Below are 110632 nucleotides of genomic sequence, written 5' to 3'. Positions count from 1 at the left end.
GGCTGACATTGGCATCCCCGGATTCGATCCCGACCAGCATGCGGCGGCTGACGTCCGAGGCATCCGCCAGCGCCTGTTGGCTGAGGCCGGCTGCGGTCCGCAGGCGGCGGACGTTCTCGGCAACGTGTTCAAGTACGCTCATGGGCAGGGGTTGCGCACTATATTGCGCATCCGGTAAGCTTCGAGGTGCGCAATATAGTGCGCAATCCATTCATCCTTCAAGCGCGGCGCTTCCGGCGTCCGCAGGTAGTGTCGCCATGTCGTCCCCGAATTCCCCCGCGCCCGCCCACTGGCAGCCGATCGCGCTGCTGCTCGTCGCCATGCTGTCCATCCAGGCCGGCGCGTCGATGGCGAAGAGCCTGTTCCCGGCGGTGGGTGCCACCGGCGCCACCGCGTTGCGGCTGGCGCTGGCGACATTGATCCTGGTGATGGTGTTCCGCCCGTGGCGGGCACGCATCACGCGGGCGCAATGGCCGCTGCTGCTGTTCTACGGCGCCTCGCTGGGGCTGATGAACCTGCTGTTCTACAAGGCCCTGGAAACGGTGCCGCTGGGCATCGCCGTCGCGCTCGAATTCACCGGCCCGCTCGCCGTGGCGCTGTTCGGTTCCCGCCATCTGCGCGACGTCGTCTGGGTGGCGTTGGCCGTCGCCGGGCTGGTCCTGCTGGTGCCGGAGCAGGGCGCGCAGGCAGTGGACCTCGTGGGGGTGGCGTACGCGCTCGGCGCGGGTGCGTGCTGGGCGATGTACATCGTGTTCGGCCAGAAGGCCGGCAACGCGCATGGCCCGCAGACGGTCGCGATAGGCAGCTGCATCGCCGCGGCGGTGGCGGTGCCGTTCGGTGTCGCGCACGCCGGGGCAGCGCTGCTGGCGCCCGCGTTGTTGCCCGTCGCGCTGGCGGTGGCACTGCTGTCCACCGCGATTCCCTACAGCCTGGAGATGGTCGCGCTGACGAAGATGCCCACGCGCACTTTCGGCATGCTGATGAGCCTGGAGCCGGCCATCGCCGCGTTGTGCGGCCTGCTGTTCCTGCACGAACGCCTGTCGATGCTGCAGTGGCTGGCCATCGCCGCGATCATCGTCGCGTCGGCGGGTGCCGCGATGACGGCACGTCCGGTCGTGGCGGCCGCCGGTAGCGGCCAGGGGTGATGCAGCGCGCTCAGCCCAGCGGGCGCGGCCACGCATTGGCGATCTTGCAGAACAGCCGCGCTGTCTGCTCGGCATCGTAGACGGCGGAGTGCGCGTCCTCCGCATTCCAGTCGAAGCCCGCCGCCTGCACCGCGCGCGCCAGCACGGTCTGGCCGTAGGCCACGCCGGCGAGCGTCACCGTATCGAACACGCTGAAGGGATGGAACGGGTTGCGCTTGTGCGCCACGCGCGTGACCGCCGCATTGAGGAAGTTCAGGTCGAAGTGGGCGTTGTGGCCTACCAGGATCGCGCGTTGGCACCCGTGCTTCTTTACCGCCGCACGCACGGGCGCGAAGACATGGTCCAGCGCATCCTTTTCCAGTTTGGCGAAACGGAACGGGTGGTCGAGGTCGATGCCGGTGACTTCCAGCGACTTCGGATCGATTTCGGTGCCGGGCGCCGGATGCAGGTGCACGCTGGCGGTCTCGCCGCAGACCAGCAATCCGTTTTCGTCCAGGTCCAGCGGCACCGCAGCCATTTCCAGCAGTGCGTGGCGGTTCCAGTCGAAGCCGCCGGTTTCCACGTCCACCACCACCGGCAGGTAACCGCGGAAGCGCTGGGCCATCGGGGTGATGCGGGTGGGTTCGGTGGCGTTTTCCATGTGGGAAAGGGTAGCAGACGGCGTGGCGCTTCTTCTGCTGGAAACCCAGCCGCGAGCTCGCAGTTGTAGGAGCGACGTGAGTCGCGACCGCACGCGATCGGCGTTCCGGTTCTCCCGGATCTTCGCGTAGCGGGCATGCGACACCTGCCTGTCGGACGGCCACGCGTGCGTCCCGGGTCTGCGGTCGCGACTCACGTCGCTCCTACAGAAGTCAGGGACGCGTACCCATCAGCGTGCCTTCTTCACGCATACGGGAAAGCATGGCGCCCCCCTGGTCGACGAAGGCGGGCAGGTCATCCACGCCCGCTTCGACCGCGAGTTGCCGCAGCGCATCGCCACCGCTGCGACCGCCGTCGCCCAGCAGTTCCATCAGCCGGTACACCAGCGGCGAGATGGCCGCGAATCTCACCTGGTGGCCGGCATCACGCCGGACGAGCAGCAAGGTCGGTTCGGAGGGCGCGGTGTCGGGCAGGTAGTCCGGTCCGATGCGGTGCACCGGCCATTGATAGGCGAGCGCCCATGCGAAAGGCGATACCACCGGCTCACCCGTGACAAGGTCGCCGTCCGGCACGTGGGGTGGCACGGCGTCATCGGCGATCTGCAGCGCCAGTTCGACCCATTCGTAATGTGCCAGTTCGCGCAGCCACGCGGGCAGTGAGTCGTTGCGCCCGGCACGTGACTCCAGGTAACGGATGAACTCGCGCGCCACTTCCGGAAACAGGGGCGTCCTGCTGCGGTGTTCGGCATAGAACTGCCGTACCAGCATGCACCAGGCATCGTCACCCAGGGTCTTGCGGATCACCGGGAAGTTGCCGGCCAGCAGGCTTTCGATGTTGTTGAAAAACAGGTCGCGATAGACCGCCAGCCGGCGTGCCTCGATGCCCGGTGGTGGCGGATGCGCCGAGGGATCGCGCAGATGGCGCGACAGGGCGAATTGCTGGTCGCGCAGCGCGTCAGCCATGCAGCGCGTGTCCGTCGGAGGTCGCGTGCACCGATTGCAGGTGACGGATGCGCTGGAGTTCCGCAGCGAGTTCGGCCAACGGAGGGAAATTGAAATCGCGCTCCAGCAGGGTAGGGCGTACGCCGTGCGTCGCATAGGCCAGTGACAGCAGCGACCACACATCGTCCTTTACCGGCGCGCCATGCGTGTCCACCTTGAGGTCGTCGGCTTCGTCGTAGTGGCCGGCGATGTGGTACGAGGCGATCCGCGCCGACGGCATGCGCGCCAGGAAACCACGCGCGTCGTAGCCATGGTTGATCGCATTGACGTAGATGTTGTTGACGTCCAGCAGCAGATCGCAGTCCGCTTCGGACAGCACCGCGATGATGAAGTCGGCTTCGTCCATCGCCTGGTAGGGCGCGGCGTAGTAGGAGACGTTCTCCACCGCGATGCGCCGGCCGAGGGCGTCCTGTGCCTGGCGGATGTGCGCCGCGACATGCCGCACCGCTTCCTCGGTGAAAGGAATCGGCATCAGGTCGTACAGGTGGCCGTCGTCGGTGCAGTAGCTCAGGTGTTCGCTGTACAGCGCCACGCCGTGCTGGTCGAGGAAGCGGCGCGTGCGGGCGAGAAAGGTATCGTCCAGTGGTGCAACGCCGCCGAGCGACAGCGACAGGCCGTGGCAGGTCAGTGCATGGCGCGAGGACAATGTCTGCAGCGCTTCACCGTAGCGGCCGCCCACGCCGATCCAGTTGTCCGGCGCGCATTCGAGGAAGTCGAACGCATCCGCCGGCGCTGCCAGCAGTTCGTCCAGCAGTGCGCGACGCAGGCCGAGGCCGGCGGAAGGGGCGGGCAGGGAGCGGTTCATTGCGACACGGCGACGTCCCGCCTTCCGGAGAAGACGGGACCGTCGTTCAGTGCGGACGGATCAGCCTTCGGTCTTCTTGTCGGCACCGCACTTGCCTTCGCCACACTTGCCTTCACCGCACTTGCCCTCGGCGCCCTTGGCACCGGCGTGCGCCTTGTGCTCGGCCGCGTCGATGAAGCCGTCCTTGTTGGTGTCGATGTCGGCGAACTTTCCGGCCTTGTCGGGATGCGCGGCGGCGAATTCGGCCTGCGAGACCTTGCCGTCCTTGTCGGTGTCGGCCTTGGCCATGCCGCACTTGCCTTCGCCGCATTTACCCTCACCGCACTTGCCTTCCCCCGCCTTGGCGGCCTCGGGTGCGGCCAGCAGGTAACCCTGCGCCAGTGGTTCCATCGCGAAGCTCGAACCGGCCAGCAGGATGCCGCCCGCCAGGGCAACGGCGATGGTGGCGGGCTTGGTGGTGTTCTTGGACATCGTGGTCTCTCCCGGGAATGTGCGGGGTATCCGCACCAACGTGGCGGGATTGTAGCCGCGGGACGTTAGCGGTTCGTGTGGGCAGGGGGCTGGAACGGAAACGCCCCGCAATGGCGGGGCGTTCCGGGTGCTGCGGTGCGGCGAAAGCCTCAGATGACGCCGGTGGTGCTGGTCTCGTCGCGCTTGTCGCGCGGGGGCAGCGGCTGCTCGCCATGCACCAGGAACCAGACGTTCTCGGCGATGTTGGTGGCGTGGTCGCCGATCCGCTCCAGGTTCTTGGCCATGAACAGCAGGTGGGTGCACGGGGTGATGTTGCGCGGGTCTTCCATCATGTAGGTCAGCAACTCGCGGAACAGCGCGGTGTAGTGCGCGTCCAGCTCGGCGTCGCGCGCGCGGACCTGGACGGCCTGTTCGGCATCGCCGTTCTGGTAGGCGAGGAGCACGTCGCGCACCTGGCGCGCCGCCAGCTTGCCGAGCGCGCGCAGGCCGGTGATCTGCGGCATCGGCGGCGACACGTTGAGGGCGATCGAACGCTTGGCCACGTTGGCCGCGTAGTCGCCGATGCGCTCGATGTCGGCCGGGATGCGCAGGCCGGCGAGGATCTCGCGCAGGTCGCGCGCCATCGGCCCGCGCAGGGCGAGGTGCATCACGTCGTGGCTGACCTGGTGCTCGATGGCATCGATGGCTTCGTCGTTGGCGATGATGCGCTGGGCGGCCTTGTCGTCGCGGCGTTCGACCACGTCCAGCGCGGCCTCCAGCTGGGCGACGGCAGTCTCGCCCATGCGCACGATCTCGGCCACGATGCGGCGCTGTTCTTCGTCGTAGCTCTTCACGATATGGTCGTTCGGTTGGGTGTTCATGGGCGTCCTCAGCCGAAACGGCCGGTGATGTAGTCTTCCGTCTGCTGCTTGCCGGGGTTGGAGAAGATCGTCGACGTGACGTCGTGCTCCACCAGCTCGCCCAGGTACATGAAGGCCGTGTAGTCGGACACGCGCGCGGCCTGCTGCATGTTGTGCGTCACGATGGCGATGGTGTACTGGTGCTTCAGTTCCTCGATCAGCTGTTCGATCTTGCTGGTCGAGATGGGATCCAGCGCCGAGGTCGGCTCATCGAGCAGGATCACGTCCGGGCGCAGCGCCACGGCGCGCGCGATGCACAGGCGCTGCTGCTGGCCGCCGGACAGGCCCAGCGCGCTCTGCTTCAGCTTGTCCTTTGCCTCTTCCCACAGCGCGGCCTGGCGCAGCGCCTGTTCGACGCGCACGTCCATCTCGGCCTTGCCCAGGCGCTCATGGTGGCGGATGCCATAGGCGACGTTCTCGTAGATCGTCATCGGGAACGGAACGGGCTTCTGGAACACCATGCCCACCTTGCTGCGCAGGCGGTTCATCGGGTACTTGGCGTCCAGGATGTTCTCCCCGTCCAGCGACACCACGCCGGTGGCGCGCAGCTTGGGATAGAGCGAATAGATGCGGTTGAACACGCGCAGCAGCGTGGACTTGCCGCAACCGGACGGACCGATCAGCGCCGTCACGCGCTTCTCGGGGATCTCCAGGTTGATGTTCTTCAGGGCGTGGTAGTCGCCGTAGTAGAAGTCCAGGTCCTTGGCGGCCAGCTTCACCTTGGCCTGCGCGCTGTGCTCGTCGTGGCGCTGGGTGGCAACGACCGAAATGCGGGCCGCGTCATTCATGGGTCACCTTGTTTCGAAGAAGGATGGTTCGCGCAGCCAGGCTGAGCAGGAGGACCAGGGCAGTCACCAGGAACGCACCGGCCCAGGCCAGCGAGTTCCACGAGTCGTAGGGGCTCATGGCGTACTGGAAGATCACCATGGGCAGGTTGGCCATCGACTGGTTGAGGTCGGTGCTCCAGAACTGGTTGTTGAAGGCGGTGAACAGCAGCGGTGCGGTTTCGCCGCTGATGCGCGCCAGCGCCAGCAGCACGCCGGTGACGATGCCCGGCAATGCAGAACGCATGAGCACCTGCGTGGTCACCTTCCACTGCGGCACGCCCAGCGACAGCGCCGCTTCGCGCATCTGCTGCGGCACCAGCCGCAGCATCTCGTCGGTGGTGCGCACGATGACGGGCAGGGCGATGAATGCCAGAGCGACCGCACCGGCCCAGGCCGAGTAGTGGCCCATCTGCGCCACCATCACGGTGTAGATGAAGAGGCCCAGCACGATGGACGGTGCCGACAGCAGGATGTCGTTGACGAAGCGGACCGTTTCGCCCAGCCAGTGCTTGTTGGCGTACTCGGCCAGGTAGGTGCCGGCGGCCACACCGATGGGCGTGCCCAGCAGGATGGCCAGCAGGCTCATCACCACGCTGCCGAACAACGCGTTCGCCAGGCCGCCGGGTTCGTTCGGCGGCGGGGTCATCTGGGTGAACAGGTCCAGGTTGAGGCTGCTCATGCCCTTGGTGATCGTGGTCCAGAGGATCCAGACCAGCCACATCAGGCCGAAGATCGCAGCCGCGATGGACAGCGTCAGCGCGACGCCGTTCTTGACCTTGCGGAAGGTGTACAGGGACGTGGACATCAGTTGCCCTCCCGCTTGGCCAGCTGGCGCAGCATCAGGCGGGCGATGGCCAGCACGATGAAGGTCAGCAGGAACAGAGTGAAGCCCAGCAGCAGCAGCGAGCCCTTGTGCAGCGGGTCGGTGGCCTCGGCGAATTCATTGGCGATCGTGGAGGCGATGGACGTGCCCGGTTCCAGCAGGGCGGCGCTGATCGTATAGGCGTTGCCGATCACGAACGTCACCGCCATGGTTTCGCCGAGTGCCCGGCCCAGGCCGAGGAATACGCCGCCGATCACCGCCGAGCGCGTGTAGGGCAGCACCACGTCCCACACCACTTCCCACTTCGTGGAGCCCAGTGCGTACGCCGATTCCTTCAGGCGGCCCGGCACGGTCAGGAAGACCTCGCGCATGACCGACGATACGAACGGGATCACCATGATGGCCAGCACCAGCCCGGCGGTCAGCATGCCGATGCCGAGCGGCGGGCCGGAAAGCACCGCCCCGATCAGCGGCAGCTGCCCCAGGTTGTCGTTGATCCACGGGTAGACGTGTTCGCTCAGCTGCGGCGCCAGCACGAACAGGCCCCACATGCCGTAGATGATCGAAGGAATGCCGGCCAGCAGCTCGATCGCCATCCCGACCGGTCCGCGCATCCACGCAGGCGCCACTTCGGTCAGGAACACCGCGATGCCGAAACTCACCGGCACCGCGATCAGCATGGCGACGCCGGCGCTGACCAGCGTGCCGAACACCGGCACCAGGGCGCCGAATTCGCGCGTGCCGACATTCCATTCGGTGCTGGTGAAGAAGCCCAGGCCGAAGGTCTGGAGGGCTTCGCGACCGCCCCACAGCATCGACAATGCGGCGGCGATCAGCGAGATCAGGACGAACATGCCGGCGCCGGTCATGGTCCAGCGGAACAGCTTGTCGGCACGCGCGTCGCGCGTGGTACGCACATCCGACAGGGAAGCGGGGAGAGCGGTGGCGTTCATGCAACCCGGGAGATAGGGGGGAGGGGCTGGTGCGAAGTGTTCAAGTGCACGTTGTCGCGGTTACCGCGTGATGACACCGGGCCGCTCATGGGGGCGGCCCGGTGTGTTCCCTTCAGAGTTTGATTTCGGCGGCCCAGTACTTCTCGATCTGTCCCACCAGCTCGGGCGGCAGCGGCACGTAGTCCAGTTCGTTCGCCTGCGCCTGGCCCTGCTCGTAGGCCCACTTGAAGAAGTCCAGGGTGTGCCTGGCTTTCGCGGCATCCTTCGGCTGCTTGTAGACCAGGATGAAGTTGGTCGCCGTGATCGGCCACGCCTGTTCGCCGGGCGCATTCGTGATGACCAGGTTGAAGTCCTTGGCATTCGCCCAGTCGGCGCTGGCCGCCGCAGCGGCGAAGCTCTCCGCCGTGGGCTGCACGAACTGGCCGGCCGCATTCTGCAGCGACGCGTACGACATGTTGTTCTGCTCGGCATACGCCAGTTCGACGTAGCCGATGGAGCCCTTCAGCTGGCGCACGTACGCCGCCACGCCTTCGTTGCCCTTGCCGCCGACGCCGCCGGGCCAGTTGACGCTGGTACCTTCGCCGACCTTCGTCTTCCACTCGCCGCTGACCTTGGACAGGTAGTTGACGAAGTTGAAGGTGGTGCCCGACCCATCCGAGCGGTGCACGGTATTGATCTTGCCGGCCGGCAGGGTCACGCCCGGATTCAGCGCGGCGATGGCCGGGTCGTTCCAGGTCGTGATCTTGTGCAGGAAGATGTCGGCCAGCACGGTGCCGCTGAGCTTCAGCTGCCCGGGCTGCAGGCCTTCCACGTTGATGACGGGCACCACGCCGCCGATGACCGACGGAAACTGGCCCAGGCCGGCCTGGGCCAGCTCTTCGGACGACAGCGGCTTGTCCGATGAACCGAAATCGACGGTCGCGGCCTTGATCTGCGCGATGCCGCCGCCCGAACCGATGGACTGGTAATTGATCTTGGCGCCGGTGGCCTTGTTGTAGTCGGTCGACCAGCGGGCCATCAGCGGGTAGATGAACGAAGCGCCGGCCCCGGTGATCTCGGCGGAGATCTTCTGCGCACCTTCGGTCGCTGCCGGGGTGGCCTCATTGCCTGCCGTCGCGGCGGGTGCGTCGGTCTTGCCGCCGCAACCGGCGACGAACAAGGCGGTTGCCAGGGCCAGCGTGGCCAGGCGAGCGTTACGGACGTGCATGGGATCTCCGGACGTGTCGTTTGTGATCCACGCTATGAAATGATGTTTTTGTTACAGCGTGATGACATGGCGGTCTCGCACTGTCATGCGACAGGACGTGCCTGTTCGTGCGCCACAAAAAAGGCGGGCCCGAAGGCCCGCCCGGGTGATGCAGGCGCGGGAGGAACGCCGCATCGGGCCGGCACGGGGAGAGACCGTGCCGGCGGGTGCGATCAGTACTTCAGGTTGGCCTTCCAGTAGGTCTCGATCTGCTGGACCAGCGCCGGCGGCAGCGGCACGTAGTCGAGCGACTTGGCCTGGGCGTCGCCATTGGCGTAGACCCAGCGGAAGAAGTCGCGGGCGTCCTTGTTGCCCTTCTTCGGCGCCTTGTACATCAGGATGAAGTTGGTGGCGGTGATCGGCCAGGAGTTCGCGCCCGGAGCATTGGTCATGACCAGGTAGAAGTCCTTCGACTTGCCCCACTCGGCGCTGGCGGCGGCGGCGGCGAAGGATTCCTCGCTGGGCTGCACGTAGTTGCCGGAGGCGTTCTTCAGGCTGGCGTAGGCCATCTTGTTCTGCAGCGCGTACGACAGTTCGACGTAGCCGATGCCGCCCTTGATCTGCTTCACGTAGGCCGCGACGCCTTCGTTGCCCTTGCCGCCCACGCCGGTCGGCCACTGCACGGAGGTGCCTTCACCCACCTTGGTCTTCCACTCCGGGCTGACCTTGGACAGGTAGTTGACGAAGTTGAAGGTGGTGCCCGAACCGTCCGAACGACGGACCACCGTGATGCGCTGCGCCGGCAGCGTCAGGCCGGGGTTCAGCGCGGCGATGGCGGGATCGTTCCAGGTCTTGATGGTGCCCAGGAAGATGTTGGCCAGCGTGGGGCCATCCAGCTTCAGCTGGCCCGGCTTCAGGCCGGCCACGTTCAATACCGGCACCACGCCGCCGATCACCGACGGGAACTGGGCCAGGCCGTACTTGGCCAGCTCTTCGGGCTTCAGCGGGGCATCGGAAGAACCGAAATCCACCGTGCCGGCCTTGATCTGCGCGATGCCGCCACCCGAACCGATGGACTGGTAGTTCACGCGGTTGTTGGAAGCCTTGGCGTAGTCGGCAGACCACTTGGTCATCACCGGATACACGAACGATGCACCGGCGCCGGTCACGTCGGCAGCGAACGCCTGCGCGGAGAAAGCAGACGCCAGCGCCAGCAGCGCCACGCGGGATTTGATCGAGTTCAACACGGAAGTCTCCTGGGAGAAGGCAGGGTGAAAGGCACAGGCGTGCCCGTTGGGTGGCCATTCCACGACGTTTGTGTGACAGCCCCGTGTCGTGATTGCGACAGTCGCGTGACGGAATCCGGGCGGCCCATGCGTGGTCGCCACGTGCAACCTCTCCGTGACTGTGGGCGAGCGGAGCGGGGGGAGGGATCGGCCACCGGACGCGACCCGTCCCGCCATCCGCTTCCTTTCTATATATGCGGCTGACCACCGCGGAGCCGCTGGCGGGCGTGGTCGCCGTCTCGCTGTCACACGACGGTCATGAAACTCACATGTGACTGCAAGATTTCACTCCCATCCTTTAGCGCATCTTTGACGGGCGCTTAATGATTTCCGAAGGTGAACTCGGAAGTGAAGCACGGCGTCCACGAAGCCAGCGTCCTTACTCCTACTTCCACTCGGAGAGTCACCCATGCGTTATTCCCTCCTGGCTGCCGCGCTTGCCGTTGCCATGGGCAGCACCAGCTTTTCGGCCGCCGCTGCCGACAACCGTGACCAGCAGATCGCCGAACTGAAGGCGCAGCTGGAAGCCATGCAGACCAAACTGCTGGAACTGGAAGAACGCACCGACGCGCAGTCGGACGTGAACCTCGACACGGCGGCGCAGCTGGACAAGCTCAACACCGGCTCGCCGAAGATCGACACCAAGGGCGGCATCAAGGTCACCTCGGCCGACGGCAAGTTCGAAGCTACCGTGGGCGGCCGCATCCACTTCGATACCTATGCCTTCGATCGCGATCTCGCCAGCACCACGGGCACCACCGAGTTCCGTCGCGCGCGCCTGACCCTGGGCGGCAAGGCCTATGGCTGGGAATACAAGCTGGAGCAGGACTTCGGCGCCGGCACCAACCTGGACGGTCTGCGTGATGCCTATATCGCCAAGTCGGCGCTGGGTGGCAAGTTCACCATCGGTCACTTCAAGCCGTACCGCGCGATGGAAGAACTGACCAGCTCCAACGAACTGCTGATGATGGAGCGTCCGTTCGCCTCGGCCACCGGTCTGTTCAGCAGCCGTCAGTTCCAGCAGGGCGTGGGTTACCTGCGTGCCGGCGAGAACTACACCGCCGGCGTCAGCGTGTTCAACCTGCGCGGCGCTGCGAGTGCACGCAACGAAGGCGTCGGCTCGGCCGGCCGCGTGACGTTCGCGCCGATCAACAACGACAACAACACCCTGCACTTCGGTGCGTGGTACAGCTACGAGAACGCCAACAACGGCTCGGACAACCTGGCCGCCACGTTCAACTACGCCGGCCGCCGTGGCCCGTCGCAGGCCATCGCCACCACCACCGGTGCGAGCCGCAACCAAGTGACCGCCTACGCGCTGGAAGCCGCCGGCTCGTTTGGTCCCGCGTTCTTCCAGGCCGAGTACGCCGATGCCACCTTCGGCCAGCCGCTCGGTCGCGACCAGGACGTGACCAGCTACTACGTGCAGGGCAGCTTCATGCTCAACGGTGGCCACAAGGGCTACAAGGCGGCGACGGGTGTGTTCGCATCGCCGAAGTACGTCGACAAGGGTCTGTGGGAACTGACGGCGCGCTATGACTATGCAGAGAACGAAACGCTGAACCGCGAGGTCACCAGCTGGATCCTCGGCATGAACTACTACGTCAACCCGAACCTGCGCTTCATGTTCAACTACACGCAGGGCGACAACGAAGTCACCGGCGACGAGACCGCCCAGTACGCGCTGCGCACGCAGTTCAGCTGGTAAGCACAGCACAGGCTGCAAACGAAAAACCCCGGGCATGTCCCGGGGTTTTTATATAGGGTTTCACCGTGGGAGCGACGCAAGTCGCGATGAGGCTTTGCCAGCGACCCCATCGCGACTTGCGTCGCTCCCGCACAGGGTTGCCTCCGAGGCCTGCCGCGGACATACCTGCGGGCGCTCACGGAGGCAGCGTCTTGTCCTTGAAGCGGCAGAGGTCGCGGATCACGCATTGCGGACAATCCGGTTTGCGCGCCTTGCAGACGTAGCGGCCATGCAGGATCAGCCAGTGATGCGCGTCCTGCATGAACTCCGCCGGCACCACCTTCACCAACCTGTCCTCCACCGCCCGCACGTCCTTGCCCGGTGCAAGCCCGGTCCGGTTGGCGACGCGGAAGATGTGCGTGTCCACCGCCATGGTGGGCTCGCCGAATGCCGTATTCAGCACCACGTTGGCGGTCTTGCGGCCCACGCCGGGCAAGGCTTCGAGTGCCTCGCGCGAACGTGGCACTTCGCCGCCGTGTTCGTCGAGCAGGATGCGGCAGGTGGCGATGACGTTCTTCGCCTTCGCGTTGAACAGGCCGATGGTCGAGATGTACTTCTTCAGCCCGTCCTCGCCCAGCGCCAGCAAGGTCGCGGGCGTGTTGGCCACGGGGAACAGGCGCCGGGTCGCCTTGTTGACGCCCACGTCGGTCGCCTGCGCGGACAATGTCACTGCGACCAGCAATTCGAAGGGCGTGCTGTATTCCAGCTCGGTGGTCGGCTTCGGGTTGAGCTCGCGCAAGCGCGAGAAGAGCTCCACGACTTCCGCGCGCGTGAGCGTGGGACTGCGCCGGGGCGCACGCGTCATCGCTTCGACCTGTCGGCTGCCTTGGCCTTGGCACGTGCCAGGATCGCCGCAGCGCTGGCAGGCAACGCAGGGCGCTCCGGGGCAGAGGACGCGGTGTCCGTGCTGGCAGGGACGACCGCCAGGCGTCGGGCTTCGCGTTCCTGTGCGCGCCGGGCCAGGCGCACCTGCCGCAACCGGTAGCGGCAGCGGGCGTCCCAGGCGGTACGCAGCCGCGCCTGCGCCTGCATCACGGGCGCGATCATTCCTGCATCGTCACCCGTGCATCCGCAGGCAGTGAACGTCATCAGGCCCGCCTCGATCGCGCCATCGACATCGTCTGCCATGAGCAGGGCATGCAGCGACCGCGCGAGGTCGCACGCAGGGCAGGGACAGGGAGTCATCGCGATGCCCCGCCGCTCAGCGCCCGGTGAAGGCCGGCTTGCGGCGTTCGATGAAGGCACGCGTGCCTTCGCGCATGTCATCGGTGGCGAACATCAGGCCGAACTGCGCGGTTTCGTACTGCAGCCCTTCTTCGATGCCGCACTCGCCGCCGACATTCACGGCATCGAGCGTTGCGCGCAGTGCAAGCGGCGCGGACGCGGCCAGTTGCGCCGCGACCTTCGCCGTCTCGGCCTCCAGCTCCGCCACCGGCACCACGCGGGTGACGATGCCCAGCTGCAGTGCACGCTCGGCCGTAACCGGGGCACCGAGCAGGCAGAGTTCCAGCGTGGCCGAACGCCCGGCCAGGCGCAGCAACCGCTGGCTTCCACCGAAGCCCGGGATCAGTCCGAGGTTGATCTCGGGTTGGCCTACCTTGGCCGTATCCGCCGCAATGCGGAGATGGCAGGCCATGGCCAGTTCCAGCCCGCCGCCCAGGGCGAAGCCGTTCACCATCGCGATGACCGGCTTGGGCAGCGTCTCGATGCTGCGCATCAGTTTCTGGCCGCGCAGGGAGAAATCGCGACCCTCCGTGGCGCGCAGGTCTGCCATTTCGGCGATGTCGGCGCCGGCGACGAACGCCTTGGGGCCGGCGCCGGTCAGCACCACGACTCTGACGGCCGCATCGGCAGCTGCTGCGTCGAACGCCGCCTGCAGCGCATCGAGCGTGGCGGCATTGAGGGCATTCAGCTTGTCGGGGCGGTTCACGGTGATGCGGCGGACACCTTCCGCATCGGTAACGAGGACGAGACTGTCGGGCATGGGTTTTCTGCGGTGAATTGTAAAATTTGAGTGAAGCGGGAACTCTGCCATGAAGGCCCGGTCAGACCAGCCTGTCGTCAGTGGCGGTTAAGCGCCCCGGCGGCTATCCTAGCGCGTCCATTTCCAGGCGGTATGCCGCCGCCCAATCCGGAGAGTGTGTTGATGAAGGTGCGTTCGTTAGTGGTCGCAGTTGCGGCATTCGCCATGGCCGGTAGCGCCCTGGCCCAGGACGTCTCGTCCGAGAAGGGCAAGTTGAGCTACTACTTCGGTTACGACTATGGCAACAATCTGGCCGAGCTGACCGCACGTGGCGAACAGCTGGACATCAATTCGGTGGTGAAGGGCCTGCAGGATGCCTACGCCAAGCAGAAGCCGGCGCTGACGTCCGAGCAGCTCAAGCCCGCCCTGGAAGCCTTCCAGAAGCGCGAGCAGACCCGCGCTCAGCAGGCCAAGGCCGAGTACGACAAGGTGGCGGCCGAGAACAAGACCAAGAGCGACCAGTTCATCGGTACGTTCAAGGGCCAGCCGGGCGTGAAGTCGCTGGCCAGCGGTGTTCCCTACAAGGTGCTGGAGAACGGCAACGGTGCCAAGCCGACCCAGGCCAGCACGGTTGAACTGCTGGTGTCCGGTCCGTATCCGTTCGGCCAGCGCCCGGCCGAGGCACGCCCGGCGCAGCAGATGAAGGACCTGAAGGTCAGCGCCGTCGAGATGCCGGCCATGCGCGAAGCCCTGCTGCAGATGCCTGCAGGCGCCAAGTGGGAAGTCGCCCTGCCGCCGGACAAGGCCTATGGTGCCGATCCCCGCACCGGTTTCCCGCCGAACGTGGCGGTGGTCTTCGAGATCAAGCTGGTCAGCGTCAAGTGACGCAATGACGCGTCCGCGCACCGCGCGGGCGCCCCGGTCATTGCGTCATCCCCGCGCAGGCGGGGAGCCAGTTGCTGTCAACACCACGTTCCGTCTGCGCCGGCCTTGTGCCGGCGCAGTGCTTTTCAGCGGCGGGCAGCGTTTCCGCGCTACCCTCCGCAGGTGCCAGATGAAATGAATACCGCTTTCCGCGCCGTGCTCAGCCCATGCATCGGCGTCTGTACGTTGGACGACGAGGGGCTCTGCGTAGGCTGTCTTCGCACCACTTCGGAAATCGCGCGCTGGTCGCAGATGAACGATGACGAACGCTTGCGTCTGATGGAGGCCGTGCTGCCGGCCCGCGAGCGGGCGCGCGTGCCGCTGGAACAACGTCTGCGCGAAGGCGGCGCCCTGCGCCGCGCCCTGCATCCGCTGGGTGCCATGCCGGCCGAGGCGGGCTGGAACCACGATGATCTGGTCGACCTTCTGCCGCCGGGACCATTGGCCGAAGCGGCCGTGCTGGCGGGACTGATTCCCCGCGAGGAGGGCACCCAGGTGCTGCTGACCCGCCGTACCGATGGCCTGCGCCACCACGGCGGGCAGGTGAGCTTCCCGGGCGGCCGCATTGAGCCGACCGATGCCGATGCCATCGCGGCGGCCTTGCGCGAAAGCCATGAGGAAATCGCGTTGCCGGCGTCGCAGGTGACGCCGCTGGGCTTCCTCGATCCATTCACGACGATCAGTGGATTCCGCGTGGTGCCGGTGGTCGCGTTGATCGATCCCGCCTTCGTGCCAGTGCCCGAACCGAATGAAGTGGCCGATGTGTTCGAAGTGCCGCTCGACTACCTGCTGTCGCCGGACAACCTTCGCCGCGTCGAAGTCGACTATCGCGGGCGCCGGCGCGTCGTGCTTGAGTACGCGTGGCCTGGACAGCGCATCTGGGGCGCGACGGCCGCCATCCTGTTCAACCTGCGGCAACGGCTGGAGCAGCTTGCATGAATACGAACTGGAACACCTTGGTCGATGCGCCTGCGTTGTCCGCCGTTCTCGGCGATCCGGGAGTGCGGCTGGTGGATGCGCGTTTCGTGATGCTCAACGCGGCGCCGGATGCGGGCCGCCAAGCCTATGCCCAGTCGCACCTGCCCGGCGCGGTGTACGCCGACCTGAATCTCGACTTGTCGGATCTGTCGAAGGTCGGTGAGGGTCGCCATCCGTTGCCCGACAGCGACGTGCTCGCCCGCAGGTTGGGCGAATGGGGGATTGGGCCGGAACACCAGGTGGTGGTCTACGACGCCGGCGACGGCAGCATGGCGGCCGCGCGCCTGTGGTGGTTGTTGAGGCTGATGGGGCATCCGCGGGTAGCGGTGCTGGATGGAGGATTGGCCACATGGCGTGTCATGGGTGGAGAGGAAACCGCCGAGGTTGCCGCACCGCCACCTGTCGCGGCGTATCCGTCGCGTATGGATGGCCGTCAGCTCGTCAGTGCGGACGAAGTCCTGGACCGGTTGGACGAAGACAGTGGTTGGCTTGTCGATGCGCGGGCGGCCGAGCGCTTCCGTGGCGACGTCGAACCCATCGATCCGGTCGCCGGGCATGTGCCGGGCGCGCTCAACCGTCCGTTCACACAGAACCTGCGCGAGGGCCGTTTCAAGCCGGCGGAGGAGCTCCGCCTCGAGCTGTCTTCGCTGCTGGGTGCGCGCGCTCCTGGCGACACTGTGTTGATGTGCGGATCCGGCGTGACGGCTTGCCACCTGCTGCTCGCCTTCGAACACGCCGGCCTGCGCGGTGCGCGGGTGTATCCCGGTTCGTGGAGCGGCTGGATCAGCGATCCATCGCGTCCTGTCGCCCGCGGCGACTGACGGCGCGACGCCTCACTTCTTCAGCTTGTCCACCAGAGCGCGCAACGCCTGCTGCGTATCGGGCGCATGCCATGCATCGACGAAGCGTTCCAGCTGGATCAGGGAAGGGTCCAGGGCCTCGACCAGGTCGCGGCGGGCGAGGGCGCGCGTCTGCAGCATCGGGTGGTGCGGCAGGCCCAGCAGTTGCTGCAGCCAGGCCACGGAACGGGCGACAACCTCCTGCTGATCGACCAGTTCGTCCACCAGGCCGATGTCGATCGCACGTTCGGCGGGCACCATTTCGCCCGCGACCAGCAGGCGTTCCGCGCGGTAGTTCCCGACCACGCGACGCATCAGGCGCTGGATGCCCTCCGGTACCACCAGCCCCACCTGGGTCTCGTTGAGACCGAGCGCGAAGGGACGGGCGGGATCCGCGCTGCGCGCCATCACGCGATAGTCGCAGCACAGCGCCAGGACGCAGCCGCCGGCCGGCGCGTGGCCGGTGATGGCCGCCACCACCGGTACCCGTGATTCGGCCAGCGTGCGCGCCGCGCCGAAGAATGCCTGCCAGGCATCGAGAAGCGCCTTGCGGTTGTCGCCCAGCGAGAGCAGATAGGGAACGTCCATGCCGGCAGAGAAGATCTTCGGGTTGCCGGCCAGCACGATGCCGCGCGCGCCATCGTCCATCGCGTGGTTGATCGCCTCGATCAATGCGCGGCACAGGTCGGTATTCAAGGCATTGACCGGCGGCCGGGCGAGGCGGATCTCGCGGATGTCGCCGTGATCGGTGGTGTCGATGAGCGCCGTCATTCATCCTCTCCCTGAAGTCAGGCCAGTATCATAGGCGCATGAACCGTCGCTCCGGAACGATCCGCCTGTCCGCGCTGTTGATCGCCTGCATGGGCTCCGCCAATGCGGCGGAGTGCCTGCCCGTGGTGAAGGGGGCCTGGGTGCGCCTGCCACCGGTCGCGATGCCGATGATGGCGGGCTTCGCCCGCATCGAGAATCCCTGCGCGAAGCAGGTGAGCGTCACCGGTGCCGAAAGCCTGGCCTTCGCCGACGTGTCGCTGCACGAGACGCGCGAGGAAAACGGCGTCAGCCGCATGCGCGAAGTGGCCACGCTGCCCATCGCGCACGGCAAGGCCGTCGAACTGAAGCCCGGCGGGCTGCATCTGATGCTGCATGGCTCTTACGCGCCGATAGCGGCTGGCGAGAAAGTCGTGATCACGCTGAGGCTGGCCGACGGGCGTTCACTGCCCGTCGCGTTCGACGTGCGCAAGACCGCGCCCTGAGCGCGTCGATTCCTATAGGAGCGACGTGAGTCGCGACCGCGGACCTGAAGCGACGCGGCAGAACCGGAAGCATGGACCAGCGTAGACGGAAGCAATTGGATAGCCTTTTGCATCCACTGTCCCAGGAAGATTCCGGTCGCGACTTACGTCGCTCCTGCAGGGGGCCAAGAGCGCCGTTATTCCGACACCGCGCGGATCGCCGCCGGCAGTGGCGCGCTGTGGCCGGTCTGCGTGTCCATCCACACCACCACCACGTTGCCGTCGGAATACAGCACGCTGTCGTCCTTCGCCGACACGATGCGGTGGCCGATGGTCACGCTGCTGGTGCCCAGGCGGTCGACGTAGAGTTCCACCACCACGTCGTTCGGCCAGGTCAGCGGGCGCTTGTAGTTGATGTTGTTGGCGGCCACGACCGGTGCGATGCGGTCCGTCATCGACACGTCCGGCACCGTCAGCATCCAGCGCACGCGTGCTTCTTCCAGGTACGAGATGTACTTGGCGTTGTTGACGTGGCCCATGCTGTCCATGTCGCGCCAGCGCACGCTGATCGGGATCTTCGCCAGCAGTTTTCGGCCAGCGTCGTTGGCATCGGGAGTGGCGCTCATCGTGCGGCCTTCTTCGTCGTGGACTTGGTGGTTTTCTTGGTGGCGGACTTGCGCGGGGGTAGTACGTCAGGCTTGGCGACCGCGGCCGGCTTGCTGGCCTTGGGCGTCTTCGATTCCGGCAGCAGCTTGGCGAGGAAGCGTCCGGTGTGCGAACCGGGATGCGCCGCGATGTCTTCCGGCGTGCCGGTGGCCAGGATCTGGCCGCCGCGATGGCCACCTTCCGGCCCCAGGTCCACCACCCAGTCGGCGGTCTTGATGACGTCCAGGTTGTGCTCGATCACCACGATGGTGTTGCCGTCGTCGCGCAGCTTGTGCAACACGGCCAGCAGGTGCTCGATGTCGTGGAAGTGCAGGCCGGTGGTCGGCTCATCCAGGATGTACAGCGTGCGGCCGGTGTCGCGGCGCGAGAGTTCCTTCGACAGCTTCACGCGCTGCGCTTCACCGCCGGACAGCGTGGTCGCGCTCTGGCCCAGTTTGATGTAGCTGAGGCCCACGTCCATCAGCGTTTCCAGCTTGCGCGCGATCGACGGCACCGGCTCGAACAGGGTCAGCGCATCCTCGACCGTCATTTCCAGCACGTCGTTGATGTTGTAGCCCTTGTAGAGGATTTCCAGTGTCTCGCGGTTGTAGCGCTTGCCGTGGCAGACATCGCAGGGCACGTACACGTCGGGCAGGAAGTGCATCTCCACCTTGATCATGCCGTCGCCCTGGCAGGCCTCGCAGCGGCCGCCACGCACGTTGAAGCTGAAACGTCCCGGCGAGTAGCCGCGCGCGCGCGACTCCGGCACCTGCGCATACAGTTCGCGCAGCGGCGTGAACAGCCCCGTGTAGGTCGCCGGATTGGAACGTGGTGTGCGGCCGATCGGCGACTGGTCGATGTCGACGACCTTGTCGAACAGGTCCAAGCCGGTCACTTCACGGTACGGTGCCGGCTTGTGCGAGGCGCCGTTGATCTCGTTGGCGGCCAGCGAGTACAGCGTGTCGTTGATCAGCGTGGACTTGCCCGAACCCGATACGCCGGTGATGCAGGTGAACAGCCCCGACGGGATGTCCAGGTCCACGTCCTTCAGGTTGTTGCCGGTGGCGCCGCGCAGGTGCAGCGTCATCTTCGGGTTCGCCTTGTGGCGCGCCTTCGGCACTTCGATCTGGCGCTTGCCGGACAGGTACTGTCCGGTCAGCGAGCGCGGCGACTTCAGCAGGTCGTCCAGGGTGCCCTGGCCGACGATCTCGCCGCCGTGCACGCCGGCACCCGGTCCGATGTCCAGCACGTAGTCGGCCATGCGAATGGCGTCCTCATCGTGCTCCACCACGATCACGGTGTTGCCGAGATCACGCAGGCGCGTCAGCGTACCGAGCAGCCGTTCGTTGTCGCGCTGGTGCAGACCGATGCTGGGTTCGTCCAGCACGTACATCACGCCGACCAGGCCGGCGCCGATCTGCGAGGCCAGGCGGATGCGCTGCGCTTCACCGCCGGAAAGTGTGTCGGCCTTTCGTTCCAGCGTCAGGTAATCCAGGCCCACGTCGACCAGGAATCCCAGGCGTTCGGCAATTTCCTTGACGATCTTGGTGGCGATCTCACCGCGCCAGCCGGGCAGGTCGAGGCCGCGGAAGAACGCCAGCGCTTCGTCCACCGGCAGTACCACCAGCGACGGCAGCGGACGGTCGGCGACGAACACGTTGCGCGCGGACTTGTTGAGGCGTGCGCCCTGGCAATCGGGGCAGGGACGATCGCTGATGTACTTCGCCAGTTCCTCGCGCACGGCCGGCGATTCCGTCTCGCGATAGCGGCGCTCCAGGTTCGGCACGATGCCCTCGAAGCGATGCTTGCGCTGCGTGCGCCCGCCCGATTCGGTGAGGTAGGTGAAGGTGATCACCTCTTCGCCACTGCCATACAGCACCGCCTGCTGCACTTTCTCCGGCAGCGACTGCCACGGCGCGTCGGTGTCGAACTGGTAATGCTTGGCCAGCGATGCGATCAGCTGGAAGTAGTAAGCATTGCGACGATCCCAGCCGCGTACGGCACCGGCGGCCAGCGACAGCTCCGGATGCACGACCACGCGCGAGGGGTCGAAGAACTGCGCCACGCCCAGGCCGTCGCACGTGGGGCAGGCGCCGACCGGCGAGTTGAACGAGAACAGGCGCGGTTCCAGTTCCGGCAGCGAGTAATCGCAGACCGGGCAGGAATATTTCGACGAGAACAGCAGCGGGGCCGCGTCGGGCTGGTCGAGCGACATCACCTGCGCCATGCCGTCGCCCAGCTTCAGCGCGGTCTCGAAACTTTCCGCCAGACGCTGCTTGAGGTCTTCGCGCGGACGGAAGCGATCGATCACGGCTTCGATGGTGTGCTTCTGGCGCAGCGCCAGCGGCGGCACGGCGTCGATCTCGTGCAACTCACCATCGACGCGAACGCGCACGAAGCCCTGCGCGCGCAGCTGGTCGAACACCTGCGCATGTTCGCCCTTGCGCTCGCGGATCACCGGTGCCAGCAGCATGTAGCGCTGCTCGCCGTCGAGGGCCAGCACCTGGTCGACCATCTGGCTGACGGTCTGCGCCTCCAGCGGATAGCCGTGGTCCGGGCAGCGCGGCAGGCCGACGCGGGCGTACAGCAGGCGCAGGTAGTCGTAGATCTCGGTGATCGTGCCGACGGTCGAACGCGGGTTGTGGCTGGTCGACTTCTGTTCGATCGAGATCGCCGGCGACAGGCCCTCGATGTGGTCGACGTCGGGCTTCTCCATCACCGACAGGAACTGCCGCGCGTACGCGGACAGCGATTCCACGTAGCGGCGCTGACCCTCGGCGTAGATGGTGTCGAACGCCAGCGACGACTTGCCGGAACCGGACAGGCCGGTGATCACGATCAGCTTGTCGCGCGGCAGGTCTAGATCGATGTTCTTGAGGTTGTGGGTACGGGCTCCGCGGATGCGGATGAAGTCCATGGCCATCGGGTGGGGGGATCCGGAAAGCGAACAAGGAAGCGTAGCGATCTGCCTAGGTGGGGGCAAATAGCGCCATTGCCAGCGAAGCAGCGGGTTCGGGTGGGCGCTCAGTCAGCCGGGCAGCCGGTCGGGTGGGCCAGGCTGCCGCCGTGCCCGCGACCGCCGTCCGCAAGCAGGGCCACGGTGGGGGCGATCCATCCAAGTCATTGATCTACAATGGTCCGCCCCGTTGCCGGCGGGACCTGTTACCGCCATCAGGCGCCAGTCTGCGCGCCAATGCGGACATTCCCTGTCCGTGAAGGAAGTCCCCGGGGAGCCGGAGGCTGGTCGGGACGGGGAACGGGTTGACCGTAACTCGCTGAATCCACTAAAATTCCGCTTCTGTCCGCCCTCGATGGCAGGCAGGCTCCAGAAAATAACTACAGAAACCAAGGAATCCACATGTACGCAGTCGTAGTCACGGGCGGTAAGCAGTACCGCGTGATGAAGGGCGAGACGCTCCGCGTCGAGAAGCTCGAAGCCGAAGCCGGCAACGAACTCACCTTCGACAACATCCTGATGCTGGGCGATGGCGAGACCATCAGCCTGGGCGACGCCCTGAAGGGCGCCACCGTCACCGCGAAGGTTGTCGGCCATGGCCGCGCCGACAAGGTGCGCATCATCAAGTTCCGCCGCCGCAAGCACCACATGAAGCGCCAGGGTCACCGGCAGCATTACACCGAAATCGAAATCACCGGCATCAACAAGTAAGGAGAAGCAGTCATGGCACATAAAAAGGGCGTAGGCTCATCGCGCAACGGCCGCGACTCCAACCCGAAGATGCTGGGCGTCAAGGTCTTTGGTGGTCAGGCGATCGATGCGGGCAACATCATCATCCGCCAGCGTGGCACCCAGTTCCATCCGGGTCCGGGCGTCGGCCTGGGCCGCGACCACACGCTGTTCGCGCTGGTCGATGGCAAGGTCGAGTTCTCGATCAAGGGCGCCAAGAAGCGCCGCACCGTGAGCGTGGTAACGGAAGCCTGAGGCTTTCGCGCACGCCGAGCGAAGGGCCCCGCCGCGTGCGGGGCTTTTCGTTTGCGGGCACCGTGGTTGCGGCTGCGGCATGTTTTCAACGCCCTGGCTTCAACCCCGCTTCACGCACCTGTTGCACCTTCCCCCCCCCCCATTACGTCAGTCCAATCCCATGAAACTCGTAGACGAAGCAGAAATCCAGATCGGCGCCGGCAACGGCGGCAACGGTTGCGTGGGGTTCCGCCGCGAGAAGTTCATTCCGCTGGGTGGGCCGGACGGAGGTGATGGTGGTAACGGCGGCAGCGTCTGGCTGCAGGCCGACGAGAATCTCAACACCCTGGTCGACTTCCGCCACCAGACCCAGTTCCGCGCCCAGCGTGGCGAGAACGGCATGGGTCGGCAGATGTACGGCAAGGCCGGCGAAGACCTGACCATCACCGTGCCCGTGGGCACGGTGGTGACCAATGTCAGTACCGATGAAGTGATCGGTGACCTTACCCGGCACGGCGACCGCCTGCTGGTGGCCAAGGGCGGCAAGGGCGGGCTGGGCAACATGCATTTCAAGAGCTCGATCACCCGTGCGCCGCGCAAGGCGACGCCGGGTGAAGAGGGCGAGGAGCGCCTGCTGAAGCTGGAACTGAAGCTGCTGGCCGATGTCGGCCTGCTCGGCTTCCCCAACGCCGGCAAGAGCACCTTCATCCGCGCGGTGTCGGCGGCGACGCCGAAGGTGGCCGACTATCCGTTCACCACGCTGTACCCGAACCTCGGCGTGGTCAGCGTGGAAGCGCACCGGAGTTTCGTGATCGCGGACATCCCGGGCCTGATCGAAGGCGCCGCCGACGGTGCGGGCCTGGGTGCGACGTTCCTGCGTCACCTGCAGCGCACGCGCATCCTGCTGCACCTGGTGGACATGGCGCCGATGGAAGGCGGCGTGGACGGCATCGATCCGGTCGAGCAGGTCCGCGCCATCGAGCGCGAACTCGAGAAGCATGATCCCGAACTGCTGCAGAAGCCACGCTGGCTGGTACTCAACAAGGCCGACCTGATGTTCGAGGACGAGGCGAAAGAGCGCGCGGCCGAGATCATCGCCAGCCTGGGCTGGACCCAGCCTTGGTATCAGGTATCCGCCATTTCCCGCGAGGGTACCTGGCCTATCATGAAGGACGTGATGGCGTTCTTCGACCGCCTGAAGGAAGAGGCCGACGAGGCCGCCCGCGAGGGCTGAGAAAAATAAGCCCGCCGGAAGGCGGGTTTTTTCGGCGTGGTTGGCGACCTTACGGTTCCGGCATCCCGGCATTGACGGGCAGGCAAAAAGAAACCCGCCTTGCGGCGGGCTTCCGTGTCTTCGCGTTGCATACCGCCGTGAATCAGGCCGCTTGCAGGGCCTTGATGCGGGCGTTCAGGCGGCTCTTGTGGCGGGCGGCCTTGTTCTTGTGGATCAGGCCGCGCGAGCTCAGGCGGTCGAGGATCGGCTGGGCCGTGACGAACGCGGCCTGGGCGCCGGCGGCGTCGTTGGCGTCGAGCGCCTTCAGGACTTTCTTGACGGCGGTGCGCAGCATCGAACGCTGGCCGGCGTTGCGCGCGTTGCGCACGACGGTCTGCTTGGCGCGCTTCTTGGCGGACTTGATATTGGCCACAGTGGGATTCCTGGTGAATACCTGAGAGAATTCAGGGGGTGAACGGAAGACGGGTAATAGAGCCGGAAATTATGGGGCATTCAATGGGTTGCGTCAACCTGGGTCGTCCCCGGGAAAAGGGGGGGCGATGAGCGGCAGGTTGCTGCGTTCGGCCGCCGTCTTCAGCTCCATGACCTTCCTGTCCCGGCTCTCGGGACTGGTCCGGGACCAGGTCTACGCCCACGTCTTCGGAGCGGGCGGGATGATGGATGCCTTCTTCGTGGCGTTCCGGATCCCCAATTTCATGCGGCGGCTCTCGGCCGAAGGGTCGTTCTCGATGGCCTTCGTCCCGGTGCTGGCCGAGTACAAGGCCACCCGCAGCGCGCAGGAGGTCAAGGCTCTGGTCGATCGGGTGGCCGGCACCCTGGCGGCCGCGCTAATGGTGCTGACCGCCATCGTCATCCTGCTGGCGCCGCAGATCGCCCGCCTGATCGCGCCGAACTTCGATGCGGCGCAGATGGCGATGCTGACCGACCTGCTGCGCATCACGTTCCCCTACGCGCTGTTCATCTCGCTGGCGTCGCTGGTCGGCGCTGTGCTCAACAGCTACCAGCGTTTCGCCGTCCCGGCGCTGTCGCCGGTACTGCTGAATGTGGCGATGATCTCGGCGGCGCTGTCCGCCAAGCACTGGTTCGGCAGTTCGGTGATGGTGCTGGGGTGGGGCGTGTTCATCGCCGGCGTACTGCAGTTGGGGTTCCAGTTGCCGTCGCTGTTCCGGCTCGGCCTGCTGCCGCGCCCGCGGCTGGACTTCGCTCATGCCGGCGTGCGCAGGATCCTGACCCTGATGGTGCCGACGCTGTTCGGCTCCTCGGTGACCCAGTTCAACCTGCTGCTCAATACATGGATTGCCGCGCTGCTGGTCAGCGGCAGTGTCAGCTGGCTGTACTACAGCGACCGCCTGCTGGAATTCCCGCTGGGCATGTTCGGCGTCGCCATCGGCACGGTGATCCTGCCGCACCTGTCCAGCCGCCATGCCGAAACCGACCCGGACGGTTACTCGAAGGGTCTGGACTGGGGTTTCCGGCTTTGCCTGCTGATCGGCCTGCCGGCCTGCGCCGGGTTGGTCCTGTGCGCCCAGCCGCTTCTGTCGACGCTGTTCCAGTACGGCCAGTTCGATGCCACGGACGTGCAGATGGCCAGCTGGAGTCTGATGGCCCAGTCCATCGCCGTGCCTGCCTTCCTGCTGGTGAAAGTGCTGGCACCGGCGTTCTATTCGCGCCAGGACACCCGCACCCCGGTGAAGGCCGCGATCGTGGCGGTTCTGACCAATGCGCTGTGCACGCTGCTGTTCTTCGCCGCGATGCTCTACGGCACGGAGCCCGGCCGCCAGGCGCTGGAGGCGGCCGGTGGCAACCTGAAGAATGCGCTGGGCCAAGTGCAGGGCGCCCACGCGCTGCTGGCGTTGGCCATCGCCATCGCCGGCTGGGTCAATGCGTTGCAACTGGCCTGGCTGCTGCGGAAGGCAGGCGTCTATCGCCGCCAGCCGGGGTGGGGTCGCTTCCTCCGCCAGATCGGTGTGGCGACATTCGCCATGACGCTGGTGGTGCTGGCATTCCGGCTGGCCTGGCCGGACTGGTCGGCTTGGGCATGGTGGGAACGAGGGTGGCGCCTGGCGGTGACGGTGGGCGCAGGCGGCGCGCTCTACGGCGGCCTGCTCTGGCTGCAGGGCATCCGTCCACGTGACCTGCGTGGGCATTGAAGCTGGCCCGGGCGGCTATACTTCAAGGTCTTGCGACGCAATCCCGGTCCGGCCTTGCATGGTCGACCTTCAGACAGGAATCCATGAGCAGGCTGTTCCGTGACGTCGATGGCGGGTCTCTGTGCCCGCACGGTAGCGTGGTCTGCGTCGGCGCCTTCGATGGCCTCCACTCGGGCCACCGTGCGCTGGTGCGGCATGCGGTGACGCGTGCCCGTGCGCTGGGCGTGCCGGCGGTGGTGGTCACCTTCGAGCCGCTGCCGCGCGAGTTCTTCGCCAGGGACAACCCGCCGCCGAGGCTGACCCTGGCCCGGGCCAAAGTCGAAGGCCTGCTCGACCTGGGTGCCGATCATGTCGGCCTGCTGCGTTTCGACGCGAAACTCTCGGCCATGTCGGCCGAAGACTTCGTCCGCACGCTGCTGGTCGGTCGCCTGGCGGCACGCGAAGTATGGATCGGCCCGGAGTTCCGTTTCGGCCACCGTCGCGGTGGCGACCTCGCCCTCCTGCAGGCGATGGGGAGCGAACTGGGTTTCAGCGCCGGCGAAATCGAGCCTGTGCACGCCCAGGGCGACCGCGTCTCCAGCACCCGCATCCGTGAAGCGCTGAAGAGCGGCGACTTCACCACCGCCACCCGCCTGCTGGGTCGGGCGTATGCGATCGGCGGCCGCGTCGTGCGCGGCAAGCAGCTCGGCCGCACGCTCGGCTTTCCCACCGCCAACCTGCGCTTTCCGAAGACGCCGGCCTTGTCCGGCATCTACGCCACCTGGGTACACGGCGTTGGCGACAAGCCCTGGCCGTCGGTGTCCAGTTTCGGCACGCGGCCGACAGTGGACGGCGTGGAGCCGTTGCTGGAAGCCCACCTGTTCGACTTCGCCGGTGACCTCTACGGGCGCCATATCGAAGTCGAGTTCGTCGCCAAGCTGCGCGACGAACTGAAATTCCCCGATCTGCCCAGCCTTACCGAGCAGATGCATCGCGATGCCGACCAGGCGCGCGCCCTCCTTTCCGAACACAAAGAACGAGTGACGGCGTGAGCCAGGATTACAAAGCCACCCTCCATCTGCCCGCGACGGACTTCCCGATGCGCGGTGACCTGCCCAAGCGCGAACCCGACACGCTGGCCCGCTGGGAAAGCGAAGGCCTGTACGCCCGCTTGCGCGACAACGCGAAGGGTCGCCCGCTGTTCGTGCTGCACGATGGTCCGCCGTACGCCAACGGCGCGATCCATCTCGGCCACGCGGTCAACAAGATCCTCAAGGACATCATCGTCAAGTCGAAGTACCTGGCCGGCTTCGATGCGCCGTACATCCCGGGCTGGGACTGCCATGGCCTGCCGATCGAGATCGCCATCGAGAAGAAGTACGGCAAGGTCGGCGTGAAGCTGGACGCGGTCGAGTTCCGCCAGAAGTGCCGCGAGTACGCCGAGTCGCAGATCGACATCCAGCGCAAGGACTTCAAGCGCCTGGGTGTGACCGGTGACTGGGACAACCCGTACAAGACGCTCGATTTCCGCTTCGAAGCCAACGAGATCCGCGCGCTGGCCAAGATCGTCGCCAACGGCCACCTGACCCGCGGCGTGAAGCCCGTGCACTGGTGCTTCGACTGCGGCTCGGCGCTGGCCGAGGCCGAGATCGAATACGCCGACAAGGTCTCGCCGGCGGTGGACGTGGCTTACGCTGCGCGCGACACGCAGGCGGTGGCGAAGGCGTTCGGCACCACGGTGCCGGCCGATGTCGAAGTCGCCCTGCCGATCTGGACCACGACCCCGTGGACGCTGCCGGCCTCGCTGGCGATCTCGGTCGGTGGCGAACTGGAGTACGCGCTGGTCGAAGGCCCTGCGCACGACGGCAGGCGCCGCTGGCTGGTGCTGGCCGATGCGCTGGCTGCGCGCGCGCTGCAGCGCTACGGCGTCACCGACGTGGTCGTGCATGCGCGCGTGAAGGGCAGTGCGCTGGAAGGCCTGCTGTTCGCGCATCCGTTTTACGACACGCGCGACATCCCCGTGCTGCTGGGCGACCACGTGTCGGCCGAGGACGGTACCGGCGCCGTGCACACCGCGCCCGGCCACGGCCAGGAGGACTATGTCGTCAGCAAACAGTACGGTCTGCTCGACAAGTACACCGCCGCCCAGCTCAATCCGGTCGATGGCCGCGGCGTCTACCTGCCGTCGACGCCGGCCGCGCATGGCGTCGAACTGGCCGGCCTGCACATCTGGAAGGCGAACGACACGATCGTCGACGTGCTGAAGCAGGACGGCACGCTGCTCGCCTTCAGCAGGCTGGAACACAGCTACCCGCACTGCTGGCGCCACAAGACGCCCATCGCGTTCCGCGCCACGCCGCAGTGGTTCATCTCGATGGAGCAGGCCAACCTGCGTGCCGATGCGCTCGAGGCGATCAAGCAGGTCGGCTGGTTCCCGCAGTGGGGCGAGGCCCGCATCGCCGGCATGGTGGATGGGCGCCCGGACTGGACCATCTCGCGCCAGCGCACCTGGGGCGTGCCGATCGCCTTGTTCGTGCATCGCGAAACCGGCGAACCGCATCCGCGCAGCGTCGAACTGATGCGCGTGGTCGCCGACAGGGTGGAGCAGGGCGGCGTCGATGTCTGGTACACGCTGGACGCGGCCGAACTGCTGGGCGACGAGTCGAAGGATTACGACAGGATCACCGACATCCTCGATGTCTGGTTCGACTCCGGCGTCACCCACGAAGCGGTGTTGCTGGAGCGCGGCATCGGCAAGCCGGCCGACCTGTACCTGGAAGGCTCCGACCAGCACCGCGGCTGGTTCCAGTCCTCGCTGCTCACAGGCGTGGCGATCGACAAGGCGGCCCCGTACAAGCAATGCCTCACCCACGGCTTCACCGTGGACGAGCACGGCCGCAAGATGTCCAAGTCGCTGGGCAACGGCATCGAGCCGCAGGACATCATGAAGACCCTGGGCGCGGACATCCTGCGCCTGTGGATCGCCAGTGCCGACTACAGCAACGAGATGTCGCTGTCGCAGGAAATCCTCAAGCGCAACGCCGATGCCTACCGGCGCCTGCGCAACACCGCGCGCTTCCTGCTCAGCAACCTCAACGGCTTCGACCCGGCGCGCGATCTGGTCGCGGTGGACGACATGGTCGCGCTGGACCGCTGGATCGTGCACCGCGCCTTCGAGCTGCAGGAAAGGATCAAGGCCGCCTACGAGCGCTACGACTTCGCCGAGATCGTGCAGGCCCTGCTGAACTTCTGCAGCGTCGACCTCGGTTCGCTGTACCTGGACGTCACCAAGGACCGCCTGTACACCATGCGCGAGGATTCGCGCGGGCGGCGCAGCGCGCAGAGCGCGATGTACCGCATCGCCGAAGCCTTCGTGCGATGGGTGGCGCCGGTGCTCACCTTCACCGCCGACGAGATGTGGGCGTACCTGCCCGGCGAACACGCCGGCAACGTGCTGTTCGCCACCTGGTACGACGGCCTTGCGCCGCTGCCGGAGGGCGCGGCACTGAATGCCGCCGACTTCGACGAACTGCTCGCGTTGCGCGAGCAGGTGGCGAAGGTGCTGGAGCCGATGCGCGCCAACGGCCTGATCGGTGCCGCACTGGAAGCCGAGATCGCCGTGTCGGTGAGCGCGATCAAGGCAGCGAAGTGGCAGCCGCTCGCGGAGGAGCTGCGCTTCCTGTTCATCAGCGGCGACGTCACCGTCTCCGAGGTCAGTGCCGACGAGGTCTTCGTGCTGGCCACGCCGACCACCAAGAGCAAGTGCGTGCGCTGCTGGCACTACCGCGCCGATGTCGGCGCGCATGCCGGGCATCCGGAGCTGTGCGGCCGCTGCGTCAGCAACATCGACGGCGCCGGCGAAGACCGGGTGTGGTTCTGATATCTCCCTGTAGGAGGGGCTTCAGCCCCGACTGCCCGCCATCGGAGCATCGGGGCTGAAGCCCCTCCTACAGGTTTCTTCCAATAGGAACATGATGAGCAAACATCCCAAACCCAACGCGCTGATCTGGCTGCTGTTGTCGGCCGTGGTGATCGGCCTTGACCAGTGGTCCAAGGCCTGGGTGCTGGCGTCGCTGCCGGAATACACCGCCATCCCGGTGATCGAGGGCTTCTGGAACTGGTACCGCACCTACAACACTGGCGCCGCCTTCAGCTTCCTCGCCGATGCCGGTGGCTGGCAGTTGTGGTTCTTCACCGTGCTGGCGGTGTGCATCAGCGGCCTGCTCGGCTTCTGGCTGTCGCGCACGCGCCGCGGCGACTGGCGCCAGGCGTTGCCATACGCACTGGTGATCGGCGGCGCGCTGGGCAACGTCATCGACCGCCAGATCCACGGCCACGTGATCGACTTCATCCAGTGGCACTGGCGGGACCACTTCTGGCCGGCGTTCAATATCGCGGATTGCGCGGTGGTGGGCGGGGCCATCGGCATTGCGCTGTTCGGGTTGTTCGAGGGCAAGAAGAAGACCGCGTAGGGCGGGCCCTGGCCCGCCGCGCGATGACGCATCAACACGGTGGGCCAGGGCCCACCCTACGAAACGCGTCGCGGCGGTCTGCCCTTACCCCGTTCCCCTCTTCCGCAGGCGGGAGAGGGGCGCAGGTGCCACGCGGGATCGGCACCGGCAACAGATTCATCTTTTCATTTCTCCGCCTTCGGTAATATCGGTTTATGGACGTCCTGCTCGCCAATCCCCGTGGTTTCTGTGCCGGCGTCGACCGTGCCATCGAGATCGTCAAGCGCGCCATCGAGACGCTGGGCGCGCCGATCTACGTGCGGCATGAAGTGGTGCACAACCGCTTCGTCGTCGATGACCTGAAGCAGCGCGGCGCGATCTTCGTCGAGGAACTGGACGAAGTGCCGGACGGCGCGACCGTCATCTTCAGTGCACACGGCGTGTCGCAGGCGGTACGCGGCGAAGCCGCGCGACGTGGCCTGAAGGTGTTCGACGCCACTTGTCCGCTGGTCACCAAGGTGCACCTGGAGGTCGCGCGCCACTGCCGTGCAGGCCGCGACGTGGTGCTGATCGGCCATGCCGGCCATCCCGAGGTGGAAGGCACGATGGGGCAGTGGAGCCGAGAAGGCGGTGCCGGCAGCATCTACCTGGTGGAAGACATCGACAATGTCGCCACGCTCGAAGTGAGCCAGCCCGACAACCTCTTCTACACCACCCAGACCACGCTGTCGGTGGACGACACCGTGGGCATCATCCAGGCACTGCAGGCGCGCTTCCCGGCGATCCATGGGCCGAAGAACGACGACATCTGCTACGCCACGCAGAATCGCCAGGACGCCGTGCGCGATCTGGCCAAGGAATGCGATCTGGTCCTCGTCGTGGGTTCGCCCAACAGCTCCAACTCCAACCGCCTGCGCGAGCTGGCCGAGCGCGATGGCGTGGAGTCGTACCTGATCGACGGTGCGCACGAGATCGACCCGCGCTGGATCGAGGGCAAGCGGCGCATCGGCGTGACGGCCGGCGCCTCAGCGCCCGATGTGCTGATCGAAGGCGTCATCCAGCGCCTGCGCGACCTCGGCGCGGGCGGCGTCAGCGAACTCGCAGGCGAGCCCGAGAACATGGTCTTCGCCCTGCCGAAGGAACTTCGGCTGCAGCTGGTGTCCTGACGGCGCCCATGCCAGGGCGGCGAGCATGGAAGCCGCAGGGATCCGGGTCTCTGGCCCGACGACATCCGACCGGCCTTGGCCCCGGTGCCGTTCCGTCGGGCGAAGCGCGACGCACTTCTCGTCCGATGACGCTGCGGGATGACTGAAAAAAAAAAGCGCCCGCGGCCTCGTCGCCACGGGCGCCTGTCGGCACCTGTCCTGCGGGCGGTGAGCCTAGCGGTACACGCGCTCGCAACGGCGTTCGACGATGCGGTCGCCCTTGTCCTCCTGGCTGTTGCCCTGCACCTTGCGGCCGATGGCACCACCGGCTACGGCACCGCCGACCGTGGCGACTTTCTTGCCGCTGCCGCTGCCGACCTGGTTGCCCAGCAGGCCGCCCACGACCGCACCGATGGCCGTGCCCGCCACGCGGTTGGGGTCCTTGCTGTTCTTCTGCACTTCCACGTTCTTGCAGACGACCTTGCTGCCGTCGCTGAAGCGGCGGCCTTCGTCTTCCGGGCCGTACGTCTGTGCTGCGGCGGCCGACATCACCGACATCAGGCCCAGCGACAGCAGGAGGCGAGGGGTATTCATGTCGAATCTCCTTGGTGGGTAGCGCCACGCGAGCGTGCGCGGCCAGTCGCGAACGACAGGTGAAATCCGCATTGCGCATTCATGTTCCAGTGCAGTGCCCGTGACGCCTGCGCCACAAACATGACGGCGGGCTGACGGATGGCGGGCGATCTTGACGGGCGCACCACATCATCCGCTTTAGGTTGCAGGCATCCACGATGAAGAGAAAGGAGTCGCGCCATGCATACCCCCGAAGAACTGGAAAAGAAGCTCTGGAAAGCAGTCAAGTCCGATCGCACGTTGATGCTGGGGCTGGATGGTGCGGAGGAGGGCCATACGCGGCCGATGACAGCGCTGCTGGAACATGAAGGCCGCGGTCCGTTGTGGATTTTCACCGCCACCGACAACCAGCTTGCCCAGCGCACGCGATCACCGCAGCGGGCATTGGCCACGTTCGCGTCGATGGGGCACGACGTGTTCGCCAGCCTGCAGGGCATGCTGGTCCGCGATGACGACCGTGGCGTGATCGATCGCTTGTGGAACCCCTTCGTCGCCGCGTGGTATGAGGGTGGCAAGGATGATCCGAAGCTGGCGCTGCTGCGCTTCGATGCCGAGCACGCGGAGATATGGCTCAACGAGCAGAGCCTGCTGGCCGGCGTGAAGCTGCTGTTCGGCGTGGACCCGAAGGAGGACTACCAGGACAAGGTGGCCGACGTGGATCTGCGCACCCACCTCGCCTGATCCTGTGGCATCCATAGGCCGGAAGTCACGCCTTCCCCAACGGCGCCTGACTCCGGCCCCACCGGTTTGGCCGGAGCGCGTTGTGACGCCCGTGAACAGGGAAAACCAACGCGCTGGAACAGGGGCCAGGCCGCGGTGATCACTCACCGGATGTCATGCCCCATGCTGTTGTACTCGCAAACCCACCTGCACAACCTGCTGGATCGCCTGGAAACCAGCGACGCCCGCACCACCGGCCAACTCGAAGCCCTCACCGTGTGGGTGGCGGCGCTGGTACAGACCCATCCCGACGGCGAACGCCTGCGTGCGACCGCACAGGCGCTGTCCGCGCGCAGTCCGTTCCGTGCACTGTGCCAGTACCAGGAGGAAGTGGCCGCCTACGACGCCACGTTCTGCCAGTTGCAATCGCTTGCGCCACGATGCGACCCCGCTCCGCACGCACGTCTGCCGCTGCCACCGAACGTATGAAGCGCGCCTCTCCCGATGCAGGCCGCGCCGTCGCGTACTAGGTGGTGGGGCACAGGGCCACTGCACCGAGTGAAGCTGTCACCGACCGGACATGTCGCGCTTGCCCCTCATCCGGCCTTCGGCCACCTTCTCCCCGCTTCGCAGGGAGAAGGATGCATCGGTTGTGAGTGCGGAATGTCCTGCATCATGAAGAGGGTACCGCGCCAGCGATCCTTCGACGGGGACGCACTTGCAGCCAAGCTGGACGAAGCTAGGGCTTCGTACAACGGTACCCTTGTGGTCGCCGTGGCTGTTCACCTGGATCCGGATTGCCGCTGCTGCGGCGCCGACCACGCATGCAGTGTTGCGCGCGGTTTGGAAAGATGGCGTCAACGTACGCAAGCTGCTCGCGGCGAACTGCGCGCGGGGTCACACGGGGGCGTGAATGCGCGCTGTCCCGCTAGTGAGTCTCCGACGCTTGGTCGCCGGTATCGACGAACACGGGGTTGGAATAGAACCACAGGTCCCGCCAGGGATCCTCGCCAGGCACGTCCGCGAGCGGCGTCGTCTCCAGCGTGTTGCTGCCGCGTGCACGCACGAACGCGCCGCGCGCGGGAACCGGCAGGTCCCAGGTGACGATGCGCCAGGGCCCGTCGGTGCGCCACGTGCCGGCGGTCCAGCGCCTGCTCTGCATGCGTGGCGTGCCATCCTCGCCGGACGTGCCGACGATCAGCTCCAGCTGCGCCAGCGACGGATGTTCGCCATGGTGGTTGGGCCGCGCCGGTTGCCGCACCCGCAGCTCGATGCGCATCGTCGTGCCCGGCGGCATCGCCAGCGTGTCGCCCAGCGTCGCTGTGCGCGAGTCCCGGCCCGTTGCGCGGACCGTCAGTTCCAGTGCATCGATCACATCGCCCGTGACCGCGAACATGCGGCCATGGCGCAGGCCGTCGAGGATGTCGCGCGCGTCGCGTCGTGCCCACACATAGGTCTTGCTGTATTCGCCCGGGTCGTAGTCGCGCCCGCCGTCGCGCAGGTTTTCGTGCGAATCGGAGGAGGCCGTGATCCAGAAGCGGCGGCCTTCCGCGAGCAGCGTGTCCCACACGCCTCCGACCTGCGTGGTCATCTGGTCGAAGCCGCCGAAGGTGGGTGCGGCGGCGTTGCGATACAGGCCGCGTTCGGTGCGCGTGGCCTGGTGGCCGGGTGCGCCTTCCATGCCCACCAGCACGCGTGGTGCGGTGTCGTGCCACGCGCGCAGTTCGGTGGGCTCCACCTCGCCCCAGGCGCCAACGCCGGTGGCGGTGCGCGAGGGGTGGTTGACGAACATCAGCGGTGGTGCAGGCAGGGCGCGCATGTGCGCCAGCGCATCGATCATGGTCTGGCCGTCATCGCGCGCGATGCCATCGACGGGTTCGTTGCGGCTGAAGCGGTGCTCGATCTCCACCAGTTCATCGCGCTCGTGCTTGCCGGGGGCGATGACCAGCGAGGCGTGCTCGGCCCCGGGCACATCGAACTCCATGCCGTTGAACTGGATCAACGAAGGAACATCGCGGCGCGCCTGCTCGAGTGCGGGCCATGCATGTTCCTGCGTCACCCTGGAGTGACCGGGGCCGCCATGGTCGGTGTGCACCATCCAGGCAAGGCCGTGTCTCAGCGCCTGGCGGGCATTGTGGCTGCGTGTGTAGGGAGAATCGCCGCCCCGGATCGGCGTGGGCGGGGTGGTGGTGCGGTCCCAGTCCACGCTCCACTCGCTGTGCACGTGGTGGTCGCCGGCTTGCCACGCGCGGCCGGCGTCGGCGTCTTCCGCGTGCACGACGGGAGAAAGGCCGAGCAGGCCCAGGCAGATCAGGTGACGCAACATCGTGGACTCCTCGGACGGGCGCGACATCGCGCGCCGCACGTGCCGGGCCGCCGCAACGGCGGCCCGGGCGTGGACAGGAAGGCGCCGCCCGGAACGGGCGGCGCGGGCGCTCAGAAGTCGGCGCGCAGGCCGAGGCTGATGCGACGGCCCGACTTCTCGTACATGGTCGGGAACGAGGGATCCATCGTGTAGCCGCTGGTCTCCTCGTCGGTCATGTTGATGCCCTTCAGGCTGAGCTTGAGGTGGTCGTTGATCCTGTAGCCGATCGAGATGTCCAACTGGCCGTAGGCGTCGCGCCAGATCGGATACATGTTGTAGCCGATCGACTCCACGTACTCGTCCTTGTGGTTGTACGACACGCGCGCATCGAAGTGCTGGTTCTCGTAGTACGCGGTGAAGTTCCAGGTCTTCTCCGCCAGGCCGGGCATCGGCGTACGGATGCCGAGGTCGGATTCGCCGGCCAGCGAACTGTCCAGCATCGTGTAGTTGGCATTGATGCCGAAGCCGTCCAGTGCCTCGTGGAACGCGCGCAGCGGGAGGTTCGCGATCAGCTCGATGCCGTCCACGTCGTACGAGCCCTTCGCGTTCACCGGCTGGTACACGTCGAAATCGTAGTAGCCGTTGAGCGTGCCGTTGGCGTTGTAGACCGCGACGTCCTCGACCACGCCCGTCAATGCGCTGACCACCACGCCATCGATCTTCTTGCGGAAGTACGACGCCGCCAGCAGGCCGCCATTGTCCAGGTACTTCTCCAGGCCGATCTCCCACTGCTTGGCATAAGTGGGCTTCAGGTCCGGGTTGCCATCGGTGAAGCGGAACGAGCTCCAGCTCGCCGTGCGCTTGTAGGCCACGTCGCTGAGCGAGGGGCGGATCAATGTCTCGGAACCCGCGGCGCGCAGCAGCAGGCCGTCGGCCAGTTCCGCGGTCAGGTTGAAGCTGGGCAGCACGTCGGTGTAGCCGCCGTCCTTCGAAACCGGCGTATCCGTGTAGCCGGTGCTGCCATCGGGGTTCTGCACCGGGTGGTAGCCGAAGGACACCACCGAAGTGTCGACATAGCGCGCGCCCGCATTCACCGTCACCGGCACCCGGCCGATGTTGAAATCCAGGTTCGCCATCGCGTACAGGCTGGCGACCTCCTCGTCGACGCGGTAGTACTGCGCATCGTCGAACGGCGTGGAGAATCCGGGGTAGCGGAAGTAGCCGCGTGCGAAATCGTTGGAGACCTGCTGCCAGTCGAGGTCCTTCACGCTGTAGGCGCCGCCGGGGACGATGTCGCCGATCCACTGCAGCGGGCTGTCCGCCAGCGTGCGCGTGTTGACCCATGAGGTGTCGCCGGGGCCCGGCCCGGTGATCTTGAGTTCGCCGTACTGGCGTTCCTTGCTGCGATCGGTGTAACGGGCGCCGAACTGCACGTTCTGCAGGGCCGGCAGGAAGGGCAGTTCGAGCTTGCGCGTCACGTCCACCTTGGCGGCGTACTTGTCGTCGTTGATCTTCTCCAGCGTGGTCTCGTACGCCTCGAACAGGTAGCGCTCGGGCGAGCCGTACATGTCGAAGCCGGCGGAGCTGGCGCTGGGGATCGTCTCGCCGCTGCGGCCGGTCCAGCGCGTGCGGGAGGGCGCATAGGCGACGTGCTTCAGATTGGAATAGTCCAGCGTCTTCTCCGCACCGGAGTAGCCGGCCATCGCTTCCACGTCCCAGAGGTCGTTGTTCCAGTCCAGCGCAAGGCTGTACTGGCCGTAGTCGGTTTCGTTGATGCGCTCCTTGCTGAGGAACTCATGCTGGGTGGCGGTGTACGACACGTCGCGCAGCACCAGCATGCCGTAGTCGGACAGCGTGGTGGCATCGTACTCGTGGATCGTCTCCAGCGTGCTGCGGCTGGAGGCCGAGTACGCCGCAGCGTCGTATTCGTCCTCGGTGGTGTCGTAGCCGCCGACCATGGCGTCGAAGGTCAGGCTGAAGGTGCTGCTGGGCCTGTACTGCAGCGAAGCGGTGGCGCCCCACTTTTCCTGGTCGTTGAGGTACGCGCGGTCGCCGACCTTGTCCTGGAACACGATCAGGTTGCTCTCGGCGGTATTGGCGCGGTTGTTGATCACCCAGCCGGTATCGCGCTCGATCACGGCTTCGGCCTGCGAACCGCGCGTGCCCGACGCGCCGAGGAAGCGCGACATCGGGCGGAAGTTGATGCCCGAGGTCGAATCGGTGCGGTTGGTGCGCTCGGCATGCGAGAACGACACCAGTGCACCCCAGTCGCCCCAGGTATCGCTGGCCAGGAAGGCGAACTTCGGATCGGTCTCTTCCGAGATCGAGTTGTGCGCGCCTTCGGCGGACGCGACCATCTTGCGGCCGTTGTAGTCGAACGGACGTGCAGTGGAGATCTCCACCGAACCGGCGATGCCGCCTTCCTCGTCCGCTGCCGTCGGCGACTTCTGCACGGTGACCTGCTGGATGATCTCCGAGGCGAACAGGTCGAACTCGACATCGCGCCCACCGCTGCCGGAGGCGGTGGCGAGATCGTTGATCGATACGTGGGTGTACTCGGAGGGAAGGCCGCGCACGTTGACCTTGCTGCCCATGCCCTTGTTGCGTTCGATGGTCACGCCCGGCATGCGCTGCAGGGCCTCGGCAAGGTTCTGCTCCGGGAAGTCGGCCACGTCGGTGGCGACGATGGAGTCGGAAAAGCCCACGTTGTAGCGCTTGATGTCCACCGCCTGTTCCAGGCTGCGGCTGTAGCTGCCCACCACGGTGACGCTCTCCAGCTCCTGCGCATCCACCGCCTGTGCCGTGGGTACGGGCGCGGGGGCGGCCGGTGCCGATGCGGGTGTTGCCGGGACGGTGGGCGCACTGGCAGCGTCGGATTCGATGGTGACGGTGCTGGCGTTGAGATAGCGGAAGCGCAGGCCGGTGCCTTCGAGGAGATGGGTGAGGGCCTGCTCGGACGACAGGCCGGCGGGCACGGCGCGCGTGCGCGGATTGCCTGCCTGTGCGTTGTAGACGAACTGCAGTCCGGTCTGCCGCGACAGCGCATTGAGCGCGCTGTCGAGCGATTGCGAGGGGATGACGTCGGTCGCGACGGTCGCCTGTTGGGCGGCGACGTGGGCGGTCGCTGTCTGCAGGGCCAGGGCGATGGAAAGAACGAGGAGTCGGCGCATCGTGGTGTCCGGGTGGAGTGGGGTGGTGGCGCGCGACAACACGCACGCACCCCCACTACGAGGGCCCACGGTGCCGATCGGGCACCGGTTTTCCCATGAATTTTTTCTTACAGCGCCAGCTTCACCACGCACCATGCGCGGGTGCATGATGCGAACGCACGCGGATCTCGCGCGCATCGGCGCTGACCGCGAGCGTGGGTTGTTCGTCCAGGAAGGCGCGCAACGACGCCACGTCGTCCGCGCGCAGGTTGCCGGTCAGGCGCAGCGCGCCGGCCTCGCTGTCGTCCACGCGCAGGCGCACGGTGTTCATGCGGTTGAAGCGGTCGGCGATGTCGCGCAGGGGTTCGTCGCGGAACACGACGCGCCGTTGCCACCACGCCGTCATGGCGCCGACATCTTCCTGCACCACACTGACCTTGCGGTCGGCGTGGGCCACGTGCGCGGATTGTCCGGCCGTCAGGTCGGCGAGCAACCGCCCCTTGCCCGCACGGTCGATCACGTGGATGCGCCCCTCGGCCACGCCGAAGCGCGCCTGGTCGCGTTGCAGCGATACGTCGAAAGTGGTGCCGATGTCGCGTACTTCCAGTCCGGCCGCGTGCACGGTGAACGGGCGGCGATCTTCGGCCACGATGAAACTCGCCTGGCCGCGCGCCAGTTCGACGCGCCGGCGCAGCAGGCCGATGGTTGCGGTGACGTCGCTTTCCGCATTGAGGTGCATCACCGTGCCGTCTTCGAGCGTGACCACGCGCGGCGTGCCATGTGCGGCGGTGTAGTGGCGCGCGCTGGGCAGCGCTGCATGCACGGCGACGCCGATGCCCAGCAGTACGGCCGCCGCGGCGGTGATGCGTGGCAGGCGACGCAGCGGCGCGCGCGTGACGGATACACGCGCGGTGCGCAATGGCAGCGGGATGATGTTGTCGCGCGTGCCCGCTTGCTCGGATTCCGCGGGCAGCCCGCGTATGGCATCGCCGATCTCGGCGGCGACGCTTGCGATGGCCAGGTATTCGCGCAGGTGCGCGGGCGAGGCCACCAGCCATTCCATGAAGCGCTGCTGGTCGGCGGGGGCCAGCGCGCCTTCGCGCTGCATCACGTGCCAGTAGGCGGCTTCGCGGGTGGCGGCGGCAGCACCGGGAGGGAACAGGGGCGTGGTCATCATGCGGCCCCCATCGCACGACGGCATACGGCCAGGCCGCGCACCACGTGCTTCTTCACCATGTGCGAAGACACGCCCAGGCGTTCACCGATCTGGCGGTAGGTCAGGCCGTCGCGATACTGCATCACCAGCACCGCGCGCGTACGCGCAGGCAGGCTGGCCAGCAGGGCCTGCATGTGTTGCCGGCGCTGCGCGCGCTCCGTTGCATCCTCCACGCCGTCCACGCTGGTGACCAGCGCGGCGACCTGCTCCACATCTTCCATGGGCACCGGCGTGCGCTGCCGGCGTGCAGCCTGTTCGCGCGCGAGGTTGAGCGCGACGGTGAACAGGTAGGCCTCGGGATTGGCGATGTGCTCGCCCTGGCCCTGGTGCGCGCGCAGCAGGCGCAGGTAGGTTTCCTGGACGAGGTCTTCGGCTTCGTCGTTGGCGCCGCGGCGCGCGAAGAAACCCCGGAGCGCGGGTGCCTGGTCGGTGAACACACGCGTGAGCGCGCGGATCGCGTGTTCGGCCAAGGTCCCGTCCCACGGTGCAGGAAAGGGCGGCAAGGTACGCGGCGTGGATGACGGTTCAGTGACACCCGCCGCACGCGGTCACAGGCGACTGATGCAGCGCAGGCGGATCGCGCCGGCGGCCACGCCCTGTTGTGCGGCGGCGCGTGCGCGCAGCGCCTGCGCCGCAACGTCGGGCGCTTCGCAGGCGAGCATCACCTGGCCCCAGGCGATGCACTGGCCGGCGTCGTAGACCTCGTAGTCGGCGAAGTAGTGGCGGGTCTGCGCGACGGCGATTGCGTCAGGTGCCGACGTGCACATCGCACTCGCACTCCGCGCAACCGAGCTGTTCCAGGGCGATCTCCAGCGCCAGTGCGTAGCTGCGTGCGCCGTAGCCGTCGACGACCGCCAGGCGCCGGCCAGTGGTGGCCGGCAGCACGTGTGGGTGTTCGCCGAGGTCGCCATGTACTTCCACGTAGGGATGCATGAGATCGTGCACCGCGCGCTGCAGCAGGGGATGGTCGATGAGTGCGCCAGGATCGAGCAGGGTGGCGCGTACGCCCCATTCATTGGCCAGGCGCAGGGCGGCCAGCACTTCGGTGGTGGAGGCGCAGCTGCGTACGGCGAGGGTCTGTCCGGCGCAGCCGGCGCGCTGCACCAGGGCGCCGAGCACCGACGATGGCAGCGGGGGTGGCGGTGAGGTCAGGGCGTCGTGGCATTCGGGGCCACGGATGACGAGGATGGACATGAGGGGCTCCGGCTCAGGCATGGAACGTCCCTGCCGACGGGGCGGGACGCAGGCGGCGCAGCGCGACTTCCAGCGCCATCGCGTAGGCGCGCGGCAGGTCGTCGCGCAGGATCACGGTGACCAGCGGCGCGTGCTGCGGCAGTACGCGCGGTTCCAGCGCGTGTGCGGCATCGGCATGCACTTCGATGTAGGGCGAGGGCAGGCTGTCGAGCGCGTCGCGCAGGGCGCGGGCCTGGGTGGTGTCATGAACGGCCAGGTCGCCAACATCGAGCAGCAGCATGTCGGCCGGGTCGGCATGCGCGCGGCGCAAGCCGGACAGCAGGTCGCGGACCGTCGTGAAGACGCGGCAGTGCAGCGCTTGGCCGGCCGCGTTCGCACGTTGCCGCAGCGATGGATAGATGGAGCGGGTGTCGGAAAGCGCAGCATGCGGGCCGCGCAGGATCAGGATGGACATGCATCGGGTCGTGGCGCACATCGCGTGCGGTGTGGCCACGATAGGCGTCCCTCGCGTAAAGCCGCCATGCCGACACACCTTCGGCGGCGTAAAGAAGGCGTAGCGTTTTCAGCGGGCCACGATCAGGAGCACGCCTGCCAACGCGAGGGCCGGTGTCCACGCCGCATCCGGCGCGCATGCGCGATGCCGCAGCCCGCGGCAGACCCCACGGGCGACGACCTGGGTTGTCGCCAGCATCGCCAGCAGGTGCAGGGCCACGGCGGCGAACATCAGCGGCAGCGATCCGGTCGCGGTGATGGCACGCGCGGGCCCGCTCGACACGCACAGCGGCAGCAGCGCGGGTACCAGCATCAGGCCGCTGCCATGCGCCGTGCCCATCAGGCAGGACCAGGCGGCCAGGCCCGCCCGTGATCGATGCGCGACGTGGGCAGCGGGCTTGCACGGTCGCCGGACCATCTGCCATGCCGCCAGCGCAAGCAGGCAGGCACCGGCCACGACCTGCACGCGATGTGGCGCCCACCGCGCGCCCTGCATTACCAGCACTACCACGAGCGCCACCGACAGCGCGTGCCCGATGGCGATCGGCAGCAGGGCGCGGCGCACATCGCGCGCATCGCCGGACCGCGCGGCACGCGCCGCCGCGAACATCCAGCCGTTCGCCGGGCTCAGGCCGTGCAGGGCACCAAGGCCGGCGACGGCCAGCCACGGAAGCCATGCTTCGGACAGGCTCATGACAGCGCGCTACCTCAGGGCTTGGCCGAACAGCACGCCCCCGCCGTGGCGACGGGCGCCGCATCGTAGCGGTCGTGATGGCGTACCCAGGCCATCGGGTAGTCCTCCGCGTCTTCATTGCGCCCGTGCGGGGTGAGGTCCAGCAGCGCGTAGGTGTGCATCATCGCTTCCACGCCGCGGCCGTAGCGCGAATAGGTGTGGAAGACCTGGCCGGCATCGTCCCGTACGAACACGCTGATGCCGGGCGCTTCCTCGTGCGGGAACGGTTGCCGCGTGTAGTTGTAGTCCACCGCGCCGCGCGACATCTCCTCCCGGGTGAAGTTGACGCCGAAGTCGTGGTTGAACGAGGTGCCATGCGAGGACACCCACGGAAAGGTCCAGCCCATGCGCTGGCGGAACGCTTCGATGTCGGCCAGTGGTGCGCGCGACACCGCGATCAGGGTGAGGTCGCGCTGGGCCAGGTGCAGCTGCGCACCGGCATGGTGGTCGGCCATGAAGGAGCAGCTCTTGCAGCCCTGCTCCCAGCCGGGCGCGAACATGAAGTGCTGCACCATCAACTGGCGGCGGCCGTCGAACAGCTCCGCCAGCGTGCGCATGCCGTGCGGCGTGTCGAAGGCATAGGGCGTGTCCACGCGGACCCACGGCAGGGCGCGGCGTTCGCGTGCGATCCGGTCGTGCAGGCGGGTGAGTTCCTTTTCCCGCGCGAGCAGCGCGAGGCGGGCGGTGCGCCATGCGTCGCGGGAAACGATGGCGGGCGTGTCGTGTGCAGGCGCGTTCATGGCAGGCTCCTTGGCGTGGGTGCAGGCGGGCAAGCAGGCGAGCGTCATCCGTGCCGCATGCCTGCATGCAGTGGAGGAAGGAATTCAGGGGCGCCGCACGGGGCGGCAGGCGGTATCAGTCGACGCGTGCGGGACGCCTTACCGCGCGCAGCATGCCGCTGGGGCCGCCGCCGCAATAGAACAGGTCGCCGCCGTCGGATTCCAGGCCGCTGATGCCGACGCCTGCGGGCATGTCGAGGCGTGCCAGCACGCGGCCATCGTGCGGATCGATGTGGCGCAGGTCGCTGTCGTCGCCTTCCCACGTGGCGTGCCACAACTCGCCGTCGACCCAGGACACGCCGGTGACGAAGCGGTCGGATTCGAGGGTACGCAGCACGGCGCCGGTGGCCGGGTCGATCTGCACGATGCGGCGTTCGCGGTACTGGCCCACCCACAGGCTGCCGTCGGACCACGCCATGCCCGAATCGCCGCCCTGGCCCGGCGCGGGAATCGAGGCGATCACGGCGCCGGTGGCGGGATCGATCTTGTCGATGCGCGCTTCGGCCAACTGGTACAGGTGCGTGCCGTCGAACGCGGTGCCGGCATCGGCCGCGCGCGGAAGGCTGCGCGCGATGTCGCCGCTGGCGGGATCGATGGCGATGAGACGGTCGCCGGTGGCGGCCCACACGTGGTGGCCGTCGTGGGTGACGCCAGCGACACCGCCATTGGCCTGGAACGGGCCGTATTCGCGGACGATCTCGGCGGGACTGGCGGCGGCGTGGCGGGTGGTGTCGTTCATGGCTTGCTCCGGGTGTGCGGGGACGGGGCCAATCTACGCACCCGTCGGCGTGGCGGGGAGTAACAAGATCGTCGTGAATCCAACCAGCGGAGGGGCCACCCAGCGTTGCGCGCGGGCGCGCCCGATCGCACGGACCTGGCCGGCCGCTTCCATCGCGGCGAGTGCGCGCTGCACGGAGCGCTGGCTGTCGCCGGTGGCCAGTGCGAGTGCGGAGGTGGACCAGGCCGTGCCGTCGGCCAGCAGCCCGTGCAACGCGCCCTGTTCGCCTTCGACCGGCGATGCAAGTACGACCGCGCCGCGCGTGCCGTGCGGCGTGAGCTGGAAACCGCGTGCGGTGGCGGTGAGGTCGGCGAATGGCGCAAGCAGGCGGCGCAACCGCCCGATCTCCACGCGCAGCCGTGCGCGATGCGTCTCATCCGGTTGGCGCGTGCGGAACACGCGCGCGATCAATGCGTTGCGGTCGACATCGCCGGGCCAGCCGGTGGCGAGTGCACGCAGCAGCGCGAACAGCACGGGGCGCCGCGCGAACGATGCCATGCCGGTGGCATCGCGCACCGCGTGGCGCATGGCATCGACGACCAGCGTGCCGGAAGCGAGCAGCGCTTCCACGTAGTCCAGCGTGACGGGTTGCTCGTGGCCTGCGTGCAGGATGCGCGCGGCAGGACGCCGCAGACTGGCGTCGGCCTGCGCGATCTCGGCGGACAGCGCGGGGATGCCGGCCAGCGAGGCGGCGGTCCGTGCACGCTGCAACGCCAGACGCGCATCGCGCGTGCGCAGCGAGCGCAGTGCGATCTCGGCGGCGGCGAGTGCAGCCAGGGCATGGTGTGCGGCGGGCGCGCCCTCCAGATCGAGCGTATCCAGGGCGGCATGCGCGGCTTCCAGCCGTCCGAGCAGCAGGTGACGGCGCAGGGCAATCAGTTCCGCATGGCGTGCGTTGGCGCGGTCGCCGCGTGCGGCCAGTGCCTGTGCGGCGGCGTCCAGGCGCTGCGGCTCGGCACCGAAGTCGCGCAGGGCCAGTGCCACCTCCGCTTCGGCGACCACGCAGCGCGCCCGCGCCAAGGGTTCTCGCGGACCGAAGCCACGCGCGGCACGACGCAGGAGATCGCGCGCGCGCGGATAGTCGCCGAGCTGCGCCATCGCGATGCCGCGCAGGGCCAGTGCGGGCGGGTCGTCCCGCCAGCCCACGTGCTTGAGCGCGCCCAGGACATCGCCGGCCGTCAGGGCCCGGCCGGCGGCGGCGATCAGGGAATCCATGCCGGCAGCCTACCGTGCGGGCGCGTCGTCGTCGCGGGTCGTGCGGGTGCTATTCCCTATTCCGCTTCCAGCTTCCGCCGCATGCGCGTGTAGTCGCGGCGGTACTGGCGGGCCAACTGCGTTTTCTTCGTCGCGCCGAGGATCTTGCCGGACACCTGGAAGAACTTCTTCTCTTCCTCGCGCAGGTGATGGTGCACCTTCTCCGACAACTCGCGCGCCTTCTTCAGCCAGGCGGCGTAACGGGGGTCGAGGGACTGGAGGTCTTCGACCAGCTCGTCAATCTGGTGGTGTTCGTGCAGAGCGTGGCGGGAAGAATCCAGCCCCATGTCGTCCATCAGGATGGGCGCGTAGAGAAAGCGCTCCTCCGCGGCGGCATGCGCGGCCAATTCGATCCGGAGCCCAGTGAACAGGTCGAGCCGCTCGCGCGTGCCGGGTTTCGAACGCAGCAGGCGGCGGCACAGCGAGCGCTGGGTTTCATGGCTTTCGCGCAGGGCGTCATAGATGGATTCGGGCATGCAGTGGTTTCCTGGCCAAGGGCTGGGATGGGCATGGATCAGGGCAGGGTACGGACCTTGGGTTCGCGTGCGTACTGGCGGGTGCGCGCGGCCTTGATGAAGGCGGCAGTGTCGCCGGCGTTGACCACGCCGGCATCCTTGCCGATGCCGGCGGCCTTGATGACCGCGGCGGCGCCCTCGTCATGCGCGATGGCCTTCAGGTGGCCGAACGCATCGCGCACCCAGTCCACGGCGGCGGCTTCGGCGGCGAGCGCCTTGCCTGCCGTCTCCGACAGCACCAGCGCCACGGCGTCGAACACCATCGAGGGCGTGCCGGCCAGCTGCCCGTCGGCAGGCTGGCGCTTGCCGTTGCCCAGCTTCGCACCGCCGATCTTCGGCGCAACGATCTTCACCTGCGCACCATCGGCTTCCGCTGCCTTGCGCAAGGCGGCGATCGCGGCGGCGTCCGATCCTTCATCGATCAGGATGCCGACGCAGCGGCCCTGCAGCGTCGGCTTCATCTTGCCGATGATTTGCAATGCAGGTGAAGGCGGCATGTCCTGCGGCGCGACGGTGGTGGCCGGTGCCGGCGGCAGTGCATCCAGGCCCAGGCCATCGGCGACGCGCTTGGCCAGGCCTGCATCGACGTGGCGCAGGTGGCCGACGATCGCTTCGCGTACGTGCGGTGTTTCCACTTTCGACAACTCGAACACCAGCGCGGCCGCCATGTGCGCCTGCTCCGGCGCGGTCTGGCTGCGGAAGAACATCCGCGCCTGGCTGTAGTGGTCGGCGAAGCTCTCCGGCCGCACGCGCCCTTTGCGGCCCTCCGCCACGGTCGCATGGCTGCGGAAGCCGGCCGGTGTTTCGCGCGGCGTATCGGGCTGCAGGCTGCTGGGCTCGTAGTTCACACGGCCCTTCGGCACCTGCATCTGCATGTGGCCGTCGCGTTGCAGGTTGGCGAACGGACACTTCGGCGCGTTGACCGGGATCTGGTGGAAGTTGGGGCCGCCCAACCGCGAGAGCTGCGTATCCAGGTAGGAGAACAACCGGCCCTGCAGCAGCGGATCGTTGCTGAAATCGATGCCGGGCACGATGTTGGCGGGGCAGTAGGCGACCTGTTCGGTTTCGGCGAAGAAGTTGTCCGGCCAGCGGTCCAGCACCATGCGGCCGATCACCGTCAGCGGCACCAGTTCTTCGGGGATCAGCTTGGTGGGATCCAAATGATCGAAGGGGAACGCATCGGCCTGTTCCTCGGTGAACAGCTGCACGGCCAGTTCCCATTCCGGGAAGTCGCCCTTCTGGATGGCTTCGAACAGGTCGCGGCGATGGAAGTCGTTGTCCGCCGCCTGCAGCTTCACTGCTTCGTCCCACACTGTCGACTGGATGCCGAGCTTCGGTCGCCAGTGGAACTTGACGAAAGTGCTGTTGCCCTTGGCATCGAGCAGGCGGAAGCTGTGCACGCCGAAGCCTTCGATCATGCGCAGCGAGCGCGGGATGGTGCGGTCGCTCATCGCCCACATGATCATGTGGAACGCTTCCGGCGTCAGCGAGATGAAATCCCAGAACGTATCGTGCGCGCTGCCGGCCTGCGGGTAGGCGCGGTCCGGCTCCATCTTCACCGAATGCACCAGGTCCGGAAACTTCATTGCGTCCTGGATGAAGAACACCGGGATGTTGTTGCCCACCAGGTCCCAGTTGCCTTCCTGCGTGTAGAACTTCACCGCGAAGCCGCGCACATCGCGCGGCGTATCCACGGAGCCCGCGCCGCCGGCCACGGTGGAGAAGCGGCAGAACACCGGTGTACGCACACCGGTCTCGTTCAGCACGCGGGCCGTGGTGTACTTCTTGAGGGACTTGGTCAGCTCGAAGTACCCATGCGCGCCGGAGCCGCGCGCATGCACGATGCGCTCGGGGATGCGCTCGTGATCGAAGTGGGTGATCTTCTCGCGCAGGATGAAGTCTTCCAGCAGCGTGGGACCGCGGTCGTGCGCGCGCAGCGAGTTCTGGTTGTCGCTGACCGGGATGCCCTGGTTGGTGGTCAGCGCCGGGTGCTTGCCACCTGCGTTGAAGTGGAGCTCGCCGCCGTTGCCGGGTGTCGGCGTGTCGGCCTTGCCGGTGTTCGCTGAGGGGGAGGGGGATTTGCGTGCGGTCATCTGGGGTCTCCTGGACGACGGACCAGCCATCGCGGTGCGCGAGGGTCTGCATCCGCCGATCATCTGCGTCCGCGTGTGGAGAGCGCGTTACGGCGTCATGGCTGTACGCATTGACGCTGTGCTGACGAATGGTCGCGGACACTCGCTGTCCGCATGCCGTGTCATCACTGTCGGCTCTTCAACCGGAGGATTGCGCTTTGGAAACCAACGAACTGCATCGCGGTCGCCTGATCGACCACATCCAGCTGGTCGTGCGCGACCTGGACGCCAGTCGCACGTTCTATGCTGCCGTGTTCGAGGTGCTCGGCGTGCCGATGGGCGGCGAGGATGAGGGATATTTCTGGGCGGACGAACTGTTCGTCTCCACCGCCGACAGCGAAGCGGCGCAGGGCGAACTCACCGGCCGCCATCATCTGGCGTTCCAGGCGCAGGACCGCGCGATGGTGGATGCCTTCCACACGGCGGCGCTGGCGAACGGCGGCACCGATCACGGCGCGCCCGGTGAGCGCCCGTACCACCCGGGCTACTACGCGGCATTCGTCCTCGACCCGGATGGCAACAACATCGAAGCTGTCTACCACGGCGAGGCGAAGCGCAGTGCGCCTTCGGTCAAGGTGGAGTTTTGAAACATCCTTCTCCCCGCGTGGCGGGGAGAAGGTGCCCGGAGGGCGGATGAGGGGCGTGCGCGGCAATGGATAGGGCGCGTCGGCATAGCATCTCCGTTCGCCCCTCACCCGCCTTCGGCACCCTCTCCCCGCTGTGCAGGGAGAGGGAAGAGCTGCGTCATCCACTGGATTACAGGAACATCCCGCCCGACGCCTCGATGCGCTGCGCATTGATCCAGCGATTGGCCGGCGAGAGCAGCGAGGCGACCACGCCGCCGATATCGTCCGGTACTCCGACCCGGCCCAGCGCGGTCTGCGAGGCGACGAACGCGTTGAGCTGCGCGTTGTCGCGCACGGCGCCACCGCCGAAGTCGGTCTCGATCGCGCCAGGCGCGACGATGTTCACCGCGATGCCGCGCGCGCCCAGCTCCTTTGCCTGGTAGCGCGTCAGCACTTCCATCGCGCCCTTCATCGCCGCATACGCCGCGTAGCCGGGCAGGGCGAAGCGCGCCAGGCCGGACGAGATGTTGATGATGCGGCCGCCGTCGGCGAGCAGCGGCAGCAGCGCCTGGGTGAGGAAGAACGGTCCCTTGAAGTGCACGTCGACCAGCGCATCGAACTGCGCGCGCGTGGTCTCGGCGAAGCCGGCATGCACGCCCATGCCGGCGTTGTTGACCAGATGGTCGAAGCGATCGCGGCCCCACGAGGTGAGCTGGGCACGCACCGCGTCAACGAAGGCGTCGAACGTGCCGCTCTGGCCCACGTCCAGCGGCAGCGCGGCGGCGCGCTGGCCGAGGGCTTCGATCTCGGCGACGACGGCCGCGGCCTCGGCCTGCTGGCTACGGTAGGTGAGGATGACGTCGTGGCCCTGGCGGGCGATGGCGAGGGCCATGTTGCGGCCCAGGCCGCGGCTGCCGCCGGTGATCAGGGTGAGGGGGGAAGGGGTCTTGGTCATGGCAGGGCTCCAGTCGGGGAAGGCGGTGGATTCACCGTGGGGACACTGTATTGGGCGGTAATCCTTGGATAAATCGGCTTAAACTGATTTGACCGTTCGCCAATGGCGAACAATCGCTGGAGCCGCCATGCACCGCCTCGACGCCATGCAGGCTTTCGTCCGGGTCGCCGAGATGGCCAGTTTCACCCGCGCCGCGGACAGCCTGGGCCTGCCCAAGGCCAGCGTGTCCACTGCCGTCCAGCAACTTGAAGCGTGGGTGGGCACTCAACTGCTGCACCGGACCACGCGGCGTGTGCAGCTGACCCAGGACGGCCGGGCGTTCTACGAGCGCTGCCAGGACCTGCTGGCCGACATGGACGAGGTGCAGCACCTGTTCGTGCGTACACCCCAGGCATTGCGTGGCCGGCTGCGCGTGGACATGCCGGCGCGGTTCGCACGGCATTTCGTGCTGCCGCAGCTGCCGGCCTTCCTGCACGATCACCCGCAACTGGAACTGGAACTGAGTTGTACCGACCGTCGGGTGGACGTGGTGCGCGAGGGCTTCGACTGCGTGCTGCGCGTGGGTACGCTGGCCGATACCAGTCTGATCGCGCGGCCACTGGGCCAGTTGCGCGTGGTGACCTGCGCCAGCCCGGCGTACCTGCAGCGGCATGGCATGCCGCAGTCACCGGAGGACCTGCATGCGCATCGCATGATCCACTACGCCAGCACCTTCGGTGGCAGGCCGGATGGGTGGGAGTACTGGGACGGGGTGCAGTTCACCAGCGTGCCGGTGCAGGGTGCGCTGACGGTCAACAGTTCCGATGCCTACGAAGCCGCCTGCATCGCCGGCCTGGGGCTGATCCAGGCGCCGGCCGCAGGGTTGCGGGCATTGATCGACCAGGGCCTGCTGGTGGAAGTGCTGCCGCAGTACCGTGCCGAAGCGATGCCGGTGTCCCTGCTGTATGCGCATCGTCGCCACCTGCCGCAGCGCGTGCAGGCATTCATGGCATGGCTGGCGGAGACGGTGCGGCCCTACCTGGACGCCTGATCCACGGCGTGGCGTGCGCGGCGCACCTCATGCGGTCTGCCGTCCGCCGGTGTCGGCTTGCGCGTGGCGACGCACGAGGAGGCGGAAGAACGGGCCGGTCAGCAGGGTCGACAGCACGGCCAGGGTGACCAGTGCGGCGAAGGCGTGTTCGGACAGCAGGCCGTGGTCACGCAGGATGGTGGCCGCGACGATTTCCATCAGCCCCTTGCATTGCAGCAGCGCACCCACGGCCAGCGCTTCACGGCGCGACAGCGAGGGGGCCGGCGGACACAACAGTACCGCGACCAGCTTGGCGACGACCGCCAGCACGAGCAGCACCAGCGACGCCTGCAGCGAGGCCCAGCCCAGCACGCTGCCATCGATCTTCAGGCCGCTGTGGCCGAAGAACAGCGGCGCCAGCCCGATCAGGGCGAACTGGCCCAGGCGTTCCACTGGCAGTCGCCTGGACCATGCCGGCGGCACCATCGCGCCACCGAAGTAGGCGCCGAGCAATGCATGCAGACCCAGCTGCGAACTCGCCCAGGCGCCGGCCACGAGGAACACCGGCAATGACAGCCACACCAGCCACAGGGGCAGCTGTCCGTGCATGCGCTGCGCCAGTGTGCCGGCGGCGGCCAGCATGACGAGCGTGCCTGCCGCGAGCAGGTGCAGGGCGGAGGCGCCGGCCAGAAGCGAACCGCCTTCGGCCGCCAACAACAGCAGTGCCAGGCCGATCCACAGTACGGCGTCGTCGATCACGGCGATGCGCAGCGCGAGCTGGGTCAGCGGCCGGTGCAGCGGGCCGAGTTCGCGCACGATACCGATCAGTACCGGCAGCGCGCTGACTGCGATGCACAGGCCGATCGCAAGCGCCCCCATCCAGGCGCCGCCTTCAGGCGCCTCCCAGCCCGGCAAACCGGTGAAGTAGGCATGCGCTGCAAGCGTGCCGAGCGCGAACGGCAGCAGCAGCGCCATGCCCGCGCTGGCGACGAAGCGCAGCGCTTGCGTGCGCGGCAGCGGCTTGGCATCGGCGGTGGTGGGCAGGTGCGCGGACTGGCGCGTTTCCAGGCCGGCGGTGAACGCAAGCAGCAGTACGCCGATGAAGCCGATCTGGTCGCCGGGCTTCGACGGTATGCCCCAGCTGGCAGGCAGCACGCCGGTGGCGGCCAGCAGCAAGCCGATGATGATGGGGACGACGGCGATGGGAATGGAACGCCCCAGCACGCGCCACGCCGTCCAGGCCAGGCCGATGAAGATCAGGGCATCGAGGGCGAGCGCAGTCAGGTCGGTCATGGTGGCGATGTTACCCGCGCGCCGCACGCGGTATCGCGTGGCGTTGGATACCCATGCCGGGTTTCAGATCCCGTAGTCAGGCAAGACCAGTTCGTCGTGGAAGTAGCGCCCCATCAGGAGCCTGGGGAAGACGGGGAGCCGCATCAGGAGCGTGGTGTAGTCACGCAGGCGCACGCCCAGCGCCGTTCTGGGCACGAACGAGGCTGCCAGGCTTTCCGCATGTTTCTGCTTGCGGGCGATGACAGCGTGCAGCCGTGATTGGTAGCGGGCGAGCGCGGCAGCGGTGTCGTTGCCGTGCCGGTGCAGCTCGCCCGCAAGCACGTAGGCTTCCGCCAGCGCGAAGCCGGCGCCTTCTCCCGCGATGAGGGAAGGGCACGCGGCAGCGTCGCCGATCAATGCCACGTTGCCCTGGACCCAGCGGTCCATGCGGATCTGGCTGATGCTGTCGAAGTAGATGTCGTCCGTCTGTGCGATGGCTGAGACGATGGCATCGGATTCCCACCCGATGCCGTCGAGGGCGCGGGTCAATGCGGCCTTCCGCCCGGCATGATCGCGGGGCGTCCCGCCCGCGAGGTACTCGTCGCGCAGCAGGACGAAGAAGAGCATCCGATCGTCGCGCATCGGAAAGCGGGCCACGTAGCGGCCGGGCGCGGTATACGCCACATAGGCATTCCCGTTGCGTGGCCGGTAGCCGGCTGCCTCGAACGAGGCGACGTGGCATCCCATCGGGTATTCGAACCGGGTATCGGGGCCGAACACGTGGTGACGGACGCGCGAATGCAGGCCGTCGGCGCCGATCACGAGATCCGCCTCCTGCGGTGGCGCATGGTCGAAGCCGACGCGTACCCGTGTTCCGTCATCGTCGATGGTGGTGACGCTGTCGCCGAACCGGGTGTCCATCTGGCCGTCCAAGGCGCCGTAGATGGCTGCGGCGATGTCGGACCTCGCCAGCGTGGCCATGCGCCCCTTGGCGAGCTTCAACAGCACGCTGGACGGGTAGCCGCCACGGGTACGCCCGGCACGGTCCACCATGCGCAACTCGTCGGAATGGTGCTGCAGTTCCAGCAGCCTTGGCAGCAAGCCCATCTTTTCCAGTGCGTCGTAGCCGATGCCCCACAGGTTGACCACGAACCCGCCAGTGCGCAGGTCGGGCGCGCGTTCCACCAGCGTCACGTGGTGGCCGAGCCTGCCCAGCCAATACGCGAGCGCGGTACCCGCGATGCCCGCTCCGTTGATGACTACCTTCATCGACGCGTCTCCCCGTGAGTCGAATGCAAGCGTGCCCAGTATCGCGCGTGCACGCACGTTGTAGCGACGGTACGAAAAAGCCCCGCATCGGCGGGGCTTTTTCGTCGTCCGTGGCGCCGCACTCAGGCGTCCACTTCGTCCTTGTACGCATCCACCGGAATGCAGGCACACATGACGTTCTTGTCGCCGTAGACGTTGTCCACGCGGGCAACCGGCGGCCAGTACTTCTGCAGCTTCAGCGTGGCCAGCGGGAAGGCGGCCAGTTCGCGCGGATAGGCGTGGGTCCACTCGCTGGCCATCACCATCGTGGCGGTGTGTGGCGCGTTCTTCAGCGGGTTGTCCTCGCGGTCCAGGCGGCCGTCCTCGACCGCGCGGATTTCCTCGCGGATCTCGATCATCGCGTCGATGAAGCGGTCCAGCTCGTGCTGCGATTCGCTCTCGGTGGGTTCCACCATCAGCGTGCCGGCGACCGGGAAGCTCAGCGTGGGTGCGTGGAAGCCGAAGTCGATCAGGCGCTTGGCCACGTCCTCGGCGCTGATGCCGGTGCGGTCCTTGATCGGGCGAAGGTCGAGGATGCACTCGTGCGCCACCAGGCCGTTGCGGCCGGTGTAGAGCGTCTCGAAATGCGGTTCCAGCCGCTTGGCGATGTAGTTGGCGTTGAGCAGTGCCACCTGGGTGGCCTTGCGCAGGCCCTGCGCGCCCATCAGGGTGACGTACATCCAGCTGATCGGCAGGATGCTGGCACTGCCGAAGCTGGCCGCTGACACCATGCCGACATCGCCTTCGCCGCCCAGCTTCTTCGGCAGGTACGGCGCCAGGTGCGCCTTCACCGCGCACGGACCCACGCCGGGGCCGCCGCCGCCATGTGGGATGCAGAAGGTCTTGTGCAGGTTGAGGTGCGAGACGTCCGACCCCCACTTGCCTGGCTTGGCCACGCCGACCAGGGCATTCATGTTGGCGCCGTCGGTGTACACCTGGCCGCCATGCCGGTGCACGATCTCGCAGATCTCCACCACGTCTTCCTCGAACACGCCGTGCGTGGAGGGGTAGGTGATCATGATCGCGGCCAGGCGTTCGCTGTACTTTTCGGCGGCGCGGCGGATGTCCTCGACATCGACATTGCCGTTTGCGTCGCACTTGGTGACCACCACGGTCATGCCGCACATCTGCGCGGACGCCGGATTGGTGCCGTGCGCGGATTCCGGGATCAGGCAGATGTCGCGGTGCGCTTCACCGCGCGAACGATGGTAGGCGCGGATCGCCAGCAGGCCGGCGTACTCGCCCTGCGCGCCGGAGTTGGGCTGCAGGCTGACCGCGTCGTAGCCGGTGCATTCCACCAGCATGGCTTCCAGTTCGTCGATCAGCTGCGTATAGCCGGCCGTCTGGTCCGCGGGCGCGAACGGGTGGATGCTGCCGAACTCCGGCCACGTCACCGGGATCATCTCGGCGGTGGCATTGAGCTTCATGGTGCAGCTGCCCAGCGGGATCATGGTGCGATCCATCGCCAGGTCCTTGTCGGCCAGGGCACGCATGTAGCGCAGCAGTTCGTGCTCGCTGTGGTGCGTGTTGAACACCGGGTGGGTCAGGAAGTCGCTGGTGCGGCGCAGGGCGGCAGGCACCAGCGAGGGCGCGCTGGCGTCCAGGGCGTCGACCGACGGCAGCGCGGCGCCTTCCTCGGCGAACACGCCCCACAGCGCTTCCACATCGGCGCGCGTGGTGGTCTCGTCCAGCGAGATGCACAGCGAGCCATTGCCGCGCACACGCAGGTTGATGCGGGCGGCATGGGCGCGGGCGAGGATAGCGTCGCGTGCGTCGCCGGGTTCGATGCACAGCGTGTCGAAGGCGCTGGCATGCACGGCCGGGTAGCCCAGCGTGCGCAGGCCTTCGGCGAGGATGGCGGTCAGGCGGGCCACGCGGTCGGCGATGCGCTTGAGACCCTCCGGGCCGTGGTAGACGGCGTACATGCTGGCCATGACGGCGAGCAACACCTGTGCGGTACAGATGTTGGACGTGGCCTTCTCGCGGCGGATGTGCTGCTCGCGCGTCTGCAGGGTGAGGCGGTAGGCCGGCTTGCCCTCGGCATCGACCGACACGCCGATCAGGCGACCCGGCATGCTGCGCTTGTAGGCATCGCGGCAGGCCATGAACGCGGCGTGCGGGCCGCCGAAACCGAACGGCACGCCGAAGCGCTGCGAGTTGCCGATCACGATGTCCGCACCCATTTCACCCGGCGGCTTCAGCAAGGTCAGCGCGAGCAGGTCGGTGGCGACGACGAACAGCGCGTTGTGCGCGTGGATGGTCTCGGCATCCTTCGTCCACTCTTCCACCCAGCCGCTGGAGGCGGGGTACTGCACCAGCACGCCGAAGTAGTCACCGCCGGCCAGCTTCTGGTGGAAGGCATCCGTGGAACGCACGACATCGACGGTGATGCCCAGCGGTTCGGCGCGGGTGGCGAGCACTTCCAGCGTCTGCGGGTGGGTGTCGCCGGCGACCAGGAAGGTGTTCGACTTCGACTTGGCCGAGCGCTTGGCCAGCGTCATCGCTTCCGCGGCGGCGGTGCCTTCGTCCAGCAGCGAGGCGTTGGCGATTTCCATGCCGGTCAGGTCGGCGACCATGGTCTGGAAGTTGATCAGCGCTTCCATGCGGCCCTGCGAGATCTCCGCCTGGTAGGGGGTGTACGCGGTGTACCAGGCCGGGTTCTCAAGGATGTTGCGCAGGATGACCTTCGGCGTGAGCGTGCCGTAGTAGCCCTGGCCGATGAAGCTGCGGAACACCTGGTTGCGCGTGGCGACGGCACGGATCTTGGCCAGCGCCTCCTCCTCGTTGATCGGCGCGGGCAGGGCCAGCGGCTGTGCGGACTTGATGCTGGCCGGCACGATGGCGTCGGTCATCGCCTCCAGGGAGTCATGGCCGACGATGCGCAGCATGTGTGCGATCTCGGCGTCGTTGGGGCCGATGTGGCGTTCGAGGAACGCACCGTGGTGCTCGAGCTCGCGCAGGGAGGGGGTGTTCGACATGGGAGGCATCCGGGAAGGGCAATAGGACCGGGCACGCGGAAACCGCGTGTGGGGTGCCCCTCTGTCCTTTTGCCTGAGAGTTTGGAAGCGCGGCGGACGAGGTCGCGTGCTTCGTGCCCCTTCGGCGCCGGCGCTGCCACGAGGGCGGCCGGTCTCTCCAGAGTGTTTGCAGCAGGGGTGGTATCGGGCCTGAGCGATTACGGGCGTTTGCGCCTTCGGCAGCACGTCGCGGACGACGGGCTTCTCCCACCGGGTCTTGCCGGCCGATTATAGCCCGGCGCGGCGGGCCGCTGGCGGTTTCGGCGTACCATGTGCAGCCCCGCGCCGCCTGTTCATGCATGCCGGCCGCGCCCGCCTGGAGTTTTTCCCCGCAATGACGGCTCCCCGCGCCATCTCCAACCGCCGCCTGGCCCTCCTGCTGGGTGGGCTGGCGATGTTCGGCCCGTTCTCCATCGACACGATCTTCCCTGCGTTCCCCGCCATGGGCGCGCACCTGGGCGCCGACAAGGTGGCGATGCAGCAGACGATCAGCGTGTACCTGCTGACGTATGCGCTGATGAGCCTGGTGCATGGGCCGCTGTCGGATACGTTCGGCCGCAAGCGGGTGATCCTGGGGGGGCTGATCGTGTTCCTGCTGGCGTCGGTGGGCTGCGCGCTGTCCACCGACATGGCCACGCTGCTGTTCTTCCGTGCCGTGCAGGGCCTGTCGGCGGGCGTGGGCTTCATCGTGGGGCGCGCGGTGATCCGCGATGCGCGCAACGGCGATGACGCGCAGCGGCTGATGAGCCAGGTGTCGATGATCTTCGGCATCGCACCGGCCATCGCACCGATCGTGGGGGGCTGGATCCTGGGCTGGAGCGCGTGGCCGATGATCTTCTGGTTCCTCGCCGGCTTCTCGCTGCTGTTGCTGGTGGCGGTGGTCGGCTGGCTGCCGGAGACGCATCCGCCGGAAGCACGCCTGCAGGTGTCGCCCCGTCGCCTGCTGCGCGATTACGTGGGCATCGTGCGCAACCGGCGTTTCGTGCGGCTGGCGCTGGCCGGTTCGCTGAGTTTCGGTGGCCTGTTCCTGTACATCGCTTCCGCGCCGGCGTTCGTGATGGACCTGCTGCATCTGAACGAACAACAGTTCGCGTGGCTGTTCCTGCCGACCATCGGCGGCATGGTGCTGGGCGCGTTCCTGTCCGGGCGTGCAGCGGGACGTGTCGAAGGCGCGCGCCTGGTGAGGATCGGCTACGCGTGCATGGCGCTGGCGATGGTGGCGAACGTGGCCTACACCGCCTGGGCGGGCGACGACATCCGCGTGCCCTGGGCGGTGCTGCCGATGATGCTGGCGGCACTGGGCGTCGCCCTGGTGTTCCCGATCCTGACCCTGGCCATCCTGGACATGTATCCGCGCCAGCGCGGCGCTGCTTCGTCGCTGCAGGCGTTCAGCAACCTGGTGGTCAACGCGATTATCGCCGGCCTGCTTTCACCGCTGCTGAGCCATCACGGCCTCCACCTGGCACTGGGCATGGCGGGCTTCGTGCTGGCCGGCTGGCTGATGTGGCAATGGGAAGCGAATGCCAGCCGGCGCCTGCCCGCGTGCCCGCGCGAGCCCGCAGCGCTCGAACCCACCGATCAACTCTGACTTCCTGCGAGACCGTCCATGTCCATCCAGTCCAAGGCGCGCCGCGAGGCGAAGAAGCGCAAAGCGACGAAGGCGCACAACCAGGCGCGAGCGAATGCGCCCGCCATCGAGCCGCATGCCGAGTTGCGCAATCCCGAGGGCGAACTGCTGGCTGGCGTCGTGCGTCAGGCCGGCGTCTGGGTGCTGGGCATGGACGGCCGCATCGCGGGCACCTCCGACAGCGCCGCCGAAGTGCTGGCGATGATCAAGCAGGCGGCGGTGCTGCACGAAGCACAGGGCAACGCGGTACGCCTGGTGTATTCCGACGAACTGCGCGACACCGCCGTGATCGAAGCCGCCACGCAGGGACTGACGCTGGAGCAGTTCGAAGCGCAGCTCGCCGAACAGATGAAGACGGGCAAGCCGGATCCAGCGCCGGACGTGAACTGACGCGCGTTGCATCCCTGTAGGAGCGACGTCAGTCGCGACCGCGTCCTGGGGCTGGCCATCGACGAGTCACGAGGCGGCCGTGGTTCCGCTGCCGCGCTCTGTGCTCATCATGGTCGCACTCGACTCCTCCAGCCGTGCGGTCGCGACTGACGTCGCTCCCACAACGTCGCATGCCGTCGGCGCAGCCACACCGCCAGACCCGCCATGACGCCCACCGGCACCCAGATCCAGCGCAGTTCCGACGCCAGTACCTCCGCGCCCCGCGCGCTGAAGAAACGGTTCGCGAACGGCGACACTTCGATCACCTGCCAGGGCGCGAAGTGACGTGCGTCGGACCACGGCCAGAACAGCGCGACGCCCAGGCCGCCATCGGTCAGCATGTCCAGCAGTGGATGCGAGGCCACGGACAGGGCGATGAACAGGAATGCGGTGACGGCGCGCACCTTCAACCACCGTGCGAAGCCCGCCGCGAACGCGCCGCAGAAGACGGCGAATGCGAGCGAGTGGCTAGCGCCGCGATGGCCGAAATCATGCGCGTACTCGATCCCCAGCTTGAACATCGCCACGTCGGCATCCGGCAGCATCGCGGCGACCATGCCGGCGGCGACCAGTTTCGGTGGAAGGCGTGTCCGCCCCAGGGCAACGCCGGCGGCCAGGGGAATCAGGGCGTGGGTAAAGATGGTCGGCATGGCAGTGGATGCTTTTCGGTCGGTTCGCATCCAGCCTGCGCGCGCGATGTGTGCTGCCGATGAAGCCTGTGAGGGGCCGCAAAGGAAGAGGCCGGCATACGCTGGCCTCTTTGTCACCTGCTCGCTGCGATCAGCGCTCGCGCAGCGAGTGTCGCGCGGGGGTCGTCACGCGGGGACGTTCGATGGCGGGCCGCGCAGTCGGCCTTGTCATGGTTTCCGTTGGGACGATGGTGCGTGAGCCCTGGCCCTGCGCGACGGCGCCGGCGGAACGTATCAGCGGCTGCGAGCTGTTCTCGCGCACTGGCTCCGAGGCTATCCACTGTTTGATGTGCGGAAAGACAAGGTCGAGCCGCGAGTAGTGGTCGCGGTTGAAGGCGTTGGCGATGTCGCCCGAGTTGGAGCATAGGGCGTCGCCGCCAAGAAGACCGCCGCGGAGACGGTAACTGTTGTCGCTGTAGCGGGTGAACAGGCCTGAGCCGCTGCTGCCGCCCTCGGTGGTGCCTTCATGCCATCCCACGGTGAACTGCCGGGAATAGGTGTCGGTGAGATGCTGTCCACGCGAGTACTTCTTGGCATCGCCCGAGGGGTGATGGATGGCGATCACCTCGGCACCCGCCGCCAATGTGCTCGCATCCCATCCTGCGAATGTGGCGTTGGCAGGTGCGGGGTTGCGCAGGCGCAGCAACAGGGCGTCGACGTTGGCGTCATGGAACATCACGTCTGCACCGCCCGTCAGGGGGTTGCTCTTCACGCCGTTGAACCCGCCGCAGGTCGAATTCTCGTAAGCCCAGTACGTATTGAGGCTCGCGGCGACCTTGCTCCTGTCCTGTACCGGAACGCCGTTGGAGCCGCCGCTGAAGCAGTGATCCGCCGTGTAGAACCAGGGCGTTTGGGTGCCGGGTGTCGTATCGTTGAGCAGCGTACCCGTGCATATGAAGGTCCCGTAGACGCTGCCATTCGTGTTGTAGGCATTGAACAGCATGTGTGCGACGGCGTTCTTTGCCTCCACATAGGCTGGCCCCAGGCTGCTTGTCCTGCAGACCGCGTCGATGTTGCAGCTACCCGACTCGCCCAGCTTCTCGACGATCTTGAAGCTGTTGCTGCTGTTGGCCAGCAGATGCGATACCTGGGGGGCCTGAATGCGCGCCTTGTCGGCCACAACATGAGCTGGCCGGTAGATCTCGATGATCTGGGCAATGCCGTCGGTGGCGGGACTCCAGAACAGGCCGTTGGCGCCCGCGGTCCTCTGCGCTTCGAGTGCCGTGACGGACGCGACGATGCGCGTCGGATCGTCCGAGCCCGCGAAGCGCAGTTCAGTATGGGGGTGGAGATCACGTACCTGTAGTCCGACGCGCAGCCCCAACGCATCCGGAGAATGGACCTGCAGTCGAGCGACGTTGCCGCCGTCTTTCAGGGGCACCCAGCGCAGTGTGGGCGTTGTGCGCGAGATGCCTTCGCCCGCGAGTTGGCGACCGATGCCAATCTGGGTGGCCTTGATGCTGCTCCTCGCGGCATTGCGCTGCTGGAGCTGGAACACGCGCTGGACAGACATCTCGCGATAACCGATCCGGGTGTTTTCGCGCGCGGGGAAGGTGGCCAGTTTCCACATGGGCGCGGGCTGTGCCAGCGTGCGGCTGGTCTCGCCAGCGACCTGCATGCTGCCGGCATTTGCCCAGAGGGGCGTGACCATGAGGATGCAGGCGAGCACGCTCAAGATGTGATTCTTCTTCATATATCAAACGTCCCTGTTGTTCGGTGTTCTGGATGAAAAGACGGGCCGTCACCGGCCCGTCCCGTTGCTGCAGCTTACGACTTCGCCGGTGTCGCGGGTGTCGGCGTGGCTGCCGCCGCAGGCACCTGCCAACCGCAGGTCTGCCCTTCGTTCTGCTGCTTCAGCCAATCCTGCAGCGGAGCGAAGTACTCCAGCACCGCGCCGGCGTCCATCTTCTCGCCGCCGGTGAGTTCCTTCAGCGTGGACTGCCACGGCTGGCTAGCGCCCTTTTCCAGCATCGCCCAGAACTTCTGGCCCGCCGCCTTGTTGCCGTAGAAGCTGCAGTTGTACAGCGGTCCCTTGTAGCCGGCCGCGTCGCACAGGCCCTTGTAGAACTGGAACTGCAGCACGTGCGAAAGGAAGTAGCGCGTGTACGGTGTGTTGCCCGGCACGTGGTACTTCGCACCCGGGTCGAAGAAATCCTCGCCGCGCGCGGTGGCCGGCGCCACGCCCTGGTACTTGGCCTTCAGTTCCCACCAGGCCTTGTTGTAGTCGGCCGGCTTGATGCTGCCGTCGAACACGCCCCAGCGCCAGCGATCGATCATCAGGCCGAACGGCATGAACGACACCTTCGCCAGCGCCATGCGCATCTGCGCATTGATCAGCGCTTCGTTGCTCTGCTGCGGGGCGTCGACCATGCCGATCGACTTCAGGTAGTCCGGCGTCATCGCCAGCACCATGGTGTCGCCGATCGCTTCGTGGAAGCCGTCATGCGCGCCGGTCTGGAACAGCGGCGGCAGCTTGTTGTAGGCCAGGTAGTAATAGACGTGGCCGAGCTCGTGGTAGATGGTGGTGAAGTCTTCCTCGTTCGGCTTGATGCACATCTTGGTGCGTACGTCGCCGGCCATGTTCATGTCCCACGCGCTTGCGTGGCAGACCACGTCGCGGTCCATCGGCTTGATGAACTGGGTCTTGGACCAGTAACTCTCCGGCAGCTTCGGCATGCCGAGGCTGGTGTAGAACTCCTGCGCACGTTCGGTCATCTGCTTGGCGACCTGCAGCTGTGCCTCGCGCTCGGCCTGGAACAGCTTGTCGGTGCCCGGTCCCGGGCCGGCCTTGCCGAGTGCCGCCTGGTAATCAGCCTGGTACTGCTTTTCCAGCGCGCCGGTGATGTCCAGGCTGCCGGCACCCTTGTAGGGCTCCAGCACGTCCCACAGGTTGCCCCAGTCCTGCTGCCACATGTTGCCCATCAGGTGCGCCGGCAGCAGGCCGTTGACCTGGCCCTTCTCCACGCCGTAAGTGGCCTGCAGCTTGGTGCGGGTGTAGCAGTGCAGCTGTTCGTAGAGCGGCTTGACCTGGCCCCACAGGCGATCGGTTTCGGCGGCGATCTCGGCGGGCGTCATGTCGTAGCCGCTGCGCCACATCTCGCCGGCGTCGGCGAAGCCCATTTCCTTGGAACCTTCGTTCACCAGTTCGACGAAGCGCGTGTAATCGGTGCGCATCGGCTGGGCGATGGTGTGCCAGCCCTGCCATGCGTCCAGCTGGGCGTCGTAGTCGCGGCTGCTGCGCAGCACATCCTCGAGTTCACCCAGCTGCCGGCACTTCTTGTCGTCGCCCTCGCCGGTGCAATAGGTGCCGGCACCGTAGGTGCCTTCCATCTTGGTGGCGATCTGGGTCAACTCGGCCAGCTTGGCCGGATCCTTCGGCGCAGGCATCGCGGTGGCCAGCTTCAGCAGCTGGATGGCGCGCGCGGTCTCGGGCGACATCTTCTGGCCTTCGAACTTCTTCGCCTGCTCGATCCAGCTGTTGAGCTGGGTCAGGTAGCGCTCGTTGCCCTTGGCGGCGAGCAGCTGGCTGTCGTCGTTGATGTAGGTGCTGGACAGCCATTGCGCGGCGGTCAGCTCCGGGTACATTTTCTTGAACTCGTCGTTGACCCGCGCGATGAACTGGTCGGCGGTCTCGCCCTGCGGCGCGGTGGGCACGCCGGCGGTGTCTGCGGCGGGCTCGTCCTTCTTGCAGGCGGCGAGCGTGGCGACGCAGGCGCCGACGGCGAGTGCGAGCAGGAGATGGCGTTGCTTCACGGGAAGTCCTTCAGGGTGCGGCGGGCGCAGGAACCGGAAGGGTAGTGAGGGTGGGGGAGGGGGTGCAAGTGCGGCGCCCCCTTACTGCAGGAGCGACGTAAGTCGCGACCGGAACGTTGAACGACCCAGGGCGCGCAAAGCATGCCGCAGAGCCGTTGTTGGCGCCTTCGCGCCAGGCGGGGTGTCCTGGTACGCGCAGGCGTGCGGTCGCGACTTACGCCGCTCCTACAGGGACGGCCCGTCAGTGATGAGGCAGCCCGTGTTCCTCCAGGAAGGCGCGGGCATCGTCGGCGTCCTGTTCGAACCACGCCTGCGTCGATCCCAACCGGTACGTGTAGCCCCACGCGTCCATGTCCGCCATCAGCCGGCCGCGACCCACGCCCGGCAGTTCGTCGGCCAGGATGATCTGCAGGCAGCAGGTGGCGTCTTCCTCGATCACCGAATCGGTGGCGTCGGTGTGCACCTGCGCGCGCCGTTCCGGCGGCAGGACGATCAGGTGGCAGGCTTCGTGCAGCATCGAATGCACGGGTGTGTCACCACGGACGTAGACGTTGTGGGCGATGACGCCGGCTTCCGGTTCGCCCCAGAAGCTGCCGGGAATCGGTGCGCCGTCTTCGATGCGGTGCAGGACCAGTCCGTAACGCGCCAGCAGCGTGGCCGCGGCACCGAGCGGCAATGCCGCCAGGCGCATCACGTCGGGTTCGAGGGTGTCTGCAGCGGCATTCATGCGGGCGGGACAGTCAGGGCGGAGCGATGCTCCGCCCGTGGTCAGGAGTTGCCTTCAGGCAGCGCGACCGAGATGTCCAGCACGTCGTGGTCGCCGTCCTTGATCAGGTCGACCTTCACCGCGTCGACGTCGACGTTGACGTACTTCTTGATGACTTCCAGCAGCTCGCGGCGCAGCAGCGGCAGGTAGTCGGGGGCGCCACGCGAATTGCGCTCCTGCGCGATGATGATCTGCAGGCGGTTCTTCGCGGTTTCGGCGGTGTTCTTCTTCGCCTTGAGGAAATCGAACAGGCCCATGTTCAACCTCCGAACAACTTGGTGAAGAAACCCTTCTTCTCAAGGGTGATGAAGCGCATCGGGCGGTCTTCGCCCAGCAGGCGCCCCACCGTGTCGTCGTAGGCCTGGCCGGCCGGCGACTCCAGGTCGAGGATGACCGGTTCGCCCTTGTTGGAAGCGTTGAGCACGTCGCCCGACTCCGGAATCACGCCCAGGGTCTTCAGGCCCAGCACGTCTTCCACGTCCTTGATGCTGAGCATCTCGCCGCCTTCCACGCGCGCCGGGTTGTAGCGCGTCAGCAGCAGGTTGGCCTTCAGCGTCTCGCCGTTCTCGGCCTTGCGGGTCTTGGAGTCCAGCAGGCCCAGGATGCGATCGGAGTCGCGCACGGAGGACACTTCCGGATTGACCACCACGATGGCCTGGTCGGCGAAGTACATCGCCAGGAACGCGCCCTTCTCGATGCCGGCCGGCGAGTCGCACACGACGTAGTCGAAGCCGTCATCGGACAGGTCCTTCAGCACCTTCTCCACGCCTTCCTTGGTCAGCGCATCCTTGTCGCGGGTCTGCGAGGCGGCCAGCACGTACAGCGTGTCGAAGCGCTTGTCCTTGATCAGGGCCTGCTTCAGGGTGGCTTCGCCCTGGGTGACGTTGACGAAGTCGTACACGACGCGGCGTTCGCAGCCCATGATGAGGTCGAGGTTGCGCAGGCCGACGTCGAAGTCGATGACCGCGACCTTCTTGCCGCGACGGGCCAAACCGCATGCGATGCTGGCGCTGGTGGTGGTCTTGCCCACGCCGCCCTTGCCGGACGTGACTACGATGATTTCAGCCAACGGTGTTCTCCTTGGTCGTTCTTCTATTCGGGGTAACGCAGCGCATCATTCCTGCGCGACGATCTTGAGTTGGTCCTGGTCCAGCCAGATCTGCACGGCCTTGCCGCGCAGTTCCTTGGGTACTTCCTCCATCACCTTGTAGTGACCGGCGACGGCGACCAGTTCGGCATGGAACTCGCGGCAGAAAATGCGCGCATCGGCGTTGCCGCGCGCACCGGCGAGCGCGCGGCCGCGCAGGGCGCCGTAGATGTGGATGGAGCCGTCGGAGATGACTTCGGCGCCGGCACCCACGGTGCTCAGTACGGTCAGGTCGCGGTTTTCCGCGTAAAGCTGCTGGCCCGATCGCACAGGGGTCTTCTGGACCAGCCCAGGCCTGGTGTCGGCGGCTTTCGGCGTGGGTGCCGGCGCCGCCTTGGCGGGGGCAGGCGCGGGTTCGGCCCGCGCGGGTGCGGGTGTGGCCTGCGCCACCGGCTCGTACTGGGCACGGAACTTGGCCAGCAGGGGCAGGCCGAGTTGTTCGGAAAGGGTTTCGGTTTCACGCGTGCCGTAGGCCAGCGCCACCGGGAGGACGCCGGCACCGCGCAGCCCGTCGATCAGTGCGCGTGCGGTTGCTTCGTCCGGCAGGCGGGTCAGGCCGCCGAAGTCGACGATCACGGCAGCGCGGCCGAACAGCTTGGGCGCGCGCTCCACGCGCTCGCGCATCTCGCGGATCAGCTGGTCGACATCGAGGGTGCGGATGCGGAGGTTGGCGATGCCGACCTGGCCGATCTTCAGTTCACCGGCCTGTTCGTAGTCCATGGAGGCTCGCGTCACGCTCATGTACCCGTCGGCCGTTGCGTGCTGGCATCGGCCAGCAGCCGGGTGCGGGCCCACGGTGCGTCCGGCAGGGCGTCGCCATAGGTTTCGCGGACCCACGGATAGCTGCACAGTTCCTTCATCAGCATGCTGGCGCGCACGTTGGCCTCGGCCATGACGTTCTGGCCGATCTCGCGGAAGCCGAAGCTGCCATGGAAGAGCAGGGCGGGGTCGGCGCCATGGTCGAGGAAGACTTCGCAGGCCAGCTGCGGATAGCGCAGTTCCGCATAGCTCTGCACGTCGGCGTAGAACGCCCGGCCCACGCCGCCGCCGCGGCGGCGGCTGGCCACCACGATGCGGTCGATGTAGAAGAACTGGGGGTAGCGCTCGCGGAACCAGGCGAAGTTGCTGCTGTCATGCCCGGCGTTCGAGCCGAAGCCGACCAGGAAACCGGCGAGGTTGCCGTCGCGTTCGGCGACGCGGAAGTACTCGGCCTGTTCGTAGAAGCGGCGGACCTTGGCCGAATCCAGCGGCAGGATCGCCAGTCCGGCATTGTTGTTGAGGGCTAGGACGGAATCCAGCTCGTGCTCGCGCACGTCGCGGATGACAATCGACATTACCTGACTCCGAACGGGTCTTGCAGGGTGGCGCACGGCCAAGCGGGGATTATCGCATGGTGCCGCAGCGACGGGCGAGGCGGCGGGTGAGCGGGGGATGAACCCGGCCATCCCCATTCCAACGCGGGCATGACTTTAGTTGGGACATGGCCGCGCGCGATTCCGCCTAAGATGCCCGGATGTTGGGACGACTCAGCCATACCCGCCTGCTGCGCGCCGCCGGGCTCTACACATGGGCCCTGGTGGGGATTCCCATCATCCTGAATGTGTGGGTGCTGCCGCCGTCCAGCGGAACGGACGAGCAGGGCGTCAACCTGCCGCTGACCGCGCTGTGCTACTTCACCTTTGGCGGCGTCTACTGGCTGGCGACGCGTGCGCTGGATGGCCGTCGGGATGGCCTGCCGGTGGCATGGAACGTGCCGCTGGCCATGGTGCTGACGGCGACCGCGATCGGGGTGGGCTTCTACACCCAGACCGGGTTGGGCGCCGTGCTGCTGCTGATCATGGCCGGCGTGCTGCCCTGGCTGCTGGAACTGCGCTTCGCGGTGGCCTGGCTGCTGGCCGCGCACGTCCTGCTGGTGCCGTCGTTCATGGCCCGCGACGACTTCAATTTCTGGGAGGCCCTGTTCCAGTCGATGTTCTACGTGGGGTTTTCGGCCTTCGTGCTGATCACCACCTACGTAGCGCGCCAGCAGGCCCAGGCACGTGAAGAGCAGCGGCGACTCAACGCGGAACTGCGCGCCACCCGCGTGCTGCTGGCCGAGAGCGCCCGGGTGAACGAGCGCACCCGCATCTCCCGCGAATTGCACGATCTGCTGGGGCACCACCTGACCGCCCTGAGCCTGAACCTGGAAGTTGCCGGCCACATGACCGAGGGGCGCGCGCAGGAGCACGTGCGCCAGGCGCATACGCTGGCCCGGCTGCTGCTGACCGACGTACGCGAAGCCGTCAGCCAGCTGCGCGACAGCGGCGCCATCGATCTGGGGGCGGCACTGGTTCCGCTGGCCGAAAAAGTCCCTTCGCTGGCCATCCACATGGATATCGAAGAGCCCCTGACCCTCGAAGACCCGCACCGCGCCCATGTGTTGCTGCGGTGCACCCAGGAAATCATCACCAACGCCGTCCGCCATGCCAACGCCCGCCACCTGTGGCTGCATTGCCGGCGCGACGGGGCGAAGATCCTGATCGATGCCCGCGACGACGGTGCCGGCAGCGGGCAGGTGGTCGCCGGCAACGGCCTCACCGGCATGCGCGAGCGCCTGTCCCAGTACGGTGGCGACCTGCGCATCGAGACGCAGCCCGGACGGGGCTTCTGCCTGCACATCGCGTTGCCCGTCAACGAGGCCGCACCCGGCCTCGCGCCCCGCCCCCTTCCCCAACCCGAACCCACACCCGAGCTCAGCTCCGGAGGAACCCCGTGATCCGTGTCTGTCTGGTCGACGACCAAACCCTGGTACGCCAGGGCATCCGTTCCCTGCTGGCGCTGGACGACGGCATCGAGGTGGTGGCCGAGGCCGCAGACGGGAAACAGGCCGTCGACCTGGTCCCGCAGGTCAACCCCGACGTGGTGCTGATGGACATGCGCATGCCGGTGATGTCGGGCCTGGAGGCGCTGCAGGCGCTGGCCAGAACGGGCCAGCTTCCCCCCACCATCATCCTCACCACGTTCGACGACGACCAGCTCGTCCTTGCCGGGCTGAAGGCCGGCGCCAAGGGCTACCTGCTGAAGGATGTGTCGCTGGAGCAACTGGTCGGCGCCATCCGCACCGTGGCCGGCGGCGGCTCGCTGGTGCAGCCGGCCGTCACCCAGCGCCTGCTGTCCGGCCTGGAGCACATGCGCAACGAGTTCGTCAGCCTGGACCGCCCGGACCCGTTGACGGACCGCGAGACCGAGATCCTCCGGCTGATGGCCAGCGGCTTCTCCAACAAGGAGATCGCCAACTCGCTGGGCGTGGCCGAGGGGACCATCAAGAACCATGTCTCCAACATCCTCTCCAAGCTGGGTGTGCGCGACCGCACGCGGGCGGTGCTCAAGGCGTTCGAACTGCAATTGGTCTGAAGCCCGCGGCAGGCTCTGTTGCTGCGGCGCACAGGTGCGCCATGGCCGCCGAGGCTCCTTTCCATACGCCCCGGAATAGGGCGGCCAACCGGTGTCAGGTGGGCTGCCCGAAGGCTGCCAACCCTGCTAGGATGCGCGTTGCATTTTTTTCACGGCCGAGGCACCGGCCCCCGGAGACTCCTGAATGACCCGTTTGATCGAGTTCGTGATTGCGTTGGCGCTGGTTCTGGCGCTGTTTCTGGTGATCGGCCTGGTCCTGCCGTCCTCGCGCGAGTTGCAGGAAAGCGTCGAGACCAACCGTCGCATGACCATCGTGTTCGATACGCTGAACAACGTGCGTCGACTGAAGGACTGGAACCCGCTGATCCCGAGCGCGGCCAACGAACTGAGCTACTCGGGCGGGGAAGACAACTCCGGCGTCGGCGCGAAGGTGGACTTCAACTCCGCCAATGCGGGCTGGGGCCAGGGCAGCTGGGAAATCGTCGAGAGCGAGCGTCCGGCGCCGAGCGGTGGCACTGGCAAGATCGCGTATGCGATCACCGACAAGCGCATGGGCAGCGACAAGCGCAGCGTCTTCACGCTGGAGCCGAGCGGCAAGAACAACCGCAACGTGAAGATCACCCAGAGCTACGAGGTGAAGTACGGCTTCAACCTGCTCGGCCGCTATGCCGGCATGTACGTGAGCCGCCACGTCGGTGACGCCGTCAAGGCCGGCCTGTCGAAGCTGACCAACATGCTGGCCACCGTGCCGAACTTCGACTACCGCACCGAAGGCAGCCCGCTGACCGACCTGAAAATCGTCGAGGTGCCCGCCGAAGACCTGCTGGTCGTCAACGCAGGCAACATCGACCGCACCAACGACGCCATCAAGGCGTCGATCAAGCAGAACCAGGAGTGGATCAAGCGCGTGATGGATGCCAACGGCCTGGTCGCCGCCGGTCCGCTGCGCATCATCACCACCGACTTCGGCACCGAGAAGTACGCGTTCGACGTGGCGCAGCCGGTCCGCAAGGGCAGTGCGGCGCCGAAGGCTGATGCCGCCGCCGGTGAAACGGCACCTGCCGCCGCGCCCGCACCCGCGCCGGTCGCTTCCGCAGGCGAGTTGAAGGTCACCATCCCCTCGGGCGCACCGGTCGAGTACGTTCGTACCGAAGCCCGCAAGTCGGCGTTCGCCAGCTACACCGGCTACATGGCCGAGCTCGACAACCAGCGCAATGCGCTGCGCGCCTGGGCCGTCACCGCCGGCCACGAAGTGGTTGATCGTCCGTACGAGTCCTGGAAGTCGGGTGTCGATGGCTCCTTCGATGCCGGCGGCAAGTTCGACATCTACTGGGCGGTCAAGCAGTAACGCTGCCCGGACCATCGTCCGCAATGACGAGTACCACGCCAACGCGCCGCTTCATGCGGCGCGTTGCGTTTGTGGGAGCACGGATCTCCGCGCTTCTTTCCGCCCCTGGCAGGATGCCGGCCCTTCCACGAGGTCTGCAGCACCCATGAATTACGACCGTCGCCAACGCAAGCCTTCTTTCCTCGCGTTTTCCGGGGCCGTGTTCGCCGCTGCGGCTGTCGGCCTGTCGGCGTATGCCTCGCACGGCGTGGGTGCCGGACTCGCGCAGTCGCACCTGCAGACCGCAGCGTTGTTCGCTTTCGGGCATGGGCTTGCCTTGGCGGCGCTGGCGCCCGGCACCACGCGGCGAATGGGCAAAGTGGCGTTGTGCCTGTTGCTGCTGGGCACGCTGCTCTTTTCGGGCAGCCTGGTGGCCGGCGCGCTGGGTGGCCTCAGCACGCGCCTCGCCCCGGCCGGCGGCATCATCCTGATGCTGGGCTGGTTGCTGTGGGCACTGGACGCGGTCCGGCGCTGACGCCATGCCCCGTCACGCGCGCGGGTTCGATACGGAACATGCGTGGGACCACCTGACCCGGCGCGACCGCAGACTGGGTGCGTGGATGAAGCGGATCGGCTACATCGAACCGCAGCCCACATGGAAGAAGACCTTCGACCCCGTCGATGCGCTGGCCAGGGCGATCCTTTACCAGCAACTGAGCGGCAAGGCCGCCGCCACCATCGTGGGGCGCGTGGAAGCGGCGATCGGCAGTGCCCGCCTGCACTTCGACACACTGGGCCGGATCGACGACGTCGCGCTGCGCGCCTGCGGGGTTTCCGGCAACAAGGCACTGGCGTTGCGCGATCTCGCGGCGCGTGAGCAACGGGGCGAAATCCCCACGCTGCGGCAGATGTCCACCATGCATGAGGACGACATCGTCGCCGCGCTGGTGCCCATCCGCGGCATCGGTCGCTGGACGGTGGAGATGATGCTGATGTTCCGCCTGGGACGGCCCGACGTGCTGCCCATCGACGACCTTGGCGTCCGCAAGGGCGCGCAGTTCGTCGACAAGCTGGATGCCATGCCGACGCCGAAGGAATTGCTGGCTCGCGGTGAGAAATGGGGCCCTTACCGCACCTACGCAGCGCAATACCTGTGGCGCATCGCGGACTTCGGTGTCGAGGCGAAGGCGCCGACGAAGCGTTCGCAGAATTGACCGGGGATCCTGCCCGCCTGTGAAAAGGCGAGCCTTCGGAGTCGCTCAGCGCGCGCTACTGTCGGTGGCTTTTACGGCGAACAGGGGGTCCTCGCTGAGCGAGCGCCTGGGTGCTGGCGGGTTGCGTTTCCAGTCCCGCAGGAAGCGGTGGTAACGGTAGGTCGCCGTCATCGCACGGAAGTAGAAGATGGCGAACACCAGGCCCAGCACAAGCCCGGAGGGCTTGCCGGTCTCGACCATGACCAGGATCTTCGACAGCACGAAATAGAGCAGCATGATCGTGGCCGCCGTGCGGCTGCGCTTGTAGATGCCGAACGCGAGCAGTGCGATCAGGCCGACATCGACGAGATTCCACGCGTCGTAACCAATTTCACGGCCGGCACCTCCCAGCGAAACCAGGGTCACGAGCAACGTCATCGCGGCGGAGATGCATGCAGCGACCCAGCCGTGCTTTATCGGGCGCGTGATTTCGTCTGGCAGGTCACGCTCGAGAGGCTGGCGTGCATCGGCCACCGTCGCGGCGGGACTTTCATACGGGTTGGGTGTGCTCATGGCTTCCTTCCGGTTGGATTCCAGGGACGTAAGGGGCCGAACGACGCCTTCGCCTCTACCGCCGTCGGCGGTATTCGTCGGCTGACCCGCACCCAGCGTGTGCGCCGCGAGCCCATACCGTCAAGAGGTGGCCGCTCCCACGAAACACCAATGCCAAGGCTCATAGACGATGCCATGCGGATTGCCGCGCGGGTAACTCAAGACAAAGCCGAAATCGCCGGCATGCCCGGTCAGCCATGCGAAGGCGGTAGTGTGCTCGAACGATTCTTCGGCCGGTGGCTCACCGGGCGTGCCGATGTCGAGCGCATTGCCGCTGTGGTGTTCGCTGTATCCGGGTGCCGCGTTCACGGTAAGGATCTGGTCCACCGTCTGCCCGCGCGCGCGCTTCCGCGCGAAGATGCCGAGTTGGTAGTCGTGGCTGCGATAACCGGAGATCGCATCCAGCGATATGCCCTCACGCGCGGCAGCCGCCTGCATTGCGCGCCAGGCCCGGGCTGCGCCGGCGGTCAACCACAGCGGCCGGCGGTAGCGGTCGAATCCGGCGAATGCGAGGGCCGCGGGTTCCGCGACCAGCGGCAACCCCGTGCGTTCGCCGTATGCCTCATCCAGTCCCAGCGCGTGGAGCCGATCCTGCAGGGCATGCAGTGGCAACGAGCCCGGCGCACTTGCATCAGAACCGCGCGTGCCTGCTTCGAGCCTGTCCAGCGCATCCCACGCGTCATCCAGCCCCGGTTCCCGACGAAGGCATGGCACCAGCGGTTGCACGGCGCGGTGGGAAATCGCCGCCAGGTAGCGGCCGTCGTGCTTGCGGCGCAATACGGTATGCGCCGTCGCGACAGCGCGCGCGTCAGCGTTGCTGCGCACGCGCAGCAGGTCGGCAGGCCATAGTTCGATCTGCGCCGTGTTGAGCAGGATGGATTTCAGCGGTCGGGCGGGCAGGCGGTGCATGCCCGCAGCTTAGCGGCGCGGCGTGGGGGCCGCCAGTTCGCGCAGGCGTGCCAGCACGTCGGCAGGGCGCGTCGGGCTGAGCATCAAGAGGCCGCCATCCCGCTGTGGCAGCAGCAGGACACGGGTACGGTCGGTGACCAGGCAGAACGCCCTGGTGAGGTTGCGCAAGCGGAAATGGCCGGCCTTGAAGCCCGGCAGGCTGAAACCGTTCGTCTTCAGCATCGGTGCCAGGTCGGTGTGTTCTTCCAGGCTCAGTATGCGTGCCCTGTCGAGATCGAAGGCTTCCACGGTGAGCTTCCTGGTGTAGAACGTCGCGAGCACCTGCAGTTCGCGGTTGTCCAGCACGATCCGGCGACGCCGCAGGGCGAAGGTGAGCACCACGCCGACGGCCAGCACGAACGGCACCGCCAGCCATGCCGCCGAGGGCGGCGGTGTACGGGATTCCATCGTCATCGCCACGATCACCGCGCCGATCGCGGCAAGCACCGGCAGCCACAGCCACCAGGCGACGTGGGAGGACGGCGGGGCGACGTCGAATTCCTGCTTCTGGTGCATGGGGTTCCTAGTGCGCGTCGGCGGAGGGAATACAGGCGTGGAGGGTGTCGGCGGTGGCCAGCAGCCGCAGGGCTTCTTCGCTCAGTCGCTGCTGCTGGACCTGACGTGACACGCGCGCGACACCATCGCCGGGCTGGAATCCATAGTCGCCGAACTGCGAATGGTTGCCGCCCTCGATTTCAATCCAGCGTGTATCGGACGGCAGCAGGTGCCGGTTGCGTGCGACGCGCGCGGGCGTGGCCAGGCCATCGCGTCCGCCCACGAGCTTGGTGACCGGCAGCTGCAAGGCAGACAGGTCCACATCGCGAGGATGCGAAGTGGCCACGAGCAGCAGCGCCGTGCTGCGTTCGGGATGTGCGAGGACATGGCGCGATGCCACTTCGCCTCCGCGCGAATGCCCGCCGATGACCCAGCAACGTACCGCGGGCATGGCCGCCATGGCAGCGCGGCCCCGCTCCAGGACGGGCGACCCTTCCGCGCCCCCCAGGGCGCCGCGGCGCGGCAGTTCGATGACGGCGGCGGGATAGCCGGCTTCGGCGGCATTCCGGGCCAGTCGGGCGTAGGCGCGAGGGTCGACCAGTGCGCCGGAGAAGAACAGCAGTCCCGTCGCATGCAGCGATGTGGCACGTGGCCTGAACTCCCAACGGCCATCGCCGTGCACCACGACAACACGATCGTCGGTCAGGGAGGCGCGGCGACCGTCCGCATTCGCTCGGTACGCCAGCAGGCACCAGACGGTGAACAGGACAGTGGCTGCCAGCCCCAGCGCGACCCAGATGCGCTTGATCCGTCGAACGAGCCCGGCCACGGCGTCGGCGCTCAGGCCGGCTTCCGGAAGAACAGGCGCACCGAGACTTCGTGTTCGATGAAGAGCGTGCTGACCAGCTCCCATCCTTGCGCGCTCATCTTGTCCAGCTCCTGCTGGATGCGGTCGGTGAGCTTGCCGGCGAACATCTTGTACGGAACCTCGACGACCTTGTGGCTCCAGCGGTGGTTCATGGCGATTCCTTCCTGGTGTTGGCGGACGCATCGCCCTTCGGCAACCGTCCGGACTTGCGCAATGCATCGCGCAGCACGTATTCGATCTGGGCATTGAGCGATCGCAGTTCGTCGTCCGCCCAGCGCTGCGCCGCGGCCAGGACCTCGGCATTGATGCGCAGCGGATAGGCCTTCTTGTCCTGCTTCTCGCTCACGGGTTGTTCCTGTTGCGGCGCAGCTGCAGCAGCATCGACACGATCAGCGCATTCACCAGCACGACCATCGCGATCACGATGGTGTGTACCCGGCCGTTGTCATCGCCGGCCCAGTACACGCCCACGGCGCCGGCCTGGATCGCCAGTCCCACCAGCACCCAGTGCACGGCCATGCCGCGCGAGCGGGCATCGGGTCCGCGGCTCATCCACGCGCCGATGAGCAGGGCGGGCAGGCCGGAGATGGCGAGGACCAGCGGGACGAGGGCGTTCATGCGCGTGCGCCCGCGTCAGTAGATGGAGCCGGTGTTGACGATAGGCTGGGTGCCGCGCTCGCCGCACAGCACGACCAGCAGGTTGCTGACCATCTGCGCCTTGCGCTCCTCGTCCAGCTTCACCACATCGTTCTTCTGCAATTCGGCCAGGGCCATTTCGACCATGCCGACGGCGCCGGCCACGATGCGCGTACGGGCTGCGATCACCGCGTTGGCCTGCTGCCGCTGCAACATCGCCTGGGCGATCTCGGGTGCATAGGCCAGATGGCTGATGCGGGCTTCGATCACGTCCACGCCGGCCCTGCCCAGGCGTTCGGCGATCTGTTCCTGCAGGTGCTGCGAGATCTCCTGCGGGTGGCTGCGCAACGCGATCTGGCCATCCTCGTGCTGGTCGTAGGGATAGCTGGAGGCCATCGCACGCAGCGCGGATTCGGACTGGATGTGCACGAAGCTCTCGTAGTCGTCCACGTTGAACACGGCTTCGGCCGAATCCACGACCTGCCACACGATCACGGCCGCGATCTCGATCGGGCTGCCATCCAGCTCGTTGACCTTCAGGCGGCTGCTTTCGAAATTGCGGATGCGCAGGGAGATCTTCTTCTTGGTGAAGAAGACGTTGTTCCAGCGCAGGCCGTTGTCCTTCACCGTACCCACGTACTTGCCGAACAGGCTGAGCACGGCGGACTGGTTGGGTTCCAGCTTGTACAGGCCCGCCATGACGAAAAGGGCGGTGGCCCCCAGCAGGGCACCCAGCAACAGGCCGGCAGGCTGCTTGTTGGCGGCGGCCGTGATGAAGATGGCGGCGGCTCCCAAGGCCAGCAGCAGGACTCCCAGCAGGACCGGAATTCCGGGCAGCGACGACTTGGCGTTCTCTCTCATGGCACATCCCCTTGTTGGAGATTGAAAGATATCAATTTGATATCATATGTCAACGAGCTGCATCCACCGTCCGTCGGCCCGCCCGGTAAACTGGCGCCCTCTTTCCACGGACCACCGCGCATGACGACCCTCGGCACCCCGCTTACGCCCCACGCCACCCGCGTCCTGCTGCTGGGGTCCGGCGAGCTGGGCAAGGAAGTGGCCATCGAGCTGCAGCGACTGGGCGTGGAGGTGATCGCCGCCGACCGCTATGCCGATGCCCCGGCCATGCAGGTGGCACACCGCTCGCACGTGCTGGACATGCTGGACCCGGCGGCGATCCGCGCACTGATCGCGCGGGAAGAACCCCATCTGGTGGTGCCCGAGATCGAGGCCATCCATACCCAGACGCTGGTGGAACTGGAAGCCGAAGGCGCTGCGCGGGTCATTCCCACCGCGCGCGCCGCACGGCTGACGATGGATCGCGAAGGCATCCGTCGGCTGGCGGCGGAAACCCTCGGCCTGCCGACATCGCCCTATCGCTTCGTGGATACGTTCGAGGAGTATCGCGATGCGGTGAAGGCCATTGGCCTGCCGTGCGTGGTCAAGCCGGTCATGTCGTCGTCAGGCAAGGGCCAGAGCACGCTGCGCGGCGAGGCGGACATCGACACGGCCTGGGACTATGCCCAGACCGGCGGTCGCGCCGGTGCCGGTCGCTGCATCGTCGAGGGCTTCATCGATTTCGACTACGAGATCACTCTGCTGACGGTGCGCCACGCCGGCGGCACCGCGTTCTGCGACCCGATCGGCCACTGGCAGAAGGATGGCGATTACCGCGAGAGCTGGCAGCCGCAGCCGATGACGGCGCGCGCGCTGGAGCGGTCGCAGCAGATCGCGCGGGCCGTGACAGACGACTTGGGCGGCTGGGGCCTGTTCGGGGTGGAGTTGTTCGTCAAGGGCGACGATGTGTGGTTCAGCGAAGTGTCGCCGCGTCCGCACGACACCGGGCTGGTCACGCTGGTGTCGCAGGAGTTGTCGGAGTTCGCGCTGCATGCACGCGCGATCCTGGGCCTGCCTATTCCGGTCATCCGCCAGAGCGGACCGTCCGCCTCATGCGCGATGCTGGCGCATGGTCACGGCGTACCGCTGTTCGGCAACGTGGAAGGCGCGCTGGCCGCGCCTGATACCGCGCTGCGCCTGTTCGGCAAGCCGCGCGTGGAAGGGCATCGCCGCGTGGGCGTGACGCTGGCGCGTGCGGACAGCATCGAGACTGCGCGGGCGGCAGCGCGCGCGGCCGCCGAAGCCATCACCATCGAACTGGAATGAGGCGCGCGCCATGAACGGAAATACCGGCTACGCCGTGTTCTTCTTCCCGCAGGCGCTGGAAGCACTGGGTGAAGCGATCAAACCCTATCTGACCAACCAGCCGGAAGGCCCGCACATCTTCTGCAAGGAGATCGATACCGGCGGCGCCTTCACCGAAATGACCCTGGTAGGCAAGGATGCCCAAGGCCATGAGGTGCAGGTGGAGCTGATGGTGCCAGGCAGCATGATCCGGATGATCGTGTCGGCGCAGAACGAGGCCGTCTTCGGCTTCGGCCCACGGATCGCGGCGCCGGCTGTGGGGGCGGCATAAGTCGCGCCGCGGCGCTCCGCCCTAGAGGGCCAGGTCCACCCACACCAGATGATGATCGCTGCCATCGGCGATGGCGGCGTCCGGGTGGTCCTTCTTCGGCCAGAACACGCCGCTGCCCGTCAACGCGAAGCCGGTGGACGGCAGCACGTAGTCCAAGCGCAGCGCGCCGTTCCGGCGCCCGAAATCACCCGTGACATGCGCGGGTGCGCCATGGCGTTGCAAGCCCTTCGCCGCGTAGGCGAGCGCGACTTCTTCGCCGCCTTCGCTGCGGGGCGTGGCCATGCGCATCACGCGCGGGTGTTCTAGAAGCTCGATGATGGCTTCGTGGTGGCCGTCGCCATCGGCGGGATCGTTGTTGAGGTCGCCTGCAATGACGAAGCGCGCGTCGGCGGCAAGTCCCCCGCATCGCCCCTGGTCGTCGCAGAGCCACGGGACATCGCTCGCGCCCAGGTATTCGCGCCACAGCCGGATTTCGTCGGCATTGCGCAGCCCGTTGCGGTTCTCCGGGCCATCGAACACGGGCGGCGTCGGGTGCGAAACCAGGAAATACACCACGCGGTCCTGTATGCGAACCGGCACGTCCCAGTGCGATTTCGACGACAGGCGCAACTGCTTCCAGACGGCGTCGGTGTAGAAAGGTTCGTGTGTCGTCGGGTCGACGGGGTTGCTGGCACCGGGCACCGCGCTCCACCGCAACAGCTGGAACGTGCGTACCTGCGCTTCATCGATCGGGAAGCGCGACAGCACCAGCATGCCGTACTGGCCGGGGTGCAGCCCGTAGCCCCAGGCATCGTTGCCGCGCTCGCGTCCCGTGCTGCCGACACTGCCATTGCGGTCCAGGTCCAGGCCGCTGGGTACGCCGGTGTTGACTGGCGCGAGATACCGGTAGGCGTAGTGCAGCGGATCGCCGCCGCCGGGCTGGGCGACATCCAGATAGCGCTGCTGGAACAGGTCGGCGGCGCGGTGTGCGTCGTCGTAGTCGAACTCGTTGAGCAGCACCAGGTCGGGGCGCACCTTCTGCAGCACGGCGGCGATCTTGCGCGCATGCGCGTCGTCGCCTTCCAGTTGCCTGATCACGCCACCTGCGTCATCGGAGAACAGCGACGTGTTGTAGGTCGCCACGCGCATCGTCACGACCTGTCGGCCGGCAGGCTCGCCTGGCTTCTTGGGTGAGTGGCAGGCAGCGAGCGTCATCGTGAGCAGGAGGAAGAGGGTGCGCATGCGTGGATTCTGTCATGCCGCTGTGACAGGCGTAAAAAAAGCGCCCCGGGAGACCGGGGCGCCGCGGGCCAGCGACGAGGTCGGCCCGGTGGAACGTCAGAACGAACAGCCCATCGCTGCGTACGCGGTCTTGGCCTGGTCCATCGCGGTCTTGCACTGGGCGGCCAGTGCTGTCTTGTCGGTGACGGCGGCCCAGCTGGCCTTCGACTGCTCGATGCCTTGCTTCATCATGTCGCGCTGCGCTTCCGGCACCTTGTCGCTGATGCAGGCGTAGACCTTTTCGAGGTACTGGTCGCATTCGGCGACGCCGGTGCCGGCATCGACCGTGTCGGACGTGGCGATGGCCGCATCGGCAGCAGCCGGCGCCTCTACCATGGGAGCATCCGCCGGGGGAGTCGCCTCGTCGGCGGGTTTGCAGGCCGACAGGGCCAAGGTGGTCAGTGCCGCAAGGGCAAGGAGGTTGAACTTCATGAAAGCTCCAAACGGATGAGTGGATGTCTTGATTCCCGCGCCGACGCCGATCGCGCCGGTGGCACATTCTGTGCACTTCATCACGAAGTTGCTATTCACATTTACGTCCCACACTCCGCGCACGAACGCGGCCTCTCGACTCACAGATGCGCGCGAACCCAGCCACGCCCGTCGAAGCATTCCAGCGGAGCGAAGCGGCGCTTGTAGTCCATCTTGCGGTGGCCCTCTATCCAGTAACCCAGGTAAAGGTGCGTGTAGCCATCGCGCCGAGCCCATTCGATCTGCCGCAGGATCGCCAGCGTGCCCAGGCTGCGCGCTTCCAGCGCAGGGTCGTAGAAGGTGTAGACCGCCGACAGTGCGCCCGGGATGACATCGGTCACCGCCACCGCGAGTAGCTGGCCGTCCTCGCGCAACTCCACGAAACGGCCACGTGACCAGCTGCCCACCAGGAACTGGTCGAACTCCGTCGCTCCGTGGTCGTCCATGCCGCCCAGCGGATGGCGGGCGGCCAGATAACGCCGGTAGAGGGCCAGGTGTTCCTCGCCACGCAACGCGGCGACGATCCGTGTCTCCACGCGCGTGTTGCGCGCGGCGCAGCGGCGCTGGCTGCGGTCCGGGGCGAAGTCGGCCACCGGGATCCGCACCGCCACGCAGGCACGGCATTGCCGGCAGTGCGGGCGGTAGACGATATCGCCCGAGCGACGGAAGCCCCAGCCCAGCGCATCCGGATACAACTGCGGCAGGCGCGGGTCGCGCGGGTCCAGCACCAGGTCGCGCGCGACGCGGTCGGGCCAGTATCCGCAGGGATGCTCTCCGGTATGGAACAGGCGCAGGTCGTCGATAGGCTGGTTGTTCTCGCCCACGTCATCCTCCCCAGCGCGCGGCCAGCGGCCAGAACGCAAGGCCCGCCATTGCGCCAACCACCGCGCCTGCAAGCAGGTCGCGACGCGTGTGGCGTTCCAGGGCCAGGCGCGACCATGCGATGGCGGTGGCGAACAGCAGGGCGATGACCATCCACAGTGTTCCCACCTTGTGCAGCAGGAGCGCGGCGAACACCGCGAATGCGAGGTGCAGGGAGAGCTTGCACCAGCGCGCCGCGAGCATGGCCGCCAGGATCATGAACGCCGACAATGCCAGCCCGAGCGCAAGCAACGGTTGAGCCCCGCGCCATGCGACCAGCACGGCGCCAGCCGTCAGTGCGATCAGCAGGAAGCGATTCAAGGCGCTGCGCTCATGCCGCGCACTGGCGTCCACGTGCCCCCAACGCCCACGACGGACCTGCCACCAGGAGAAGCCCATTACCAGCGCAGCGAATGCGCCGAAGCCCAGTGCCGACCACGCGGCTGTACGGCGGTCCCCCTGCGCCAGCGCGATGGCGAGCACCGCCATCGGCAACACCAGCATCGGGTGGCCGAAGATGGAGAGGGCACGGGCGAGTGGGGCAGGCATACGGTCAGCATACTGCGGTGCCGGTGTCGCGTGGACCGCGACCGTCCGCTGGCTGAACGCGGCCGTCGGCGCGTCAACGCGGGCAGCATCAGCGCGTTTTCTGTGCCAGTGGCGCAACCGGCGCCGCGTCTCCAGGAGAACATGATGAACCGCAAGACCCTGCTTTTCGTGGCCGTGCTGGCCGCCCTTGGCGCCGGCTCCGCGCTGGCCGCCACACAGGCCGGCGACGCGCAGAAGCCGGCGCGCGCGAGCCTGGACAAGAATGCCGATGGCGCCATCGACAAGGCCGAAGCGGCGGCGCATCCGCGCCTGGCCGAGCGTTTCGCCGATCTGGACAAGAACGGCGATGGCAAGCTGACTGCCGACGAACGTCCGCAGCACAAGGGAATGCGCGGACATGGTCGCCATGGCGGATCGCGTCACGGCGATGGCTTCAGGAAGCTGGATACCGATGGCGACGGGAAGGTCAGCCGTGCCGAAGCCGCGGCGCAGCCACGTTTCGCCGAGCGCTTCGACACGATGGATGCGAACAGGGATGGCGTGATCGACCGCGCCGATCGTGAAGCGCGTGGCAAGCAACGCCGCGACGAGTGGTTCGCCAAGGCCGATGCCGACAAGGACGGCAAGCTGACCCGTGCGGAGATCGACCAGGCGGACGTGCAGCGTCGCACCGAGTTCCAGCAGCGCATGCAGGCCCGCATGGATGAGCGCTTCGCCGCTGCGGACAAGGACAGGGATGGGAGCCTGTCGCGTGAAGAAGTGAAGGACAACACTCGTCTGGCCAGCCGTTTCGACGCGCTGGACGCCAACAAGGATGGTGCCCTGTCCCGGGAAGAACTGGCCGCCGGCAAGCCTTCCCGACGCTGAGTACCACGCACGCACCCGGGTTTCCGGGTGCGTGCGTACCGGGCGTCAGAAAGAGAGGCGGCCCGACATGATCAGCCCCGTGAACAGTCCGGTCAGCGCCAGGCCAACAGCCAGCACGAGACCCCACATCCGCCAGAAGCGCTGGCGCTGCACCTGCCGGCGCATGCCTTCCGGGTCGCGTTGCAGGTCCCGGTCCTGGCGGCGCTTCAGGATGCGCGGCAGCCAATGCCCGCTGGCCCAGCAGATGCCGCCGATGTAGACCAGGGTTACCCCCAGGTGCGGTACCCACCCGCGCACCTGTGCCAGGGAGATGATGCCCGCGACGAAGCCCGCGATCAGCAGGGTGCAGAACACGCCGTAGCGGACCAGGTCGCGTCGTTCCTGCGCATCCAGAGGATCCTTCAGTGGCTTGCGGATGCCGAACCACACCGCACTGATGCCGATGAATGTTCCCAGCGCCGCGACGCCTGCCGATCCACCCAGCAGCTTCAGCAATCCCTTGCCTGCAACCGCACCGCCAGTGCCGAGTACAGCGGCCCCCGCAGTGGGCGGTGCAGCAACGGCCAGCATGCCCAACACTCCGCTGGCGAACGCCGCCGACGGCGCCGACGTGTGCGCGAACTCGGCGAAGCGCGTCATCAGGTCTTCGCGCACGTACTGGCGCGCACGCGACAGGCGCTTGCGCACGGCGGCGTCGGTGATGCCCAGCAAACTGGCGACCTGGTGCGAGCGCTGGCCTTCGCGATAGTAGAGCAGCAGCACTTCGCGACTGTCTTCCGGCAAGGCCGCGATGACCTCGCGCGCGGCCTGTTCCTGTTCGGTCTGCAACAGCATCTCGGCCGGCGTGGGCTCGGTGTCGGCGGCGAGCGTCAATGCCAGTTCCGCCGTACCGCCCGTCATCGGACGCCGTCGCTGCGCGCGCAGGTGGTCGCGCGCCAGGTTGCGGGTGATCTCGCGCAGCCAGGGCAGGAAGCTGTCCGGGTTCTTCAGCGTGGCCAGCTGCCGCCACCCTTTCAGGAACGCTTCCTGCGCGATGTCCTCGCTGGCCTGTACATCGCGCGTGATCGCCAGCGCAATGCCGGTGATGGCGTTCTGGCACATCGCCACCACGCGGCCGTACGCCGCATGGTCGCCGCGCGCGGCCGCCGGCAATGTCTCACGCAGGGAAAGTTCGATCGCCAGGGCGTCCATCGTGTCTCCGCTTCTTCATGGTCATGCAGGCACGACGACCGGCGAAGCAGAGTGTGACCGGTGCGCGAGGGCCGGGGAACTACAGGGGCAGTCGCCCGCTGTCGATCAGCGCATACAGGATGGCGCCGATAGCGAGCACGCTGGTCAACGCCACGGCCTTCCTGCCGATCACGTAGTCGTAGCCGCGCCGCCGTTGCGTGTTGGCCGGATGGGCGAGGATCGGATCCATGATCCGGGGCAGGGTGACCAGGTACTGGTAGTTGATCACGCACAGGCCCGCCAGCGTGACCAGGCCGATCGCCACCCAGCCGGTCGCGATGACCGTCGCCAGCATGAGGCAGAACAGCCACACCGAGCCGGAGGTCGCATTGAGGGCCATGAAGCGGCGTACCTGCTGGCGTTCCTGCGCGGTCTGGCAGAAGCGCGCGAGATACCACCAGGTGAAGGCATAGCCGACCAGGCCACCGATCACGCCGCCCAGGACACCGCCGAGGGCGGCCGGGTGCTGGGTGATCTGTTCGAAGATCACGCCCAGCGAGCCGCCGGCCACGCCGCCGGTGATGCCGCCGGTGGTCAGGCCGCCCGTGCCCAGCTTGCCCACCAGTCCGGTGCCGAGTACGCCGGAGCCGATGACTGTCGCTGCGCTTGCCGCTGGCACTGCGCCGACCAGGCCACCCAACACGATCATGGTGAAGGCTGCACCGGGCGCCGTGGTGCGCGCGAAGTCGCTGAAGCGCTTCAGCAATTCTTCGCGTACGCAGGCGCGGGCGCGCGACAGGCGCTTGCGCACGGCGGCATCGCTGAGGCCCAGCAGCTCGGCTACCTGCTGCGAACTCTGGCCTTCGCGATAGAACAGCAGCAGGGTTTCGCGACTGTCCTCCGGCAGTGCGGAAATGATCTCGGTGGCAGCGATTTCCTCCTCTGTCTGCAACAGGCGCTCCGACGGCGAAGGGTCAGGATCGGCGGCCATGCCGATGGCGATCTCGGCCGCTTCGCCGGACAACGGGCGGCCGTGCTGCGCACGCAGCCAGTCGCGAGCCAGGTTGCGGGTGATCTGGCGCAGCCAGGGCAGGAAACTGGCGGTGTTCTTGAGCTTGTCGAGCTGCTGCCAGGCCTTGAGGAAGGCCTCCTGCGCGATGTCTTCGCTGGCCTGCACGTCGCGGGTGATCGCCAGGGCAATCGCGGTGACGGTGTTCTGGCAGGCGTTGACGATGCGGCCGTAGGCTTCGTGGCTGCCGCGCGCGGCAGCGGGCAGTTCGGTCTGCAGCATCAGGTCGAGGGCAAGGGCAGTCATCGGGTCAGGGTCATCGGAGGGGCTGATGACCCTGACGGACCGGTGCGACGGATGTGACCGGAACCGGCACTGCAGGTGCCGGGCTCAGCCGCCGGTGGCGGGCTGGATGCGGATGCGGTCTTCTTCCGGCGCTGCATCGGCCGGTGCGGGGGCGGGCGTTTCCCTCGGCTGCGGTACCGGCACGGGCGCAGGCGCGGGGCGCCGCATCCACATCACGGCCGCAGCGAGGGCGATCAACGCCAGCAGGACCAGGCGGATGCGCCAGGCCCACGACCGCCGCGGCGCGGCGTCGGCTTCCTGGTCGGTGCGGAACGTCAGCGTGGGCCCCTGGCCCGGACGCGTGGTCTCCAGCAGGCCGGCTTCGCGCAGCAGGGCGCGGGCGCGTGGCTGGTCTTCGGCATGGCGTACCCACAGCGCGGGCTGCAGCTGCGCCTTCACCGGTTCGGTATAGCTGAATTGTCCGCCGCGCTTGCTCTGGTAGGAGCGGCCGTTGCTGATGAAGACGGGAATGCCCGCCTCGGTCAGCATCTTGGCCACGCCTTCGACGGTCTCGATCCGCTGGCTGGAGAACACTTGCCGCATGCGTGCGCCCTCAGTCCTTCGCCGGCACGGCCGACGCCGCTTCCGCGTCCGGCACCACGCGGATCAGGCCTTCCTGCGCGGTGCTGGCGACCAGCCGGCCCTGGCGGTCGAAGATCTGTCCCCGCGCCAGGCCGCGCGAACTGCTCGCACTGGGACTGTCGATGGAATACAGCAGCCAATCGTCCGCGCGGAACGGGCGATGGAACCACAGTGCATGATCCAGCGACGCCATCTGCACGTTGGGCTGGTAGTAGCTGATGCCGTGCGGATAGGTGGCCGTGCCCAGCAACTGGAAGTCGGAGGCATAGGCGAGCAGCGCGCGATGCAGTTCGGGCGAATCGCCCACGGGTTCGCTCAGGCGGAACCAGACCTGCTGGAACGGCGGGCGCTTGGGCGGGTTCAGTTCATCGCGCGGATAGACGTGGCGGAACTCGAACGGCCCGCGCCGCGACATCCAGCGCTGGACCTTCGGCGGCAAGGTGGCCATCACGTCCGCGGGCACGGGTGGGGCATTGGCGATGTCTTCCGGCTGCGGGACTTCCGGCATCGACAATTGATGTTCCGCGCCGTCTTCCCCGGCCTGGAACGACGCGGCGCAGAAGAAGATCACCCGGCCATGCTGGATGGCGGTCACCCGGCGCACCGAGAAGCTGCCGCCATCGCGCGTGCGGTCCACTTCGTAGACGATCGGGGCTTCGATGTTGCCGGCACGCAGGAAGTAGGCATGCAGGGAATGCGCGCGGCGCTCGCCGCTGCTGCCATCCACGGTGGCCTGTGCGGCCGACAGCGCCTGGCCCAGTACCTGGCCGCCAAAGACATACTTGGTGCCGATGTCGCGACTCTGGCCGCGGAACAGGTTGTCTTCCAGCCGCTCCAGCGACAGCAGTTCGATCAGTTCGGAGACGACGGGTTCGGGAGCGGGGGACAAGGGCGGCGCCTATGGCAAAGACCGGCGAATTATAGCGATCACCCTGTAGGAGGGGCTTCAGCCCCGATGCCTTGTCGCCGGGTGCAGACGAAAGCGTCGGGGCTGAAGCCCCTCCTACACTGCGTGGGGCACCAGGCGCTCCAGCGGGGTGGCGCGCAGCACGGCATCCCAGGGGAACAGCGGGCCGGGATCCATCTTGCGCGGCACGCTGACGTCCGGGTCGTCGCTGGCGGGTTCGCGCGCGGTGTCCAGTTCCTCGTGCCCGGCGATGTAGCGCAGCGCGGGCAGTTCCTGCCGAAGATGCTCCAGCAGCGCTTTCAGGGCGTCGATCTGCGCGTCGGTGTAGGGCTCTTCCATCTTCTGGCTGCCGACGGCGAGCCAGTCGGGATAGCGTCCGGTATTGACCAGTTCGATGCCGACCGAGCGCGGGTTGTAGCCGCGCACATGGTGGGCGACGCGGTCCGACCGCACGTAGACGTGCACGCTGCCGTCCCGGTCGATGTAGTAGTGGCCGCTGTTGCCGGTGCCGGAGGCATGCAGGATGCGTTCGCCGTACTCGCGGGCCATCGCCAGGTCGGGCAGTTCGGTGCAGTGGACCACCACCAGGTCGATCTGCGCCAGCGGGCGCGCTTCCAGCTTCTCCTCGTAGGGCAGCGGATCGACGATGCAGGCGAAAGTGGGGCGTTCGATGCTCATGCGTCGATGCTAGCAGGCGGGGGCGGCCCGTAGCCCGGTCCGGTAAACTGGCCGCCGTCCCCGCCAAGCCGGTTCCTCATGCCGCTCAACCCCGAATCCCCGCTGGCCAAGCTCATGGCCACCCTGCCGCGTGCCGGCAAGGTGGAGTGGATCGGCCTGCGACCGGCCCGCGATGAGGTCATGGTCGCCACCGGGATCGTCGAAGCCGTCACCGGCGTTGGCCTGGTCGGGGACCGCTACAAGGGCGGCAGCGGCAAGCGCGGCATCACCCTGATCCAGGCCGAGCACCTGCCGGTGATCGCAGCGCTCGCGCAGCGTCCGGACCTGGCGCCCGCGCTGCTGCGGCGGAACGTGGTCGTCTCCGGCATTCCGCTGATCGCCCTGAAAGAGCGACGTTTCCGCATCGGCGACGCGGTGTTCGAGGGCACCGAGGAGTGCGATCCGTGTTCGCGCATGGAAGATGCGCTGGGCCCTGGCGGCTACAACGCGATGCGCGGCCATGGCGGGCTGTGTGCGCGCATCGTCGAGGGCGGCACGTTCCGCGTCGGCGACGCGGTGGAAGCGCTGTGATGCGCGGCCACTGCATCCTGTCGCACGGCTTCGAGAGCGGTCCCGACGCCACCAAGGTCACCGCGCTGGCGGATGTCGCCGAACGCCTGGGTTGGAGCCACGAACGTCCCGACTACACGGACCTGGACGCGCGGCGTGATGTCAGCTCGCTGGGCGATGTGGTCGCGCGGCTGGATCGCCTGCGAGGCCTGGCACAGGCGGCGGCCGCGCGCGGCCCCGTGGTGCTGGCCGGCTCCAGCCTCGGCGCCTACATCGCCGGCCGCATCTCGCGCGAAGTGCCGGTGCGCGGCCTGTTCCTGATGGCGCCGCCGATCAGCATGGGTCCGCTACCGGAACTCGATGCCGCAGCGGTGCCGGTTTCCGTCATCCACGGGTGGGATGACGAACTGATTCCCGCGCAGGCCGTGGTCGACTGGGCGCACGCGCGCCGCGCCCGCCTGCTGCTGGTGAACGACGGGCACCGGTTGTCGGACCATGTGGCTGCGTCGGCGGAAGCATTCGGGCAGTTGCTCGCCGGTCTTTGATTTTCCCTGCCGTCATTCCGGCGCATGCCGGGCTTCCAACCGCCGAACGGCGGGTCATCCATCTTGCTTCGCGCTGTCACTGCCAAGGTCGGACGCAACATCGACATGGTTCCCCGCTTTCGCGGGGATGACGACGCTCAATATCCGAGGTTTCCCTTGAAGTTCTTCGTCTCCTGCGCCAAAGGCCTGGAATACCTGCTCGCCGACGAGCTGCTTGCGCTCGGCGTGCCCAAGGCCACCGCCACCGTTGCGGGCGTGAATGCCGATGGCGAACCGCTGGATGCCCAGCGCGCCGTGCTGTGGTCGCGCCTGGCCAGCCGCGTGCTGTGGCCGATCGCCGAGTTCGAGTGCCTCGACGAGCAGGCGCTGTATGACGGCGTGATGGCGATTGCATGGGAGCAGCACACGCGGCCGGAGCTGACGCTGGCGGTCGATGCCCACGTCTCCGGCGAAGCCATCACCCATGCGCGCTACGCCGCGCAGCGCGTCAAGGATGCGGTGGTCGACCGCCTGCGCCAGCAGGGGCTGGAGCGGCCCTCGGTGGACGTGGAACAGCCCGACGTGCGCATCAATCTGTCGCTGCGCAAGGGGCGCGCGACGATCTCCATCGATCTGGGTGGCGGGCCGATGCATCGTCGGGGTTGGCGGCAGGCACAGAACGAAGCGCCGTTGAAGGAAAACCTCGCGGCCGCCGTGCTGATGCGTGGCGGCTGGCCGGCGCTGTACCACGAAGGGGGCGCGTTGCTGGACCCGATGTGCGGCAGCGGCACGCTGCTGATCGAAGGCGCGCTGATGGCGGCCGACGTCGCACCCGGCCTGCAGCGGCACGGCAGCCTGTTGCCATCGCGCTGGCTGGGCTTCGATGCGGAGGCGTGGCGTGCCCTGTTCGCCGACGCGGTGCAGCGCGAATCCGAGGGCCGCAAGGCCCTCAGGCCGGCCTTCTTCGGCAGCGATGTCGACCTGGGATCGATCCGCGCCGCTCGGGACAACGCGGTGCTCGCAGGCCTGGCCGGCCAGTTGCAGTTCGAGGCATGCGACGTGGCGCAATTGCCCGTGCGCGAAGAACCACGCGGCCTGGTGGTCTGCAATCCGCCCTACGACGAACGCCTGGCGGCCGACGCCGCGCTGTATCGCGCGCTGGGGGATGCGTTGCAGCGCGCGGTGCCGCAATGGCGGGCCAGCCTGCTGTGCGGCAATGCGGAGCTGGGGTATGCCACCGGCTTGCGCGCCGGCAAGAAGTACCAGTTGTTCAACGGGGCCATCGAGTGCGCCCTGATCGTCTGCGACCCGGTCGCGGTGCCCGCACGCGAACCGCGCGAGGCGCGTCCGCTGTCGGACGGCGCGCAGATGGTGGCCAACCGCCTGCGCAAGAACCTGAAGAAGTTCAAGAGCTGGCGCGCGCGCGACGGCGTCACGTGCTACCGCGCCTACGACGCCGACCTGCCCGAGTACGCCGCCGCCATCGACGTGTATGCGGAGGAAGGCGGGGAGGCGCGGACTTTCCTGCACGTGCAGGAATACGCCGCGCCCGCCACCATTCCCGAGCACGACGTACGTCGCCGTTTCAGTGAGCTGCTGGCGGCCACGCGCGAGGTGTTCGGCGTGCCGCAGGAGCAGATCGCGGTGAAGTCGCGCGAACGCGGCAAGGGCGGCGCGAAGTACGGCCGCATGCAGCAGCGGGACGAATTCGTCGTGGTGCGCGAATCGGGTGCGCTGCTGCGGGTGAACCTGTTCGATTACCTGGACACGGGCCTGTTCCTCGACCACCGCCCGCTGCGTTGGCGCATGGCGCAGGAAGCGCGCGGCAAGCGCTTCCTCAACCTGTTCTGCTACACCGGCGTGGCCAGCGTGCAGGCGGCGGTGGCAGGCGCGGCGACCACGACCAGCGTCGACCTTTCCGCGACCTACCTGCAGTGGTGCGCTGACAACCTGGCCGAGAACGGCCTTGGCGGTTCAAAGCATCGTCTGGTGCAGGCGGATGCCATGCGTTGGCTGGAAGCGGAGCAGGGCGAGTACGACCTGGTCTTCTGCGACCCGCCGACATTCTCCAATTCCGCCCGTGCCGACGACTTCGACGTGCAGAAGGAGCAGGTGCGCCTGCTGCGCGCGGCGGTCGCCCGCCTGGCGCCGGGCGGCGTGCTGTACTTCAGCAACAACTTCCGCCGCTTCAAGCTGGACGAGGATGCGGTAGCCGAGTTCGCGCGCTGCGAGGACATCAGCGCGAAAACCATTCCGCCGGATTTCGAGCGCAACGCCCGCATCCACCGCGCGTGGCGGCTGACGCGGGCGTAAGCCGCTTCAACCGACGATGAGGACGAAGTCGCCGCGCTGGGATGCCATCGACAGGGCCAGCGTGCTTCGGCTGGAGGCCAGATCGGCGGCGGAGAGTGCCGTGCTCGGGGGGTGCGCGCGGTAGCTGGCGTCTTCTGCGAGCGTGTCGCGCACCACGTAGCCCATCAGCACATTGACCAGTTCGCCCAGCGCATCGATGGCGAGTTCTTCGTCGCATTCCTCGGGCGTGATCGACAGCAGCGAGCAGGCCATGGCCCGGGCGGTGGCGCGACTGCAGCCCACGCCGACCAGCAGGGATTCCGAACCGGCGTCGATGCGTACGTGCGCGGTGACGTCGCAGGCGTCCAGCACGGCATCGTCCGCGATGCCCGATGCCTGGCACTGGCTGCCGGCCAGGCGCGGGAACAGGCGGTTGCAGACCCGGATGGTGCTGGTGGCCATGTCGGCCAGCGTGTGGCCGGCAATGCCCAGCGCCAGCGCATGGTTGGCTTCGTCGAGGTCGCGGCGATGGGCGACCAGTTCGGCGTCGAGCAGTTCGGCGCTCACCGCGCCCTGCTCGACCAGGATCTGGCCGAACAGCTTGCGGCCTTTCTTCTGGGCGGTCAGCAGTACATCGAGTTGCCCGGCATCCAGCAGGCCCATTTCCAGGGCGATGTCGCCGAAGCGCCGGTCTTCGGCACGCTGGCGCTCGTTGATGCGGCGGGCCTGCGCGGCATCCAGCATGCGATGGTGGACGGCCAGCTCGCCGAGCAGGGGATTGGACGCACGCTGCGCATCGAGCGCGGCGAGGAGTTGTGCGGAGGTGATGGTGCCGCGTTCCAGCAGGAACTGGCCCAGGAATTTCGCTGCCATGGTGTCGTCTCGTGCGGAGGTGAAGGAAGGGCGTGCGCGGCGGTCAGGCGACCGCTTCGTGCAGCACGCGATCCATCACTTCGGGATCGATGGGTTTCTGCAGGTACGACCGCGCGCCCAGCTTCAGGCATTCCTCGATGTCGCTCTGTGCGCCGAGCGAGCTGAGGATCACCACGCGCGCGGCCGGATCCTGCGCGAGGATGCGGCTGAGTGCCTGCTTGCCGTCGCATTCGGGCATCACCAGGTCCATCAGCACCAGGTCGGGGTGCAAGGCCTGGTACTGGTTGACGGCCTCGTGGCCGTTGCCGGCTTCGCCGACCACTTCAAAACCGCAATCGGCAAGTTGGCGCGCAGCCAGCATGCGCAGTGCGCGCGAGTCGTCGCAAAGCAGGACGGTCGGACGTGACGTCATGGTGATGGATCCCCCTGTTGGATCGTTAGGGCCCCGCGGCATTGACCGACGCGGGGCGACATGTAGGCACTATCGGCCTGTCCGGGGAGATCTTGAGCGCAGGCGTGGAGGCGATGCTCCGCAGTGTCAGGGCTGCGGAAGATCCCCTGTCGCGAGCGCTTCCTCGATGCCGCTGAATGCCGAGCGCGCGCCGGCAGGGGAGCTTCCGGTGTCGGTGGCGAAATAGGCCACGCCGGTACCCGCGTGCAGGTCCACCCACAGGCCCGAGCGCAGTCCGTACGCGTCGCCGGCGTGGCCGGCCCGTGCGATGCCATCACCGAAGGGATCGTCGCCGCAGCCCGCCACCGGAGTGGCCAGCGTCTGCACGGCCAGTCCGTAGCGGCAGAAGAAGGCGTTCGCCTGGCCGCTGCCGGTGTCCTCCTCGTGGGTCACGCCGTTGCGGCCGTCGAACGTCCATTGAGGTCCCAGGAGTGCGGCGACGCTGGCCGGTTGCAGCAGTCGCACGCCGTCCACCTCGCCGCGATTGAGCAGCAGGCGGCCGATTTTCGCCAGGCCGTTCGCGGAGATACGCAGGCCGCCCTGCGGGGAGAACAGGGCGCCGTTCTCGCCGGGCTTCCAGCGCGCAAGGTCGCAGGCCGCCCCGTCCCCGACCACCACGGCGCAGGCCGGTTTGCCGGCACGGTTGTCATCGCGCACCGGTTGGCCATCGCGGTACAGCACGACGGCGCGCGCGGCTGTCACGCTGTCGCAGCTTTCCCAGTTGAAGCAGGCATCGAGCCGCAGCGGATCGATCAGCAGTCGCCGCATCAGCAAGTCGAAGCGTTCGCCGGTGGCATTCTCCATGGCCATCGCCACCAGCGGGAAATTGAGGTTGGTGTAGCGGAAGTGCGTGCCCGGCGCATGCGCGTCGTCCCACGCCTTCGGATCGTCGAGGATCGTCTTCAGTGGTTCGCCCAGCGGCGTGGCGTAGTAACCGGCGGCATCGGTGAGGCTGGACTGATGGGACAGCAGCAGGCGCAGGGTGATCTTCGTTGCGGGAAAGCGCGGATGGCGCAGCGGCCAGCCGAGATAGGTGGATACGTCGGCATCCAGGTCCAGCGTGCCGGCCTCCACCAGGCGCATCACGCCGATCGCGGTGACCAGCTTGGAGATCGAGGCGACGCGCACGGGATCGTCGGCGGTGACGTTGCGGCCGGTGGCGAGATCGGCCTTGCCTTCGACGCGGGTCGCGATGGTGCCATCGCGATCGAAGGCGACACGTACCCATGCGACGGGTTCTGCCGCCGAGGCAGCCATGGCGGCACCAAGGCAGGACAGTGACAGGATGAGGCGGCGTAGCGACATGGACCAGTACCGTGCGGGGGCCGGCCCCGACTTTACTTCATCGTCGGCATCACGAATTCGGCGGCGTGTGTTTCCGGCCAGCGGGCGGTGACGGTCTTCAGGCGCGTGTAGAAGCGCACGCCGTCCGGGCCATGCACGTGCAACGGGCCGAAGATCGAACGCTTCCAGCCGCCGAAGCTGTGGAAGGCCATCGGCACCGGGATCGGCACGTTGATGCCGACCATGCCGGCCTGCACGCGGTGCGCGAATTCGCGCGCCGCGCCACCGTCGCGGGTGAAGATGGCGGTGCCGTTGCCGTACTCGTGTTCGTTGACCAGCTGCAGCGCGGCATCGAGGTCGGGCACGCGCATGACGCACAGGACGGGGCCGAAGATCTCCTCGCGATAGATCGTCATGTCGGGCGTCACGCGGTCGAACAGGCAGCCGCCAAGGAAGAAGCCGTCGGCGTGGCCGTCGACCACGTGCCCGCGGCCGTCGACGACGAGTTCCGCACCCTCGGCTACGCCTGCATCGACGTAGTCGCGCACCTTGTCGCGGTGCGCGCCGGTGACCAGCGGGCCCATTTCGGGATCGAGGCAGCCGGGTCCGATCTTCAGCGCGGCGACCTTGGGCGCGAGTTTCGCCACCAGCGCATCCGCCGTGGCATCGCCGACGCAGACAGCGACCGAGATGGCCATGCAGCGCTCGCCGGCCGAGCCGTAGCCGGCGCCGAGCAGCGCGGATACCGCGCCGTCGAGGTCGGCATCGGGCAGCACCACCATGTGGTTCTTCGCCCCGCCCAGCGCCTGCACGCGCTTGCCGTTGGCGCTGCCGCGCGCATAGATGTACTCGGCGATCGGCGTGGAGCCCACGAAGCTCAACGCCTGCACGCGAGGTCCGTCGAGCAGTGCGTCCACCGCCACCTTGTCGCCGTGCACGACATTGAACACGCCATCGGGCAGCCCGGCGCGCTTCAGCAGGTGGGCCATGAACAGCGCGGCGGATGGATCGCGTTCGGACGGCTTCAGCACGAAGGTGTTGCCGCAGGCCAGCGCCACCGGGAACATCCACAGCGGCACCATCGCGGGAAAATTGAAGGGCGTGATGCCGGCGACCACGCCCAGCGGCGCGTACTCGCTCCACGAATCGACATCGCGGCCGACATTCATCGAGTGCTCGCCCTTGAGCAGGTGCGGAATGCCACAGGCAAACTCCACCACTTCCAGCCCGCGCGTCACTTCGCCGCGTGCGTCTGACAGCACCTTGCCGTGTTCGGAGGTGATGATCTTCGCCAGGTCGCCGGCGTGCGTTTCCAGCAGTTCCTTGAAGCGGAACATCACGCGTGCGCGATTCAGCGGCGTGGTGGCGGCCCATGCGGGGAAGGCGGCGGATGCGGCGTCCACGGCCTGCTCCACGTCATCGGCCGAGGCCAAGGGCACGCGGGCGGTGACGGCGCCGGTCGCGGGGTCGAATACGTCGCCGAAGCGGCCGCTGGTGCCCTCCATCCGCTGTCCGTTGAAGAAGTGATGCAACGCTTCGGTCATGGCCGACTACCTGGTGGAGTCCCTCTCCCCGCATGCGGGGAGAGGGTGCCCGGAGGGCGGGTGAGGGGCGACGGAGCCCTTGTCTTCAATCGTGGCGCGGTGTTTCGAGTGCTCCTTTTTCCAGTCGCTCGATAGGGTCGTCATCGCCGAGGCGGTGATGGCTCCGGCGCGCCCCTCATCTGCCTTCGGCACCTTCTCCCCGCAGGCGGGGAGAAGGGAACAGCAGGATCAGGCCAGCGCTTCCCGCGCCGGCACGTACGCGTAACCGAGATCGTCGGCCACGGCCTTGTAGGTGATCTTGCCAGCGTGCACGTTCAGGCCGTTGAGCAGGTGCTCGTCGTCCAGCATGGCCTGCTTCGCGCCCTTGTTGGCCAGCTGCACGGCGAAGGGCAGGGTGGCATTGGTCAGGGCGAACGTGGACGTGCGGGCGACGCCGCCGGGCATGTTGGCCACGCAGTAGTGGATGATGCCGTCCACTTCGTAGGTCGGGTTCTGGTGGGTGGTGGCCTTCGAGGTTTCGAAGCAGCCGCCCTGGTCGATCGCCACGTCCACCAGCACCGAGCCCGGACGCATCAGCTTCAGCTGGTCGCGCGAGACGAGCTTGGGCGCGGCCGCGCCGGGGATCAGCACGGCGCCGATCACCAGGTCGGTGTCCGGCAGGCGCTCTTCGATGGCGTCGCGGGTTGAGTAGATCGTGGTCAGCTGGTGGCCATACAACTCGTCCAGGTACTTCAGGCGATCAAGCGAGCGGTCCAGGATGGTGACGTGCGCGTTCATGCCCATCGCCATGCGTGCGGCGTTGATGCCGACCACGCCGCCGCCGATCACCAGCACTTCGGCCGGCTTCACGCCCGGCACGCCGCCGAGCAGCACGCCGGAACCGCCCTGCGCCTTCTCCAGCGCGTGCGCGCCGGCCTGGATCGACATGCGGCCGGCGACTTCCGACATCGGCGCGAGCAGCGGCAGGCCACCCTTGCGGTCGGTAACGGTTTCATAGGCGATGCAGGTGGCGCCGGAGGCGACCAGCGCCTTGGTCTGCTCCGGATCGGGTGCGAGGTGAAGGTAGGTGTACAGCACCTGGCCCGGGCGCAGCATGGCGCACTCGTTCGGCTGCGGCTCCTTGACCTTGATGATCATGTCGGCGCGGGCAAAGATCTCTTCGGCGGTATCGACGATCTGCGCGCCGGCCTTGACGTACTGCTCGTCGGTCAGGCCGATGGCCTTGCCGCCGTCGCGCTGCACGAGGACCTGGTGGCCATTGGAGACGAGTTCGCGCGCGCCGGCCGGGGTAAGGCCGATGCGGTATTCGTGGTTCTTTATTTCCTTGGGGACGCCAATCAGCATGTTGCTCTCCAGTAGCGGGAAGGGGCTTCGCGCGTGGGGAGCGCTGGTGCCATTGGTCCGTAATTTTACGCGGTTGCCCGTATGGTGTCCGCCAGGACATTCACGATCCGGTCGATGTGGTGCTTTTCCACGATCAGGGGCGGCGACAGGGCGATGACGTCGCCGGTCACCCGGATCAGCAGGTGGCCCTCGTGGAAGGCACGACTGAACACATCGTAGGCCCGCGCGCCTGGTGCACCGGTGCGTGGCGCCAGCTCGATCGCGCCGACAAGACCGTAGTTGCGGATGTCCACGACGTTGGGCAAGCCCTTGAGCGAATGCAGCGCATCCTGCCAGTAGTCGCCGAGTTCCAGCGCCTTGTCGAAGAGGTTTTCTTCCTCGTACGTATCGAGCGTGGCCAGCGCAGCGGCGCAGGCCAGCGGATGGCCGGAGTAGGTGTAGCCATGGAACATGTCGATGGCGCTGTCCGGCCCGCTCATGAACGCGTCGAACATGCGGTCCGACACGAAGGTGGCGCCCATCGGCACGCAGCCGTTGGTGATGCCCTTGGCGGCGGTAATCATGTCCGGCGTGACGCCGAAGCGCTGCGCGCCGAAGGCATGCCCCACGCGGCCGAAGCCGGTGATCACTTCGTCGAAGATCAGCAGGATGCCGTGCCTGTCGCAGATCTCGCGCAGCCGCTGCAGGTAGCCCTGCGGCGGGATCACCACGCCGGCGGAACCGGAGATCGGCTCGACGATGACGGCGGCGATGGTGGAGGCGTCGTACAGCGCGATCTGCCGCTCAAGGTCTTCGGCCAGTTCGATGCCATGCGGCGGCAGGCCTTTCGAGAACGCATTGCGCGACACGTCAAGCGTGTGGCGTATGTGCGAAACGGCGGGAAGTCCTGGGCCGAACCACTTGCGGTTGTTCGGCAGGCCACCCACGGACGTGCCGCCGAAGCCGACACCGTGGTAGCCCTTCTCGCGACCGATGAAACGCGTGCGTTGGCCTTCGCCGCGTACCCGGTGGTAGGCCAGGGCGATCTTCAGCGCGCTGTCCACGGCTTCCGAGCCGGAGTTGCTGAAGAACACCTTGTTGAGGTCGCCCGGCGCAAGCGCGGCCAGTCGTTCCGCCAGCCTGAACGGCAGCGGCGAACTCATCGAAAAATTGGGCGCGAAGTCGAGCGTGCCGATTTGCTGCCTTACCGCTTCGACGATGCGGGGCCGCGCATGGCCGGCGTTGCAGCACCACAGGCCGGCGGTGGCATCCAGCACCTCGTTGCCGTCGACATCGCGGTAGTACATGCCGGACGCGCTGGCGAGCAGCCGGGGCTTCGCCTTGAACTGCCTGTTGGCCGTGAACGGCATCCAGAAGTGGTCGAGCGAGGCGGGTGCCTCCAGATTCTGGCGGGCGTAGTGGTCGGCCAGGGCGGAGGAGGTGTCGTCGGCGCTCATCGCGGCTCCAGGGGACGGGACGGATGCGGGCAGCTTAGCGCGTTGAAAAAACTTTACAACCGATGTGCCGTGGGTCCCCCTGAGCGCATCGCTGTTGTAGGAGGGGCTTTGGCCCCGACGCTTTCACGCCAGAAGCCTCGGGGCTAAAGCCCCTCCTGCAAAACGCCGGTCCGGGGCTTTCCAGCAGGGTTGCCCAGGGGTGTAAAGTATCCCGCAACACTTTCCGCTTTCCTGCAAGGGTGGTGATGGACATCGGCGCACGCCTGCAACTGGTCCGCAAATCCAAAAGCCTCAGCCAGCGCGAGCTGGCCAAGCGCGTGGGCGTCACCAACAGCACCATTTCGCTGATCGAGCAGAACAAGGTCAGCCCGTCGGTGAGCTCGTTGAAGAAGGTGCTGGACGGCATCCCCATTTCGCTGGCCGACTTCTTCACGCTCGACCTGGAAAAGGGGCTGCCCGACAGCCCGTTCTATGTGGCCGACGAATTGCCGGACGTGGGCAGCAACGGCATCCATTACTTCCTCGTCGGCCAGCACCGCCCGCAGCGCCAGATGTGCATCCTGCGCGAAGTGATGCCGCCGGGCAGCGATACCGGCGACAGCATGCTGGCGCACGACGGCGAGGAGGGCGGGGTGGTGATCGCAGGCGAAGTCGAGGTCACCGTCGGCGACCAGGTGCGCGTGCTGAAGGCCGGAGAGGGCTATTACTTCGAAAGCCGCACGCCGCACCGTTTCCGCAATGTCGGCGACACCGATGCCGTGATTGTCAGCGCCAATACACCGGCGACGTTCTAGATGATTCGAGCCCCTCTCCCGTCGGGAGAGGGGTTGGGGTGAGGGTCCGGCGAAGCCATTGCACTCCGGCATCACGGACTCCGCCCCACCCTCATCCGGCGCTTCGCGCCACCTTCTCCCGGTGGGAGAAGGGAACACAGCCAGGAGCTTCCATGAGCAACCCCCGCACGCAACAGGACTGGCAAGCGATGGCCGGCACGCTGTCGATCCGCACGCAGGCCTTCATCGACGGCAAGTACGTCGATGCCGCCTCGGGCAAGACCTTCGACTGCGTCAGCCCGATCGACGGGCGCGTGCTGGGCCGGGTCGCCGATGGGCAGGAAGAGGACATCAACCGCGCCGTCGCCGCCGCGCGACGCAGCTTCGATGCAGGCGCGTGGTCCAACGCACGGCCGACGCATCGCAAGAAAGTGCTGCTCAAGCTCACCCAGCTGATCGAACAGCATGCGGACGAGCTGGCGCTGCTGGAATCGCTCGACATGGGCAAGCCGGTCAGCGACGCGCGCAGCGTCGATATCGCCGCCACCATCCGTTGCATGGGATGGACCGCCGAAGCGCTGGACAAGGTGTATGGCGAAGTCGCCGCCACCGGCCAGGACGAGCTGGGCCTGGTGACGCGCGAACCGTTGGGTGTCATCGGCGCGATCGTGCCGTGGAATTTCCCGCTGCTGATGGCGTCGTGGAAGCTTGCCCCGGCGCTGGCGATGGGCAACTCCATCGTGCTGAAGCCGTCGGAGAAGTCACCGCTGACCGCGATCCGCCTGGCCGAACTCGCGATCGAGGCCGGCATCCCGGCGGGGGTGCTCAATGTGGTGCCCGGTTTCGGCAAGACCGCGGGGGAGCCGCTGGCGCTGCACATGGACGTGGACGGACTGGTGTTCACCGGCTCCACCGCGGTCGGCAAGCGCCTGTTGCAGTGTGCAGGCCTGTCGAACATGAAGCGCGCGTACATGGAGTGCGGCGGCAAGAGTCCCAACCTCGTCTTCGCCGATGCGCACGATCTGGACGTAGCCGCGAAGGCCGCGGCGGGCGGCATCTTCTACAACCAGGGCGAAGTCTGCACCGCAGCCTCGCGCCTGCTGGTGGAGCGGTCGATCAAGGATGAGTTCGTCGCGCGCGTAGTCGAGGCCGGCAAGGCGATGCGACCCCGCCATCCGCTGGATCCCGGCGCGCCGATGGGCGCGATGGTGGACGAAGGCCAGACGCAGCGCGTGCTCGACTACATCGAGAAGGGCAAGGCCGAGGGCGCGAAGTTGGCGCTGGGTGGCCAGCGCGCCGACGTGGTGAGTGGTGGGTGCTATATCGAGCCAACCGTGTTCGACGATGTGGCGCACGAGCACACCATCAGCCGCGAGGAGATCTTCGGGCCGGTGCTGTCGGTGATCGCCTTCGACAGCGAAGAGGAAGCACTGCGCATGGCCAACGACAGCGAGTACGGGCTGGCGGCGGGCGTGTGGACGCGCGACATCAGCCGCGCGCATCGCGTGGCACGCAAGTTGCGCGCGGGCAGCGTGTGGGTGAACTACTGGGACGGCGGCGACATGACCGCGCCGTTCGGGGGCTACAAGCAGTCCGGCAACGGGCGCGACAAGTCGTTGCACGCCTTCGACAAGTACACGGAGATCAAGGCGACGTGGATCAATCTGGGGAGCTGACGAGGTGCTCCTTCTCCCGGCAAGCGGGGGCCACGCTGTTCTTTCTCCCCGCGAGGCGGAAGACATGCTGTTCCTTCTCCCCGCAAGCGGGGAGAAGGTGCCCGGAGGGCGGATGAGGGGCGGGCGCGGCAATCAGTCGGGCGCGCAGCTCTCGCATCTCCGTTCGCCCCTCACCCGCCTTCGGCACCCTCTCCCCGCAGGCGGGGAGAGGGAAGTCCCAGCAAGCACCTCGGCTTGTGGTTCTGCCAAAATCGCCCCGACCCACCGATCGGCTACTCCATGACCGCCAGCGCCGCCGCTTCCGCGCCCACCAACTCGCCCGGCCGTGTGCTGTTCGCCAGCCTCATCGGCACCACCATCGAGTTCTTCGATTTCTACATCTACGCCACGGCGGCGGTGCTGGTGTTTCCGCACCTGTTCTTCCCGCAGAGCGATCCCACGACGGCCACGCTTCAATCGTTCGCCACCTTCGCACTGGCATTCATCGCGCGGCCGGTCGGCTCGGCGTTGTTCGGCCACTTCGGCGACCGCGTGGGGCGCAAGGCGACGCTGGTAGCGGCGCTGCTGACGATGGGCATCTCGACCGTGGTCATCGGCCTGCTGCCGACCTACGCGCAGGTCGGCATCATGGCGCCGGTACTGCTGGCGTTGTGCCGTCTGGGGCAGGGCATCGGCCTGGGCGGCGAGTGGGGTGGCGCCGTGTTGCTGGCGACGGAGAACGCGCCCCCGGGCAAGCGGGCGTGGTACGGCATGTTCCCGCAACTCGGTGCGCCGATCGGCTTCCTCTGCTCCACCGGCATCTTCCTGCTGCTGACCCAGCTGATGACGGACGCGCAATTCCTGGCATGGGGCTGGCGCATCCCGTTCGTCGCCAGTGCGGCGCTGGTCTTCGTCGGTCTGTGGGTGCGGCTGCGGATCACCGAGACACCCGATTTCCAGAAGGCGCTGGATCGCGACGAGCGCGTCAAGGTGCCGATGCTCACCACGGTGCGCGAACATCCCTTTGCGCTGCTGACCGGAACGTTCGCGCTGGTGGCGACGTTCGTGCTGTTCTATCTGATGACCGTGTTCGCGCTGAGCTGGGGCACGTCGAAGCTGGGCTACTCGCGCGAGCATTTCCTGCTGCTGCAGATGGTCGGCGTGCTGTTCTTCGCGCTGACGATTCCGCTGTCCGCACTGTATGCCGACCGCTTCGGGCGTCGCAACGCGATGATCGTGGCCACGCTGCTGATCATCGGTTTCGGGTTCGTTTTCGCCCCGCTGCTGGAATCCGGCAGTGACCTCGGCGTGCTCGCGTTCCTGGCGCTGGGGCTGGGCGCGATGGGGCTGACCTATGGTCCGTGCGGGACGATCCTGGCGGAGATGTTTCCCACGGCGGTGCGCTATACCGGCGCGTCGCTGGCATTCAACCTTGCGGGCATCCTGGGCGCGTCGCCCGCGCCCTACATCGCTACGCGCCTCGGCGAACGCTATGGCCTGGCATCGGTGGGCGGGTATCTGGCCGCGATGGCGGTACTGACATTGCTGGCGCTGCTGGTGATGCCGCGGCGCAGGTAGCGTGCGCCATGTGCGGGGTCGTGCGATGCGGGTGAGCGCGCGCGGTGCACGCTAGCCGAACAGTCGCTTCACGGTGCGGCTCAGCCAACCGCCCTGCTGGTGGTCCTTCACGAACTGGTTGAGATGGCGCTTCACGGAATCCGCGTAGGCCTTGTCGTCGTTGCGGATGTGGTTGAACAGCCAGCGCGACAGCATGCTGCGCAGTTCGTCCACGATGTCCTCGCCGGCCTCGAAGCGCATGCGGTATTCGGAAACGCGCTTGGTGAACACTTCATGCACGCGCTTGTGAGCAGCGCTGAAGGGATAGCCCGCTTCCTCCATCAGCTCCTCCTCGAACGCGAAGTGCGACAGCGTGTAGTCGACCAGTTCATCGATCACTTCGGCCACGGCGAAGCGTTCCATCGACTTCTGGGTGATGTGCAGGTGGTTGATCATCTCCACGATGCGGCGGTGCTGGCCATCGATGATGTCGATGCCCGTATCCATGTCGTCCTGCCAGATCAGCAGTGTCATGAGCGTGTCCCCTGCCGGCGGATGCCGGAATGCAGGGGCAATCTAGGTGTGCGCCTGTGTCGCGGCATTGATCGGGATCAATGCCGCGACAGGTGGTCGCAGCAGAGGTTGGCCGTTGTAGGAGCGACGCCCCTCAGCCGCTGGACACCACCCGGTTCCGCCCACCCGCCTTTGCCAGGTAGAGGCGTCGGTCAGCTTCGCTGAGCAGGTGATTGAGCGTCTGGCCCGGGAAACGCGTCCGGAAGACGCCGATGCTGACCGTCATGCGCAGCTTGTGGCTGCCGATGTCGACTTCCAGCGCTTCTATCGCGGTGCGCAGCGATTCGAAATACTCCACCGCTTCGCTTTCACCCAGGTAGGGCACCAGTGCACAGAACTCCTCGCCGCCGAAACGGGCGATAAGGTCTTGCGTGCCGGCATGTCTGGCAATGGTCTGGGCCACCGCCTTGAGCGCCACGTCGCCGGCTTCGTGGCCGTAGGTGTCGTTGATGTGCTTGAAGTGGTCGATGTCGATGATCGCCGACGTCACCGACTGCTGCCGACCCAACGTATTGGGCAACAGCGCGTGGCATTCGGCCAGGAAGTGGCGGCGGTTGGGCAGGCCGGTGAGGAAGTCGCGCGTGGCCAGGTCCTGCAGCGTGCCGATCAGTTCCAGCTGGTCGATGTTCTGCGAGACGCGGCAGAAGAATTCTTCGCGCGAGAAGGGCTTGTGCAGGAAGTCGTTGGCGCCGCTCTTGAGGAAGCGCGGCACCAGGCTGCCATCGCTGGTGCCCGAAATGCCGATGATCGCCAGGTGGTCGCGCGCATGCCGTGCACGCAGGCGACGGGTGAACTCATGCCCCTTCATGCCGGGCATTTCCTGGTCGACGATGGCCAGACGGATGTCCGGGTTGGCATCCAGCATCGTCAGGCCGGCCTCTCCATCCGCCGCTTCCACCACGCGGAAACCGTACATCGACAGCAGCGCCGCCGCATGCTGACGGGCCGAGCGCGAGTCGTCGACGATCAGCGCGGCGATGCGGCGATTGCGTTCCAGCCGCTGCACCAGCCAGACCAGGTAATCGATGCTGCCCGGCGTGTTCTTGAGTACGTAGTCCACGACCTGCCGTCGCAGCACCTGTTCGCGCAGGCTGTCGTCGTAGACGCCGCTCACCACCACCGTGGGCAAGTGGCGCGACAGGAAGAACTCCACCACCTCGTCGTGGCTGCCGTCGGCCAGCACCAGGCTGGTGACCACCATGAACCAGTCCGGATGCTTCTCCAGCGTCGCGCGCGCCTCGCCGAGGGTCGAGGCATAGACCACCGGGAGAGTGAGTTTCTGCTCGATGGCCTCGCCGATCAGCCGCGCATGCGTGCGCGAGTTCTCCACCACCAGGATGCGTTGTGGCAGGGGCGAATTGCTTGCAGGGGCGGTTGGAACACGCAGGGGTGTCGGCATCGTCATCGGCGCCACGGGGTATCCATGTACCCGTTATCGGCCGCGCCGTGACGGACTTGAGAGCGCCGTCACGGAACCGGCGCGTGCAGCGGCGTCACCAGAGGGCGTCGCGAAGCTTGTACCAGGCCATCGCGGCGACCAGGAGCGGGGTGCGCAGGGCGCGTCCGCCGGGGAAGGGGTGATGGCGGATCCTGGCGAACAGGTCCAGCCGTTCGGCCTGTCCGCGGATAGCTTCGGCGATCACGGTACCGGCCAGCCCGGCGGCGATCACGCCATGGCCCGAGAAGCCCTGCGCGAAGTACAGGTTCGGCGCCAGCCGGCCCCAGTGCGGGGCACGGTTGAGGGATATGTCGATCATTCCGCCCCACAGATACTCGATGCCCACGTCGCGCAACTGCGGGAAGACGCGATGCATGCGCCGCCTCATCACGCCGCGCAGGTTGGGTGGCGTCATCGTCGAGTAGCTCGCGCGCCCACCGAACAGCAGGCGGTGGTCGCGGCCAAGACGGAAGTAATCCAGCGCCCAGTTGGTGTCGGCCACGGCCATGTCGTTGCGGATCAGCTCGCGCGCACGCGCCTCTCCCAGCGGCGGCGTGGCGGCGATGTAAGTGCCGACCGGCATCATCCGCGATTCCAGTTCGGGCGCGATGCCGCGCAGCAGCGCGTTGCCGGCGAGGATGACCGTGTCGCAGACGACTTCGCCGCGGGCGGTCTTCAGCACGGGTCGCGCACCACGGACCAGTTGGATGACGCGCGAGCCTTCGAAGATCCGCGCGCCGGCGGCCAGCGCCGCACGACCCAGGCCAAGCGCATAGGCGAGCGGATGCAGGTGGCCGCTCAGCGGGTCGTACATCGCGCCCAGGTAGCGGTCACTGGCCAACTCGGCGCGCAGCCGCTCGCGGCTCCACCACTGCACGGGGTGGCCGTAGCGTGTGTTGAAGTCCTCGATCGCGTGCTCGACCTCGCGCTGTTGGCGCGGCTTGATCGGCACGGTGGCGTGGCCATCGCGCCAATCGCAGTCGATCCCGTGCCGGTCGATGCGACCCCGCAGCCAGCGCAGGCCGTCCACCGACAGGTCGAACATCTTCTTCGCATCGTCGAAGCCGACGAGCGCTTCCAGTTTCGCCTCTCCGCAACCGAAGCCCGCGATGGCCTGGCCGCCATTGCGGCCAGAGGCGCCCCAGCCGATGCGCTCGGCTTCCAGCACGACGACCTTGTAGCCGGCTTCCGCCAGTTCCAGGGCTGCCGACAGGCCGGTATATCCGGCGCCGAGGATGCAGGCATCGGCGTCCACGCGCCCCTGCAGCACCGGTTGCGCAGGTAATGGCGTGGCGCTGGCGGCGTACCAGCTGTCGGGATAGGACATGCCGGGGGAGACGGTCATGACGTTCCCCTGTCGTCATTCCGGCGGACGCCGGAATCCACGTTGCTGTTTCGCTGTCCGGCAGCAGCGAGAGCAAGATGGATGACCCGCCGTTCGGCGGTTGAGAGCCCGGCGTCCGCCGGAATGACGGCTGGAAGAGCGCGCGACATTCGTCTCACACCGACCGCAGGTACCACGCGTACTCCAGATCCGTCACCTCGGTATAGAAGCTGTGCATTTCCTTGAGCTTCTGCTGGCCGTAGATGTGCTGGAACGAGGTGCCGAACTGCCCGCGGATGAACTCCGAACCCATGAAGGCGCCGATGGCCTCGCGCCAGAACGGAGTACGGATCTCGGTCTGGTCGTAGGCGTTGCCGGTCACCGGCGGACCGGGGTCGAAACCCTCCTCCATGCCGTGCAGCATGCCGGCGAGTACCGCGGCGGTGACCAGGTAGATGTTGGCATCGGCACCGGCGATGCGGTGCTCGATGCGCGTGTTGGCTTCGTCGCTGTGCGGGATGCGCATGGCGACGGTGCGGTTGTTGTAGCCCCACACGTCGTTGAGCGGCACGAACGCATTCAGCACGAAGCGGCGGTAGCTGTTGGCATGCGGTGCGAACAGCAGCAGGCAGTCCTGGTCGCTGCGCTGCAGGCCGCCGATGGCGTGCTTCAGGGCCTCTGCCGGCGCTGAAGGCGGCGAGGCGAAGATGTTGCGGCCGCTGGCATCCAGCACGCTGGCATGGATATGCATGCCGCTGCCGGCCTGCTCGGCGAACGGCTTGGCCATGAAGCTGGCCATCAGTCCCTGCTGCTGCGCGGCGGCCTTGATCGCGCGCTTCAGGTAGATCGCATCGTCGCAGGCGAGCAGGGCGTCGTCGCGGTGCTTGAGGTTGATCTCGAACTGTCCCGGCGCGTACTCGGCCACCGCCGTGTCGGCGGGAATGCGCTGCGCCCGGCAGATGGCGGCCACCGCATCGGTGAAGCCCCGGTAGTCGTTGAGGTCTTCCATGTAGTAGACCTGCGTGCTGGTGTTGCGCTGGCCGGTCGCCGGATTGATCGAGGTGCGTGGGCGGCCGGCGTCATCCATGCGCTGGTCGAACAGGTAGAACTCCAGTTCCACCGCCACCACGGGCTTCAGTCCGCGCGCGGCGTAGCGCGCCAGCACGCGCCTGAGCACTTCGCGCGGATTGGCCTCGAACATGCCGCCCTGCGCATCCTCCATGCTCAACAACAGTTGCGCAGCCGGGCGTGGCGACCACGGCACCGGCCGCAGCGAACCGGGCACGGGCCGGCACACGCGGTCCTCGTCGCCGATGTCGTAGCCCAGGCCGGTTTCCTCCACGGTGTTGCCGGTGATGTCGGTGGCGATCAGCGACATCGGCAGGCACACGCCGTCGCGGTACACCTTCTCCAGGGCATCACGGGTAACGCGCTTGCCGCGCAGCAGGCCGTTCATGTCCGGCAGCAGCAGGTCGATCTGCTCGCAATCGGGGATCGAGGCCAGCGTGGCGGCGTCGTCGACAGGCAGGGAAGGCGCGGCGGAATCGGGGCGCATGATGGTGTTCCTGGAGGCTGCGGGCAGCTTAGCAGAGCTGCCGGTGCGTCAAGAATACTCAACGCCTGAATTCCTCCAGGTCAATGAAATGCCCGAAATTGGTGCCGCAGCGCACCATATCGGCGCCGAAAACGCCATCCTGGCGTGTCGTGTTGTAAAAATAAAACGGCCGGGTTAACTTGCCTGCAAGCCACTTCGGGCTTCCTGCATGACCCCGCTGCCGCGGGTCGGTCTGCCGACCGACCACAAGCAAATCGGTGCACATCCCTTCCTCGCTGTCGGCGAGAAATATGTGCGCGCGGTGGTCGACGGGGCCGGCTGCCTGCCGCTGCTGGTGCCCACGCTGGACCCGGTGCTGCCACTGCGCCAGGTGCTGGAGGGCCTCGATGGCCTGCTGCTGACCGGCGCGGTCAGCAATATCGAACCGCATCATTACAGCGACGAATCCAGCTACGAAGGCAACCTGCTGGATCCCCGCCGCGATGCCACCAACCTGCCGCTGATCCCGCTGGCGATCGAGATGGGTGTGCCGGTGCTGGCGATCTGCCGCGGCTTCCAGGAAGTCAACGTCGCCTTCGGGGGCAGCCTGTACCAGAAAGTGCACGAGCAGCCCGGCTTCATGGATCATCGCGAGAAAAGGGACGATCCGCTGGACGTGCAGTACGGTCCTGCGCACGACATCGCGCTGGTGCCGGGTGGCGTGCTGGCCACGCTGGTCGGTGACACGCGTGCCACCGTCAATTCGCTGCATGGCCAGGGCGTTCGCCGCCTGGGCGAAGGGCTGGTCGTCGAAGCGCAGGCGCCGGATGGGTTGATCGAGGCGTTCCGCCACGACGGCGCCGCCTTCATGCTGGCCGTGCAGTGGCACCCCGAATGGAAGGTCGCCGAAAACCCGTTCTACCTTGCTCTTTTCCGGGCATTCGGCGACGCCTGTCGCGCCCGTGCGGCAGGGCGCGGAGGCGTGGCATGAAGCGGCGGCATCCACCGCCATGGGAGGGCGGGCGCTGAAGCGCCCGTGTCCAATGTCGCCGGCCGTCCCGCGCCGGTGCCTCCCTTCCCAGGACCGTGTTCCCCATGAGCCAGAAACAGACACAGCGAAAAAAAGCCGCCGCCGCCGAGCCTTCCGAAAGTTCGCTGCGCCGTTGGCTGAAAGAGCGCAGCATCACCGAGGTCGAGTGCCTGGTACCCGACATCACCGGCATCGCGCGCGGCAAGATCATCCCGGCCGACAAGTTCAGCCACGACTACGGTACGCGCCTGCCCGAGGGCATCTTCGCCACCACCGTCACCGGCGATTATCCCGACGACTATTACGAGCTGACCTCGCCGTCGGACTCAGACATGTTCCTGCGGCCCGACCCCGACACCGTCCGCATGGTCCCATGGGCCACCGACCCTACCGCGCAGGTGATCCACGACTGCCACACCAAGGACGGCAAGCCGCATGACCTGGCGCCGCGCAACGTGCTGCGGCGCGTGCTGGCCGCGTACGAGAAGGAAGGGCTCCGCCCGGTGGTGGCACCGGAGCTGGAGTTCTTCCTGGTGCAGAAGAACACCGATCCGGATTTCCCGCTGCTGCCGCCCGCCGGCCGCTCGGGCCGTCCCGAAACCGCGCGGCAGTCGTACTCCATCGATGCGGTCAACGAGTTCGACCCCATCCTCGACCTGATGTACGACTACTGCGATGCGATGGAACTGGACGTGGATACGCTGATCCACGAATCCGGCGCCGCGCAGCTGGAAGTCAACTTCACCCACGACGATGCCCTGTCGCGCGCCGACCAAGTGTTCCTGTTCAAGCGCACGATGCGCGAAGCGGCGATGCGGCATGGTGTGTACGCCACCTTCCTGGCCAAGCCGATGGAAAACGAGCCCGGCAGCGCCATGCATATCCACCAGAGCCTGCTGGACGTGAAGACCGGCCGCAACGTGTTCACCGGCAAGACCGAGGGCAAGGGCAGCAAGCTGTTCGGCCATTACCTGGGCGGCCTGCAGAAGTACGTGCCGATGGCGATGGCGTTCTTCGGTCCCAACGTCAACTCCTACCGGCGGCTGGCGCTGGGTCAGGTGGCGCCGATCAACGTGCAGTGGGGTTACGACAACCGTACCTGCGGCCTGCGCGTACCGATGGACACGCCGGAAAACATGCGGGTGGAAAGCCGCTTCGCCGGTTCCGATGCCAATCCGTATCTCGCCATGGCCGGCACGCTGGCCTGCGGCCTGCTGGGCATCCGCGAACAGCTCAAGCCGACCGAACCGCTGTCCAGCAGTGCGCAGGACATCGGCTTCGAGCTGCCGCGCTCGCTGGGCGAGGCGCTGGACGAACTGGAAGGCTGCAAGCCGCTGCAGGACCTGATGGGCGCGCGTTTCGTGCGTGCCTACGTGTCGGTGAAGCGCAAGGAATACGAGACCTTCTTCCGCGTGATCAGTTCGTGGGAGCGGGAGTTCCTGTTGTTGAACGTCTGAATGCTGTTCCCTTCTCCCGCCGGGAGAAGGTGGCGCGAAGCGCCGGATGAGGGTACGGCGGCATCGGGATGGTTCACCGCCGATGGTTCTGCCGGACCCTCACCCCAACCCCTCTCCCAATGGGAGAGGGGCTCAATCATTGGAGCGTGTATGAACCAACTCGACACCCGCACCCTGCAGAAGCTCGATGCCGAGCACCACCTGCATCCGTTCAACGACAACGCCGCGCTGGCGAAGAAAGGCACGCGCATCCTCACCAAGGGCGAGGGCTGCTACGTGTGGGATGCGGAAGGCAACCAGCTGCTCGACGCCTTCGCCGGCCTGTGGTGCGTCAACATCGGGTATGGGCGCACGGAGCTGGGCGAGGCCGCATCGAAGCAGATGACGCAGCTGGCCTACTACAACAGCTTCTTCCAGTGCACCACCGAGCCGACGATCGCACTGGCGGCGAAGCTGGCCGAGCTGGCGCCGGGCGATCTCAATCACTCCTTCTTCGTCAATTCCGGGTCGGAGGCCAACGACACCATCCTGCGCCTGGTCCGCCATTTCTGGGCCGTGCAGGACAAGCCGCAGAAGAACATCTTCATCGGCCGCCACGATGGCTACCACGGCACCACCATGGCCGGCGCCAGCCTCGGTGGCATGAAGGGCATGCACAAGCAGGGCGGGTTGCCGATCCCCGACATCCACCACATCGATCCTCCGTTCTGGTTCGCCGACGGCGGCGACATGGACGAGGACGAGTACGGGCTGGTTGCCGCACGCCGACTGGAGGACAAGATCCTCGAACTCGGCCCGGACCGCGTGGCCGCCTTCATCGGCGAGCCCATCATGGGTGCCATCGGTGTCTACATTCCGCCGAAGACCTACTGGCCCGAGATCGAGCGCATCTGCCGCAAGTACGACGTGCTGCTGGTGGCCGACGAAGTGATCTGCGGTTTCGGCCGCACCGGCGAGTGGTTCGGTTCCCAGTACTTCGGCTTCCAGCCGGACATCATGCCGGTGGCCAAGGGCATCACCTCCGGCTACATCCCGCTGGGCGCGGCGATGTTCAACGACCGCGTGGCCAAGGTGCTGAAGGAGCAGGGCGGCGAACTGGCGCACGGGGCCACGTACTCGGGCCACCCGGTGTGCGCGGCGGTGGCACTGGAGAACATCCGCATTCTCCAGGACGAAAAGATCGTCGAGCGCGCGAAGACCGAGGTCGCGCCCTACCTGGCGCAGCGCTGGGCCGAGCTGGGCGAACACCGGCTGGTCGGGCAGGCGCGCATCGCCGGCATGGTCGGCGCGCTGGAACTGGTGCCGGACAAGCGCAAGCGCGCGTTCTTCCCCGAGCGCGGCACCGTCGGTCCTCGCTGTCGCGACCACGCGCTCAGGCACGGCCTGATCCTGCGCGCCACCTGGGACGCGATGCTGCTGTCGCCTCCGCTGGTGATCACCGGTACGCAGGTGGACGAGCTGTTCGACAAGACATGGAAGGCGCTCAACGACACTGCCGACGATCTGGGGCTGTGAGGCCTCGCCGCGATGCGTGCGCTGCGTCACGGCGTCGCGGCCCGGGCGTATGATGTTTCCATCCCCCGATCCTGATTCCATGGAGACCCCGATGAAGCTCAAGACCCTCACCGTCATGCTGGCCGCCGCCGTGCTGGCAGCCTGTGGCGGCAAGGACGGGCAGGCCACGGCCGACGCGCCCTCGAAGACCCTCAACGTCTACAACTGGTCCGACTACATCGCCGAGGACACGATCCCGAACTTCGAGCAGCAGTCGGGCGTCAAGGTCACCTACGACGTGTTCGACAGCGACGAGATGGTCGAGACCAAGCTGCTGGCCGGCAGCAGTGGTTACGACGTGGTGGTGCCGTCGCTGAGCTTCCTGGGACGGCAGATCCAGGCCGGTGTGTTCCTGCCGCTGGACAAGAGCAAGCTCCCGAACCTGAAGAACCTCGACCCGAAGATGCTCGAGCGCATCGCGCTGCAGGACCCGGGAAACCAGTACGCAGTGCCCTACCTCTGGGGTACCAGCGGCATCGGCTACAACGTCGACAAGATCAAGGCCATCTTCGGCGACACCGCCGTGACCGGCAGCTGGGACGTGGTGTTCAAGCCGGAGAACGCGGCCAAGCTGAAGGACTGCGGCATCACGGTGCTGGACACGCCGTCGGAGCTGATCCCGATTGCGCTGAACTACCTGGGCGAAGATCCGCACAGTTTCGATCCGGCCACCATCGACAAGGCGGCGGCGCTGCTGAAGTCGATCCGCCCGTATATCCGCAACTTCCACTCTTCGTCGTACATCAACGACCTGGCCAACGGCGATGTCTGCCTGGTAGTGGGCTGGTCGGGCGACATCATCCAGGCGCGCGACCGCGCCGCCGAAGCGGGCAACGGCGTCAACGTGGCGTACTCGATCCCGAAGGAAGGCGCGCCGCAATGGTTCGACATGCTGGCCATCCCGAAGGATGCGAAGAATGTCGACAACGCCTACGCCTTCATCAACTACCTGCTCGACCCGAAGGTGGCGGCGGCGAACACCAACTACGTGACCTATCCGAACCCGGTGCCGGCGTCCCGGCCGCTGGTCGAGAAAAGCATCGCGGATGATCCGACGATCTATCCGCCGGCGGACGTGGACGCGAAACTGTTCACCTTCGCGGTGCTGCCGCCGGAAGTGGATCGCCAGTACACGCGCATCTGGACGGAGCTGAAGACCGGACGCTGACACACACGAGGGCGCGGGCCATGACGGACGCGCCCTTCGTCATCGTGGCGTCACCCACGGGAGCGGGTGGCGACACAGGGGAGGGGAGAAGGGGAGCAACGCCGGCACGGAACAGGCCATTGCAATGACAGCATGCCCGCAGCGGCCACAGGCCGGTACGGGACCACATCAAGCCGCCCTTGCGGGCCGAACGGAGAGAGATTGATGAAACTGCGCGTACTGGCAACCACCCTGGCCCTGTGCACCCTCGCCGCATGCGGCGGAAAACCCGCCGGGGAAGGCGGCACCGACACCGGCGGCGCCAAGCAGGTCAACGTCTACAACTGGTCCGACTACATCGCCGAAGACACCATCCCGAACTTCGAGAAGAGCACCGGCATCAAGGTGACCTACGACGTGTTCGACAGCAACGAGGTGCTGGAAACCAAGCTGCTGGCGGGCAGCAGCGGTTACGACGTGGTGGTGCCGACGATGAACTTCCTCGGCCGGCAGATCCAGGCCGGCGTGTTCCTGCCGCTGGACAAGAGCAAGATCCCCAACTACGCCAACCTCGACCCGGCCATCATGAAGCGGCTGGAGAACCAGGACCCCGGCAACCAGCACGCCATTCCCTACATGTGGGGCACTACCGGCATCGGCTACAACGTCGACAAGGTGAAGGCGGCCTTCGGCAACACCGACATCGCCAACAGCCTGGACATCGTGTTCAAGCCCGAGAACATTTCCAAGCTGAAGGACTGCGGCGTGACTTTCCTGGATACGCCTTCGGAGATCATCCCGATTGCGCTCAACTACCTGGGCGAGGATCCCAACAGCCAGGACGCGGCGGTCATCGACAAGGCCGCCGCGCTGCTGAAGACGATCCGCCCGTACATCACCAATTTCCATTCCTCGCAGTACATCGACGCGATGGCCAATGGCGACACCTGCCTGGTCGTGGGCTGGTCGGGCGACATCATCCAGGCGCGCGACCGCGCCGCCGAAGCGGGCAACGGCGTCAACATCGCCTATGCCATCCCGAAGGAAGGCGCGCCGCAATGGTTCGACATGCTTGCCATCCCGAAGGGCGCCAAGCACATCGATGAGGCCTATGCCTTCATCAACTACCTGCTCGACCCGCAGGTGATGGCGAACAATTCGAACTTCATCAGCTATCCGAACGCGATCCCCAAGGCGAAGGACCTGATGGAGAAGACGATCACTGAGGATCCGACGATCTATCCCACGCCCGAGGTGGAAGCCAAGCTGTTCACCTTCGCCATCATCCCGCCGGAAGTGGACCGCCAGTACACCCGCATCTGGACGGAACTGAAGACCGGCAAGTAAGCGCCGCGGCCGGTACGGGCGATGCCCGTGCCGGTGTCCGGCGGACCCACGCGATATATCGATGGCCGGCGCCCACGCGGTCCGGCGACCAGGGGAATTCCATGGCGGCAGAACAGGGCAACGGCGGCAAGGACGCGGGGCAGGGCGGCAAGGCGAACCCGCAGGAGTACCTGCGCATCGTCGACGTGCGCAAGGAGTTCGACGGCTTCGTCGCCGTGGACGACACCAACCTGACGATCCGCAAGGGCGAGATCTTCGCGTTGCTGGGTGGATCGGGCAGCGGCAAGTCGACGCTGCTGCGATGCCTCGCCGGTTTCGAGAAGCCCTCGTCCGGCAAGATCTACCTGGACGGGCAACTGCTCAACGACCTGCCGCCGTACGAGCGGCCGCTCAACATGATGTTCCAGTCCTACGCGCTGTTCCCGCACATGACGGTCGAGCAGAACATCGCCTTCGGCCTGAAGCAGGACGGCCTGTCGAAGGACGCGATCAGGAAGCGCGTTGAAGAGATGCTGGCGCTGGTACAGCTGGGCAAACTGGCCAAACGCAAACCGCACCAGTTGTCCGGTGGCCAGCAACAGCGCGTTGCGCTGGCGCGCTCGCTGGCGAAGGGCCCGAAGCTGTTGCTGCTGGACGAGCCGATGGGCGCGCTGGACAAGAAGCTGCGCTCGCAGATGCAG

Annotated in this window: 112 protein-coding genes and 1 riboswitch (2 of these 113 only partly in view); of the genes, 41 read left to right on the top strand and 71 right to left on the bottom strand. The window is 67.0% G+C overall.

The window, feature by feature from the left end; genetic code table 11:
- Window positions 1–142: the beginning of a helix-turn-helix domain-containing protein gene (locus tag ACIPRS_RS03185; RefSeq protein WP_225590811.1), read on the bottom strand. It extends 398 nt beyond the left edge of the window; only the first 142 of its 540 coding nucleotides appear in the window; the start codon lies at window positions 140–142; its stop codon lies beyond the left edge, outside the window.
- 115 nt (window positions 143–257) lie between these two features.
- Here ACIPRS_RS03185 and rhtA point away from each other — a divergent pair, with 115 nt between their 5' ends.
- Entirely contained in the window at window positions 258–1145 is an 888-nt protein-coding gene (gene rhtA / locus ACIPRS_RS03180; RefSeq protein ID WP_446537482.1) for a threonine/homoserine exporter RhtA, read from the top strand.
- A 10-nt stretch (window positions 1146–1155) separates the two neighbouring features.
- On the opposite strand, the gene rnt is transcribed toward rhtA, so the two are convergent.
- From rnt to pstS (ACIPRS_RS03130), 10 genes are all read right to left on the bottom strand, one after another.
- The gene (rnt, locus tag ACIPRS_RS03175; protein ID WP_446537481.1) at window positions 1156–1785 is read right to left on the bottom strand and encodes a ribonuclease T; all 630 of its coding nucleotides are present in this window, start codon (window positions 1783–1785) and stop codon (window positions 1156–1158) included.
- Between the two features lie 211 nt (window positions 1786–1996).
- Window positions 1997–2746 carry an HvfC family RiPP maturation protein gene (locus ACIPRS_RS03170; protein ID WP_446537480.1) on the bottom strand — a complete coding sequence of 250 codons (750 nt, stop codon included), beginning with the start codon at window positions 2744–2746 and terminating at the stop codon, window positions 1997–1999.
- A complete protein-coding gene (locus tag ACIPRS_RS03165; protein ID WP_446537479.1) occupies window positions 2739–3590 on the bottom strand; it encodes an HvfB family MNIO-type RiPP peptide maturase in 852 nt (283 codons plus the stop codon). The genes ACIPRS_RS03170 and ACIPRS_RS03165 overlap by 8 nt, the downstream gene beginning before the upstream one ends.
- 60 nt (window positions 3591–3650) lie before the next feature.
- On the bottom strand, window positions 3651–4061 hold the full coding sequence (locus ACIPRS_RS03160) for an HvfA family oxazolone/thioamide-modified RiPP metallophore (RefSeq protein WP_446537478.1): 411 nt from the start codon (window positions 4059–4061) through the stop codon (window positions 3651–3653).
- Window positions 4062–4210: 149 nt separating this feature from the next.
- A complete protein-coding gene (phoU, locus tag ACIPRS_RS03155; RefSeq protein ID WP_337730266.1) occupies window positions 4211–4921 on the bottom strand; it encodes a phosphate signaling complex protein PhoU in 711 nt (236 codons plus the stop codon).
- Window positions 4922–4929: 8 nt separating this feature from the next.
- On the bottom strand, window positions 4930–5748 hold the full coding sequence (pstB, locus tag ACIPRS_RS03150) for a phosphate ABC transporter ATP-binding protein PstB (protein ID WP_192200611.1): 819 nt from the start codon (window positions 5746–5748) through the stop codon (window positions 4930–4932).
- Window positions 5741–6592, bottom strand: a complete 852-nt coding sequence (gene pstA / locus ACIPRS_RS03145; protein WP_298126221.1) for a phosphate ABC transporter permease PstA — start codon at window positions 6590–6592, stop codon at window positions 5741–5743. The genes pstB and pstA overlap by 8 nt, the downstream gene beginning before the upstream one ends.
- Window positions 6592–7563, bottom strand: coding sequence for a phosphate ABC transporter permease subunit PstC (pstC, locus tag ACIPRS_RS03140; RefSeq protein WP_192200613.1), 972 nt, complete (start codon window positions 7561–7563; stop codon window positions 6592–6594). The genes pstA and pstC overlap by 1 nt, the downstream gene beginning before the upstream one ends.
- Before the next feature lie 112 nt (window positions 7564–7675).
- Window positions 7676–8770 carry a phosphate ABC transporter substrate-binding protein PstS gene (pstS, locus tag ACIPRS_RS03135; protein WP_337730265.1) on the bottom strand — a complete coding sequence of 365 codons (1095 nt, stop codon included), beginning with the start codon at window positions 8768–8770 and terminating at the stop codon, window positions 7676–7678.
- Window positions 8771–8982: 212 nt separating this feature from the next.
- Window positions 8983–9993, bottom strand: a complete 1011-nt coding sequence (gene pstS / locus ACIPRS_RS03130) for a phosphate ABC transporter substrate-binding protein PstS (protein ID WP_225590940.1) — start codon at window positions 9991–9993, stop codon at window positions 8983–8985.
- A gap of 451 nt (window positions 9994–10444) precedes the next feature.
- On the opposite strand from pstS (ACIPRS_RS03130), the gene ACIPRS_RS03125 reads away from it, so the two are divergent.
- On the top strand, window positions 10445–11743 hold the full coding sequence (locus tag ACIPRS_RS03125) for an OprO/OprP family phosphate-selective porin (protein ID WP_446537477.1): 1299 nt from the start codon (window positions 10445–10447) through the stop codon (window positions 11741–11743).
- 175 nt (window positions 11744–11918) lie between these two features.
- On the opposite strand, the gene nth is transcribed toward ACIPRS_RS03125, so the two are convergent.
- Genes nth through ACIPRS_RS03110 form a run of 3 tightly spaced genes read right to left on the bottom strand, consistent with a single transcriptional unit; the run spans window position 11919 to window position 13766 of the window.
- A complete protein-coding gene (gene nth / locus ACIPRS_RS03120) occupies window positions 11919–12587 on the bottom strand; it encodes an endonuclease III (protein WP_446537476.1) in 669 nt (222 codons plus the stop codon).
- Window positions 12584–12967, bottom strand: a complete 384-nt coding sequence (locus ACIPRS_RS03115; protein ID WP_446537475.1) for a hypothetical protein — start codon at window positions 12965–12967, stop codon at window positions 12584–12586. Before ACIPRS_RS03115 ends, nth begins: the two co-directional genes overlap by 4 nt.
- A gap of 16 nt (window positions 12968–12983) precedes the next feature.
- Complete coding sequence (locus tag ACIPRS_RS03110) at window positions 12984–13766, bottom strand: enoyl-CoA hydratase/isomerase family protein (protein WP_192200619.1); 783 nt, start codon at window positions 13764–13766, stop codon at window positions 12984–12986.
- 162 nt (window positions 13767–13928) lie between these two features.
- Here ACIPRS_RS03110 and ACIPRS_RS03105 point away from each other — a divergent pair, with 162 nt between their 5' ends.
- The 3 genes from ACIPRS_RS03105 to ACIPRS_RS03095 all read left to right on the top strand — a co-directional run bounded on the left by ACIPRS_RS03105 (window position 13929) and on the right by ACIPRS_RS03095 (window position 16468).
- Window positions 13929–14630, top strand: coding sequence for an FKBP-type peptidyl-prolyl cis-trans isomerase N-terminal domain-containing protein (locus tag ACIPRS_RS03105; RefSeq protein WP_142123851.1), 702 nt, complete (start codon window positions 13929–13931; stop codon window positions 14628–14630).
- Window positions 14631–14804: 174 nt separating this feature from the next.
- Entirely contained in the window at window positions 14805–15608 is an 804-nt protein-coding gene (locus ACIPRS_RS03100) for a CoA pyrophosphatase (RefSeq protein WP_446537474.1), read from the top strand.
- Window positions 15605–16468: a sulfurtransferase gene (locus tag ACIPRS_RS03095; RefSeq protein ID WP_446537473.1), complete on the top strand. Its 864-nt coding sequence runs from the start codon at window positions 15605–15607 to the stop codon at window positions 16466–16468. Before ACIPRS_RS03100 ends, ACIPRS_RS03095 begins: the two co-directional genes overlap by 4 nt.
- Before the next feature lie 12 nt (window positions 16469–16480).
- On the opposite strand, the gene ACIPRS_RS03090 is transcribed toward ACIPRS_RS03095, so the two are convergent.
- Complete coding sequence (locus ACIPRS_RS03090; RefSeq protein WP_446537472.1) at window positions 16481–17257, bottom strand: enoyl-CoA hydratase/isomerase family protein; 777 nt, start codon at window positions 17255–17257, stop codon at window positions 16481–16483.
- A 38-nt stretch (window positions 17258–17295) separates the two neighbouring features.
- Between ACIPRS_RS03090 and ACIPRS_RS03085 the strand changes: the two genes are divergently transcribed.
- Window positions 17296–17739 carry a copper chaperone PCu(A)C gene (locus ACIPRS_RS03085; RefSeq protein WP_446537471.1) on the top strand — a complete coding sequence of 148 codons (444 nt, stop codon included), beginning with the start codon at window positions 17296–17298 and terminating at the stop codon, window positions 17737–17739.
- A 176-nt stretch (window positions 17740–17915) separates the two neighbouring features.
- Here the strand turns inward: ACIPRS_RS03085 and ACIPRS_RS03080 are convergent, their stop codons facing one another.
- Window positions 17916–18344 (bottom strand): acyl-CoA thioesterase, encoded by a 429-nt coding sequence (locus tag ACIPRS_RS03080; RefSeq protein WP_337730258.1) that lies wholly within the window; start codon window positions 18342–18344, stop codon window positions 17916–17918.
- A complete protein-coding gene (uvrA, locus tag ACIPRS_RS03075) occupies window positions 18341–21286 on the bottom strand; it encodes an excinuclease ABC subunit UvrA (protein WP_192200624.1) in 2946 nt (981 codons plus the stop codon). The genes ACIPRS_RS03080 and uvrA overlap by 4 nt, the downstream gene beginning before the upstream one ends.
- A 435-nt stretch (window positions 21287–21721) precedes the next feature.
- Here uvrA and rplU point away from each other — a divergent pair, with 435 nt between their 5' ends.
- From rplU to cgtA, 3 genes are all read left to right on the top strand, one after another.
- On the top strand, window positions 21722–22030 hold the full coding sequence (rplU, locus tag ACIPRS_RS03070) for a 50S ribosomal protein L21 (RefSeq protein ID WP_055935657.1): 309 nt from the start codon (window positions 21722–21724) through the stop codon (window positions 22028–22030).
- A gap of 12 nt (window positions 22031–22042) precedes the next feature.
- Complete coding sequence (gene rpmA / locus ACIPRS_RS03065; RefSeq protein ID WP_142123858.1) at window positions 22043–22303, top strand: 50S ribosomal protein L27; 261 nt, start codon at window positions 22043–22045, stop codon at window positions 22301–22303.
- Window positions 22304–22463: 160 nt separating this feature from the next.
- Window positions 22464–23516, top strand: coding sequence for an Obg family GTPase CgtA (cgtA, locus tag ACIPRS_RS03060; RefSeq protein ID WP_446537470.1), 1053 nt, complete (start codon window positions 22464–22466; stop codon window positions 23514–23516).
- Window positions 23517–23658: 142 nt separating this feature from the next.
- Here cgtA and rpsT read toward each other — a convergent pair whose 3' ends face one another.
- Window positions 23659–23928 carry a 30S ribosomal protein S20 gene (gene rpsT, locus ACIPRS_RS03055; RefSeq protein WP_192200626.1) on the bottom strand — a complete coding sequence of 90 codons (270 nt, stop codon included), beginning with the start codon at window positions 23926–23928 and terminating at the stop codon, window positions 23659–23661.
- A 127-nt stretch (window positions 23929–24055) separates the two neighbouring features.
- Between rpsT and murJ the strand changes: the two genes are divergently transcribed.
- The 5 genes from murJ (at window position 24056) to ispH (ending at window position 31262) form a co-directional block, all read left to right on the top strand.
- On the top strand, window positions 24056–25666 hold the full coding sequence (gene murJ / locus ACIPRS_RS03050; RefSeq protein WP_446537469.1) for a murein biosynthesis integral membrane protein MurJ: 1611 nt from the start codon (window positions 24056–24058) through the stop codon (window positions 25664–25666).
- An 83-nt stretch (window positions 25667–25749) separates the two neighbouring features.
- On the top strand, window positions 25750–26697 hold the full coding sequence (locus ACIPRS_RS03045; RefSeq protein WP_446537468.1) for a bifunctional riboflavin kinase/FAD synthetase: 948 nt from the start codon (window positions 25750–25752) through the stop codon (window positions 26695–26697).
- On the top strand, window positions 26694–29525 hold the full coding sequence (ileS, locus tag ACIPRS_RS03040; protein ID WP_446537467.1) for an isoleucine--tRNA ligase: 2832 nt from the start codon (window positions 26694–26696) through the stop codon (window positions 29523–29525). The genes ACIPRS_RS03045 and ileS overlap by 4 nt, the downstream gene beginning before the upstream one ends.
- 94 nt (window positions 29526–29619) lie before the next feature.
- Complete coding sequence (gene lspA, locus ACIPRS_RS03035; protein WP_337730868.1) at window positions 29620–30117, top strand: signal peptidase II; 498 nt, start codon at window positions 29620–29622, stop codon at window positions 30115–30117.
- Between the two features lie 194 nt (window positions 30118–30311).
- On the top strand, window positions 30312–31262 hold the full coding sequence (ispH, locus tag ACIPRS_RS03030; RefSeq protein ID WP_446537466.1) for a 4-hydroxy-3-methylbut-2-enyl diphosphate reductase: 951 nt from the start codon (window positions 30312–30314) through the stop codon (window positions 31260–31262).
- 213 nt (window positions 31263–31475) lie between these two features.
- On the opposite strand, the gene ACIPRS_RS03025 is transcribed toward ispH, so the two are convergent.
- Window positions 31476–31835, bottom strand: coding sequence for a glycine zipper 2TM domain-containing protein (locus tag ACIPRS_RS03025; RefSeq protein WP_192200632.1), 360 nt, complete (start codon window positions 31833–31835; stop codon window positions 31476–31478).
- Between the two features lie 219 nt (window positions 31836–32054).
- Between ACIPRS_RS03025 and ACIPRS_RS03020 the strand changes: the two genes are divergently transcribed.
- Both ACIPRS_RS03020 and ACIPRS_RS03015 read left to right on the top strand, forming a co-directional pair.
- The gene (locus tag ACIPRS_RS03020) at window positions 32055–32555 is read left to right on the top strand and encodes a pyridoxamine 5'-phosphate oxidase family protein (protein WP_192200633.1); all 501 of its coding nucleotides are present in this window, start codon (window positions 32055–32057) and stop codon (window positions 32553–32555) included.
- 162 nt (window positions 32556–32717) lie between these two features.
- Entirely contained in the window at window positions 32718–33023 is a 306-nt protein-coding gene (locus ACIPRS_RS03015; protein ID WP_337730251.1) for a hypothetical protein, read from the top strand.
- A gap of 439 nt (window positions 33024–33462) precedes the next feature.
- Here the strand turns inward: ACIPRS_RS03015 and ACIPRS_RS03010 are convergent, their stop codons facing one another.
- The 13 genes from ACIPRS_RS03010 to ACIPRS_RS02950 all read right to left on the bottom strand — a co-directional run bounded on the left by ACIPRS_RS03010 (window position 33463) and on the right by ACIPRS_RS02950 (window position 47042).
- Window positions 33463–34860, bottom strand: coding sequence for a hypothetical protein (locus tag ACIPRS_RS03010; protein ID WP_446537465.1), 1398 nt, complete (start codon window positions 34858–34860; stop codon window positions 33463–33465).
- A gap of 110 nt (window positions 34861–34970) precedes the next feature.
- The gene (locus ACIPRS_RS03005; protein ID WP_446537464.1) at window positions 34971–38009 is read right to left on the bottom strand and encodes a TonB-dependent receptor; all 3039 of its coding nucleotides are present in this window, start codon (window positions 38007–38009) and stop codon (window positions 34971–34973) included.
- A gap of 121 nt (window positions 38010–38130) precedes the next feature.
- Window positions 38131–39165: a FecR family protein gene (locus ACIPRS_RS03000; RefSeq protein WP_446537463.1), complete on the bottom strand. Its 1035-nt coding sequence runs from the start codon at window positions 39163–39165 to the stop codon at window positions 38131–38133.
- Complete coding sequence (locus tag ACIPRS_RS02995) at window positions 39162–39674, bottom strand: RNA polymerase sigma factor (protein ID WP_337730247.1); 513 nt, start codon at window positions 39672–39674, stop codon at window positions 39162–39164. Before ACIPRS_RS02995 ends, ACIPRS_RS03000 begins: the two co-directional genes overlap by 4 nt.
- A gap of 78 nt (window positions 39675–39752) precedes the next feature.
- The gene (locus tag ACIPRS_RS02990; RefSeq protein WP_446537462.1) at window positions 39753–39971 is read right to left on the bottom strand and encodes a hypothetical protein; all 219 of its coding nucleotides are present in this window, start codon (window positions 39969–39971) and stop codon (window positions 39753–39755) included.
- Window positions 39952–40398: a 3-dehydroquinate dehydratase gene (locus tag ACIPRS_RS02985; RefSeq protein ID WP_446537461.1), complete on the bottom strand. Its 447-nt coding sequence runs from the start codon at window positions 40396–40398 to the stop codon at window positions 39952–39954. Before ACIPRS_RS02985 ends, ACIPRS_RS02990 begins: the two co-directional genes overlap by 20 nt.
- Before the next feature lie 13 nt (window positions 40399–40411).
- A complete protein-coding gene (locus ACIPRS_RS02980; protein ID WP_446537460.1) occupies window positions 40412–40852 on the bottom strand; it encodes a hypothetical protein in 441 nt (146 codons plus the stop codon).
- 108 nt (window positions 40853–40960) lie between these two features.
- On the bottom strand, window positions 40961–41584 hold the full coding sequence (locus ACIPRS_RS02975; protein ID WP_446537459.1) for a hypothetical protein: 624 nt from the start codon (window positions 41582–41584) through the stop codon (window positions 40961–40963).
- 14 nt (window positions 41585–41598) lie between these two features.
- On the bottom strand, window positions 41599–42363 hold the full coding sequence (locus tag ACIPRS_RS02970) for a DUF899 domain-containing protein (RefSeq protein WP_446537458.1): 765 nt from the start codon (window positions 42361–42363) through the stop codon (window positions 41599–41601).
- Window positions 42364–42478: 115 nt separating this feature from the next.
- Window positions 42479–43141, bottom strand: coding sequence for a glutamine cyclotransferase (locus ACIPRS_RS02965; RefSeq protein WP_446537457.1), 663 nt, complete (start codon window positions 43139–43141; stop codon window positions 42479–42481).
- A 33-nt stretch (window positions 43142–43174) separates the two neighbouring features.
- Window positions 43175–44395, bottom strand: a complete 1221-nt coding sequence (locus tag ACIPRS_RS02960; protein ID WP_446537456.1) for a helix-turn-helix domain-containing protein — start codon at window positions 44393–44395, stop codon at window positions 43175–43177.
- 56 nt (window positions 44396–44451) lie between these two features.
- Window positions 44452–44910 (bottom strand): hemerythrin domain-containing protein, encoded by a 459-nt coding sequence (locus ACIPRS_RS02955; RefSeq protein ID WP_446537455.1) that lies wholly within the window; start codon window positions 44908–44910, stop codon window positions 44452–44454.
- A 38-nt stretch (window positions 44911–44948) separates the two neighbouring features.
- Window positions 44949–47042, bottom strand: coding sequence for a catalase (locus ACIPRS_RS02950; RefSeq protein ID WP_446537454.1), 2094 nt, complete (start codon window positions 47040–47042; stop codon window positions 44949–44951).
- Window positions 47043–47239: 197 nt separating this feature from the next.
- Here ACIPRS_RS02950 and ACIPRS_RS02945 point away from each other — a divergent pair, with 197 nt between their 5' ends.
- On the top strand, window positions 47240–47668 hold the full coding sequence (locus ACIPRS_RS02945) for a VOC family protein (protein ID WP_446537453.1): 429 nt from the start codon (window positions 47240–47242) through the stop codon (window positions 47666–47668).
- 169 nt (window positions 47669–47837) lie between these two features.
- On the opposite strand, the gene ACIPRS_RS02940 is transcribed toward ACIPRS_RS02945, so the two are convergent.
- Window positions 47838–48602, bottom strand: coding sequence for an SDR family NAD(P)-dependent oxidoreductase (locus tag ACIPRS_RS02940; RefSeq protein ID WP_446537452.1), 765 nt, complete (start codon window positions 48600–48602; stop codon window positions 47838–47840).
- Window positions 48603–48729: 127 nt separating this feature from the next.
- Between ACIPRS_RS02940 and ACIPRS_RS02935 the strand changes: the two genes are divergently transcribed.
- Window positions 48730–49632, top strand: a complete 903-nt coding sequence (locus ACIPRS_RS02935) for a LysR family transcriptional regulator (protein WP_337730235.1) — start codon at window positions 48730–48732, stop codon at window positions 49630–49632.
- A 27-nt stretch (window positions 49633–49659) separates the two neighbouring features.
- Here the strand turns inward: ACIPRS_RS02935 and ACIPRS_RS02930 are convergent, their stop codons facing one another.
- The 3 genes from ACIPRS_RS02930 to gcvP form a co-directional block, all read right to left on the bottom strand.
- On the bottom strand, window positions 49660–50904 hold the full coding sequence (locus ACIPRS_RS02930; RefSeq protein ID WP_446537451.1) for a cation:proton antiporter: 1245 nt from the start codon (window positions 50902–50904) through the stop codon (window positions 49660–49662).
- Between the two features lie 63 nt (window positions 50905–50967).
- A complete protein-coding gene (locus ACIPRS_RS02925) occupies window positions 50968–52152 on the bottom strand; it encodes an FAD-binding domain (protein ID WP_446537450.1) in 1185 nt (394 codons plus the stop codon).
- A gap of 122 nt (window positions 52153–52274) precedes the next feature.
- Entirely contained in the window at window positions 52275–55178 is a 2904-nt protein-coding gene (gene gcvP / locus ACIPRS_RS02920) for an aminomethyl-transferring glycine dehydrogenase (RefSeq protein WP_446537449.1), read from the bottom strand.
- A 42-nt stretch (window positions 55179–55220) separates the two neighbouring features.
- A riboswitch (glycine riboswitch) is annotated at window positions 55221–55340 on the bottom strand.
- 202 nt (window positions 55341–55542) lie between these two features.
- On the opposite strand from gcvP, the gene ACIPRS_RS02915 reads away from it, so the two are divergent.
- Window positions 55543–56796, top strand: a complete 1254-nt coding sequence (locus ACIPRS_RS02915; protein WP_446537448.1) for a multidrug effflux MFS transporter — start codon at window positions 55543–55545, stop codon at window positions 56794–56796.
- Window positions 56797–56814: 18 nt separating this feature from the next.
- Complete coding sequence (locus tag ACIPRS_RS02910; protein ID WP_192200655.1) at window positions 56815–57225, top strand: hypothetical protein; 411 nt, start codon at window positions 56815–56817, stop codon at window positions 57223–57225.
- A gap of 107 nt (window positions 57226–57332) precedes the next feature.
- On the opposite strand, the gene ACIPRS_RS02905 is transcribed toward ACIPRS_RS02910, so the two are convergent.
- The 8 genes from ACIPRS_RS02905 to ACIPRS_RS02870 form a co-directional block, all read right to left on the bottom strand.
- On the bottom strand, window positions 57333–57914 hold the full coding sequence (locus tag ACIPRS_RS02905) for a metal-dependent hydrolase (RefSeq protein ID WP_446537447.1): 582 nt from the start codon (window positions 57912–57914) through the stop codon (window positions 57333–57335).
- A gap of 130 nt (window positions 57915–58044) precedes the next feature.
- Window positions 58045–59646 carry a trypsin-like serine peptidase gene (locus ACIPRS_RS02900; RefSeq protein WP_446537446.1) on the bottom strand — a complete coding sequence of 534 codons (1602 nt, stop codon included), beginning with the start codon at window positions 59644–59646 and terminating at the stop codon, window positions 58045–58047.
- A 74-nt stretch (window positions 59647–59720) separates the two neighbouring features.
- Window positions 59721–61706, bottom strand: a complete 1986-nt coding sequence (locus tag ACIPRS_RS02895) for a M2 family metallopeptidase (RefSeq protein WP_446537445.1) — start codon at window positions 61704–61706, stop codon at window positions 59721–59723.
- 241 nt (window positions 61707–61947) lie between these two features.
- Window positions 61948–62397, bottom strand: a complete 450-nt coding sequence (locus tag ACIPRS_RS02890) for a hypothetical protein (protein ID WP_446537996.1) — start codon at window positions 62395–62397, stop codon at window positions 61948–61950.
- 77 nt (window positions 62398–62474) lie between these two features.
- On the bottom strand, window positions 62475–62729 hold the full coding sequence (gene minE / locus ACIPRS_RS02885) for a cell division topological specificity factor MinE (protein ID WP_192200660.1): 255 nt from the start codon (window positions 62727–62729) through the stop codon (window positions 62475–62477).
- A 2-nt stretch (window positions 62730–62731) separates the two neighbouring features.
- Window positions 62732–63541: a septum site-determining protein MinD gene (minD, locus tag ACIPRS_RS02880; RefSeq protein ID WP_142123892.1), complete on the bottom strand. Its 810-nt coding sequence runs from the start codon at window positions 63539–63541 to the stop codon at window positions 62732–62734.
- Between the two features lie 45 nt (window positions 63542–63586).
- The gene (minC, locus tag ACIPRS_RS02875) at window positions 63587–64360 is read right to left on the bottom strand and encodes a septum site-determining protein MinC (RefSeq protein WP_446537444.1); all 774 of its coding nucleotides are present in this window, start codon (window positions 64358–64360) and stop codon (window positions 63587–63589) included.
- A complete protein-coding gene (locus ACIPRS_RS02870; RefSeq protein ID WP_446537443.1) occupies window positions 64357–64953 on the bottom strand; it encodes a GNAT family N-acetyltransferase in 597 nt (198 codons plus the stop codon). Before ACIPRS_RS02870 ends, minC begins: the two co-directional genes overlap by 4 nt.
- 179 nt (window positions 64954–65132) lie before the next feature.
- On the opposite strand from ACIPRS_RS02870, the gene ACIPRS_RS02865 reads away from it, so the two are divergent.
- The 5 genes from ACIPRS_RS02865 (at window position 65133) to ACIPRS_RS02845 (ending at window position 69553) form a co-directional block, all read left to right on the top strand.
- The gene (locus tag ACIPRS_RS02865) at window positions 65133–66374 is read left to right on the top strand and encodes a sensor histidine kinase (protein WP_446537442.1); all 1242 of its coding nucleotides are present in this window, start codon (window positions 65133–65135) and stop codon (window positions 66372–66374) included.
- Entirely contained in the window at window positions 66371–67012 is a 642-nt protein-coding gene (locus tag ACIPRS_RS02860) for a response regulator (protein ID WP_142123895.1), read from the top strand. Before ACIPRS_RS02865 ends, ACIPRS_RS02860 begins: the two co-directional genes overlap by 4 nt.
- Window positions 67013–67196: 184 nt before the next feature.
- The gene (locus tag ACIPRS_RS02855) at window positions 67197–68360 is read left to right on the top strand and encodes a polyketide cyclase (RefSeq protein ID WP_337730224.1); all 1164 of its coding nucleotides are present in this window, start codon (window positions 67197–67199) and stop codon (window positions 68358–68360) included.
- A gap of 145 nt (window positions 68361–68505) precedes the next feature.
- A complete protein-coding gene (locus ACIPRS_RS02850; RefSeq protein WP_446537441.1) occupies window positions 68506–68874 on the top strand; it encodes a DUF423 domain-containing protein in 369 nt (122 codons plus the stop codon).
- Between the two features lie 4 nt (window positions 68875–68878).
- Window positions 68879–69553 (top strand): DNA-3-methyladenine glycosylase family protein, encoded by a 675-nt coding sequence (locus tag ACIPRS_RS02845; RefSeq protein WP_446537440.1) that lies wholly within the window; start codon window positions 68879–68881, stop codon window positions 69551–69553.
- A 45-nt stretch (window positions 69554–69598) separates the two neighbouring features.
- Here the strand turns inward: ACIPRS_RS02845 and ACIPRS_RS02840 are convergent, their stop codons facing one another.
- The 8 genes from ACIPRS_RS02840 to ACIPRS_RS02805 all read right to left on the bottom strand — a co-directional run bounded on the left by ACIPRS_RS02840 (window position 69599) and on the right by ACIPRS_RS02805 (window position 73952).
- The gene (locus ACIPRS_RS02840) at window positions 69599–70105 is read right to left on the bottom strand and encodes a hypothetical protein (protein ID WP_446537439.1); all 507 of its coding nucleotides are present in this window, start codon (window positions 70103–70105) and stop codon (window positions 69599–69601) included.
- 120 nt (window positions 70106–70225) lie between these two features.
- The gene (locus tag ACIPRS_RS02835) at window positions 70226–71053 is read right to left on the bottom strand and encodes a M15 family metallopeptidase (protein WP_446537438.1); all 828 of its coding nucleotides are present in this window, start codon (window positions 71051–71053) and stop codon (window positions 70226–70228) included.
- Between the two features lie 9 nt (window positions 71054–71062).
- A complete protein-coding gene (locus ACIPRS_RS02830) occupies window positions 71063–71608 on the bottom strand; it encodes a PH domain-containing protein (protein WP_446537437.1) in 546 nt (181 codons plus the stop codon).
- 7 nt (window positions 71609–71615) lie between these two features.
- Window positions 71616–72416, bottom strand: a complete 801-nt coding sequence (locus tag ACIPRS_RS02825) for an alpha/beta hydrolase (RefSeq protein WP_446537436.1) — start codon at window positions 72414–72416, stop codon at window positions 71616–71618.
- Window positions 72417–72427: 11 nt separating this feature from the next.
- Entirely contained in the window at window positions 72428–72607 is a 180-nt protein-coding gene (locus ACIPRS_RS02820; protein ID WP_192200670.1) for a DUF4177 domain-containing protein, read from the bottom strand.
- Complete coding sequence (locus ACIPRS_RS02815; RefSeq protein ID WP_298126394.1) at window positions 72604–72801, bottom strand: Arc family DNA binding domain-containing protein; 198 nt, start codon at window positions 72799–72801, stop codon at window positions 72604–72606. The genes ACIPRS_RS02820 and ACIPRS_RS02815 overlap by 4 nt, the downstream gene beginning before the upstream one ends.
- Window positions 72798–73073 carry a hypothetical protein gene (locus ACIPRS_RS02810; protein WP_446537435.1) on the bottom strand — a complete coding sequence of 92 codons (276 nt, stop codon included), beginning with the start codon at window positions 73071–73073 and terminating at the stop codon, window positions 72798–72800. The genes ACIPRS_RS02815 and ACIPRS_RS02810 overlap by 4 nt, the downstream gene beginning before the upstream one ends.
- A 15-nt stretch (window positions 73074–73088) precedes the next feature.
- Window positions 73089–73952, bottom strand: a complete 864-nt coding sequence (locus ACIPRS_RS02805) for an SPFH domain-containing protein (protein WP_337730216.1) — start codon at window positions 73950–73952, stop codon at window positions 73089–73091.
- A 120-nt stretch (window positions 73953–74072) separates the two neighbouring features.
- On the opposite strand from ACIPRS_RS02805, the gene purT reads away from it, so the two are divergent.
- Together purT and ACIPRS_RS02795 are read left to right on the top strand one after the other, a co-directional pair.
- On the top strand, window positions 74073–75257 hold the full coding sequence (purT, locus tag ACIPRS_RS02800; protein ID WP_337730215.1) for a formate-dependent phosphoribosylglycinamide formyltransferase: 1185 nt from the start codon (window positions 74073–74075) through the stop codon (window positions 75255–75257).
- Window positions 75258–75267: 10 nt separating this feature from the next.
- Window positions 75268–75567: a hypothetical protein gene (locus tag ACIPRS_RS02795; RefSeq protein ID WP_446537434.1), complete on the top strand. Its 300-nt coding sequence runs from the start codon at window positions 75268–75270 to the stop codon at window positions 75565–75567.
- 21 nt (window positions 75568–75588) lie between these two features.
- On the opposite strand, the gene ACIPRS_RS02790 is transcribed toward ACIPRS_RS02795, so the two are convergent.
- The 4 genes from ACIPRS_RS02790 to ACIPRS_RS02775 all read right to left on the bottom strand — a co-directional run bounded on the left by ACIPRS_RS02790 (window position 75589) and on the right by ACIPRS_RS02775 (window position 78708).
- Complete coding sequence (locus tag ACIPRS_RS02790; RefSeq protein WP_446537433.1) at window positions 75589–76788, bottom strand: endonuclease/exonuclease/phosphatase family protein; 1200 nt, start codon at window positions 76786–76788, stop codon at window positions 75589–75591.
- 96 nt (window positions 76789–76884) lie between these two features.
- A complete protein-coding gene (locus ACIPRS_RS02785; protein ID WP_446537432.1) occupies window positions 76885–77259 on the bottom strand; it encodes a hypothetical protein in 375 nt (124 codons plus the stop codon).
- 140 nt (window positions 77260–77399) lie between these two features.
- On the bottom strand, window positions 77400–78122 hold the full coding sequence (locus tag ACIPRS_RS02780; RefSeq protein WP_337730211.1) for an arginyltransferase: 723 nt from the start codon (window positions 78120–78122) through the stop codon (window positions 77400–77402).
- A 1-nt stretch (window position 78123) separates the two neighbouring features.
- On the bottom strand, window positions 78124–78708 hold the full coding sequence (locus ACIPRS_RS02775; protein WP_446537431.1) for a hypothetical protein: 585 nt from the start codon (window positions 78706–78708) through the stop codon (window positions 78124–78126).
- Between the two features lie 141 nt (window positions 78709–78849).
- Here ACIPRS_RS02775 and ACIPRS_RS02770 point away from each other — a divergent pair, with 141 nt between their 5' ends.
- Window positions 78850–79575, top strand: a complete 726-nt coding sequence (locus tag ACIPRS_RS02770) for an EF-hand domain-containing protein (RefSeq protein WP_446537430.1) — start codon at window positions 78850–78852, stop codon at window positions 79573–79575.
- A gap of 45 nt (window positions 79576–79620) precedes the next feature.
- On the opposite strand, the gene ACIPRS_RS02765 is transcribed toward ACIPRS_RS02770, so the two are convergent.
- The 5 genes from ACIPRS_RS02765 to ACIPRS_RS02745 form a co-directional block, all read right to left on the bottom strand.
- Entirely contained in the window at window positions 79621–80766 is a 1146-nt protein-coding gene (locus ACIPRS_RS02765; protein WP_446537429.1) for an RNA polymerase sigma factor, read from the bottom strand.
- Window positions 80767–80845: 79 nt separating this feature from the next.
- Window positions 80846–82060, bottom strand: a complete 1215-nt coding sequence (locus ACIPRS_RS02760) for an RNA polymerase sigma factor (RefSeq protein WP_337730209.1) — start codon at window positions 82058–82060, stop codon at window positions 80846–80848.
- Window positions 82061–82144: 84 nt separating this feature from the next.
- Window positions 82145–82642, bottom strand: coding sequence for a putative signal transducing protein (locus tag ACIPRS_RS02755; RefSeq protein ID WP_446537428.1), 498 nt, complete (start codon window positions 82640–82642; stop codon window positions 82145–82147).
- A 10-nt stretch (window positions 82643–82652) separates the two neighbouring features.
- A complete protein-coding gene (gene tesB, locus ACIPRS_RS02750; protein WP_337730207.1) occupies window positions 82653–83570 on the bottom strand; it encodes an acyl-CoA thioesterase II in 918 nt (305 codons plus the stop codon).
- 114 nt (window positions 83571–83684) lie between these two features.
- Window positions 83685–84266, bottom strand: coding sequence for an N-acetylmuramoyl-L-alanine amidase (locus ACIPRS_RS02745; protein ID WP_446537427.1), 582 nt, complete (start codon window positions 84264–84266; stop codon window positions 83685–83687).
- Between the two features lie 78 nt (window positions 84267–84344).
- On the opposite strand from ACIPRS_RS02745, the gene ACIPRS_RS02740 reads away from it, so the two are divergent.
- The 3 genes from ACIPRS_RS02740 to rlmKL all read left to right on the top strand — a co-directional run bounded on the left by ACIPRS_RS02740 (window position 84345) and on the right by rlmKL (window position 87652).
- Complete coding sequence (locus tag ACIPRS_RS02740; RefSeq protein WP_446537426.1) at window positions 84345–84836, top strand: MOSC domain-containing protein; 492 nt, start codon at window positions 84345–84347, stop codon at window positions 84834–84836.
- Complete coding sequence (locus tag ACIPRS_RS02735; RefSeq protein WP_337730204.1) at window positions 84833–85360, top strand: hypothetical protein; 528 nt, start codon at window positions 84833–84835, stop codon at window positions 85358–85360. Before ACIPRS_RS02740 ends, ACIPRS_RS02735 begins: the two co-directional genes overlap by 4 nt.
- Before the next feature lie 156 nt (window positions 85361–85516).
- The gene (rlmKL, locus tag ACIPRS_RS02730) at window positions 85517–87652 is read left to right on the top strand and encodes a bifunctional 23S rRNA (guanine(2069)-N(7))-methyltransferase RlmK/23S rRNA (guanine(2445)-N(2))-methyltransferase RlmL (protein WP_446537425.1); all 2136 of its coding nucleotides are present in this window, start codon (window positions 85517–85519) and stop codon (window positions 87650–87652) included.
- Window positions 87653–87658: 6 nt separating this feature from the next.
- Here rlmKL and ACIPRS_RS02725 read toward each other — a convergent pair whose 3' ends face one another.
- From ACIPRS_RS02725 to ACIPRS_RS02700, 6 genes are all read right to left on the bottom strand, one after another.
- Entirely contained in the window at window positions 87659–88504 is an 846-nt protein-coding gene (locus tag ACIPRS_RS02725) for a chemotaxis protein CheX (RefSeq protein WP_337730202.1), read from the bottom strand.
- Between the two features lie 43 nt (window positions 88505–88547).
- Window positions 88548–88916: a response regulator gene (locus tag ACIPRS_RS02720; protein WP_192200689.1), complete on the bottom strand. Its 369-nt coding sequence runs from the start codon at window positions 88914–88916 to the stop codon at window positions 88548–88550.
- Window positions 88917–89042: 126 nt separating this feature from the next.
- Complete coding sequence (locus tag ACIPRS_RS02715; protein WP_446537424.1) at window positions 89043–90260, bottom strand: serine hydrolase domain-containing protein; 1218 nt, start codon at window positions 90258–90260, stop codon at window positions 89043–89045.
- A gap of 32 nt (window positions 90261–90292) precedes the next feature.
- Window positions 90293–91783, bottom strand: a complete 1491-nt coding sequence (locus ACIPRS_RS02710; RefSeq protein WP_446537423.1) for a CoA-acylating methylmalonate-semialdehyde dehydrogenase — start codon at window positions 91781–91783, stop codon at window positions 90293–90295.
- 228 nt (window positions 91784–92011) lie between these two features.
- Complete coding sequence (gene ald, locus ACIPRS_RS02705; RefSeq protein ID WP_192200692.1) at window positions 92012–93127, bottom strand: alanine dehydrogenase; 1116 nt, start codon at window positions 93125–93127, stop codon at window positions 92012–92014.
- A 65-nt stretch (window positions 93128–93192) separates the two neighbouring features.
- Window positions 93193–94563 (bottom strand): aminotransferase class III-fold pyridoxal phosphate-dependent enzyme, encoded by a 1371-nt coding sequence (locus ACIPRS_RS02700; RefSeq protein WP_446537422.1) that lies wholly within the window; start codon window positions 94561–94563, stop codon window positions 93193–93195.
- A 245-nt stretch (window positions 94564–94808) separates the two neighbouring features.
- Between ACIPRS_RS02700 and ACIPRS_RS02695 the strand changes: the two genes are divergently transcribed.
- The 3 genes from ACIPRS_RS02695 (at window position 94809) to ACIPRS_RS02685 (ending at window position 98569) form a co-directional block, all read left to right on the top strand.
- Complete coding sequence (locus tag ACIPRS_RS02695) at window positions 94809–95357, top strand: cupin domain-containing protein (protein WP_446537421.1); 549 nt, start codon at window positions 94809–94811, stop codon at window positions 95355–95357.
- 152 nt (window positions 95358–95509) lie between these two features.
- Window positions 95510–97012 (top strand): aldehyde dehydrogenase, encoded by a 1503-nt coding sequence (locus ACIPRS_RS02690; RefSeq protein WP_446537420.1) that lies wholly within the window; start codon window positions 95510–95512, stop codon window positions 97010–97012.
- Window positions 97013–97291: 279 nt separating this feature from the next.
- Window positions 97292–98569, top strand: a complete 1278-nt coding sequence (locus tag ACIPRS_RS02685; protein WP_446537419.1) for an MFS transporter — start codon at window positions 97292–97294, stop codon at window positions 98567–98569.
- Between the two features lie 51 nt (window positions 98570–98620).
- On the opposite strand, the gene ACIPRS_RS02680 is transcribed toward ACIPRS_RS02685, so the two are convergent.
- The 4 genes from ACIPRS_RS02680 to ACIPRS_RS02665 all read right to left on the bottom strand — a co-directional run bounded on the left by ACIPRS_RS02680 (window position 98621) and on the right by ACIPRS_RS02665 (window position 103438).
- Window positions 98621–99082 (bottom strand): bacteriohemerythrin, encoded by a 462-nt coding sequence (locus ACIPRS_RS02680; RefSeq protein WP_446537418.1) that lies wholly within the window; start codon window positions 99080–99082, stop codon window positions 98621–98623.
- A 133-nt stretch (window positions 99083–99215) separates the two neighbouring features.
- Window positions 99216–100520: a GGDEF domain-containing response regulator gene (locus ACIPRS_RS02675; RefSeq protein ID WP_446537995.1), complete on the bottom strand. Its 1305-nt coding sequence runs from the start codon at window positions 100518–100520 to the stop codon at window positions 99216–99218.
- Window positions 100521–100614: 94 nt separating this feature from the next.
- A complete protein-coding gene (locus ACIPRS_RS02670) occupies window positions 100615–101904 on the bottom strand; it encodes an NAD(P)/FAD-dependent oxidoreductase (protein ID WP_446537417.1) in 1290 nt (429 codons plus the stop codon).
- 154 nt (window positions 101905–102058) lie between these two features.
- Window positions 102059–103438 (bottom strand): glutamine synthetase family protein, encoded by a 1380-nt coding sequence (locus ACIPRS_RS02665; RefSeq protein WP_446537416.1) that lies wholly within the window; start codon window positions 103436–103438, stop codon window positions 102059–102061.
- Here ACIPRS_RS02665 and ACIPRS_RS02660 point away from each other — a divergent pair.
- The 7 genes from ACIPRS_RS02660 to ACIPRS_RS02630 form a co-directional block, all read left to right on the top strand.
- Window positions 103437–103616 (top strand): hypothetical protein, encoded by a 180-nt coding sequence (locus ACIPRS_RS02660; RefSeq protein ID WP_192200699.1) that lies wholly within the window; start codon window positions 103437–103439, stop codon window positions 103614–103616. The two genes, ACIPRS_RS02665 and ACIPRS_RS02660, sit on opposite strands and share 2 nt — an antisense overlap.
- 30 nt (window positions 103617–103646) lie before the next feature.
- Window positions 103647–104408: a gamma-glutamyl-gamma-aminobutyrate hydrolase family protein gene (locus tag ACIPRS_RS02655; RefSeq protein WP_446537415.1), complete on the top strand. Its 762-nt coding sequence runs from the start codon at window positions 103647–103649 to the stop codon at window positions 104406–104408.
- Window positions 104409–104512: 104 nt separating this feature from the next.
- On the top strand, window positions 104513–105904 hold the full coding sequence (locus ACIPRS_RS02650) for a glutamine synthetase family protein (RefSeq protein ID WP_337730190.1): 1392 nt from the start codon (window positions 104513–104515) through the stop codon (window positions 105902–105904).
- Between the two features lie 150 nt (window positions 105905–106054).
- Window positions 106055–107419, top strand: a complete 1365-nt coding sequence (locus tag ACIPRS_RS02645; protein ID WP_446537414.1) for an aspartate aminotransferase family protein — start codon at window positions 106055–106057, stop codon at window positions 107417–107419.
- 91 nt (window positions 107420–107510) lie between these two features.
- Window positions 107511–108626 carry a polyamine ABC transporter substrate-binding protein gene (locus tag ACIPRS_RS02640; RefSeq protein WP_337730188.1) on the top strand — a complete coding sequence of 372 codons (1116 nt, stop codon included), beginning with the start codon at window positions 107511–107513 and terminating at the stop codon, window positions 108624–108626.
- 204 nt (window positions 108627–108830) lie between these two features.
- Window positions 108831–109952, top strand: a complete 1122-nt coding sequence (locus ACIPRS_RS02635) for a polyamine ABC transporter substrate-binding protein (protein WP_192200704.1) — start codon at window positions 108831–108833, stop codon at window positions 109950–109952.
- A 101-nt stretch (window positions 109953–110053) separates the two neighbouring features.
- Window positions 110054–110632, top strand: the 5' portion of a protein-coding gene (locus ACIPRS_RS02630) for an ABC transporter ATP-binding protein (protein ID WP_446537413.1). 567 nt of this gene lie beyond the right edge of the window; 579 of the gene's 1146 nt are visible here — the first part of the coding sequence; it begins with the start codon at window positions 110054–110056; the stop codon falls past the right edge of the window.

The sequence above is a fragment of the Pseudoxanthomonas sp. LARHCG66 genome (assembly GCF_052871755.1).
Note: the sequence above shows the minus strand (reverse complement) of the source record. Positions and strands in the feature narration are given on the sequence as shown.

Bases quoted from the DNA above. Each gene is read 5' to 3' on its own strand.
- ACIPRS_RS02960 (WP_446537456.1), bottom strand. From the start codon at position 44,395: ATGGATTCCCTGATCGCCGCCGCCGGCCGGGCCCTGACGGCCGGCGAT.
- ACIPRS_RS02965 (WP_446537457.1), bottom strand. From the start codon at position 43,141: ATGAACGACACCACCCGCCACGCCGCCGCCAGTCCCGCCGAGATCGTC.
- ACIPRS_RS02755 (WP_446537428.1), bottom strand. From the start codon at position 82,642: ATGCGGCAAGTGTTCTCCAGCCAGCGGATCGAGACCGTCGAAGGCGTG.
- ACIPRS_RS02745 (WP_446537427.1), bottom strand. From the start codon at position 84,266: ATGAGCATCGAACGCCCCACTTTCGCCTGCATCGTCGATCCGCTGCCC.
- ACIPRS_RS03170 (WP_446537480.1), bottom strand. From the start codon at position 2,746: ATGGCTGACGCGCTGCGCGACCAGCAATTCGCCCTGTCGCGCCATCTG.
- ACIPRS_RS02870 (WP_446537443.1), bottom strand. From the start codon at position 64,953: ATGTCGATTGTCATCCGCGACGTGCGCGAGCACGAGCTGGATTCCGTC.
- ACIPRS_RS02645 (WP_446537414.1), top strand. From the start codon at position 106,055: ATGAACCAACTCGACACCCGCACCCTGCAGAAGCTCGATGCCGAGCAC.
- ACIPRS_RS02900 (WP_446537446.1), bottom strand. From the start codon at position 59,646: ATGAAGAAGAATCACATCTTGAGCGTGCTCGCCTGCATCCTCATGGTC.
- ACIPRS_RS02840 (WP_446537439.1), bottom strand. From the start codon at position 70,105: ATGAGCACACCCAACCCGTATGAAAGTCCCGCCGCGACGGTGGCCGAT.
- ACIPRS_RS02805 (WP_337730216.1), bottom strand. From the start codon at position 73,952: ATGAGAGAGAACGCCAAGTCGTCGCTGCCCGGAATTCCGGTCCTGCTG.
- ACIPRS_RS02915 (WP_446537448.1), top strand. From the start codon at position 55,543: ATGACGGCTCCCCGCGCCATCTCCAACCGCCGCCTGGCCCTCCTGCTG.
- ACIPRS_RS02835 (WP_446537438.1), bottom strand. From the start codon at position 71,053: ATGCACCGCCTGCCCGCCCGACCGCTGAAATCCATCCTGCTCAACACG.
- ACIPRS_RS02785 (WP_446537432.1), bottom strand. From the start codon at position 77,259: ATGAAGTTCAACCTCCTTGCCCTTGCGGCACTGACCACCTTGGCCCTG.
- ACIPRS_RS02695 (WP_446537421.1), top strand. From the start codon at position 94,809: ATGGACATCGGCGCACGCCTGCAACTGGTCCGCAAATCCAAAAGCCTC.
- ACIPRS_RS03015 (WP_337730251.1), top strand. From the start codon at position 32,718: ATGCTGTTGTACTCGCAAACCCACCTGCACAACCTGCTGGATCGCCTG.
- ACIPRS_RS02700 (WP_446537422.1), bottom strand. From the start codon at position 94,563: ATGAGCGCCGACGACACCTCCTCCGCCCTGGCCGACCACTACGCCCGC.
- nth (WP_446537476.1), bottom strand. From the start codon at position 12,587: ATGACGCGTGCGCCCCGGCGCAGTCCCACGCTCACGCGCGCGGAAGTC.
- rhtA (WP_446537482.1), top strand. From the start codon at position 258: ATGTCGTCCCCGAATTCCCCCGCGCCCGCCCACTGGCAGCCGATCGCG.
- ACIPRS_RS02845 (WP_446537440.1), top strand. From the start codon at position 68,879: ATGCCCCGTCACGCGCGCGGGTTCGATACGGAACATGCGTGGGACCAC.
- ACIPRS_RS02890 (WP_446537996.1), bottom strand. From the start codon at position 62,397: ATGCGCCTGGCGGCATTGCCGCTCGGTGCCGCGGCCACGCTGCTGGCG.
- rnt (WP_446537481.1), bottom strand. From the start codon at position 1,785: ATGGAAAACGCCACCGAACCCACCCGCATCACCCCGATGGCCCAGCGC.
- ACIPRS_RS02930 (WP_446537451.1), bottom strand. From the start codon at position 50,904: ATGACCGACCTGACTGCGCTCGCCCTCGATGCCCTGATCTTCATCGGC.
- ACIPRS_RS02665 (WP_446537416.1), bottom strand. From the start codon at position 103,438: ATGCGCCCCGATTCCGCCGCGCCTTCCCTGCCTGTCGACGACGCCGCC.
- ACIPRS_RS03115 (WP_446537475.1), bottom strand. From the start codon at position 12,967: ATGACTCCCTGTCCCTGCCCTGCGTGCGACCTCGCGCGGTCGCTGCAT.
- ACIPRS_RS03025 (WP_192200632.1), bottom strand. From the start codon at position 31,835: ATGAATACCCCTCGCCTCCTGCTGTCGCTGGGCCTGATGTCGGTGATG.
- ACIPRS_RS02905 (WP_446537447.1), bottom strand. From the start codon at position 57,914: ATGCCGACCATCTTTACCCACGCCCTGATTCCCCTGGCCGCCGGCGTT.
- ACIPRS_RS02795 (WP_446537434.1), top strand. From the start codon at position 75,268: ATGAACGGAAATACCGGCTACGCCGTGTTCTTCTTCCCGCAGGCGCTG.
- ACIPRS_RS02790 (WP_446537433.1), bottom strand. From the start codon at position 76,788: ATGCGCACCCTCTTCCTCCTGCTCACGATGACGCTCGCTGCCTGCCAC.
- ACIPRS_RS03100 (WP_446537474.1), top strand. From the start codon at position 14,805: ATGAATACCGCTTTCCGCGCCGTGCTCAGCCCATGCATCGGCGTCTGT.
- ACIPRS_RS02820 (WP_192200670.1), bottom strand. From the start codon at position 72,607: ATGAACCACCGCTGGAGCCACAAGGTCGTCGAGGTTCCGTACAAGATG.
- ACIPRS_RS02855 (WP_337730224.1), top strand. From the start codon at position 67,197: ATGACCCGTTTGATCGAGTTCGTGATTGCGTTGGCGCTGGTTCTGGCG.
- ACIPRS_RS02970 (WP_446537458.1), bottom strand. From the start codon at position 42,363: ATGAACGCGCCTGCACACGACACGCCCGCCATCGTTTCCCGCGACGCA.
- ACIPRS_RS02640 (WP_337730188.1), top strand. From the start codon at position 107,511: ATGAAGCTCAAGACCCTCACCGTCATGCTGGCCGCCGCCGTGCTGGCA.
- purT (WP_337730215.1), top strand. From the start codon at position 74,073: ATGACGACCCTCGGCACCCCGCTTACGCCCCACGCCACCCGCGTCCTG.
- ACIPRS_RS03005 (WP_446537464.1), bottom strand. From the start codon at position 38,009: ATGCGCCGACTCCTCGTTCTTTCCATCGCCCTGGCCCTGCAGACAGCG.
- ACIPRS_RS02660 (WP_192200699.1), top strand. From the start codon at position 103,437: ATGATGGTGTTCCTGGAGGCTGCGGGCAGCTTAGCAGAGCTGCCGGTG.
- uvrA (WP_192200624.1), bottom strand. From the start codon at position 21,286: ATGGCCATGGACTTCATCCGCATCCGCGGAGCCCGTACCCACAACCTC.
- ACIPRS_RS02725 (WP_337730202.1), bottom strand. From the start codon at position 88,504: ATGGCAGCGAAATTCCTGGGCCAGTTCCTGCTGGAACGCGGCACCATC.
- ACIPRS_RS03010 (WP_446537465.1), bottom strand. From the start codon at position 34,860: ATGTTGCGTCACCTGATCTGCCTGGGCCTGCTCGGCCTTTCTCCCGTC.
- pstA (WP_298126221.1), bottom strand. From the start codon at position 6,592: ATGTCCACGTCCCTGTACACCTTCCGCAAGGTCAAGAACGGCGTCGCG.
- ACIPRS_RS02940 (WP_446537452.1), bottom strand. From the start codon at position 48,602: ATGACCAAGACCCCTTCCCCCCTCACCCTGATCACCGGCGGCAGCCGC.
- rplU (WP_055935657.1), top strand. From the start codon at position 21,722: ATGTACGCAGTCGTAGTCACGGGCGGTAAGCAGTACCGCGTGATGAAG.
- ACIPRS_RS02740 (WP_446537426.1), top strand. From the start codon at position 84,345: ATGCCGCTCAACCCCGAATCCCCGCTGGCCAAGCTCATGGCCACCCTG.
- ACIPRS_RS02650 (WP_337730190.1), top strand. From the start codon at position 104,513: ATGAGCCAGAAACAGACACAGCGAAAAAAAGCCGCCGCCGCCGAGCCT.
- ACIPRS_RS02715 (WP_446537424.1), bottom strand. From the start codon at position 90,260: ATGTCGCTACGCCGCCTCATCCTGTCACTGTCCTGCCTTGGTGCCGCC.
- ACIPRS_RS03020 (WP_192200633.1), top strand. From the start codon at position 32,055: ATGCATACCCCCGAAGAACTGGAAAAGAAGCTCTGGAAAGCAGTCAAG.
- ACIPRS_RS02810 (WP_446537435.1), bottom strand. From the start codon at position 73,073: ATGAACGCCCTCGTCCCGCTGGTCCTCGCCATCTCCGGCCTGCCCGCC.
- ACIPRS_RS03045 (WP_446537468.1), top strand. From the start codon at position 25,750: ATGAGCAGGCTGTTCCGTGACGTCGATGGCGGGTCTCTGTGCCCGCAC.
- minC (WP_446537444.1), bottom strand. From the start codon at position 64,360: ATGAGCGTGACGCGAGCCTCCATGGACTACGAACAGGCCGGTGAACTG.
- ACIPRS_RS02685 (WP_446537419.1), top strand. From the start codon at position 97,292: ATGACCGCCAGCGCCGCCGCTTCCGCGCCCACCAACTCGCCCGGCCGT.
- ACIPRS_RS03090 (WP_446537472.1), bottom strand. From the start codon at position 17,257: ATGACGGCGCTCATCGACACCACCGATCACGGCGACATCCGCGAGATC.
- ACIPRS_RS02935 (WP_337730235.1), top strand. From the start codon at position 48,730: ATGCACCGCCTCGACGCCATGCAGGCTTTCGTCCGGGTCGCCGAGATG.
- ACIPRS_RS02925 (WP_446537450.1), bottom strand. From the start codon at position 52,152: ATGAAGGTAGTCATCAACGGAGCGGGCATCGCGGGTACCGCGCTCGCG.
- ACIPRS_RS02635 (WP_192200704.1), top strand. From the start codon at position 108,831: ATGAAACTGCGCGTACTGGCAACCACCCTGGCCCTGTGCACCCTCGCC.
- ACIPRS_RS03085 (WP_446537471.1), top strand. From the start codon at position 17,296: ATGAACCGTCGCTCCGGAACGATCCGCCTGTCCGCGCTGTTGATCGCC.
- ACIPRS_RS02975 (WP_446537459.1), bottom strand. From the start codon at position 41,584: ATGAGCCTGTCCGAAGCATGGCTTCCGTGGCTGGCCGTCGCCGGCCTT.
- ACIPRS_RS02990 (WP_446537462.1), bottom strand. From the start codon at position 39,971: ATGTGCACGTCGGCACCTGACGCAATCGCCGTCGCGCAGACCCGCCAC.
- ald (WP_192200692.1), bottom strand. From the start codon at position 93,127: ATGCTGATTGGCGTCCCCAAGGAAATAAAGAACCACGAATACCGCATC.
- ACIPRS_RS02720 (WP_192200689.1), bottom strand. From the start codon at position 88,916: ATGACGTCACGTCCGACCGTCCTGCTTTGCGACGACTCGCGCGCACTG.
- ACIPRS_RS03125 (WP_446537477.1), top strand. From the start codon at position 10,445: ATGCGTTATTCCCTCCTGGCTGCCGCGCTTGCCGTTGCCATGGGCAGC.
- ACIPRS_RS02655 (WP_446537415.1), top strand. From the start codon at position 103,647: ATGACCCCGCTGCCGCGGGTCGGTCTGCCGACCGACCACAAGCAAATC.
- murJ (WP_446537469.1), top strand. From the start codon at position 24,056: ATGAGCGGCAGGTTGCTGCGTTCGGCCGCCGTCTTCAGCTCCATGACC.
- ACIPRS_RS02680 (WP_446537418.1), bottom strand. From the start codon at position 99,082: ATGACACTGCTGATCTGGCAGGACGACATGGATACGGGCATCGACATC.
- ACIPRS_RS02670 (WP_446537417.1), bottom strand. From the start codon at position 101,904: ATGACCGTCTCCCCCGGCATGTCCTATCCCGACAGCTGGTACGCCGCC.
- ACIPRS_RS02980 (WP_446537460.1), bottom strand. From the start codon at position 40,852: ATGTCCATCCTGATCCTGCGCGGCCCGCATGCTGCGCTTTCCGACACC.
- ACIPRS_RS02985 (WP_446537461.1), bottom strand. From the start codon at position 40,398: ATGTCCATCCTCGTCATCCGTGGCCCCGAATGCCACGACGCCCTGACC.
- minE (WP_192200660.1), bottom strand. From the start codon at position 62,729: ATGGGCCTGTTCGATTTCCTCAAGGCGAAGAAGAACACCGCCGAAACC.
- ACIPRS_RS02910 (WP_192200655.1), top strand. From the start codon at position 56,815: ATGTCCATCCAGTCCAAGGCGCGCCGCGAGGCGAAGAAGCGCAAAGCG.
- ACIPRS_RS03105 (WP_142123851.1), top strand. From the start codon at position 13,929: ATGAAGGTGCGTTCGTTAGTGGTCGCAGTTGCGGCATTCGCCATGGCC.
- ACIPRS_RS03110 (WP_192200619.1), bottom strand. From the start codon at position 13,766: ATGCCCGACAGTCTCGTCCTCGTTACCGATGCGGAAGGTGTCCGCCGC.
- ACIPRS_RS03160 (WP_446537478.1), bottom strand. From the start codon at position 4,061: ATGTCCAAGAACACCACCAAGCCCGCCACCATCGCCGTTGCCCTGGCG.
- ACIPRS_RS02760 (WP_337730209.1), bottom strand. From the start codon at position 82,060: ATGACTGCCCTTGCCCTCGACCTGATGCTGCAGACCGAACTGCCCGCT.
- ACIPRS_RS02770 (WP_446537430.1), top strand. From the start codon at position 78,850: ATGATGAACCGCAAGACCCTGCTTTTCGTGGCCGTGCTGGCCGCCCTT.
- ACIPRS_RS03080 (WP_337730258.1), bottom strand. From the start codon at position 18,344: ATGAGCGCCACTCCCGATGCCAACGACGCTGGCCGAAAACTGCTGGCG.
- gcvP (WP_446537449.1), bottom strand. From the start codon at position 55,178: ATGCCTCCCATGTCGAACACCCCCTCCCTGCGCGAGCTCGAGCACCAC.
- pstC (WP_192200613.1), bottom strand. From the start codon at position 7,563: ATGAACGCCACCGCTCTCCCCGCTTCCCTGTCGGATGTGCGTACCACG.
- ACIPRS_RS02775 (WP_446537431.1), bottom strand. From the start codon at position 78,708: ATGCCTGCCCCACTCGCCCGTGCCCTCTCCATCTTCGGCCACCCGATG.
- ACIPRS_RS03000 (WP_446537463.1), bottom strand. From the start codon at position 39,165: ATGATGACCACGCCCCTGTTCCCTCCCGGTGCTGCCGCCGCCACCCGC.
- ACIPRS_RS02690 (WP_446537420.1), top strand. From the start codon at position 95,510: ATGAGCAACCCCCGCACGCAACAGGACTGGCAAGCGATGGCCGGCACG.
- rpmA (WP_142123858.1), top strand. From the start codon at position 22,043: ATGGCACATAAAAAGGGCGTAGGCTCATCGCGCAACGGCCGCGACTCC.
- phoU (WP_337730266.1), bottom strand. From the start codon at position 4,921: ATGAACACCCAACCGAACGACCATATCGTGAAGAGCTACGACGAAGAA.
- ACIPRS_RS02850 (WP_446537441.1), top strand. From the start codon at position 68,506: ATGAATTACGACCGTCGCCAACGCAAGCCTTCTTTCCTCGCGTTTTCC.
- ACIPRS_RS02950 (WP_446537454.1), bottom strand. From the start codon at position 47,042: ATGACCGCACGCAAATCCCCCTCCCCCTCAGCGAACACCGGCAAGGCC.
- pstB (WP_192200611.1), bottom strand. From the start codon at position 5,748: ATGAATGACGCGGCCCGCATTTCGGTCGTTGCCACCCAGCGCCACGAC.
- ACIPRS_RS02710 (WP_446537423.1), bottom strand. From the start codon at position 91,783: ATGACCGAAGCGTTGCATCACTTCTTCAACGGACAGCGGATGGAGGGC.
- ACIPRS_RS02830 (WP_446537437.1), bottom strand. From the start codon at position 71,608: ATGCACCAGAAGCAGGAATTCGACGTCGCCCCGCCGTCCTCCCACGTC.
- ispH (WP_446537466.1), top strand. From the start codon at position 30,312: ATGGACGTCCTGCTCGCCAATCCCCGTGGTTTCTGTGCCGGCGTCGAC.
- pstS (WP_337730265.1), bottom strand. From the start codon at position 8,770: ATGCACGTCCGTAACGCTCGCCTGGCCACGCTGGCCCTGGCAACCGCC.
- ACIPRS_RS03165 (WP_446537479.1), bottom strand. From the start codon at position 3,590: ATGAACCGCTCCCTGCCCGCCCCTTCCGCCGGCCTCGGCCTGCGTCGC.
- ACIPRS_RS02675 (WP_446537995.1), bottom strand. From the start codon at position 100,520: ATGCCGACACCCCTGCGTGTTCCAACCGCCCCTGCAAGCAATTCGCCC.
- ACIPRS_RS02955 (WP_446537455.1), bottom strand. From the start codon at position 44,910: ATGCCCGAATCCATCTATGACGCCCTGCGCGAAAGCCATGAAACCCAG.
- ACIPRS_RS03095 (WP_446537473.1), top strand. From the start codon at position 15,605: ATGAATACGAACTGGAACACCTTGGTCGATGCGCCTGCGTTGTCCGCC.
- lspA (WP_337730868.1), top strand. From the start codon at position 29,620: ATGAGCAAACATCCCAAACCCAACGCGCTGATCTGGCTGCTGTTGTCG.
- ACIPRS_RS02765 (WP_446537429.1), bottom strand. From the start codon at position 80,766: ATGGACGCCCTGGCGATCGAACTTTCCCTGCGTGAGACATTGCCGGCG.
- ACIPRS_RS02865 (WP_446537442.1), top strand. From the start codon at position 65,133: ATGTTGGGACGACTCAGCCATACCCGCCTGCTGCGCGCCGCCGGGCTC.
- cgtA (WP_446537470.1), top strand. From the start codon at position 22,464: ATGAAACTCGTAGACGAAGCAGAAATCCAGATCGGCGCCGGCAACGGC.